The following is a 115343-nucleotide window of genomic DNA, read 5'->3' on the forward strand; positions in this document are numbered from 1 at the left end:
AGATTGTCCGTTTTTTTAAACATAGAAAAATATAAGTATTGCCCATCACTATACATACGGATACAGTGATGGGCTTTTTTACATGTAAAGATAGGGGGATACAAATTGCGGCGTGCCCCTCCTATTCATTATTTTTCTATTATTTTAGCTGTATGTTCAGTAACAGCATGAATGATGTCTTCCCAGTCATCAGGATGAATCTCATGTCCGGCGCCTTCAAGAGTTAATAGAACTGAGTTAGGAATCTCGTCGATAAGTGCGAGACCATGTTCAAAAGGGAGTGCGGTATCGTCTGTTCCGTGAATGACTAATGTAGGTACTTGTATGGAGTGAAGCACCCCTTCATATGCATCATCGCCTTGAAGTAAAGCGTGATTAAACATGCTTAATAAATTGTTAGCTCGTTCAATTTCTTGTTTTACTTGATTATAGACTCTTTTTTCATCAAATGTGCGTTTGGACCCGCATAATAGACGGGACCCTGAAACTAAATATTCTGCTACAACATTTTCATTTGTCCAATCTAAATGCGTGCCATTTGCGTGATGTGTTAAAATTCTTTCATCCATCGGAGGTAAATCGCGCGTGTTATCGTCAGAGCCTATTATACTTGTAGCTAATAATGTTAACGATAAAATTCTTTCGGGATGTTTTACAGCAGCAATTTGAGCGATCATACCCCCTAAAGACATCCCGAATAGATGCGCTTGATCAATATGATAAGCATCAAGTACCCCAATTGCATCTTCAGCCATATCCGTAACGGAATAATTAGAAGTTCCAGGTTCATATGCGACGGAGCGTCCCACATCACGGTTATCAAAACGAATAACAAATGCCCCGCTATTCGCCAACTGTTCACAAAATTCTTCATCCCAATAAACCATTGAACACGTAGCACCCATAATTAATAAAATAGCTGGATTTTTAGGGTTTCCAAAGCTTTCTGTACATATATCAATCCCGTTTATTTTAAATATCTTTTCAGTCATAGAGTTCTCTCCATTTCTTTTGAATGTAATTAAAAACACAATTTTGAATGACTCTAAGGTGTGTGTAAGATTTTCTATGTTTCTTGCATAATTACCCCCAAAAATAAGTTTATGATAATTTAAGGAAAAAAATTTTGAGAAATATTTGTATGTTATTAAAATAAACAGTAAGGAGGAGAGGAAATGAAAGCAATTGTTATAGATCAATATGGTAGTGTTGAAGAATTAAAAGAAAGACAAGTTTTAAAACCAGTTGTTAAGAATAATGAGGTATTAATACGTATTCTCGCAACATCTATTAATCCTGTTGATTGGAAAATAAGAAAAGGAGACTTACAAGAACAGTTGCGTTTTTCATTTCCAATCATTTTAGGGCTAGATGTAGCGGGAGTTATTGAAGAAGTTGGGGAAGAGATAGAATGTTTCAAAATAGGAGATAAGGTGTATACGAAACCTGAAAATATAGGGCAGGGCTCTTATGCTGAATTCATTACAGTAAAATCGGATTTAGTATCCTATATGCCTACAAATCTGAGTTTTGAAGAGGCAGCTTCTATTCCTCTTGCAGGACTTACTGCATGGCAAAGTCTTGTAGATTACGCAAAAATAAAAGAACATGACCGAGTACTTATTCATGCTGGAGCTGGTGGAGTTGGAAGTTTGGCAATCCAAATCGCAAAATCATTTGGAGCTTTTGTTGCGACAACTGCCAGTAGTAAGAATGAAGAGTTTTTAAAGTCTTTAGGGGCAGATCTCGTTATTGATTATAAAAAAGATAAATTTGAAGAATTACTATCAGATTTTGATATTGTATTAGATACAATAGGTGGGGAAGTACAAGAAAAAAGCTTTCAGATTTTAAAACCTGGTGGTGTATTAGTTTCGATTGTCCATGAACCAATTCAAAAAGTAAAAGAGATAAAATCAGGTTTTTTATGGCTAAAACCAAACGGAAAACAATTAGAAGCATTATCAGATTTAATTGTACATGGAAAAGTAAAACCAATTATAAGTAAAGTTATGCCGTTTAGTGAGGAAGGGATTAGAGAAGCTCATATTTTGAGTGAAGGTCAGCATGTTAGAGGTAAGATTGTAATTAAAATGGAATGATAATGAAAATATTATTTATATGGTGAGTTTTATGTAATAAAAAGCAAATACCCCAAAATATTTTGGGGTATTTGCTTTTATAGCATAAACTTTCGCATTATATCATGTAATCTCTCTAATCCAATTATCATATCTTTTTCATTTAACATCGAATAGCTGATTCTTAAATGATTATTATTTGTTTCGGGATTTAATAGACAAGCTGTACCTGGTAAAAAAGACACATCTACTTCATTTACTTTTTGTAATAAGGTAAAGGGATCTATCGAATCAGGAAGAGTAATCCATAAATTAAAGCCGCCATTTGGTATTTCAAAGTGCATTTCTTTAAGTGGTGATAACATATCAATCGTTATATCACGTCTAATTTGTAAAGCCGTACGTAATTTTTCTAAATGATTTTTCATACGTTCTGCACGTAAAAATGGTAGAAGTGCTTTTTGTGTTAATAAAGGACTACCGATATCCATTGAACCTTTTACAGCATATAACCATTCGAAAATAGGGCCATCGGCAATAAGTGATGCAATACGTAGTCCTGGTGCTAACGTTTTACTAAATCCTTTTATATATATTACGTGACCGTTTGTATCAAAATTTTTAATAGGAGGGGGAACAGTCACGCCCTCAAAATATATTTCACCGAAAGAATCATCTTCAATGATAAAAAACTCATATAGCTCTGCCAATTCTATAAGTTCCATTCTTCGTTCTTTACTCATTACTGTACCTGTTGGGTTCTGAAAAGTTGGATTCGTATACAATAAAATGGGATTTTTACTTTGACAAATATCATCGATTAAGTCGGATCGAATTCCATAATTATCAAGAGAAACGGGTATAATTCGAGCCCCTTTATTGATGAAAATATCAAGCGCAGCACTATAACACGGACTTTCTACTAATACAATATCACCAGGTTTTATTAGTGTTTGAGCAATTAAATCAATTCCTTGTTGTGCTCCGCTTGTAATTAATAACTGAGATGGATCTGTCAATAATTTCTGGTGTTCATTTAAGTGCTTTGCTATTTCAACTCGCAATTCATAATCTCCTTGAACTGGTCCATAAGTTGCTAGAATCATCTGGTCTTTATTAAGTATTTTATGCATTTCGTCTGCCAAGAATGGATTTGGCAATAAACGAGGATATAAAATCGCTTGTGAAAAATCGTAATATTTCCGGTGCTGATTCATTGCATATTGAGATCGCATAACATTAATCGTTTTCGTTTGTTGCCATTTATACGGAACTGTTTTGAAATTTTTCTTTACATGTTTTTGTATATAAGCCCCTTTACCTTGTTCAATTCGTATATATTCTTTCTTTTCTAGCTGTTTATACGCCTTACGAACAGTTAATAGACTAATCTGTAAATCTTCGGCCATCGAGCGTAAAGATGGAAGTGAGTCACCATGTGAAAGCATGCCGCTTTGTACTCTTTCAACGATTTGCATATATATTTGCTGGTAATACGGTATGTTGGATTCTTTACGAAGGACAATCTTCATGGTTTCACCTTTTTCTTTTTTATTTAATTTAAGCGGAAAATATAAAGAGAATCAACTACGATTTTAGGAAACTGTTATATACATAAATACACTGTTATACACCATACCTTCTATACTCATGTGAAGAGTAAAAAGGAGGAAGAGTAATGGTCATTTTTAATTATATTTTAGTATGTATAATTTTTGGAACAACATTTTTAACAATAAAAATCGGAATTGGAGCAGGTGCACCCCCATTATTTTCAGCAGGAATTCGTTTCTTTCTAGCAGGAGTAATCTTAATGATTATATTTAAGCTAAAGCGAAAAGAAATTATGCCACATATATTTTCAAAACGTATTATATATGCTGGTTTTTGCTTAACGTTTATGACATTCGCAAGTTTGTACTGGGCGGAACAATATATTTCTTCAGGGCTAGCTGCTGTGCTATCTGCTACAGGACCGATGATGATTTTGTTATTACAGACAAAGAGAAATAAGACAAAATTACAAAAGGAGCAACTTCTTGCTTTAATCATCGCGCTAATAGGCGTTGTTTTTGTTTCTTTACCAGGAATGCACCAAGAAGTAAGTTTTATATGGAGTATCGCTTGTTTTGTTTTAATAATAGGAGAATTATTTTACGGAATAGGCTCAATTCGCTCAAAAGAAATACTTTCGGATTTACAAAGTGTATCGCCATTTCTCATTAATGGTATTCAAATGTTTTATGGAGGCGTTTTACTACTAATCGTGTCTGGCATAGTAGAACAACCGAATGTAACTACACTAGCTTCTTGGAGTGTACAGTGGCCTATTTTATATCTTATCTTTATCGGATCAATTGGTGGGCACGGATTATATTATTGGCTCTTATCAAAAACAAATCCTGTATTCCCGTCAACATGGTTATACGTATCACCGTTAATTGCTATTATAGTAGGATATATTATATTAGGAGAACCTTTAAACGCTACAATGGGAATAGGTGCATGTTTCATTTTGGTTGGTGTATTTTTAGCTAATCGATCCACACTCCGGTCTTATTTCAGAAAAGGGAGATTATTTGAGAAAGAAATGTAATTATATAAAGAAGCAGTTCTGTATATAGCAGGGCTGCTTTCATTTTATTCATGATACGGATTGACTTTATTTATTGGAAAAGCGTAATATTATTAAGCTATATGAAAGAGATCTGCAAAAAGAGGGGAGTTATTATGAAAATAAATTGGACTGAAGTCAAGGAAAAAATTCGACCGCAAATTTCAAAACCATCATATGAAACTTGGTTTACGAATACTACTGTTTATTTAGAGGATGATATATTAACAATTTATTGTCCAAATGAATTTGCACGTGACTGGTTAGAATCTCATTATAAAGAATTAGTATTTAATACATTAAGAGAAATGTTTAATACGACGTTTGAAATTCAGTTTGAATTAAAATCAAATACAAATACAACCAGTAATAATGAAAAATCAACAATTGAAGATATCACTTCCGAATTAGGAGAGCAGTTCAAAGTCTCTAATAACAGTTTAAAATATAATGATGTAGATGAGAGCAATAAACGTATTCGAGCGTTAGAAGCAAAAATAATGAACTTGGAAAAGGTCATTGGTACATTAGTAGAAAAATTAGATGCAGTAGAATTAAAAACACAGTTGGAAAAATAACCAACTGTGTTTTTTTACTTAATTCGCTTTTTTTATAAACCCTTTATAATGACGTTTTACAAGCTGGCTTTCTAACGTTTTCATTGTTTCAAGTGCCACACCGACAATGATCAGTAAGCTTGTACCACCAATTTGTGCAGAAGGTGGTAATGTAGCAATTTTCGTGAATACGAGCGGTAAAATTGAAATTGCACCTAAGAAAATCGCGCCGATAAATGTTAAGCGGTATAAAATTTTCGTTACATATTGTTCTGTTGATTTACCAGGACGAATACCAGGCACATATCCATTTTGCTTTTTCAAATTCTCAGCCATTTGTTCAGGATTTACTTGAATAAATGCGTAGAAGTATGTGAAAGCAACGATAAGACCGACATAAAGTGTCATTCCAAATGGATGTGCAAAATCCAGATTAGCAACTATCCATTTGGATACGCTTGAATCAGGGAAAAGCTGCGCAATTGTACGCGGCGTCATTAAAAATGCAGAAGCAAAGATTACTGGAATTACACCAGCACTATTTACTTTAAGAGGTAAATGAGTATTTTTTGCTCCTTGATATTGATTGTTGCCTGAAACAGCTTTTGCATATTGAATCGGTATTTTACGCACCGCTTGTTGTATGTAAATAACGCCAACAACTATCGCTAAAATTATAAGACCAATTAAGACCATCTTTATGATGTGCATGAATAATTGATCGCCTGCATTTTGAAATTGTTGCAAATAAATTTGGTTCGCAACATTTGGAATCGCTGCAACAAGTCCCGCGAAGATAATCATCGAAATACCATTACCTACTCCGTTAGCGGTAATTTGTTCGCCTAACCAAAGTAAAAATGCAGTTCCTGCAGTTAAAACTGTCGCAATAAATAAGTATGTAGTCCAGCTTTGATCTGTTATTAATTGTCCACCTGCTATATTATTAAAGCCATAAGACATCCCAATGGCTTGTATGAATGCGAGAATGATTGTAAAGTATCGAGTGAATTGAGCTGACTTCTTACGGCCCATTTCTCCTTGCTTTGCCCATTCCGAAAATTTAGGTATAACGTCCATTTGTAGTAATTGTACTATGATGGAAGCTGTAATATAAGGTGTAATACCTACAGCAAAGATTGAGAAGTGTTGCAGTGCTCCTCCGCCAAATACGTTTAGCATACCTAAAACGTTAGCTTGATCTTGTACTTTTAATACCTCTGCGTTAGTATGAGGAACTGGAATAAACGTGCCAATTCGGAAAACAATTAACATCGCTAATGTAAAAAGGATTTTCCTTCTTATCTCAGCTACTCTCATGAAATTTGAAATCGTACGAAACATAATGTCGCCTCCTATATTTTATCAGTTTAAAACTGATTATTATATCCCGATGAAGTAACCACAAACCTCCTTCCGCATTAAATTCATTTGACAAATGGAATTTTATACATTTTGTAGTTTTCACGGACATAAAAATATAAGGTGTTTTTTAGCGACCTATAAGTTTTTCGTAATCATTCAATACACATAATATATCGAATAAATTAACAAATGTACATACATACGCATGAAAAATGAATAAATAGGGTCATTTTTTACATTTATTTAATGATAAATTGATAGGACATTATTATTAGGGATTGTTATACATGTTATAAAAATAAAGGTGAGACATTATGATTTATAGCTAATATTCATTCGAATGTGTCAGCTAATAGTTTCTCCCAATCTTTAAAGGATAATTTATTAGTTATATGTTTTAGTGCATTAGGTACAATAATATGACAAATAAGTTCTAAGCTATTACCATCTGGATCAATAAAATAAACAGATGCATTACCTTGATGTGGACGGACAAAAGGTGCAATAGATTTATTACTCCCAAACGGAACAGCTTTAATTTGAAGTGAGTGTAACCAATTTAATGATTCTTTTAAATCCTCATATGAAACTCTAAATGCAATATGACGTAAAGAAGGATGATATTTCGTTTCACATTCAGAACCTTCCCATAACCCCAGCCAACTCATTCCTTCTTCAATCCAAAAGAATGCTGTTGATTCATCGCTCCAAGCTAATTTCAACCCTAGTTTTTCATAAAATTCAATTGAGTTTCTTAAATTGCTAACCGGTAAGTGTGCTTCGTATATTCCTTTAATCAATTTAAATCCTCCTTTATTCTTACAATTTCTTATCATTACTATAGCTGTTAAAAAAGAATATAGAATCGAGTAAAAGTATGAAAGTACATACAACTTTAGTAGTAAATAATCTTATTTCAATTAAGATTTATGCAATTAAGAAATTTGTTTATTTAAAAGGGATTTATCAAATTGAAAGATAAATAAATTGAATAGATACTTAATAAGGGGATGATATAAATGAAAGTAGTTGTAAAAGAATTACGACCATTAGAAGTGGCATTCATAAGAAGAACTGGTAGTTACTTTGAACCACAAGATCATTGGGGGAAGTTATTGAACTGGTCTATTGAAAATAAGCTTTATCCACCGGAGCAATCATTTATCGGAATCTCATTAGATAATCCTGAACTTGTTGCAAGCCATATGTGCCGACATGATGCTTGCGTGACCATACCTGAAAACTTTGAAAAAGAACAACATGAGGGTGTGCAATTTAAAAGTGTAGATGGAGGTCTATACGCTCTATACGAATTCTATGATGAACCTCATAAATTAAGTGTAGCGTATCAATACATGTACGCAGAGTGGCTACCAAATAGTGAGTATGATGCAGATTATGATAGAGATAATTTAGAGTTTTGCTTAAATAATGTTGCAGAAGATTTAGAAGGAAAGTTAAAGGTTGATTTATTTGTGCCAATTAAAAAAGTACCAATAAATATGAATGCAAATAAGTAGTATGTTTCTATCTAGCATTATCTTTACTATATTTTTTATTTGCTAATCAAACAGTAACGGAGGATACCGGCGTATTGGATGATATATTTTTAAAAGATTATTGGGTAGAGAAAACATTAAATAAACAATTAAATGAGACGAGCATATACTAATAAATGACACAATGCATAATTTATAATCGTATTTGAAGAGCACCTTAAAGTGCTCTTTTTTTATTGAAATTCATGCACTTATATAAGTTGTTCTTAATTTGAATCATCGTCCTTATATTATGTAATTTTGCATAATGTTACATAAATTGTGTATTTTCCCTTTTTTTCGACAGAAACAGCAAGTATACTTTGTACAAGCTTTCTATTTCAAAATTATACGAGGTGAAAAAATGAAAAACAAAAAGACGTTAACTAAGGTAGCATTAACAACAGGTTTAGCTTTAACAGCAGTAGCACCATACGGAGTAGGTCATGCAGAGGAAACAGATCAACTACAAGTTCAAATTCAGGAGGAATCATTCCGATCAGGTGAACTTACACAACCGTCACAAAAGGCACCAGAGAATGTAGTAAAAGATGCTCTTAAGGAGAAAACAAAGCAAGCCCTTTCTCCAAAGCAAGTCAATGGAGAAACAGGAGTAGATTATAAAGTTCTTCAAAAACGTGGTTCATATGATGGGACTACACTTGTACGTATACAACAAACATATGAAGGAAAAGAAGTATATGGCCATCAATTAACTGCACACGTAGATAATGACGGTGTTATTAAAAGTGTTTCAGGTGATAGCGCGCAAAATTTAAAACAAGAAGAATTAAAAAAACCTATCAATCTATCAAAAGATGAAGCGAAACAATATATTTATAAGAAATACGGGAACGATATCAATTTTATTTCTGAGCCAGAAGTTAAGGAAGTTATTTTTGTGGATGAAAAGAATGGACAAGCTAGCAATGCGTACCAGGTTACATTTGAAGCTGCCACACCAAAATATGTTTCTGGTACATATTTAGTAAATGCACAAAATGGTGATATGTTAAAAAATATGGTGCAAGAGTCTAACTTAAAAGCCAGTGACAAATTAGTTAGCGCTTTAAAGGATAGTAAAAAAAGCAGTCTTACGTCATTAACAGGCACTGGCAAAGATGATTTAGGTATCTCTCGTTCATTTGGTATTTCTAAACAAAGTAATGGCAAATATGCTCTTGCTGATTATACAAGAGGGCAAGGCATTGAAACATATGATGTAAATTACAGAGATATTACTAAAGAAGAAAACTATTATCCTGGTACATTAGCAACTAGTACTTCGACAACATTTAACGATCCAAAAGCAGTAAGTGCTCATTACTTAGCAACAAAAGTTTTTGATTTTTATAAAGATAAATACAATCGTAATAGCTTTGATAATAAGGGACAAAAGGTAGTTTCAGTTGTACACGCTTGGGATTCTGAAGAGACGAATAATCCGAAAAATTGGCAGAATGCATTAAGCGCTAATAATGGTAGTATGCTTGTATATGGAGATCCTATCGTCAAAGCATATGACGTAGCTGGGCATGAATTTACACATGCTGTTACTTCTAGTGAATCTAATCTTGAATATTACGGTGAATCTGGTGCGATAAATGAGGCACTATCTGATATTATGGGAACATCTATTGAGAAATACGTAAATAATGGAAGCTTTAACTGGACGATGGGAGAACAAACTGGATCTGTCTTCCGTGATATGGAAAACCCAGCTTCTGTTCCATCTTCACTTGGAGTACCTTATCCAGATGATTACAGTGAATTTAACGATTTTAATGGATGGGATCAAGGCGGCGTTCACTTTAACTCAAGTATTATTAATAAAGTTGCATATCTCATTGCAAAAGGCGGAACTCATAATGGTGTAACTGTTAAAGGAATTGGTGAAGATAAAATGTTCGATATCTTCTATTACGCAAATACAGATGAGTTAAACATGACTTCTAATTTCAAAGAATTGAGATCAGCATGTATTCGAGTGGCAACTAATAAATATGGTGCGAATACAGCGGAAGTTCAAGCAGTACAGAAGGCATTTGATGCAGCGAAAATTAAGTAGGTTAGAAATATAGTTATTATTCATATATTATTACATTATGAAAAACAGCTAATATCCTTAAAGGACATTAGCTGTTTTTTTACGTAACTATGCATTAGTGAAAATATACTTACTTAACAATAATTAGGGAGGATATCTTTAAAAGTTACGTCAAATATGTAAGGTTTATAGTATATAAAAACAGAAAATTAATAATATATTGACCTCTTAACGGAAAGTGCTATAGAATGAAAGCGATAACAAACGATTGCTTTATAATGATTTCCCTGATCTTTTAGTATTTACAAATATATGAAGACATAAACAAACCTATTTTTTTATACATTAATGCAAACGTTTTCGTATTAAAAGATCATTGAAATACATATGTGAAATCAGCCAATATGGGGGTGAAATAAAAGAGATTTTTAGATTAATTTAAGTAGTTGTAATGTAGTACGAGCAGAATATAACGTTCATGCTATTTAAAGAAAGGGTGTATGTGGTGCAAATGATAAAAAGATTAATTAACAAATCAGTTTTATTACTTACTATAATCGTTATGTTATCATCTGTTTTCTCTTTTCAAAGTGTAAAGGCAGTTTCAAATTCGAAAACAACTGAAGTTATCATTCATTACAAAGAACAGTCTGGAAATACAAAAGACTGGAATCTTTGGATATGGGGAGAAAATGCAAATGGTAACTCATATGAATTTACTGGTGAAGATGAATTTGGAAAGTACGCAAAGATTAATATAGATGGTGACTATAATCGTGTAGGATTTATCATTCGTACAAATGAGTGGGAAAAAGATGGTAGCGATCGTTGGATTGAAAATATAAAGGACGGTCGTGCTGAAGTATGGATTCTTTCGGGTGATGAAAAAGTATATAATTCTAAGCCGTCATCGGATCTATCAATTCAAAAAGCAACTATTGATAGTTTCCATGAAATTACTGTAACGACTAATGTCCCGTTTAATATTAGAGAAAAGAAAATTGAAATGGAAGGGATTAAAATTAAGAGTATTAGTCCTTATGATAAAAACAGTGGAGATATTACGAATAAGTTTAAAATAATTACGGAGCAGAAAATTGATTTAAAACAGACATACAAAGTTAAAATCGAAAACGTAGCTGATACGAATACTGAAATCGGTAAAGTAATTCGTAGTGAGGAGTTTGATCATTCATTTTATTATGGTGGTAACGATTTAGGGAATATATATACACCACAACATACAAAGTTCCGTGTATGGGCTCCTACTTCGAGTGAAGCGAAATTAGTTACATATAAAAAATGGAACGATAAAATAGGTACTGAAATAAACATGCAACAAAGTGAAAAGGGCACTTGGAAAGCAGAACTTAAAGGGAATCAAAAAGGTCTCTATTATACGTATAAGGTAAAAATTGGTGATAAGTGGATTGAAGCCGTTGATCCGTATGCGCGTGCTGCTTCTGTAAATGGAGATAAAGGTGCGGTTGTTGATTTAGAAGAAACAAATCCGAAAAAATGGAAAGCAAACAAAAAGCCAAAATTTAAAAATCCAGAAGATGCTATTATTTATGAATTGCATGTACGTGATCTTTCTATTCAGCCCGAAAGTGGCATTAAACAGAAAGGAAAATATTTAGGTGTAACAGAAAAAGGAACAAAAGGGCCAGAAGGTGTAAAAACAGGACTTGATCATATAAAGGACCTTGGTGTTACTCACGTTCAGTTTTTACCGATATTTGATTATGCTTCAGTAAATGAAGAGAATGTAAACGAACCACAGTATAACTGGGGATATGATCCGAAAAATTTCAATGTTCCAGAGGGATCCTATTCTACAAATCCATATGAGCCAACTGTTCGAATAACAGAATTAAAGCAAATGATTCAAACACTGCATGATAATAATCTTCGTGTTGTAATGGATGTAGTGTATAACCATATGTACAGTGCTACTGAATCTAATTTTCATAAGTTAGTTCCAGGTTATTATTATCGTTACAATGAAGATGGAACATTCGCAAATGGCACTGGAGTAGGAAATGATACTGCTTCAGAACGAAAAATGATGAGGAAATTTATGATAGATTCCGTCACATATTGGGCAAAAGAATACAATTTAGATGGATTCCGTTTTGATTTAATGGGTATTCATGATTATGAAACGATGAATGAAATACGTAAAGCTGTTAATCAAATTGACCCTTCTATTATACTGCATGGAGAAGGATGGGATTTAAATACACCTCTTGCAGCTGAGCTGAAAGCAAATCAAAAAAATGCAGAGAAAATGAAAGGGATTGCTCATTTTAACGATAATATACGTGATGGATTGAAAGGTAGTGTATTTGAGGAGAAGGAAAATGGTTTTATAAATGGAAAGGAAAACATGGAAGATCGTATTAAAAAAGGCATTACGGCAGGGATTGACTACGATACAAATTCGTCGACTTATCAAGATCCAGAGCAGGTGCTAACTTATGTGGAAGCACATGATAATCATACATTATGGGATAAACTTGAGTTGACTAATCCAAGTGACAGTGAAGAAGTGCGAAAACAAATGCACAAATTGTCTTCTTCGATTTTATTAACATCACAAGGTATTCCGTTCTTACATGCGGGACAAGAGTTTATGCGCACGAAATATGGTGATCATAATAGTTACAAATCTCCAGATTCAATTAACCAGATGGATTGGCTGCGCAGAGCAACGTTTAATAATGAAGTAGATTATATGAAGGGTTTAATAGAATTACGCAAAAAGTACTCAGCTTTTCGAATGACATCTGCAGAACAAATAAAAACACATGTATCATTTATTGATGCTCCGAAAAATACTGTAGCTTATACAATAGAGGGGAATAAAAATGAATACTTTACGGTGGCTCACAATGCAAATAGAGAAGCTGTTGAAATAACACTTCCATCGAAAGGTCCTTGGAAAGTACTAGTAGACGGGAAGCAGGCAGGAAGTAAACCACTTTATGTTGTCCATGATAATAAAATTAAAGTTCCTGCGTTAAGTTCATTTGTTTTAAAGTTAAAATAGTATAATTTCACATACTGTAATTATATTACAATTTAATAAATAAAAAAGAGAAGAACTCACCAAGGTTCTTCTCTTTTTTATGTGTGATTAGGGTTTCCGTAATTGTAGACATACGAGTTTATGAATATAGCAAAAGGCAAGACGATGAACCTATTTACAAAGTGACGAGAAAATGACAAAACTGTAAGAATGCACGAATGTTTGTAAGAAAGTTCGATGTTTTCCTTTTTCTTTTTTTATTAAAGTGAAAAAGAAGAAAGCGATTTCGTAAGGTGTTGATATTTTTAGATGAGTACAATAACCAAAACGATTCATGTAATGAAGGTATATAGCAATCAGTCAAACACCTTACGAAAAAGGAGGGATTTGAAATGTCTTTTTCTCAATTCAATATTGATATTTTTCGAGCACTTAATGATTTAGGTAAACAATATTCATTCCTAAACCCGGCCATCGTATTTTTGGCAGAATATATGGTATATATTTTTGCTTTAATTATTTTAGCTTATTGGTTTACTGGGTCCAGAAAAAGTAGGATGATGGTTATTCAAGCGATGGTTGCTTTTGTAATTGCTGAAGTAATCGGGAAAATAGCAGGGAAATTCCATCTGAATTATCAACCGTTTGCAGTATTGCCTGATGTTAATAAACTTGTTGACCATGCTGTAGATAATTCATTTCCTAGTGACCATACGATTCTCTTTTTTTCAATTTGTTTTTCGTTTTGGCTTGTTCGTAAAAAACTGGATGGCTATGGCTTATACTTGCACTTTGTATAGCGATCTCTCGTATTTGGGTAGGGTTCATTATCCTTTTGATGTTGCAGTAGGGGCTTTAATAGGGTGTATTTCAGCGGTAATTTCGTATTGGTTAGTACCGAAATTCTCTTTTATTAGGCAATTACTTACTCAATATGAAAGAGTAGAGAAACAAGTTTTACCATTCAAAAACAAATCAAAGGGGTTGTAAGTACAGTACTTTATCATCTCCATTACTATTCTCCACAAGTTGAATGGACCAAAACATCCGATACAGCCAAGAAGACGAAAAGAAACAGGTAGTACGTCTAGGTAATAAAATAGCTTATTACATAGACGCATGATCTAAATACTGTCCCGTTCACATTTTAAATGTATCGTTATTGCAGAATTAAACCTACAATCATAATGAAACTAAATAGTATCATCCAACCAAACGCACAATAGCCAAAGAATCTAATCCATTTTGGTAATTGATTCATGTTAACTTTATTTGTGGGAACCCCTTGCATAAAAAACATCATTTTTTGATCTCTATCCCTATTATTTTGTTGTTCATACATAAAATCATCACCTTTCTAGAACCATTGTGTTTATAGTATATCAGTTTGAAAAAAATTATGTATAAGGGCTAGTTTGCATACGAATCATCCTTTATATTTAATCTTTAAGTACAGCCTATCACAAAAGATTTTTAAATTAATCCGAAAATTCTAAATTAAAAAATTCATCGATTACCTAAGGTGAAACCGTGTGCTTTCACATCAATTAACAAACAGAAAAAGGATTTTTGATTTAACTCTTAGAATATCATTCTATTAGGAGTTCTTTCATATGAATTGTTTTTTGATTACTTTTGATAATAACTAGGAAATATAGAAAGGTTGTGAATTTATTTGGTGGGTTATAAAACTATGCTGTTTGATTTAGATGTTACGTTACTTAATAGGGATATGGCCGTAGATACATTGTTTTTATTTGTTTTAGAAAAGTGTTATGAGGATGTTAGTGATACAGTCAAAAACAATATGCTACAGAAATTTAAAGAATATGATAAAAGGGAATACGGCATGAGTGATAAAACGATAGTTTTAGAATCATTGTTTGATGAATTTCCGCCGAAGTATAGATTACCACGCAATTACATTGAAGATTTTTGGAATGAAAAATTCCCTAAATGTTTTTCAATAGACAAAAATACTATTCATTTCTTAAATCATATAAAGAAGCACTTTAAAGTTGGAATTATAACAAATGGTTCAAGTCAGAGGCAAAGGGCTAAAATAATTAACACGAATTTAAACAATTACTTTGATACGATCATTATTTCTGAAGAAGTAGGATTTAGTAAACCGGATAAACGTATATTTGAACTAGCATTAAATAAGCTTAATGTGCAACCAGAAGATGTATTATTTGTTGGAGATGACTTAGAAAAGGATATTGCTGGTCCTCAAAATGTAAATATAAAAGGGATATGGTTTAATCCTCATAGAATCACAAATAAGACTGAAATAAAACCGTATTCTGAGATTGACACTTTTGATAGTTTATTAGGTTATATTACTCCGCAATATTTTTATAATAAGTAAAAATATTGCGGAGTAATGAATTTTTATATTCTAAACAAATAATTAAGAAAGATTTCATTTACCGCATTGTAAGTAAAAACAAAGAAACACTTAAATCTCTACTTAAGGGAAGTGACTTTATAGAAACACTCATTACTGGTAAATGTTTAAGAAATAAACAAACTAAAAATACAAGTAAGGAATGTATTCTTAATCTCGCATTGCCCCCGCCTCTCGAGAAGTCATTGCTCCTTGTCCTGTTCTTACATCATTTTGAATTTCTTGTTTTACTTTTTGCGCATCAGTTGTAGCAAAATCTGATTTCATATTAGAAGCAGACTTTATAGCTTTTTTAGGATATTGCATACAAACCCTCCTCAATTTAATACTTTACAAACTTATTATTTACAAAAATACACTCTTCATCCCACGAATAATTAAACACATTTTATTTAAAGTAAAGTGGAAATTATAAAAAGAAGAGTAAGGACAAGTGACAAGGTTTTGAATATGATTACATACAGCGGAAAAATCTATTCAATATAGATGCTTTGTACAGAAGATTACCCCATAAGGCATTTATACAAGGCAAGAAACAAGAATAAGAAACGCTAATGATGTATTGGTGGCTACATGATATGGATGGAGACACTGGTTATTAGAAAAAGTATTTAGCGACAACATATCCTGAAGTGTTTGCATAAAAAAAACTCCAAATGGAGGCTTTTTTATTTAAGTAAAAAGTAAATTAAAGTAATAATTATATCTTCCCTTTTCACGTCACTCATGATTATATACATTCTATACAATGTAGAAGAACTGACGTTTGTGTTAAACTAAGAAATGAACAAAGGGGGAGTTTTCTTGAACCATTCTAATGATACGATCCGAAATTTAGACAATATAGTTTACAAACCTAATAATTTAATGATAACGAATGTAAAAGAAGAAAAGCAAAACGCAGAATATGCAGGATGTATATTTCACTTAAATAACAAAACCATTCGTTTTAGAAAATCAAAAATTACTCCTAATAAAATTGGTCAATTTGTTTCTTTTTGGGAGAAAGATGACAATATGCAAAATCAAGCGTTTTCTTATGACGCTGCTCCTGATTTATTAGTTATCACTTGTATAGATGATAATAAACTAGGACAATTTATTTTCCCTAAAGAGATTCTTCTTAAGGAAAAAATCTTGAGAACAGAAAACCAAAAAGGCAAGATGGCTATGAGGATTTACCCTATATGGGATACTCCTGTTAGCAACCAAGCTAAAAAGAGCCAACTGTGGCAAATTCAATATTTTGTTGATTTAAGCGATCATAATAATTTACCTATAGACGAACTGTTAAATTTGTATTCGTAGCTTCTTATCTTAAGTAATCTTGTGAGTTAGACTTTTTGTACCAGTACAGTTAAACGAAATGTACATTGTTTCAGTACCCCATCAAATTTACAATCAACATATACTATTTTAACTTATACATTTTAAGGGGTGCTGACTATGACAAGTCTACAACATAAGCTGTTTACAAGATTGAATCTCGCAAAGCGTACTGAAGTGAAATTTGAGGAATTAAATACAATTCTCTTTGCATTTGCACACACTATACCATTTGAGAATTTAGATGTAATAGCACGTAATACGAATATAATTACTATGGAAAATTTACAGAATAAAATTTTAACTCGTTCCCGCGGCGGGCTTTGTTATGAGTTAAATACTCTCTTTTACTACTTTATAAAAGATTGTGGTTATGATGTACAACTCGCATTAGGTACCGTATATAAAAATGATATAAAGGCATGGGCACTTGAGGATGGACATATAACGGTTATTCTAAATTATGATAACGTACGATACGTAATTGATGTAGGTATTGCTTCATTAGTACCTCTAGTCCCGGTACCTTTTACTGGTGAGCCTATTTCTTCTAAAAATGGTACGTATAGAGTGATACGAAAAGATACGAGTAAAGGGAATTACGTTCTAGAAAGAAAAGATACGAATGGTGAGTGGAAAGTGTGTCATGCTTTTTATAATCGTATAATTGATGAAATAGTAGTGAATGATGTTCAAAAAAGAGTAATAGAAGATGAGAAATCTATTTTCAATAAGGGCCCAATTGCAGTCAAATTGACGGAATCTGGCCATGTCTCTTTAACAAATACTAGTTTAACTACAATGATTCACGGTGAAAAAACGAAACGTGAAGTTACAGAAGAGCAATATAGAGATCTTTTATATACTTTATTTGCTATTGAGTTATGATAAAACAAATAGCTAGCCGGTTCTTATAAAGAATCGGCTATTTTATTTTGATTTAAAACAATTATTAAAGTTTGATTTTCTTAATAGATATAATACACTAGAACAGTATGAAAAAGTATAAACAACGAATTTTGAATGTAAAGGAAGATCTTCATGTCAATTATCGATAAATTGAAACTTAATAAGTATACGAATATGGTTGTTATTAATGAACCAAGTGATTACGAAGTTTTTACAGGAAAAGAAACTGTATTTTCAAAAGAACACGATGCCATTTTTATTTTTGTAGAAACACTGGATGAAATGGTGAAACAAACGAATTATATTATTAGTAATGAAGAATTATTAATTGAAAAAGGATACGTATTCTTCGCATATCCGAAAAAAGGTAATTCTCGCTACAGTACGTTTATTCACCGTGACGAGATGTTTCCAGCATTAAACGTTGGAGAAGATGGATATGTGGGAGAAAGCGATATTAAATTTGCGCGAATGGTAAGTATGGATGATGTTTTTACTGTTGTAGGTTTAAAGCGTGAGAAGAAAAAAGCGACGAAAACGCCTGCAATGAGCCAATGTGTAGCTGATTATGCAGATCGAATTCAAGATGTTGAATCTTTATTAGCTAATCACCCAAATGAACTTAAGTTTTATCAAAGTTTAACACCTGGATACAAAAAAGATTGGGCACGTAATTTGTTTTCTGTAAAACAAGATAAAACACGTGAAAAACGTCTTGAGAAAATGATTGAAATTCTTTCGCAAGGATATAAAACGATTGAATTATTTCGTAAAAAGAAAAAGTAAGACTAGCAATTCACAATGATGCAACAATTAATTGCACTTGGCACATTGAAAAAAGGATTCCTTTCAGTATACTAAAGTATGTTCTTATATTTAAATAATTAGCAAAAGAGAAAAGGTGTTTGAAATGAAATCGTATATTGTAGTTGGAGCGGGTATTTTAGGAGCGTCTACTGCTTACCATCTTGCTAAGGCTGGCGCGAATGTTACTATCGTGGATCGTCAACAAGTAGGTCAAGCAACTGATGCTGCAGCAGGTATTGTCTGTCCATGGCTTTCGCAACGTCGTAATAAAGCATGGTATAAAATCGTTAAAGGCGGTGCACGTTACTATTCTTCGTTAATTCAGCAATTAGAAGATGAAGGTGAAACGGACACAGGTTATAACCGTGTAGGTGCAATTAGTTTACATACTGATGAGAAAAAACTTGATCAAATGGAAGAGCGAGCGTATAAACGTCGTGAAGATGCCCCAGAGATTGGTGAAATCACTCGCTTATCAGCTGAAGAAACAAAAAAATTATTCCCAGCATTATCAGAAGAATTTAGTTCTGTTCATATTAGTGGTGCTGCAAGAGTAAATGGAAGATTATTACGTAATGCATTAATAAGCGCTGCGAAAAAACATGGCGCAACTTTTATAAAAGGAGATGCAGTATTAGTCCGTGAAGGTAATCATATTACGGGAGTTATAGTAAACGATGAAACTATTTTAGCAGAAAAGGTTATTGTAACTGCAGGTGCATGGGCGAACGAAATCTTAAACCCTTTAGGAATTAATTTCTTAGTTACGTTCCAAAAAGGACAAATTGTTCACTTGCAAATGGAAAATACAGCAACAGAAAATATGCCAGTTGTTATGCCGCCAAATGATCAATACATTTTAACATTTGACAATGGCCATGTCGTAATTGGTGCAACACATGAGAATGATACTGGTTTCGATCACCGTGTAACGGCTGGTGGTTTAAATGAAGTATTCCATAAAGCATTAACAGTTGCACCTGGCTTAGAAGATGCTACTATGCTTGAGACGAGAGTTGGATTTAGACCGTTTACTCCAGGATTCTTACCTGTTATCGGACCGCTTCCTAACTTCGACGGTATTCTTGTTGCAAACGGATTAGGAGCTTCAGGTTTAACTGCTGGTCCATATTTAGGATCAGAACTCGCTAAATTAGCGCTAGGACAACCAATTGAATTAGATTTAAACGATTATGACGTTGCAGGCGCAATTGAATAACATCGGGTATGAAAAAAATACACTAAGCAAATTTGATAGAAAATAAGCGTTTTTTTCTTCGCGAAGAATTAGACAGTTTATGAAAAATAAAATTCTTCAAAAATAGAGGGCTGACACCATAAACCTGCATTATTCATGTAGAATTATGATGTCGGCTCTTTATTCATATGTATTTAAAGCCTATTTTCGAGAGGAGGTTAAGCAATGAGAGCACCATATCAAGTATTAATATTTCCTTATATAAAAATTGATGACTCTATTCAATATGCGATTTTCAACCGAAGTGATTATGGTTATTGGCAAGGCATAGCTGGTGGTGGAGAAGACGGTGAGATTCCTATTGAATCAGCAAAACGTGAAGCGTTTGAAGAGGCTGGTATTACAAGAGAATGTTCATATATACAATTAGATTCTGTGTCTTCACTACCAGTAGAGGATGTAGTTGGAGGGTTCCTTTGGGGAGATGACGTTTATGTAATAAAAGAATTTTCGTTTGGAGTTAAAGTCCCTACAAAAAACATCTCATTATCTAAAGAACACTTAAATTATAAATGGTTATGTTTTGAGGAAGCCGTAACGTATTTGAAGTGGGATAGCAATAAAACAGCATTGTGGGAATTAAACAAAAGACTATTAAAACAATAAAAGTGTTAGCTAACAAAGATAGTAGTGGAACAAGAATTGAACAATTTAAAAAAATCAAATATAGATTTGGCATGACCAATGAACTGAGAGAACTTGCACTTAGAAAAGCCTTATACAGTCGCCTCTGAAAAAATAGTTAGAATTTTTTTGGTGTATGGTTTTTGGCTCTGAATAGCGGAATACATATTAAGTATTCAACAGTTCAAATAAAATTCGCTTAGTGTATATTTTCGTTAAAATGTGGGTAAGCCCCTTTTAGCAAAACCGGAGTGGAAATGATGAGTATAAATAGTTTTGTGGGATTGATAAAGGATGAATTATTAAAAGAGGTAATCATAAGAAGTGAGGACGAATTCGAGCCTGTAGTAGTTAAAGATATTCCTAGACTTTGGAAGTGTTTAGGGCAAGGTAATTATGCTGCAGTATTCATGCACAGAGAATTCAAAGATTGGGTAGTGAAAGTTTACGCGCGAGAAGGAGAAGGAATTGAAAAAGAGTCAGAAGTATACCGCAGAATCGGAAATCATCCTTCTTATTCAAAGCTTATATATAAAGGAGAAAATTTCATAGTATTGAAACGTTTAAAAGAAATTACCTTATACGATGCTATTCATAAGGGAATTAAAATTCCTAAGCAGGTAATCCTTGATATAAATAAAGCTTTAGAGTATGCAAGGAAACAAGGATTAACTCCTTGTGATGTTCACGGGAAAAATGTGATGATGGAAAAAGGAAGGGGATATGTAGTCGATGTATCTGATTTCTTAAAAACAAAAGAAGATAGTAAGTGGAGAGACCTAGAAAAGGCATATTTTACATTTTATTTGCCTTTCATTTATAAATTGCCTTTCCCTGTTAAAATACCGTATTTTATGTTAAACATTGTTAGACGTTCGTATAGAAAATATAAGAAACTTAAAAAGAAATTCGAATTGTAAAAAGATCACATACTTATAAGTGGACCACTAGTAAACAAAAGGACCGTACATATTAGACATTTCTAAAATGTACGGTCCTAATCTTATATATTTTTTTATTAGTTATTTCACTATCAATTCCAAAACGAGATATTTTGAATAAATGAAACCGTCAAAATAAGTGTTGATGCGGAACCAGCAGTTAATAGCATTACAAATCAATATTTTCCTGTTAAACCACCTTTTTTAAATAGAAATACGACTGATAAAATAATAACAACAGCCTTCAAACTGCCCCAATATGGATAAATAGCATGATCTGTTAGATTAGCATGCTGAAAAATGTTCTCTAATCCAAAAATCCCAATAATGACCGCTAAAAGAAAAGCAGCTTTTCCAATAGTTGTATTACGATAGAGGGTAAATAAATATAGCGCAAATATAAGTGGTAAGATGATTTGTAGTAAAAGTGTCATAAGTAGCCCCCTAGTTTATTTATAATTACATTATATACAAAAATGTAATAAAAAGGAATGCTACTTATTTGATACTAATAAGATTACTCTAATCATACTCTTCTATTAAAAAGAATATAAAGGGGTGTAAAGTTAATTGACAAAAGTTAAGGTTCATTTACGACCCATTGTTCATAACATAAATTTACCGACTGTCATAAAAACAGCAATACTTCCAGATGAATCAGTTGAAAGACTATTTATCGCAACCCAATTAGGAGAGGTTTTTTACATAGGAGATGGAGTCATAAAAACATTTTTAAATATTCGTCAACGTATTATTAAATTAGGTACATCTGAAGAAGGTGTCTCTAGTAGCGGCTATGATGAACGTGGATTGCTTGGACTTGCATTTCATCCACAATTTTATCAAAACGGTTTATTTTATCTTCATTATTCAGTAGCTGGAACTCAAGGACCCGGTGCACTTTCTGAACAATTTAAACCGAATCCTTGTGACCCGAAAACTTTAAACTTAAAATGGCTAAATAGAGATACGCAATATGATCATATTGATACAATTGAAGAATGGATTTTACAGTCAAACGGGCAACCTCAAAAACGTAGAACATTACTTCATATAAAACGCCCATTTTTTAATCATAATGGAGTAAATACTTTAAACTTTTCTCCAGAGACGGGGAAACTTGTATTTACAAATGGAGATGGTGGGTCGGGTTATGATCCGTTTAATTTAAGCCAAGATGATTTAGAAATAGCAGGTAAAATAATTGAAATCGATGTAAGTAGAGATACATTCATAAATAATCCTCCAGTAGTTACACGCTTTAATGAACTTCCTCTATCGATACAAGAAACACTTACAGTAATTGCGAAAGGCGTCCGTAATATAACCGGTATTTCATTCCAAAGGTTTTATAATCAATATATTAAATATGCAGGTAATGTCGGACAGGATATTGTAGAGTCTATTTTTTCATTTGTTCAATATAAACCAATTCCGGTTACTGAACTTATTAAAATGCATGTAATGAGATTCACTTCTAATCAAGATGGATTTATTAATTTTGGTTGGAGAGGATGGGAAGGAGAATTACCTACTTCTTTTATACGGCACTGTGCTGATCATCCTACTTTAGATGAGAGAACAATGGTTTATTATAATGAAACAATAGAATTATCCGCAAAGCGTATGCAGCCGCTCATTAGTTATTTTCATAAAGACCCGAGACCAGATAAGTTTGGAGGAACTTCACTTACAGGCGTTCAGCCATATATGGGAACTGCAATCCAAAATTTATATGGTAGCGTTGTATTTACTGATCTTGCTAAGAAAGAAGAATCTCGGCCGCCAGTTAAAGGTGTTTTAGCATATACTAGAGCCGGTATAGATGGTAAACATACTGACTTTCATGTTATTGAAACCAATTATGATTTTGGTACGCAAGCAGCTTATTATATGAGTTTAGGAACAAATTTGGATCAAACTAGGTTATATTTAGGAGTTTACGGTTCTATGAAAGTAACTGATTTTAACAAAGGTACCATATTTGAAATTATTCCTTAAAAAGATATACACTTATAGTTTATCCCCTAAAGGTCTTCTTTATAAACGTCTATTGTATTGTGATTAATAATAAGCAGAAAGCAAATCATAAACAACTAGTGTATGAATAATATAGAAAGTGAGGAATGAGATATCTTTAGGGGGTATATTGATGAATCGGTTTGTACGTTATTGGTATCAACTTATGATAGAGAATGATACGAACTTTGTTCATAAAAGAAAATTGTCCCTAGCAAATAAGCTAGTCATTACAGCTTTAATGAGTGCTTTAGCCACCATGTTTCAAGCAGCGGGGAATTTAATTCCTGGTATAGGGTTATTCATTAGTCCTTTTGCGACATTACCCATTTTTTTGGCTATTTGCTACTCTATTCGTGAGGGAGTACTTTCTTTTATCCTTACTATTCTCTTATTATTTATTATCGAGCCAAGTGAACTAATTGTTTTCCCCTTTACTACAGGTTTATTAGGTATAGCTTTAGGGCTTTCCTTTATACAATTCAAGAGGAGAATTTGGGTTGTTTCCTTTTCTGCGATTTGTCTACTTATAGGAATTATGATAGTTCTCGATATTTTCCGTTTTCCCGTACTTGGTCCTACTATTCATACAACTATGGATATAAAAATTATTTCATCTATATTTATACTGAGCTTTCTATACTGCTGGATCTATGCAGGGCTTTGTAGCATATTGTTGAATAGAGTATATAAAGCATTGTTTTAACAATTGTATAGAATGGAGATTTAAAACATGTATAACGTTGCAATTAGGAGACCAAATTCGGATGATTTAGAGGAACTTCACTTGTTTTTCCGTATAGTTATTACGAATACATATAAAGACGAAGGATTATCACAACAATTGGATGACATAGAAAATGAAATTAACATGAAAAAGCAATATTTGAAAACAGATTTTGATAGTAACGGAGAAAAACGTTACTTTTTATTAGCAATTGACACAAATAACGATAAAATCATTGGAACAATTGAAGTTGGCCCAGCAAGTACATTGATTACTAGTTGTACAAATGGTGTACTTAAGGATTTGTATGAAATAGGAACTGTATTTATACTTCCGGATTATCAAAGAAAGGGTATCGGGAGTTTACTACTACATACAATGTTTCTTACGTTACTTAGCAGAGGAATAACAGAATTCTGTTTAGATAGTGGATACAGAAAAGCGCAAAGTATATGGACGAAGAAGTTTGGAGAGCCTAGTTATGTACTAAAAGATTATTGGGGAGAATCAAGTGATCATATGATTTGGAAGAAGAGTTTACACGATACACCTATAATATTTGAATTATAAAATGAAATATGCCTATGAACGTAGCTTTTCTTACATATGTATGCTATTATTTATCTTTATAATAAAAGAGGACGTGAATGAACTTGATTAAAATTAGTATCCCTGAAGTTGATGTTACAATTACTGAACGTAAACAAGTTATTAGAGGAGACGAGCCAAGAATTACGCCAATCAATGGTTTTATCGATTTCCACTTGTTCCCTAGAGATAAAGGCGGCATTTTTATGTTTTACAATATTAATGACGAACTACTTTTCGTAGGTAAAGCTCGTAAAATTAGACAACGTATTAAGAAGCATTTCGAAGACAATGTTTCACCAATTAAAAATCACCGTGATGAAGTATACCGCATTGATGCATGTATCGTAGAAGATCCAACAGAAAGAGAAATTTATGAAACATATATCATTAATGAATACAAAGCAAAATATAACGTTGATAAAGTATTCTATAAATAAGTAATAAAAAAACAATCCTAGCACATAGAGTGGGATTGTTTTTTATTTAAAATTAGTCCTCATATTTTTCTACTTTTTTTAAATGATTCGCAATAATAAAACAGCATACTCCTATACATATAAGTACAATTCCAATCGTTTTATGTTTTCCCAAAAAGAAAGGAATATCAGAAATAACATTTGTCATACATAACCCTACAAACACAAGGATCGGTCCTAGCCAAAGTAATACATTGCCGAATTTTGTGTGCTTCCACATAATAACCCTCCTCAATCCTCTTTACATATATATCCATAAAATGAAAGTAAATTCATAGAGAAATATAGTTTTTTTCATATCGAAAATTTAACCTTCATATATTGGTACAAGCAAACAAGAAAGGGGACCATCATGAATTGGTTAGAAGCTTTTATATTAGGGATTATACAAGGTTTAACAGAGTTTTTACCGATAAGTAGTACAGGTCATCTTTATTTAGGAAGACATTTGTTTCAATTAGATGAAGCAGGATTGTTTTTAGATACGATGCTGCATATTGGCACTTTGCTTGCAGTGTTTATTTATTACAAAAAAGAATTTATATATTTAATCAAAAATCCATTTTCAAAACTAATGCTATTACTTATTGTCGGGACGATACCTGCGGTTGTAATTGGATTGTTATTTAAAGACTTTTTTGAGGATATTTCAAAAACAGGTATTACAATTGGTTGGGAGTTTTTAGTGACAGGGTTCTTTCTCTACATGGCAGATAAACAAAAGAATGGTCGTAAAAAAATGGACGACATTACATATAAAGATGCATTTATCATCGGTTCATTTCAAGCGGTTGCTATTTTCCCTGCAATTTCTCGTTCTGGTATGACAATCGTCGCTGCATTATGGAGAAAGTTAGACCGCGAAACCGCAGCTTACTTTTCTTTTTTATTATCAACTCCAGCCATTGTCGGAGCAATCATTTTGCAATTTGTAGATCTTTTTCAAGGGAAAGCAGAATCTATTTCTAGTACATCTTTAATTGTTGGAACGTTATCAGCTGCGTTTTTCGGTTACATAGCCGTTTCGTGGATGATTCAGTATTTAAAACGTCACTCCTTAAAAATATTCGCGTATTACGTCTGGGGATTAGGTATTTTAATTTTAACGTTACAATTTACTCATGTGTTTTAATTATAATGATAAAGAAGTTAATGAGTTTAAGATCCTGTTTCATTCATATAAGGCAGGATTTCTTTTTATTAAGGGGGAAAACATGTTTAATAAGGCTATCGTTATTGGCGGAAGTATCGCAGGAAAGCTCGCCGCAAAAGCATTATCAACTGCTTTTAAAGAAGTAATCATTATAGAAGCCGGTGAAAGATGGGATGGAAAAGCTTCGAGAAAAAGAGTCCCACAAAGTAATCATCCTCATGTGTTATTAAAAGGCGGAGAAAACGCAATTGAGGAATTGTTTCCTAATATCACGAATGAACTAATTGAAGCAGGTAGTATCGTAAATAACTTTACTCGTGATTTAAAATGGCATCAATTTGGTTCATGGAAACAGCCATTCATAGGAGAAGTACATATGATTCAGCAAAGTCGTTCTATGCTCGAAGCACATATTCAAAAACGCATTGAACAAATTTCAAATATTACTATTAAATATGAAACATTGGTTGAAGGGTTAGTAGTAAATGAAAAGCTTAATAAAGTGTGCGGAGTAAAAATGGAATGTTTAAATACAGGAAATCAAGAAGAAATTCATGCGGATACTATTGTTGATGCAAGTGGATTCGGTTCAAAAAGCATAGCGTGGTTACGAGAATACGAAATTGAAGTGCAAGAAGAGAAAGTACGTATTGATTTATTTTACGTAACGAGAATGTTTAAACTTAAAGAAAATGAGAAATTAGATTACTGTAATACACTAATGTCTCCAAGTTTCCCTGATAATCCGTATGGCGTTCTTATTCAAACGATTGAGGATCATCGTTATTTTGTTACTTTCAGTGGATATGCAAATGAAAAAGCACCACAAACAGATGGAGAATTTTATAATTTTGCTGAAAACTTATCAATCCCTCATGTTACAGATTTTCTTAACAAAGCTGTGGCAATTTCAGATATCAAAACGTATAAAATTCCTTATCAAGTACGTCGGAGATTTGATCTCACCACAAATATGCCAGAAGGATTATTAGTCGTTGGAGATGCACATTGTCGTTTCGACCCTGTTTTCGGTCAAGGTGTTTCAGTTGCCGCTATGGAAGCTCACCAATTGCAGTTACTTTTACAAAGGAGACAAAAGCTCGATCATGCATTTACACAGCAGTTTTATAAAGAGACCGCTCATATCATACAAACTCCGTGGGAAATGACAACAACGGAAATATCACGTCATCCACAGCTAAAAAGAGAATTAACGATAAAACAAAAATTTCAGCTATGGTATACGAAACAAATATATCAACTATCTGCAACTGATTCTGACGTTTATATTCGATTAGTAAAGGTGATGAATTTAATTCGTAGCCCATTTCACCTATTTCATCCAAAAGTGCTATTTGCTGTGTTACTGAAGCAAAAAAATAGCAGGAAAATAGTTGATTAAAAAAGAATATATAACAGTTAGTAGATATAGAAGGGGTAATCGAGATGAAAATATACATAGAACAATTAAAGAAACACGATGCTAAAGATTTATTTACGTTTGAACTTACGAATAAGTCTTTTTTTGAAACAATGGTACCTAATCGTGGCTCGCAATATTTTGATTTTGAATATTTCCAAAAACTACTAGATGATTTATTAATAGAACAGGCGGATGGAGAATCTTATTTTTATTTAATTCGTAATGAAGAAAGTGAAATTGTAGGAAGAATAAATTTAGTAGATATAGATTCGGAAACTCGAATCAGTTCGTTAGGTTATCGAGTGGGAGAAAAGTTTACTAAAAAAGGAGTTGCAACAGCAGCCGTAAAATTAATTTTAGACGTAGCGAAAAATAATGAAATTAATGAGGTTCATGCTAAAACGACTACTAATAATCTTGCATCACAAATTGTATTAGAAAAAAGCGGGTTTTCTTCTTATCAAAACGAAGCAGATACAACATCTGTAGTATTAAATGGAGAACATGTGAATTTTGTACATTATATTTGGAGAAATACTTCGCACTTATAATAAGGGGGACTTATTCATGAATGATTTACGTTATCCAATTGGGCAATTTACATATAAACGTCCTATAACGGAAGAAATGATTGATACGTGGATTCAAGAAATTGAAGATTTACCTAATGAACTAACGAAGGCAATTAAAGATTTAGATCAGAAACAGTTAGACACACCATACCGCGTTGGTGGATGGACAGTTCGTCAAGTAGTCCATCACGTTGTTGATAGCCATATGAATAGTTACATACGCTTTAAATTAGCACTAACAGAAAAGAATCCAACGATTAAACCATATAAAGAAGAAAAGTGGGCAGAATTACCTGATTCTAAATTACCAGTAGATGTTTCACTAGTAATGTTAGATTCATTACATAAAAGATGGGTTAACCTTTTATATTCTTTAGAACTTAAAGATCTAGAAAAGACATTTAACCACCCAGAGACTGGTGAAACAAAACTTGCTGTTGCAATTGGACTATACGCATGGCACGGACGTCATCATACGGCTCATATAAATTCATTAAGAAAGCGACTAAATTGGTAGTAACGTGAAGATTACATTAGAGAAGGCGACAGAAAGTGATGCAGCAGTTTTATTTCAAATGCAAATAGACTCATTTAGCCCTTTATTACATAAATATAAAGACTATGAAACAAACCCAGCAAATGAATCTATTGAAAAAACTATTTTTAGAATAAATAATCCCAGCAGTAATTTTTATAAAATTATAATAGATTCGAGACTTGTTGGGGCGATATGTATATCCCAAAAAGAACTACCTTATAAATTTTGGATCAGAAGGGAAAGGAATCGCTCAGAAGGTACTAATTTTAATTGAAGGGATGTTTTCAAAAGCACAATGTTTTGAACTTGCTACGATTTTAGAAGAAGAAAGAAATTGTTTTCTGTACGAAAAAATGGGGTATAAAAGAACAGAAGAAACTAAGAAATTAAATGATAAAACTACACTTATTTATTACAAAAAAGAAAGGTAAAGCATTTGAAATACGCTTTACCTTTTTCTGTTATTTGAGATTAAATATACAAAAATGATGTATGTTCTTCCAAAATAATCGGGTTAGTAATTTTAGAATTGAATAAACATACAAAAAATTATTATTTGGTCGTATATGTTACTAACGCTTTTTGAATGCTTAAAACACTATCGTCACCTTTAAATTCTTTCGTAATTGGTGTACTCAAACTAGATACCCAAATTTTAAGTTCTGCATCTAAATCAAAATGCCCAGCTGTTTCAATGCTAAATTGTGTAATGCTTTTATAAGGGATAGAATGATACTCAGTTTTTTTACCTGATATCCCTTGTTTATCTACTAAAATAAGACGACGATTTGTGAATACGATTAAATCGCGAATTAATTTATAAGCATGTTCAACTTTCTCATCGTCTAACATAATCTTCTCTAAATCACGTTCTACACTTTCTGTACTCGTATTTGATGCATTTCCTAAAATACCGCTGAATAAACCCATAGGAAATTCCTCCTCCATTATTTGTGTAATGTGTTATTTATATTGTACCACGCTCTTGACTAAGAAATAATGACATTACTTTAGTAGTTTCTGGTTATTGTTGCAATGCGCTTATATCATCTTGTCTTAAAGTCTTGTGCTAATATGTAAGTAACAAAAAAGAAGCAGAGGGATATAGTATGAAGAATATCGGTTTAGTATTAGAAGGCGGAGGAATGAAAGGTTTATATACTGCAGGCGTACTCGAATATTTTATGGAAAAAAACTTATTTTTTCCTTATGTAGTTGGCGTATCCGCTGGAGCTTGTATGGGAGCAACTTATTTATCACGTCAAAAAGGGAGAAATAAAAAAGTAAATACAGAGCTAGTAGCAGATCATCGTTATATATCTTATCGAAATTTAATTCGAAAACGTGAATTATTTGGAATGGATTTTCTATTTGATGAAGTACCGAATAAAATTGTACCGTTTGATTTTCAAACTTTCTTAAACTCAAATGAACAGTTTGTTATAGGAACGACGGACTGCGAATCAGGACAAGCTATTTATTATAATAAAGCAGAACACGGAAATGATATTTTAAAAATCATTCGTGCATCTAGCTCAGTGCCGTTTATAGCGCCTGCTGTAGAATATGATAATCGAAAATTACTAGATGGAGGAATTATAGATCCTATACCAGTTTTAAAAGCTCAAACTGATGGTTATGAAAAGAACGTTGTAATTATGACAAAGCCAGAAGGATATGAGAAGCAGCGAAATAAATTTTCAGGGCTGGCTAAAATTTTATATAGGAAATATCCGAATATCGCAAAATCTTTAGTAGAACATTATCGTTTTTATAATGAGACGATATCTTATATGAATCAAATAAAACAAAAAGACAACTTTTATGTCATTCAACCAAGTGTACAACTTCCTATAAGCGGTATAGAGAGAAATAAAGAAAAACTCGTTAATTTATATAATCTTGGGTATACAGATGCTCAATATCATTATGAAAACTTATTAAATTGGATAGAAAAATAAAGGGGTGAAAAGTTGAAGTTAGGAAAACAAATTATTTTTAAGGAATTGCAGAACATGCATAGTCCATTGCACAAGCCGTTTCCTTACCGTGCTACAGCAAAATTGCAGCGAACTTTAAAGAGTAAATTTACCGAAGATGACTGTATAAACGCTGATTTTAATCATTATTGGATGCATACAGCAGCAACTTTAAATTCTGTACTAAATGAACAGAACATTACGTTTCAGCAAATCAAGTGGTTAAAGAAATCTTTTTTGAGTGGTTTCCACAATATCGTTTTCTAGAAACAGAGATTATGAAGTATCCCATTTTATATAGAGATTTCATGAATTATGAAAAGACCCGGAAGCTATTACTTTATTATCTTACTGAATAAAAATTTAAACGTACAAGTCATGCTGCTTGTACGTTTTTTGTTCATAAAATATACAATATTTACAACTTGTCCATGTAGGTATTTTAACGAGAAAAAAGAAGTACATATAGAATATGTGCGAGGGAGGAGATAGAAGTTTGTTAGCTGTTTTCCTTTCAATTCATGTCCAACTCAAATATTTCGAGTAAAATTCGTTTCTTAATGGTATTATCAAATATCAGGAAAACTAATTTAGAAATGAAGAAGGGACAGGTTTAAAAATGGAAAACGTATCAACTGTAGATAAAGTAGAATCAATACAGTCTTTACAGTCAACAATCCGTAAACTTGAAAATGCACTCTCTCAGATGACTCAAAAAGGTGCAAATACTACATTAGTGAAAAAACGACTTAAAGCTGTTTGCATAGGGTTAGTAGTGCTAGAAAACGTTTGGAATCAAGAAAGCCATCAGTATAGCCAAGAAGAGTTAGCAGACGCTCGTAACGTCCTTGCTGGTTTACTTCCATCAATTGAGAGAGCCTATGATAAGTCTAAAGCCGGTAGTCCGCAAAGAACACTTTTAACAAGAAGAATAAAAGCGTTGGAACTTTCTATTCAGGCAATTGATCATTTTTCTAATAAATAACGTCTCTAAACACATAAAACACATAATTTACGACTGCTTTAATATAGGAAGTGCAGTATAGCAGTCGTTTTCCTTCAAACCATTATCCATCCGGAAAAATTGAAACATATTCATTTCATAGTACGATTTTAAATAAAACACGTAAAATTCATATTTATACGCCTCATGATTATTCTCACACTTCACATCTTCAAGAACTTCTCATTGTATTTGATGGGAATTCATTCATTAATGACCTTTCAATCACAAAAACACTTAATTATTTAATTTACGAAAAAGAAATCTCATCGTGTATTGCTGTTGCTATAGATCCTGTTGATCGATTAGAAGAGCTAACTTATAACGATAAAATGAACGCATTTTTAACGAAGGAATTACTTCTGTGGATTCAGGCTAAGTATCGTGTGCATAAAGAAGCAAAACATACAACAATTGCAGGTTTCAGTCTTGGTGGCCTAGCAGCTTTTTATGCAGCACTTCAAAATCCGCATATTTTCGGGAATGTGTTGTCAATGTCTGGATCTGTACATTGGAAAAAAGATGGTTATGAAAATCCAATTCCTTGGATTGAAAATCAAATTTCATCAATAGATTCTAATACGACTCATCTCTATTCTTACATAGCAGTAGGTGAACTTGAAAACGAACCTCTTTTAACGGCCAATAGGCGCCTATATAAAGCTTTAAAAGAAAATAGATACCAAACCACTTATGAAGAGTTCCAATGCGGACATGACGGTATTTGGTGGCGGGAAAATTTGTTTGACGGGTTGAAAGCTTTAAAACTTACAAAAAACACACTATAAAATAAAAAGGAGAGAGAATCTATGAATCAAGAAGAACTAGATAAGAAACTAAAAAAGCAAGAGATTTTAGTAAAAGATGAGAAAGTTTGGTCCTATACGTATGAGGATCATATTAGTTCTATCATTAAAGAAGCAGAAAAGAAAGGGTCTTTTGATAATATGCCTGGTAAAGGGAAACCTCTAAATCTAGATAAAGACCTTTCGTACAATCCTGAAAAGCAACTGTATAGAACGTTAAAGAATAATCATGTTTTACCAAGGTGGATTGAGCTTTCAAAAGAAATTGATGATTTAAAAGAAAAGCTAAAAGAAAATACAAATACTGCAGAAGCAGCGAATTTAATTCGAACTATTAATAAAAAGGTTTTAGAACATAATTTACTTTGTCCACCAAGTGCGCAAAAAACGAGGGTGAAAACGGACTTTTAACAATTTTTCATGAAGCTATCTCTTGCTATATAATTAAGTAAGGCATTTTTAATTCATTATGAAAGGGAGGTAAATGTAATGAAGAATACGTATCAACTTCAAATTCCGAAAGAACTAGAGCAGTATCGTACTATTTTAGAAGAAAGTGTAAAACCGTATATTAAAGTGTCTGGAACATTAGCAGAGACAACGCTTTTTGAGAGTAAGTTTGGTGGATATCCGTATTTACCTATAGATCAAGAGCACCCTAAAGATTCAAATGGACAACCTATGATGTTACTTGCTCAGCTAAACTTTGAAGAAATGCCGCATGTTGAATATATGCCTCAAGAGGGAATGTTACAGTTTTTCGTAAGTGCTGCTGATGAGCTTTACGGAGCAGATTTTGATCAGCCAACAACTCAAAAAGACTTTCGAATTATTTATCATTCTACAATTATAGAAGACTTAAATAAGGTTATTACTGATTTTAGTTATTTAAACACTTTAGAATTAGAGGACTTTATTATACCTGAAGCAGCGAAATTAAAGTTTGAATTGGATTATCAACCCGTAACGTCAGGGGATTATCGATTCGAAAAGATTTTTAGTGAAGATATTGACTGGGAAGAAATTGTTGATGAAGAAAATAATACAGAATTAGGCGAACTGTATGATGATTTATGTAAAGATCAAGGACATAAAATTGGTGGATATCCATTTTTCACACAGACAGATCCGAGAGAATGGGAAGAAAAATACCAACAGCATGACATCTTATTACTGCAAATCGATACAGATGATTCATTAAATATTATGTGGGGAGATTCTGGTGTTGCAAATTTCTTTATAAAAAAAGAAGACTTGTTAAATCTAGATTTTTCCAACGTGATTTACAATTGGGATTGTTATTAAAAATATATAAATGAAATACTAGCAAGTTAAAAAATCTTCCTGAAGGTAAGGGAGATTTTTTTATGTTAAAAATAAACGTTATGTTAACTAGAATACGAAAAATGGGTATAACAAAAGTCAAGTGTAAATAACAGAAATAACAATAAATAATGTGAAGTTGTAAAACGTGTGTAAACAGCAATAAATTCATACAGTAAAACATAAAATATAATTATTAATTTATGTTTTGTTTAGAAATGATTTTTCTGTATAAAAATTTCTCGCTGATCAAAAATGATTTTAATTCGTTTAATCTAAATCGATTATTGATTCAGATTTGCTGCGATTGATTGTATAGCAAAATAAACGGTAAAAACTGTAGAAATCCGTTTAAATAAGATTTTATGTAAATCTCACTAAAAATCTCTGTTTCGTCTCATTAAGTATAGTTTACTTGTTTTTTGATACCTGATATTGCTTTGTTTCTGTAACTGCCTATAATATATATTATGTCTACTAGTAAAAAGTAATAAAATTATTATAGGTTAGTTCGGTTTGGTATACTTCCCTTTTCCTTATTTATTAGTGAATAGTTCTTTGATGCCGGATTAGTGTAAATTTATACTCTTGTAAATAATCATTAATAAAACATAATAAAAAACAACTTGTTTAAATTTAATAATTAAACAAGTTGTTTTGAAATTGGCTAAACTATATTTATAATTTGTTTGCTTTAGCAATTACTTTGATTGAAATTAATAATTCAGCATAAATCCACTGTGAAAATTTATTAACATTATTTTTACCACTTAGGTAAATACGATATTGTTTTTCTTTGTCAACAAAACTTAATTGGAATTTATTATTCTCAAGGATATCTTTAAAAGAATTCATGAAATTATATGATCCTCCAACAAAGCTAACAAAGTATTTATGAGAGTTAACATGACCATCCCCATCAAAATCCCCACGAACAAAGTGATGCAAATATTCTTCTGGTATAAAAGGAAATTCGATGTTAAATGATTTACACGGCTTGATTCCATGTATGCTCATAAGATCGTCTTTTATTGTTTTGCTATTAATATTTAGCATATATACGCCTGTTTTTTTGTTTTGATAAAGTGGCTGTTTTGTGTTTAGTTCTTGTTTTATATCTTCTAAAATATAACTTTCTTTTTGTGATACACTAACACATTGATTATCTTTTTGTATGACACCATCTGCTGCTATAAATCCTAATATATAAGCCATATTATTTGACCACGTTTTAAAATAATCTTCTGATATGTCATACTTCCTCTTCCAACTCCCTATAGCACGCCTTGGAACGTTATTGTCTGTTAAAACCATACGAATATACCTAGCAGACACATTGGCAAGCGTAGCTATTTCTGAGGTACTCTTCCCTTCTGTATATAGCTGAGTTATTTCAGATTTTGATAGTTTACATTTTGATTTCTTTTTTCTCTCTATTTGCACTTACATCCTCTCCTTTCTTTTACTAATTAGAGATATATTTTCTTCTTTAACATACAACGAAACGTATGTTCTTTGTTGCTTTTAAGAATGAATTTACTAAATTAAAACAATTTACATTTACTTAATATTGATTTTATCTGCCGCTAAATAACACTTATTTTATATATATGATTAATGAATTTGACGAATTTATGAAATGTACTTTATTTAAGATGAAAGATAAAATGATATAGTTTACACTACAAATAACTACAATAACAACATACGTATATTGTTAAACGTAAAAAGGAGAACGAATGAAAAAGAAATATGTAAATCAAATTCATACTGATGTAAGTTTTAAACCGAAAGATATTATAGGTTTAATGACTGATTACTTTAAAATGAAAACAAAGTTGCGTCCTATAAAGAATTTACCTATTGTTTTATCAGATAAAAACAATAAGTCTTTAGAGAGTGTTACATGGTTTGGCCATTCTGCTTCTCTTTTAAAAATAGAAGGTAAAACATTGTTACTAGACCCGATGTTTGGAGATGCCTCTTCCCCGTTTCCAGTGTTTAATAGTAAACGTTATAGTGGTTCTTTTTCTTTAGAACGTGAAGACCTGCAAGAAATTGATGCAATTATCATTTCTCATAATCACTATGATCATTTAAATTATAAAAGTATTATGCAATTAAAAGATCGTGTAAAGCATTTCTATGTTCCAACTGGAGTTGCACAATATCTTATTAAATGAGGTGTTTCACCTAGTAAAATTAGTGAGCATAATTGGTGGGATGAAATTATGCTTGATACTATTAAGTTAGTATGTGCCCCTGCAAGGCATTTCTCTGGACGAGGTATGACAGATAGAGATTGTTCGTTATGGTGTTCATGGGCTATCCTTGGTCAAGAAACTAAAGTTTTCTTTAGTGGCGATAGCGGTTATGCGCCTCACTTTAAGGAGATTGGTAATAAATACGGTCCATTCGATCTTACGTTAATGGAATGCGGGCAATATGATCCAAGGTGGTCTGCTATTCATATGTTGCCTGAAGAAACAGTACAAGCTCATATTGATGTAAAAGGAGAATTACTTCTTCCGATTCATTGGGGTGCTTTTACATTAGCATTACACGAATGGAGTGACCCGATAGAACGTGTTACGAAAGAAGCTAACCGTTTAGGAGTTAAAATTACAACACCTCAAATTGGCGAATCTATTACGTTAAAATCTACAGACTATCCTAGGTATGCTTGGTGGCAAAAAGTCTAATTATAATAAAAAGCGAATCTGTCTTATATAAAAGATTCGCTTTTTATTATAATGTATCGTTGACAAACTGATTAAACTTGTCTATTTCTTCAACGAATGGATTATGATTACTTTCTTCAAATTTAGTTAATGTTGCGTTCGGGATCAAATTTGCTATTTCACGAGAAAATATGTAGGGACATTGTGCATCATGCTTACCACATTATATAAAACTTGGGATTTTTACGAATTTAAGTTTCTGACGAACATCATAATCTTTATACAACTTGTCTAAAATAATTTAGCCGATTGCCAACTTTCTTTCCGCTATTCGGCAGTTTTAATGCCTCTTCAAGCTTTTCTTCAGAATAAAAAGACATAAGTGCCCACTCTCTACTTAATGCTTTTCTTTCTTCTTGTACTGTACTATCATCATTTAATGCATTCATAATTGATACGATTCTATTAAATTTTACATTTTTACTACAGTATATACTATCTTTATGAGATGCATATTCCTTGCTCGCCGCTGCGCCACCAACAATTATTTTCGTTAAATATACAAGAGCTAACATCCCTCCTGTCGAATGACCAGCAAACCCCCATTTATTAATATATAAAGCTTCTCGAATCGCTTCTAAATCTTTAATCGTTTCGGTCATACTATATTCAGAATCATTTTTTGCCGAATCTGAATTGCCACACCCCTTTAAGTTAACTAAATATACGCTATAATGGTCAGTAAATGGGTTTGCAAAAGTATTTCCATTATCGTTATACTCGCTATACATATGTGTAACGCATAAAGGCGGACCTTCTCCCTTCACAAAATACTCAAAATTGCCTCTAGTAATTTTGACAATATTTGTTTTCCACATATTGAATCTCCTGTCTAAAATTTTTTATCTGCTTTTTAGTTTTTTGGTACACTGGGCATTTCATTTTCTTCATTACACTCATCCCCATTTGAATTTTCTCCTTAGCTACTCTTCGAATTATTTGAGTTATAATTATTTTGCTGTGTATTGTAGATTACAATTCCTGCTTTTTACAATTGAATTATATTATTTATAGAACTTTCCTGTTTAGCCAATTTTTCATTCCTATAATCTATTAATTTATGATTAGATAAAACAAAATTGTGCTCTAATATGAATTCATTGTAGAGCACTTCAACTAAAAATTTAGGTATCATCTCTCCTACGCCGTAATTATAGTCACTAAGAATCCAAGAAACCTCTTTCCAATCTAAAATTCCTTCTGATACTTTTTTTGGAGTTTGATATGTAAATTCATTCATTAGCTCTATTAGATAAAGATACATGCCGCCAGAATATGAAGAATCTTTCCACTTAATAATGCCTTTAAATTGAATTTGGTCATACGTAACTTTTATATTAGTCTCTTCCTTTATTTCACGAATCGCATTTTCTAAAGGTGTTTCGCCCTTTTCTATCTTTCCTCCTACACCATTCCATAATCCTTTTACCGGATCATATTCTCTATTTAACATAAGTATCTCTTCATTTCTTTTTATAAAACATAAAGTGTGCTTGTACATAACGTGATTCCTTCCTCCGTTTTTAATAAGCTCTTACTGGAGATATAAGATGGATTGCTGCAGATTGTGCCCCTGCTTCAATTAATATCGGTCTCATAGAACCGCTGAAACTTAAAGTAACCGTTTTTTCTTTTATTGCCCTTAAAGCATCCAACATAAATCGTCCATCGAAAGATATATGTAATTGTTTTTCACCGTGAATTGCATCTACTTGTTGTATTTCATATATTTTTCCAATCTGAGAAGCATTAGAAGAAACTTTAATTGTAGATTCGTTTACAATTTCTAAGTTAACATTGTTATTTGCCCATTCACTTGCTAATAAGCTTGATCGATCTACCCCTTGTAACATTCTTTGTCTATCTACGTTAATGACTGTTTGAAATTCATTTGGAATTAAACTAGATATATTAGGATATTTCCCTTCAATTAATCTTGAATATAAAGTAGTTGTGCCGAATGTAAAAATAATGTGGCTTTCTGATAGATAAATAGAAACGAATTCTAAATTGCTGTTCATTAATTTTAAAAGTTCATTAATGGTTGCACTTGGTACAATACAATTCGCTTTCATATTAGTAGAAATTAGTGTTTCACGTATAGCTAGTCTATGAGAGTCAGTTGCAGCGCATATTAATTTATTGTAGTCTAACTCGATATGTACTCCGGTAAGAACGGGTCTAGATTCATTTTTCGCTACTGCAAAGACTGTTTGTTTAAACGCATCAATCAATTGTTTTGTTTCTATTTGTATTTCTGCATGATCGTCTATTTGTGGTACGTTAGGAAATTCACTCGCTGGAAAGCCATTTAAGTTTAATGTGATTTCTTCTGATTGTATGGTAATTATTTGCTCATTCTTACTTTTTATTACTATATCGCTTGGCATTTTCTTTATAATTTCAATGAAGTATTTTGCAGGTACAACAATTGTTCCTGCTTTTAAGATAGTCGTAATTTGTTCGTCATCCATGGAACTAGGGATGAATTTTTCGATGAAAATATTTGAATTACTTGCGATTAAAGTAATTCCAGATTGATCTGCAGTTATTTTTATACCGGATAGTATAGGAATTAAAGCTTTTGTCGATATGGCTTTACTTACTTCTGAAAGTGCTTGAGTGAAATGTTTATGATTAACGATAAACTCCATTTTTTCCCCGCCTTATATGAAATGATATTTTTATGTTGCTTGATGAATGATTGTTCCATTAAAAATGTAAGGTACTGTTTCTTTCTTTTGTAAAATGTCTAGTAAATGTTCTGGTATACGCAAATACGGTGCTGCTATATGAAGTTCCATCCAAGTAATCTCTTCAATTTCTTTTGGCCTTGTTATATTTGTTTGCCCGCCAATTATTTCGCCTAAAAAATTAAAGAAAATTGCATGATGTCCTCTCTCTTCAAAAAAAGCTTCGCTAATGTAACAAATACCATTTACAGTTATATGTAGACCGGTTTCTTCTTTCACTTCCCGAATTACTGCCTCTTCTAACGTTTCTCGCAATTTAACCGCGCCACCTGGTAGTGTGTAATAAGAACCATTCTTCCCTTTGTTTTTTACCATTAAGATCTTTTCGTTTGTTTTATCGTATAAAAGTGCATATGTAACATTTACTTTCTTCATCTAAGTCCACCTTCAATAATGGGAATTTTCTATCTTTGTTACATTCTACCATTTATTCTTTTTAAAATATAAAAAAGTTAATTGAGTATTTCATTTATCTGCTCTTAGCAAAGTTAACGTAAAAAAAAGAGCCCTAGCAGGAGGACTCTTTTGTAAAATTAAGCTATTTTTCGATGTAGCTGCTTTATTTCCTTTTTCTTCTCTGCTTTTGGTGGACGAATTAATATCGAAATAATGAAGGAAATAACGCTTAAAATACCGATTATAATAAAGGTCGGCTGAAATCCACCGAGTAATGCTCCGATGAATGATCCTGCAAGTGCACCAAATCCGAATCCTTGGTATACAATCCCGTAATTTGTACTATGGTTTTTTAAACCGAAGTAATCCCCAACAATGGCTGGGAAAATTGTAATATTACCACCAAAGCAAAAGGCTACGCTGGCTACACAAGCGAAATAAATCCCGTAATTTAGTGGAATGAAACTTAAAGCAAAGACTGACAATCCAATAATAATAAACGTTGCAGAGACAATTTTCATTCGACCAATTTTATCTGATAACGTTCCAAGAATGATTCTACCTACTGTATTAAAAATTGCAATCATTGCGACGGCATTAGCAGCAGTTGCAGCGCTAAGTCCAACGAGCTGTACCCCAATATCTTTTACCATACTGATTAAATATAGACCACCCATACACGACGTAAATAGCATAAAAAACAAAAGATATACTTGTTTCGTTCGCATCATTTCACGAGGCGTATAATCATTGTGTAATGTCTCAGTTACAGTACTACTTACTATTGCTTCACGTAAGAAGAACGATCCGATTAATACTAAAAGTAAAACGATGATACCCCAATATAAAAATGCTTGTGATACACCAAGGCTATCGATCAGACTTCCGTTTATATATCTAAAGATTAAGCTACCCATTCCATATGCAGAAACAGATATACCAGAAATAAGTCCTTTTCGATTTGGAAACCATTTAATTAAATTAGATAATGATGTGATATAAGCAGTTCCATCTGCATAACCAACTACTACACCAGCTAATAAATAAAGTAATGGTAAGGTAGAAACTTGTGAACTAAGTATTAAACCGAGTCCCAGCACAATCCCTGCAGTGGCGATGAGTTTTCGAAGCCCTAATTTTTGCTGTAACTTTCCTGCAAATAATGTTGAAAATGATAAAGAGAAGCTTGTAATGGAGAAAGTTATCGCAACGGCATTAAGGTTCCATCCAAACTTACTAACAAGGGGCTGATTAAATAAACTCCATGTGTAAATTGTTCCAAGGCCAATTTGAACAATGATTGTACCTAGAACAATTAGTAACGGATTTATAGAGGTTTGTTTCATACTAACTGTCCCCTTCTTTTATCGTGACATGAATTTTCACAGTTAGTATAACCATCATAAAAAGCAAGATACTGCATGAAAAATGGAAATTGAATTCATGTACACAAAAAGACACTCCATAATGAAGTGTCTTTTTGCAGGTTATATTAGATTTACTTAAAGAAAGCTTTGTTAAGATAAGACATTTTCAAATGCTTATGTATATAGAGTACCAAAAGTTTTCAATCATGTGATGGGACTTAAGATGTATTTTTGATTCATCATATGGTCGGATAAACGAAAAATTAATATTCAATTTCATCAAAATCCTTCGGCTGCGGTACCGTTTGCATATTAGCTGCATCTTTCGGATCGCTATAAATTGCATTTTGCTCTGTATTTACATCTTTAATGTTTTGCTTTTTGTTTTTATTCATTTTATCTTTCACTTTTCCTCACTCCTTTTCATTATAGGAGTAATTATGCCCTATTACCGTTACGAAATGTATCAGCGACTAAATTACTAAATTCACGTAAATAATATAAATAATTATCACCGCCGTAGTTATATCTTTTGTTATACATTTTTGCAACAACTACATTATATTCAGGTATTATTAATATAGTTGGCCCCGTAATTCCTAATATTTGATATGATCCTTTTGGTACGCGTTCACCAAGTTCACTCAACTGTGCAATTACAGCATGAAAGAAAAGTGCAAAATAATTTTCACACCTTTCTTTCAAGTAAAATAGCTTTGATCTTCTATACCTAAATGATCCACCAGTTCCAGCAATTAAAGCAACCGAAACATCCTGCACAACCTACGCATCCACCACATCTGCCGCCGCAACCACCGCAGCGTCCACCACAACCTCCACATCCGCCACAACGACGTACATCGCCTTGAATGTAATAATATGGATATTGATTTTGTTGTTGATCCCAATACACAACATTACCAGTTTGATAATCATTAAGGTTCAATGATTGTAGTTCTTGTTGAAACTGATTCATTATGAAACCCTCCATTTATTAATGTAAATTCCGTCCAAATATTAAAGTTAATAAATTTTTGTAAATAAAGTAGAAACAAGACTATAGACTAAATGCGTACATCAACAAAATATGAACTTACACTAGGTGATGTACCTTGTTTTTTAGCCTATTTTCTTACTTTCTTTTTGGCAGACGGATTTACTATTGATAGAGGCGTTTAAAAATTGCTAATCCAACAGTTTAGTAGTTCATCACTTAATTTTCTTTCTAGTAACTCTTTAACTGAAGGAGCTGGCATAATTTTATACGTATTTAAAGTTTCTTGCTTATAATCTATCCAGTGAAACGCTAAATGAGATTCTTTAGATTTTGGTACGAAATCAATATGTAACTCTTCTGAATCTATCTCAAAAATATGATTGATTTCATGGTGAAGAACTTCTCGATCTTGCCATTGGTTTTCTATGACTCCTAAAAATTGTTTTATACTACAATTTACTCCGAGTTCTTCTTGTAGTTCTCTTATTAATGCATTCTCAGCTGATTCGCCAACTTCAACATGACCACCTGGTAGAAAATAATGATGACCAATATACTCAGCCACTAACATTTTTTTATCCTTAATCATAACAGCTCGTACAATATGATGAAATTTATTTTTCAATTGCTATTCCTCCCATTCATTTACTTTATATTTGATTAAAATAGTCATTTAATATTGGGATAATATAAATCATAGGTGTTTCATACGGATGAATTCTGTTAATAACTTCAAGTGCATCTTTTACAAGATCCCGTTTACACTTTATTTCAATTTTACATTCTTGCCCTTCACATATTTGACCAATTTCCCCGTTAAAAGGTGATGCACCTTCTAATGGTCTCCAGTATCCTTTCACAGAACTATAGGACAGACAATGATCATATTCTCCCGTTTTACAAGCACCAATTTTATTTAACTCATTCCTCAACATTTCAATGTATTCTTCAGGGATAAATACTTCTATTTTTACTTCAGTAAGTTGCATAATTCATTTCACACCTTTACTACATAATAATTAAACGAATAAACGATATACTTGCTCACCATCATAATCATGTCCCAATGATTGAAAACCATAACGTTCATATAGTTTCTTAGCAGAGATATTATCTTTATGTACTGTTAATCTAATTTCTTTACACGCCTTAAACGTATTTTTTATTAAATATATACTTTCTTGTAATGCCGCTTTTCCATAACCGTTACCTTGCTGCGATTGATCAATAATAAATCCGTTAATCCAATACATATCCGATGTCTCTCTTACGACAGCATGCATAATAAAACCAACTATAAGGTCACCATCGTATATAGCGAGTGGTATGTACTCTACATTGTCACCATCTGGTTTTATATATACTTTAGCAAGCGAAACTGCTACGGATGGAACAAATTCCAACTGATTTTCTTTAACTTGTAGTTTTAATGCTTCTTCCCAATTTTCTCTCGTAACAACCTTTAACTGGACATTCAATATTGTAAGCTCCCTTATATAGAGGATGTATGTTTATATTCAACGTAGCGAAATAATTCCCTTTTTCGCCAACGGCTTATAACATAATTTTTATAAAATCTTGAATAAATTTTTGTTCATCTATTTCTAATGCTATATGGGCTCCTTCAGATATAGAGCTAGGGCGAAAATCAGCAAATGTTTGTCCTTTCGTATCTCCGTATGTATCAACATTCACTGTACGATGTACAAATTCAAAAAAGCTTGGATTTACTAATCCACTTATAGCAACCACATCATGAAGCAATGGCCCTTTGATAGATGGATTAAGTTTTTGGTATGCAGAAAAATAGTAATCATACATTGGTTTCATTATCGTATGGAATGGATTCTTTGAATTAGCTGGAATATAGTCAAACACATTTGGTGTTAACACAGCTTTGTTTGTTACATTTAAAGGGAATATGAATAAATTCTTTGCTTGCTGAAAAACAATTTTACTTGCAATAGGATCTCCATACACATTTGCCTCTGCTAATGGCGTAACATTTCCTACTTCTAAAAAGACACCACCCATGAAATATATTCCTTTTACATTCAGCATTAAATCATTCCATAAATTAAAAGCAATCGCTAACGAGGTAGATCTTCCTACATCGACAATTGTTAAATCTTTTCCGTACTTTACAAGAATCGAGGCAATACTACCAAAATTGTATATCGGGATAGACAATACACTTTCTGGCACATGAATAGACCCTAATCCTTCTGGTCCGTGAATTTCAGGATAATATGTTGAAATTTCTTCTGTAAGTGGTTTTGTTGCACCGCTAATCACAGGAATGTCTTGTCTATTTGCTAACTGTAAAATATACGCTGCATTATGTGCAGCATGTATATGCTCAACATTTCCGTATCCGGTTATAATACCGACAATTTCAATTTCGGGATGCAGTAAACCATACATAATGGCAAATGAGTCATCAATACCTGGGTCTCCGAAAAACAATACTTTTTCCAAGAAATACTCTCCCTTCACAAAAACATAGAGTCATCAATAACTATGTATATGAAAAAAGCAAGTATATCTATGCGAATTTTAGTATGGATAATGTTTTACAAAATATTAAAAAGGAACTAGCGTATGCTAATTCCTTTCTTAAGTAACTATTCTCAAATTTAATTATTGTATCCTTCATAAATTGCATCATTTATTTAATTTTGTAATTTTTTATCATCAGGTACAGGTTTCCACCAATTTCCTGTAACAAATAACATAGTTAATAAATTATAACTATCACTAAAATAGCTTTCTCTCTTATTCTTCATCCAATCCCAACCGCTATTTACCCACTTTTGATTATTGCTACTCGTTATACTTGCAGCAATAAACGGTGAAACAAATACAGCAGTTGGATAACTACCAATATTGGATCCATTTAATTGATAACCATCCACAATTTTAGAAGGGTTTCCATTCGTTTTATTTTGAATCCATGAAGAGACTTTATCAGAAATGACTTTACTTCTTTTCTCGCCGTACATCGCATAGTCCATTACAATTCTCAATGGTACTCGACTAGCATTGTAATAATATGCATTTGTATATTCTGACTCATCTAAGAAGTCTTTAGGTGCGGGTTGTGGTGGGTTTTTTACAACGAAATCTGAAATAAGTCCTGTATTTGGAGAGTACTTATTACTAAATTGCGTATAAACATCGTACAAATTATTAATAACAGTAAGCCAAGTTTTATCACCTGTAAATTCATAAAATGCTCTAAGATGTGACATCATCCAATCAGATGGTCTCGTATCAAGTGAACTTTTAGAATCCCAATCTCCTAAATTTAGTCGGTTATTATTTGTAACATTACTAGCTTTAATACCTTTTGTAATCATGTCTTGTGCTTCTTTCAAATAATTAACTGTTCCATTAGATCCCCACTGCTTATGAGCAAGAAGAAGAGAATACGCAATATCTAAATCCCCATCAGTAGCAGAATCAAAATGACCTTGTGCTTTTTTACTATCTGCGACAACCCATCCCATTAAATTAGGATTTTGAGAACTTTTAAAAGTTCTTGCTGTTTTAAATAAACCGTCATAGATTTTTTGAGCATTAGAATCATAACCAGCCATTAATACTGTAATTATCATCCCATACCCTTGACCTTCTGAAGTTCCAAGTGGCTTAAACCCATCCGCATCACCCGTAATCTCTCCTTTTACGTAATAACCACCAGGTAAAGAAGATAAATCATTTTTCAAATATTTCTTTTTCCAATTATCGTAGTAACTTCTTACAGAAGCATTTAAACTTTCCTGTGTAACATGATTCGGTTTTATAACACCTGCATAATTAACTTGCTGGGGAAATGGTTTCATTTCCTTTGCAGCAGCTACTTGTTGATTAACTACGGGAATAGAATTTTGTATTGAATTGTCCGTTACACTTGCTGCGAAACTAGAATTAGAAAAACTAGCTATTCCGATTCCTACAATAGAAATACATGTGAAAATTTTTCTTTTTCCATTCATTATGTTGTCAGCTCCTTTTAAAATGCTTACTACATAAAATGTAACATACAATATTTAACTGAAATACAAAATATTATATTTATCAACATAAGAAAGAAACTATATAAAAAAGTATCATAAAATCATTATTGAATTACATTATACGGATTGATTATTTGCTAGATTCCTATGTTTTTCTTTTCTTAATACTGGTATATGAACAATCAAAATTCCAAGTATAGTAATCCCCCCACCAATTATTGAAACAAAAGTCGGTACTTCTCCTAACCATATCCAAGCAACGAAACATGCAGTTACTGGCGTTAAATATAGAGAACTTGTTGCTTCAGCAGCACCAGAATGAGATATGATATAAGCCAATGCGATATATGGAAGTACTGTTGGAAATAAACCTAAATATATAATACTCATATTCACTTCAAGAGGAGCTGCTAGTATTTCTGTATACATTCCCGGGAAGAAAATAAGCATACATACCGTACTAGATAAAATTGTATATATCGTAAATGGTAAGAAGCCGTACTTTTTTAAGTAAGAAGTTTGGAAAACAAAATATAAGCTTTCTGAAATCGCTGCTAATAGTATAAAAAATCCCCCACTATTTAATTGAATAGCATCTCCTTGGCTAAATGATATGAGAGCAATTCCTATAAAACTAATTCCCCCACCGATCCAACCGTTTAATTTCATTTTTTCGTTCAAAAAAATAGAAGCAAGAATTGCCGTTACTATAGGTGTGACGGAAACGATTAAACTTGCCGATCCAGCATTTACTGTTTTTTCACCATAGTTTAATGCTATGTGATAAAAAGTAAATCCTAACGCACCAAATATAAAAATTGCTGGGATATCCTTTAAATCCGGTATTCGTAACTTGTAAATAAAAGAAAACAATAGAAGTATAAATGAAGCGATTAATAAACGTAGTAAAGTTAGATGCTCAGGTGTATAAGATGCAAGCCCCATACGAATTGCCGGAAAAGCAGATCCCCATATAAGAATCGTAAAAGCGTGAGCACATATAATGCGTAAATCCCATTTTTTATTATGCATGTTGTTTCTCCCTCCCTAATAAACCAACCACTTTATAATTACCAATTATTTCTTCCCATCATATTTAATAGTTGATACAATGTCTTCAACCAGTTTTTTATCGTAAAAACCAACCACTTGGTATTTTTCAAGTGAGCGAAGGAGTTTTTTTGATGACCACTAGTAAAAAACTACCTAAGTATCAGCAGATAGTAGACTATATGAAAGAAAAAATTGAAAATGGAGAATGGCCAATTGGAAGTAAGATCCCTAGTCAAAGGCAGTTAGCGAAATTATTTCAAGTAAATCGCAGCACTGTAATAACTGCACTAGATGAACTTATGGCTGATGGATTGATTCAAGGGAAAATTGGAGCAGGAACAATTGTAACGAATAATACATGGTCATTATTAGCAACGAATCCACCACCTGATTGGAGTGAATATGTAAAGGCCGGTATTCATAAACCAAGCAAGTTAATGGTACGAGAAATAAATGAGGCAGAAGCAAATAACAAACTTATCCATCTTAGTAAAGGCGAACTTGCTCCTCATCTTTTTCCGTTAGAAACGATGCAGTCCATTATGAAAAAAGTAAGTGAGGAATTAGATTATTTTGGATATGAGGAACAAAAAGGGTTTTATCCGTTACGTAAAGCAATAAGTAAATACGTAAAATCATTCGGAATACATACGTCACCGAGTTCTATATTAATCGTCTCTGGTGCATTACAAGCATTGCAATTAATATCAATTGGTCTTTTGCATAGAGAATCAACTGTTTTACTTGAACAACCTTCTTACTTATATTCACTTCATGTATTTCAATCAGCAAATATAAATTTATCTGGTATAGCTATGGATCATCACGGTGTTTTACCTAACGAATTATTAAAACGCATTAAATATAGTAAAAAGAAAAACATTTTATATTCTATCCCTAGTTTTCAAAACCCAACAGGGATATTAATGTCTAAAGAGCGAAGAAAAGAAATAATAAAAATATGTGAAAAGGAACAGTTACCTATTATTGAAGATGATATTTATCGCGAGTTATGGATTGATGAACCACCTCCAGTCCCTTTAAAGTCGATAGATAAACATGGACATGTATTATATGTTGGTAGCCTATCTAAAACACTTAGCCCAGGACTTAGAATTGGATGGATTATTGGACCTGAACCAGTTATTGATAGATTGTCAGATATAAAAATGCAAACAGACTATGGATCGAGTTCATTATCTCAAAGGGTTGCTGCCGAATGGATAAATAAAGGTTTTTATGAGGAACATGTTGCAAACGTAAGAATTCAACTAAAAGAACGAAGACAAATCATGATACGGGCTTTAAATAAGTATTGTGCAGATGTTGCAACGTGGGATATTCCTAGTGGTGGATTTTTTATATGGCTAAAGGTAGTACCTAGCATTCCGATGAAGAAATTATTTTCAGAGGCTCTATCAAAAGGGGTTCTATTAAACCCAGGACGTATCTATGAAGAAGAATCAGATCAGTACATACGTTTATCGTATGGATATGCTTCCCCTGAACAAATCACTAACGGGATTAAATTGTTGAGTGAATTAATTCGTAAGCTAATGGCATAACAAAAACTCCTCTTTTTCTATGGAGGAGTTTTTGTATATCTTATTTACCACAATCTCATTTCCTGTCCCAATAAAATAAGTTCGTCATAAGGATCTCCGACAATGTTTAATACTTGAGCAAAAGCAGGCTCTGTTTTTAAACCTTTCTCTTTTAAGCGAATAATTTCTTCCCTTATATGTGGATGCTGCATTAATAACATGTGTTCTACTATCATATGTCTATACGCATTTTGGTTACGCACTGGCTTAGGCTGGGCAAATAATTCAAAATCAAAACCTTCAAATTTAAAATTCACCTTTATCGATTCGGTATTTTTAATTTTTTTCTTTTTTATTTTGAATCCTTCATAAGAACCATATAAAGATCTCATTTCTTGTTCAAAAACATCAAAGTTATGTACTTCCATTACTATATCTAAGTCAGATTGAAGCGTATCAATTCTTATAGGTATAGTCCCGCAAAGAACGGGATTATATAAAGCTAAATCCTCCATGATGTTTAGTTTATTCAAAACATCATAAACCTTTTGTTGCTTGTCATTCCCTGATTGTAAATATGTAATAGATGTAAACATGGAAGTCTCTCCTTCATTTCACGTAATACGTGACTCACTAAATTCAAGAAAATTTGTTCTAAGAGTACCTTTATTTCAATATATTAAGACGAATAAACGATATGTTTCAACTTTTCTCCTATACTGCAATACTATAGAAATAAAAAAGGAGGAATTATTATGAGTATTTTCAATGTTCTTTTGACCATCCACATTTTATTTGGAACAATATGTTTAATTACCGGTATTGTGGCGATGGTTGCTCAAAAGAAGAAAGGGAAACATACGGAATGGGGCGAAATATATCATGCATCCTATGTTGTTATTACCCTCACTGCAATTATATTATCCATTATAAACTGGGATAAAATCGCATATTTATTTTATGTAGCAATTTTCTCTTATGCTTTTGCGATTTATGGCTACCTTGCAAGAAAAAAACGCTGGAAAAATTGGATCCACCACCATATTAGAGGTATGTTAGGTTCTTATATAGGTGCGGTAACCGCACTTTTAGTAAACGTCGGTATTCATATTCCCATAATTAATTTACTGCCACCTATATGGTTTTGGTTTTTACCTACATTAATCGGTATTCCTCTCGTAGCCAGTGTATCAAAAAAATATAAAAAGCGTAGTTAAAATTCATTACATTTTCGTTACTTTCTGACTAAACTTATGAAAAATAATACCTAATGTCGTATTCTTTCGCGTTCGGTTCGTAAAACTAGCAAAAAAAGAATCCAATATGCTTATTGGATTCTTCTTCACGTCTTTTTCATATTTCATTTCAATGTCGGCTCTATGTATTCAATGATATTACCATCTGGATGACGAATTATCATTTTCATACCTGTGGGTACTTGTATTGGTTCAGTAATCATTACGCCGTTATAGTTTAAGATTAGTTCTTTTACTTCGTTGAGATCATCAATTACAATCGTTGCAGCAACATGATTCTTAATTGTTTCTTTTAATTCTTCAATTAAAAGTAAATTTGTAAATCTAATCACATGCGTTCCGTTCATTTGAAATTCGTGTGGTTTTTCTTGCTTTAATAGTATTTTGTAAAATTCTAGATGAGTTTGTAAGTCTGAAACATAGAGGCGTGGGACAACAGCTAATATATTCATCCTACTTACACTCCTTTTTAGTTTAACTAGATTAATTTAATTATATATTACTCGAAAACCTATATAAACTATTACGTTAAAAACAGTTTCTTTTAATTAAAACTTTAATAATGAATGTAAACGATCCGGATAATTCGTAAACATCCCGTCAACTCCCCATAATAGTAACTTTTTCATGTCTGCTTCATTATCTACAGTAAATGGATGAACTTCTAATCCTTGTTTCTTTATTTTCTTTACGTAAGCTGAATCAATATATTTATAGTTCATTCCAAGACCAATGCAATATGTTTTATACTTTTTTATCTCTAATTCAGTTAATTGAACTGCCTTCTTATAGGATAATAATTGCACCAGGGGTATATTAACATTTAAATTATGAATTTTTTGCAGACTTTCTTCACTAAATGATTGAATAATAACTTTATCCTGTATTTCATAGTGATTAATAATTTCTAATAACTTTTCTTCCATTTCTGGATATTCATCAGGTGATTTTGTTTCAATATAATAGTTCGCGTCATGCCCAAACACTTCAATTACTTCTTCGAGTGTTGGAACTTTAGCATTTTCATATTCTTTCTTTGCTAAATTTGGATACTTTTTATTGTAAGTAGAGCCTGCATTTAGTTGCTTTATTTCTTCTAATGTATGTTCCTTGACTAGTCCTGTACCATTTGTAGTACGATTTAATGTTTCATCATGCATAGCTACTAAATATCCGTCTTTTGTCATTTGGAGATCTATTTCTATATAATCTCCTTTTAATTGTTGTCCTAATGTATAAGCTGCTATTGTATGTTCTGGTGCATACGCAGAAGCTCCTCTATGTGCAATGTTTTTTATATGAGTTGATTGATTAATAGCTTTCGTGTACTTACGTTCATTTACTTTATGAAAAACAAAAGTACCTATTACTATAAAGATGCAAAGTATTGTAACGATATATATCTTTTTCATAATGATTTATTAACTCCTACATGAAAGCAATTTGGCTTGAATAATTTATTCAAATAAATGTCGATTTTCAAATACAGTCATTTGTCCAACAGATTGAAAACCGGCCTTTTTATAAATATTAATCCCATCAGGTGAAGCTTGTAATACGCATTGAGCAACGTTTAATGCCTTTGCTTCTTGTAGCAAGTAATGAAACATAGTAGAACCAAATCCTTTTCCTCTCATTTCTTCTTTCGTTGCTATATCATAAATACCAATACTATCTTTTGTACATACTAATGAACCAACCGATATGACTTCATCTTTATAAAGTCCTAAGTATAGGTTCATATTCCCACTATTCCATAAGTCGAAAGAAGCAGTTTGATTGTAGAATGCTTGTACATGTATACCTTCCTCTGATGACCCAAACAAATTAGCTAACGTTTCTCCAAACTTTTTAATTTGTTCTGGTGAAGATGCTTTTTGTATTGTAAAACCTTCTGGCATGTTTATTGTCGGATGAATTGTATTTAATTCTGCGACCATTGCAATATTTTGTTCTGCTTCTTTTAAGTCCAGTTTTATTAATTCGCTTTTTATAGTCTGCTCGTACCTATCATCCCAAAACCAAACACTCATTGGAAATTTCTTTTGATTATAGTTGTTTACCTCTTTATATAATTTCTCGATCCCTTCTGTTACATTATTGTTTAGTAAAGTAATGATATTAAATGTATCTGCAGGTAAACCACAGTCGACAGCAATGTAATCCTTCGTTTCTTTCACATTCATTCCCTGTGCCTGCCGCGCAATATATGAAGTTTTATATGTAAAATTATCTATTAGTAACTGTTTAAAATTCATCCATTTTGCTCCTTTTATAAAATTTGTATTCGAATACTTCAGTATTAAATATAACATATAAGAAATGTACCTATTTCTATAAAAATACCTCTTTACATTACTCTTTGCGCCCTTAAAGAATAAAAAATGATATAACGTTGTCGGAATGAAAAAAGTGGTATATAATAAATATTATCATTACTAGTAATTATTTTAGGTATTCCTAGAATAAAGGAGCGATACATATGAAAATTACTATTTATTTCGGAAGTCATGAAGATCAAGATGTTCGTACAATGGACTGTCATTTAGATGTAGAAGATACAGAAGAGATTGTTTCTGTATCATAATATAAATTGTGGGGATGAACCCTCTTCCCCACAGCGTTTAAGGCACCTTTTGCAGGTGTCTTTTTTGTTGTTTTTTTCGTCAAAAACCCTTTACTTTATAGCGTTTTAATAGTAAAATATAAATATACGAACAAACGTTCTTTTTATTTTAATTGTACATGAAGGGATGATTTTTACAATGGCTCAAGCAAAGCGCAGAGGAAGAAAAAAGCAAACACCTATCATTTCAAATACAGGCTTTATCGGCTCTGTCTTTATTGATACATTGGAGTTACAAAAGAAATCCTATTATTTCGCTCGTAAAAAACTTCAAATTGTTCATCACGTATTAGATGGTCTCTCTGGGGCAACAAGTTCTCTATTTAAGGAACATAACATTTCAGCATATATGTCATGTGTATATTTACATAAACAAAAGAAAATCGGCTTTGTTCTTTCAACGAAACCATTTGAACAAAGTGACGGTGTTGCTTATTTTGTAAATTATTTAATCGAAAAGAATTTTTACGGTAATCATGACGAAGACGTAGAATATCAAGAAGTATTTAATACAGGTTTTATCGGTGTAGTATTCGCCGATTTATATAGTATAGATCGCTTTAATTTCGAGTTTGAAATGGGTATGTTAACGAAATTAATGAAAGATATGATTATTCCAGTTAAAGAACTCTTTTTACGACACAATGTACCAGCATACATTTCCACTTCTCATCTAGAGGAACAAAACAAATTAGGTTTCGTTCTATCTGTAAAACCATATGATGAACGTGCAGAAGCAGATTTATATTTTGAGGCGTATTTAAAAGAACGCGGGTTATTTATTGGTGATGAAGAAGATGATATTGATAAGATTGTTATTAGAAAAACAGCTGAATTACGATAGACAAGCGCAGGATGATGATCCTGCGCTTTTTCGATATTATTTAATTACGTTCAACACTATACCCTTTTGAATGAATTTCTAAATTCAATTTATTTGAGTAAGCCTGATTCAAAATAAGAAATACGATCCCTCCTCCAATTGGAAGCGTGTAGGCTGGAATATGATTTAATAATAGACCTGATAATACCAGTGCTATCGGCTGCATCATTTTACCTACGCTTAATCCAATACTAAGCACTCTGCCCCTATATTCATCTGGAATCTCTCTTTGCATAAAATAAATTAAAGGGATATCGATTAATGCTATCATTAGCCCTAAAAAGAACATAATAGCGCAATACATAGTAACAAATACAATATTATTAACTTCAATACTTTTGAATAGGACTGGGGCACCTGAAACTATCATAAAAATTGCCAACATAAAACTTATTTTTTTCAATAGATAGGAATAAGAAAAACGATTCGTTATCTTTTTCACTAACATTGCACCAACTATCATACCTATCGGGAAAGTCCCTTGAATCATACCAAATTGTTTAGAGCTAAGATTGAGAACTGTATTAATAATGTATGGCAATGGAACAGTTACAGCAAACCCTAAGAAGAAATTAAGTGAAATTAAAATACAAAACGTATTTTTTAAGCTTTCCCGCTCCATTAAGTAAGAGTATCCCTCCTTTATATCTTTAATAAATTTAATTTCTCTAATTGAACATTCCTCATTTATGTATTGCTCACACAATTTAAAGTTTATAAACAATATGGATATAGCCGAAAGGATAAATGAAATACCGTTAATAATTATAAAAGTTTTCATATCAAAGACTGCAAAAACAATGCCTCCTAACATAGGTCCTAGAATTAAAGATATAGAGTCGATAATTTTACTTATAGAGTTAAGACTCATTAGTCTCTCTTTAGAGACGATATTTGGTTTTGCAGCCTCTAACCCTATTCCAAAAAATGTTGTAAATACTGTCATAAGAAAGGTAGTAGTATAAACGATGAATAAGTTTAAACCATAATAGCTGCTTAATATATAAACAGTTATTAATAAGCATCCGCTTAGTACGTCCATACAAACGACGAGTTTCTTTTTATCAACCTTATCAGCAATTACACCGGCAAATGGATTCATAACAATCATTGGAATTGTTCCTAATATGAGCGTAATCGCGAAATTTAACGCTGATCCAGTTATTTGTAAAACATACAATCCTAATGCAAAACTATAAATAGAGCTACCGAATAGTGATACTGTTTTTGCAATTGAATATAAACAAATATTTCTTAGCTCTTGGTTTCTTTTTTTATTTTCCATATGTAATCGTAAACTTGCCATAACTTTTCCCCCTGCCTAATTTTGTGTTACGTACATTGTAAGTTCTCGGGTCAACCCAATCGCAATATGTACGATTTGAAAAGTTTGAAGGGAAAATAAATAAAAGATGGGGTTAACCCCATCTTTTTCCGAAAAATGAATATGTATAAATTTCTTCACCTTGAACAAAGAAAGCCTCGTACTTTCCGCCTCGTTTCAAATAATTTGAAGTACTTTCATCAATGGATTGAAACTGTAGATTTTGGAGTTCTTTCTTTATTTTTGAAAGTGTAAAATTTGCTCGAAAGTTATTTGTAATTTGGCTATTTAAGCTGAAATTTTTAAATAAAATAAATAAACTTAATAAATAACAATCAGATTTAAAAAGTGGGTTTAATTCGTGAAGTAAAAAATCCTCATGTTCAAAACTATAATTGCTCGTACCAGAGTGATCAATTACAATATCTACTGACCGATTTTGAATAGGGATGTTCAAAAAATCCGCACAGATAAAGAGAATATTTCTTCTCGGATTTTTTCTCGCTAATACGTCTTTTAAAAATAAAAGTTTATTGAAATCTCTATCTACTGCGATGTATAGGCAATCTTCGGGTAGTTCTTCATAAATGCTCCTCAAAAAGAATCCAAGTCCTGATCCTATATCTAGTATTAATTTGTTATTTAAATCTAAATGTATTAGTTTCTTTTTCGCCCATTCCCCTTCTCTATGCATATTTTCCAAATATGCATTATCAGTTTCATGAATATAATCCGAAATAATATTTTCAAGTGACGTTTGCTCATTTGCTTTAAATAATTTACCAGCAGATATAATTCCTGAAGTAATAATGTATTCTTCTCCACAATTACAAATTAACTTTCCTTCAATAATTTGATTGTTATTAATAATTCCATCTTGAAGAATTAATTTTTTGCTACACTTAGAACATGTCAGTAAATGTTGTATACTTAAATCTATCCCTATAATTGAATTAGAAGTTTCATTTGTTAATAATAAATCATGTAACACTCTCTTTAATTTATCCCGTTTCTTCTCCAAAAGTTCTATTTCCTGTTCCATCTTGTCATATTTCAGTTTAAATAAAGATTGGTAAAAAGTATCTTTTTCATAATTCATAGATTTCGCTAAATTTTTATAAAAAAATAGCTCTTTAATTTCATTCAAGCTAAACCCTAGGTCTTTGTAATGTAAAATAAGTTCTAAATCTGTTTGACAATACTCATCAAAAAAATAGTGTCCCCCCTTTTTTTCAGGAATAATGAGACTGAGATCCATATAATGTCTAATTGTATCAATACTTAAGTTATTTACTTCTCCAAACTTACCGATTTTCATATTATCCCTACCATTTAAATATTTTTTTATATAGATTTCTATTTTTATCTTTAAAAATCCTTTCACCTTTTTCATTAACATTATTTACGGATTATATTGGTGTGCCTAATAATGTTTGAAAGTAAAACAAAACCGATTACTTTTTTTAAAAGATACATTGTATAGTGCAGATGTACGAATGGCTCGTGGAGAATATTATATATTCTGTCGAGAAGTATAGAGGGCTTGAATTAATATGATTCTCTGTGTTGGCTAAGCAAAATAAACAGACTAATTAGCACTAGTATCTAGGATTTATTTTGGGCTAGTACCACCAGTAATTTAATATTTTGAAGTATCCCCAAAACGATAAGAATGACCTTCTTTCTATAAATGACACAAATTTTTCGTTCTGGGGTACTATAAATTTTTAGTTTTATAACAATGTGGCGATACCCTTATCTGAAATCGAGTTTTATAAGGTACTTTTAATCAACTTTTATTCCAAAACTATATATAATTTAATCACTATCGGTACTAATGTCGGATCTTAGGTTAGAAAATAACTGGTAGACTTGCAAGGGAACGAATTTTACTATGGTTATAAATCAATTGATCTGCTTCGATTGCTAGGCGGAGATTAGGTAGCCTCTTTAACAAAGTGTCTAATGCAATTTGTCCTTCTAAACGCGCCAATGGAGCTCCCAAACATTGATGTATACCAGCCCCAAAGGCTAAATGGTTATTCTCCTCCCGTGAAATATTCAATTCCTCTGGATAAGGAAATATGTTCGGATCAATATTTGCAGCAGTCAGGGAGAGTAGAACCAATTCACCTTTACGTATTCTATTTCCATGTATTTTCACATCTTCACTAGCAAAACGGCTACTAAACATAATTGGGCCAGCATAGCGTAAAAGTTCGTCGACAGCGGAAGCCAGCAGAGAAGGATCTTGCCTTAGTAAATTCATTTGTTCAGGGTGTTGAAGTAACGCTAGTACACCATTACTAATTAGATTAACTGTCGTTTCATGTCCAGCGATAATAAGCAGCCAGATTGTCGAAAGAAGCTCGTTCTTACTCAACTTGTCTTCTTGCTCTTTTGCTTGAACTAGCGCGCTTATCAAATCATCACTAGGATTTAGGTGTTTTTCGTTAAACAATACTTCAATATAATTAATAAACTTTTCAAGTGTTGCTGTCACTGCAGTCCCTTGACCAGGATCCACTGAGGCCTTCATCAGTTCTTGTGTCCATGCGCGAAACTGATTTCGATCAGTGACGGGAATCCCAAGCATCTCTGAAATGACAATAATGGGTAGTGGGTAAGCAAAGTCTGCAATAATTTCCATCTTTCTTTGTTCCTGTACAACATCCAACAATTCGTCGGCAATTTGCTGAATACGAGGACGAAGGTCTTCAATCATACGTGGTGTGAAGGATTTAGAGACTAGCCGACGTAGGCGAGTATGATCAGGAGGATCTACCGTAAGCATATTCGGCATATTCATAAGCCATTCAAATAGTTTACTCACTGCTGTATTCTCCTCAATGGGATTCTGCTTATAATGAGGCGGTGTGAATTTTCGTAAATCTTTGATAAAACGGGAATCCTTTAAAATAGCAACCACATCATCATAGTGAAATACAACCCATGCCCCTCCCATTCCATAAAAGTCATCAATGTGAAAGAAACGCTCTTTTTGCTCCATAAGGTTTTTATAGAACATAATGGGATTACGCATAGTTTCCGGCGAGTTCAAATCGTTAAAAGTTAGTTTTTTCATTAATTTCCTCCCTATCAGTATAACTATTGAATGACCTAACATTAATCCTACTCTTTACCGTACTATTCTATGCCCCTTCATGTTACAAAAATGATATATCTAATATATAGAACGCTTCTGTTGCAATATTTCTCAAGAAATTAATATACTAAAGATATATGACTAAATATTATGCAGATATTAGGAATCGCCACACATCGTTAGCAAGCTAAGATTTTGAAGTAACTCCACAAAAAAAGTTCCGGAACTCAAAACTCTACTATTTAAAATATTTACATTCTCCCTTATTATAGCAACGTTGGTACTAATCCAAGTTGACAGACATATGATGCGATTCCTATGATAAACCTCAATTTGGTGAACAAATATGATTGCGGATACAAAGATTTAAACTAACCACAATTGCCATCAACTTAAGAAATTGGTAACTCCCCAAAACGAAGAACATGAGTTGAGTTCTCATAAATAACTATAAAACAATAAAATTTTCGTTTTGGGGGCACTTCAAAATGTTAAGTTGATGGGCATGTGGTGCTACCCCATGTAGCGTCTGCAATGGAATACTAGAGGTTGTCCTATTTATTAAAAAATTTTAAAATGCGATCATTTATATATTGAGGATTCTCCATAGACATTAAATGGCCTACATCTTTCACCAATTCTACAGTTAAATTGGGTGATGAATTTTCAGCACATTTGAAAGCTTCTATTGGATTATACATTACTTCATTCTCTCCTAACATTAACAGCATTGGCGTTTGAATTTTGGCCAACTCTTGATTTTTAAAAATATATGGAAATCCTTGTTCTGTTGGAGTTTCATTTTTCACAGAATTATTCCGCATCATTCCTGCTATCAATTGTTCTTGAATAAAAGGATGAATAGTGTATCGCTTATTAAAAATCCAATCTAAAAATTTCTCGACCCCTTCCCTACTATTCATCATTCCTGAAGCATAGGAAAAAAACAAAGGATGAAAAGGAATATACGTTGCTGCAGGACTCATTATTACAGCCTTATTTACCATCTCTGGAAAAAATGTCAAGAAATTAACGGTATGCAAAGCACCATATGACAATCCTACAATATTCGTACTACTAATTTCTAATGTATGTAATACTTCTTTTAACCATAGTGCGTAACTTAAACGATTTGTAAAGTCTTTTTTAGGAATACTTTTATTTTTATCTCCTAAAATATCAACACACATAATTCTGAATTGTTTACTCCATTGTAAAATATTTGAATACCACATTGTCGAACTCATTTTTGCCCCATGGAGTAATACGAGAGGTTGTGCTAATTTATTACCACTTTCAATAATATGAGTCTTTCCTTGCGATGTTTGTACAAAGTAAGATGAAAAATTAGTTGGCCATAATTTTAGACTTTTCTCATAAGATTGTAGATAGTTAGTTTCTTGATATTTTTGTTCTAAATTCTTCATTTTTGTTCCCTCCATATAACTCATTTTTATAGTTCACTTTTAAAGTCACAGTAGTTTTGCTTTACCTAACACCCATTTTAAATTTAAAGGTTTCAATTTTATCGACTGCCTTGTTATATTCTCTATCGCTTTTTTAATATTTTCCGATTCTATAGCTGTTTTTTGTATAAATATCATTTGATAACACCTGCATTGCTGTATTACTTAATATTTCTGGAGTAAGCAAATTATAATTTAGCTGGACTCCGGCTTCTAATTCTTCTATTTATTCTTTGAGCAACTATAGGCTGACCTCCCATAACTGGAATAACTAGCATGGGAACACCAAAATATAAGTTTTCACTGGAACTATTCATTCCTCCACGTGTAATAAATAGATCAGTATGTTGGAGAATATCTAATTGAGGAACGTAATTATATAACTTAAAATTAGAAGGATTATTTTCTAATTTCTAATTGACTAACATCATTTTGTTCCCCTACAACTAATATGACAGTAACCAGGATACCTCAAAATGTTGCAAAACATGTTTGATAAAAGTTGGGTTGCTGGTTAAATACTGTTCCCATAGAAATAAAAATTAACTTTTCCCTTCTCCTGTTCTAAGGAAAAAGAATCTCCATCTTTACGCTGTGCAATAGAAGGCCCGACAAATATATAAGAATCATCAAATTCTTCTACATTCCCTAAAAATCAAATAACTATTCCTTTATTGCTAGTGTCGATTTTGTACGGATATTTGAAGTGAAAATAAAAGTTTCCTCTTTGAATAAATTTTTACTAAATCCCCCTTCTACCCAAGAGTTTTTTTCTTTCATTTTAATAAAATCACTTGTACTATTAAATGGAAGAAACAATTAAGAAACAAAGTTGATATAAAAAATCACGTAATACCCTCTCTCTATTTCTCTCATGTATAATAAAAAAACACTAAGAGTAGCAAGGGCTGAATTATGCGCAGATATTAATATTTTTAATCTATTCATCATCAATATAATGAAGGTAAAAGTATTGATTTGAGAATATACACACAAAGATTACATTTAAGAAAGATGGAAGAACCCAATTCATTAAATTTATCACTTTAGCCAAAAAGACTCCTTCCTCAAGGAACGCGAAGTAAGTAGGTGGGATATGAATGTCAGTTGGCATAGCCCAACATGTTTGCTATCATTTACTTGTACAGATTGCTCTTTAAAAACCGAAGATATGAGGTTGGTTGCAGAAAAACGTTGCAACCGTAAAATCTTCAACGTTCTATCACCCCACGCTGGTCGAAGTTGCGAAAACTCAGCTAAAGCAGGAGTGTGGTAAGTCGTTCTTTAGAATTGTGCCCTTGGTTTAACAAATGATTTTTTGTAAATAATATGTTTGTTAAAAAATTTATTAAGGGGGACTTGTATGCCACAGGATCGAAAAGCAGAAGTTCAAAAACATGCATATGAAAGAAAAGAGATTATGCCAGATAATTCACAATCTCTACCGCGTCACATGCAAAAAGAGCTACCTCACGAATTTTCTGTAAATCCTCTGTTTGCCCGCGAAGGAGAATCCGTCGTTCCGCGTTTTCATATATCTGATGAAGGTATGTTACCAGAAACAGCGTATCAAATCGTCCATGATGAAATTACTCTTGATGGCAACGCCCGCCTAAATCTTGCAACATTCGTTAGCACATGGATGGAGCCTGCCGCAGAGCAACTATATGCAAAATCATTCGACAAGAACATGATTGATAAGGACGAATATCCACAGACAGCTGAAATTGAGGAGCGGTGTGTCCGTATCTTAGCCAACCTCTGGCATTCGCCAAGCCCCCTTACGACTATGGGCGTTTCAACAACTGGATCGTCAGAAGCATGTATGCTCGGTGGGCTTGCTTTAAAGCGACGCTGGCAAAATGCACGTAAAAGTGAAGGGAAGCCGTTGGATCGTCCCAATATTGTGTTTAGTTCGGCTGTTCAGGTCGTTTGGGAAAAATTCGCGAACTATTGGGAGGTTGAACCACGCTATGTGAAGGTTAGCCCAGAACATCCCCAATTGGATCCTCAGGGGGTTCTCGCAGCCGTGGATGAAAATACGATTGGTGTGGTACCGATTCTCGGTGAAACTTATACCGGTCTTTATGAACCGGTTGCCGAAATTGCAAAAGCGTTAGATGATTTACAGGCGAGAACGGGTCTTGACATTCCCATGCATGTAGATGCAGCTTCAGGAGGATTTATAGCACCGTTTCTTCAACCAGATTTAGTCTGGGATTTTCAATTACCGAGAGTGAAGTCCATCAATGTATCCGGACATAAATATGGATTAGTCTATCCTGGATTGGGTTGGATAATTTGGCGGGAAGCTGAAGATCTCCCTGAGGATCTAATCTTCCGTGTCTCCTATTTAGGTGGGAACATGCCAACCTTTGCCCTGAATTTCTCTCGTCCTGGCGCACAAGTGCTCCTACAATATTACAATTACCTACGTTTGGGGAAAAGTGGGTACTATGATGTACAAAGGGCTTCCCAGAAAGTCGCTCTTTTTCTTAGCAAAGCCATTCAGAAGATGGACCCATTCGAACTTTTGTCCGATGGCTCGGATATTCCGGTTTTCGCTTGGCGACTAAAAGAAGGTTACACATCAAATTGGAATCTTTATGATTTATCTCGACAATTACGTGTGTTCGGTTGGCAAGTACCCGCCTATCCATTGCCTCCAGATATGGAATCTGTGACAATTATGCGCGTTGTGGTTCGAAATGGATTTTCCATGGATCTCGCACATTTATTTTTGCGAAACCTCAAACAGACCGTTGCCTTTCTGGATTCCCTGGACGGGCCTATGCCGCATGATACGAAATGTAATAATGGGTTTCATCACTAAATGAAAAAAGCCTAATTTCTTCATATTAAATTGAGAAGTTAGGCTTTTTAGTTATTTCATTTTTTTATTGAATTCATTAACTGGAAGAAGTATTCAGGTTTATGAGTCTTATTTAGGTTATACCATGAATGTAATGTATCTGGTGTAAATACATCTATTTTTTTCAGTACCTCCATTGCAAATTCCAGAGGAGCTATTCCTGATGCAGTAACTAAATTCGCATCAGATACCGCAGATCCCAACTCATAGAACTTTTCTCCTTTATAGTTAGGACATACCATTTTAGTATATTCTAAGTTATTACTTGTATGCTTTCTAGTATCCAAGTATCCCATATTCGCGAGGGCATCAGTTGCACCACAAATTGCAGCAACAATAGTGCCAAGCTTTAAAGCTTGGCCAATTCTTTCTAAGATAGGTTGATGAATTTCTTCACCCCAAGTAGTCCCTCCTGGTAAAATTAAAAGATCTTTACTCTCAAGAGTTACATTCATCAAGGGAAATATCTGGTTTTATGCTCAGCCCTCCCATAGTAGTAATCATTTCTTTATTAGCTCCTACTGTAATTACTTTTAAAGGTGCTAAATCTTTTTTGAAATATCTTCCTGAGTTTAGTTCAGCAATTAAATATCCATATTCCCAGTCCGACATTGTATTAAATACATATAAAAAAACTTTTTTTGTTTGCATCCAATAACACTCCAATCACAATTGATATAGCTATTATAATATAACTTCCCTGACAGTTAACGTCAGGGAAGTTATCATACTTGATGAAATTTTATTAATTCAGACAGAACTTCAATAATTCTCTTCTTAAGACTTATTGGCTCAATAACTTTAATAGATTTATTGTACGGTAAAAGTAAATAAGGTACATATTTATGTATCATATCTTTTTCAAGAAGAAAAACTGCTTGATTTGAAGTCCGTTCTTGTAAATAATGTCCTAAAAACCAATGTTGGCAAATATCAGCCAATACATTTTTATCCCCATTAATAACCAAAGAAATAATACTTTCCTTATCTTCTATAGTTGGAAGAAGACTTTTTATAAAAAAGTCACTTGCTGAAAAATTGTCTGGCCGGTTAAACTTATTTTCGGTTTGTATTAAACTTTCAATTCGATCTACTCTAAAACTACGGATATCATTCCTAAGATGACAAAATCCAATTACATACCATTTATTATTCCAATAGATAATTCTGTATGGATCGACCGATCTATAATTTAATTGCTTTTCGCCACTTTTATGGTAAAGAATTTTTACTGAACCCCCGTTAGCTACGGCCTGCTCCAACTCCTTCAAAAAAGTTTCTATAGAGTGTGAACTTAATCGACTTATTACTTCAAGACTAGTTAAATGTTGGTTTATCTTTATTTCCTGCTCTTGATTTGAGTATTTACTTAGTTTTGAAATGGCCCTATTTAATGCTTCACCTCCATAATACCCGGCTTCTTCTGCAAAAACAGCAGCATGAAATAGTGAAGTTTGCTCCTCAAAATCAAAAAAAAGAGGAGCCTCAATAAAATTGTTCAATAAAGTGTATCCGCCGTTATGTCCTGGTTCTGAAATTATAGGTACGCCACTAGTTGAAATTGTATCAATATAACGATACACAGTCCTTATATTTATCTCTAACTTTTCTGAAATTTGTTTTGCAGTAATTTTTTCACCTGAACGAAGCATCCATAGAATTGCTAGCATATTGTCAATTTTAGGCATATAATTTCACCTCTATATGAAACTTATTTTCTATTATATATTTCCGATCTTTGGTATAACTCATCAACTGTTCCTTTCCGATAGCTTTCTATATAATAAGGCCTAGACACATTTGTAATTTCATAAGTTTTTTATTTACAGTCATATCTCCCTCATTATAAAGCTTTACTGCATAATTCATTCCTGCATGATTTTTATGGTACTTCTTTGACCGCCCTTTCAACTTTCCTTCTTTCTTAGCTAGTTCAATTCCTTCACGCTATCGCATACGGATAAAATCACGTTCTAATCGGTTTACACCCGCCATAACAGTAATTAAGAATTGGATGTAGGGATTATCTTCTGATAAATCTAGCCATGTATCTTTTAAGGATATTAAATTTGCCTTTTTACTCCGTATGTTATCGATTAATTCAAATAAATCTTTTGTACTACGAGTAATTTGAGTTAAGTCCGTAACATAAATGATGTCACCTTCTTGTATACCATGCAACATTTTTGGAGGTTTTTTACAATATTTCGTTTCTCTGGGGACTTTTCCTTCAAATTAATATCTATTCCGATTTCGTTCAGTTGCTGAAATGGCCTTGAAGAATTCCGGTTAATTGAACTGACACGTATAATAGTATAAATGGTACTACAAGCGTAACTAGTTTCTTTACTTTCATATTAACCTTTCCCCTTAAAACTAAAGAGATTTATACCTATGCATATAAAAAGAGACATCTTTTATATGATATTGGTTAAATTTGGATGAACATTATTTTATATTGAAAAAATAAATACGTCAAAATTATTTTAGAGAAATTATAAAAATCATATTATATATAGATTAGCAAGCTAATGAAAAAATGCCCTCCTAAAAACGAAAAACGTGTTTCTATCTGAGAATTTATAAAAAAGGATGACGTTTTTATTTCTATTTGTATGTGTAATAAATTACACCTATTTCCTTGAGAATTTTAAAGATTCTCATTCCCAATACCTTACGAGTTATTGCTACAGATCTTGGTTTTGTACACAAAATCTATAGAAAGCAAGAAAAAGATTTTATATCTTTTTATGTTTAGAGGCGTTAAAAAATCACTACACCTCCTTCATATACGTGTAATATACAGGGATTTATAACTGGATATAGAACATAAAAAAGAGATGTTTATATTATTAATAAAATGATATACATAAGTGGAGGGTTAGAAAATGAAAATTGCAATAGTCTGTTTTGATAACTTTACCGATATAGATGTTTTTCTACCATGGGATTTATTAAATCGTGTACGTTTAGTCGGTGGTATTTCCGATTGGGATGTCCAGCTTTTAGGGACAGAACAATCTCATATATCTATGTCTGGCTTGCGTATTCCCATGACAGGAAGCATATCTAATATCCCTTTTGCCGATGCTGTAATATTTGCTAGCGGTAAAGGTGTAAAGGATTTATATAAAAATCAACAATATATTAATAGCATTCATGTAGATCCTCAAAGACAATTAATAGGATCTATGTGTTCTGGTTCACTACTATTAGGAGCTAAAAAATTGCTAACTGGCAAAAAAGCAACTACATATCCATCCGCAGTAGAACAGCTTAAAGAATTTGGCGTAGAGGTTATTGAAAAAAGTTTCGTAAACGAAGGAAATATATCGACTGCTGCAGGTTGTTTCGCTGCTCAAGAGCTCTCAGCTTGGATTATAAGGACCCTGCTTAATGAAGAAATGGTTGATATTGTACTAGAAACTGTTCAGCCAGTAGGAAAAGGTTTATATTTTTAAATAAGTCGAGTGATTGGTTAGTCCTGGAAACAATAAAATGAATTCTTTTGCTTAATATAGACATGGTGTGTCCCCATTTTAAAATAAAAAAACCCGCGAATCATTCACGGGTTTTCTTCTTAATAACTAATTGCTATTGTACCTTCACCTGCATGTACCGCAAATGAAATTGGTAATGGATATAGTTTGAAATCCATTTCAGGGAATGCTTGTCTAATATCTGCAATCCATTCTTCAGCTCCAGGTTTATCGTTAGCATGGAACATGTGAAGTACTTTTGGTAATTCTTTTTCAAGTTCATTTTTAATGTATTCTCGACATTTTTGGATTTTGCGAACTTTCTTTTCAAGTAAAAGCTCGCCACCTTTTACTTCTAATATTAAGTTAACACTTAATAAACTCCCAAGTAAAAATTGAACTCCCTTTACACGTCCACTTGCGTAAAGACCCTTTAAACTTTTCGGGAATACGTGGAAAGGTCTTCTTTTTTCATCTACTAATGTTTTGTGTATATCTTGTAAAGTCATACCATCATTGTATAACGATTTCGCTTTTCTAATTAGTTCATCCATTGGATAACTTGTTGTTTCGCTATCTAATACCGTTAATGGGAAACCTGCCATTTCTGCAGCTAACTTCATGTTTTGATAGGTTCCACTTACTTTTCCGCTAATAGCAACTGCAAATCCCTCTTCATATTCTTCTTTGCATTTCGAAAATAACTCTACCATTTCCCCTATGTTAGGTTGTGATGTAGTGACAGTTTTACCTTCGTTTAAAGCATTATAAACGCGCTCGCGCACACCTTCTTCACAATCTTTATACGACACACCATCAATAATAACTTCAATTGGGATAACAAAGTTATCTCCTTCTGTTGTAAAACTCGCAGTTGTACTATCAGTAATCCAAGCAACACGCTTCATGTTGTTCCTCCCTTAATTCAATTCCTCTTTTCTAATTTTTCTATATATTTATGTTATGAAAAGAGAATATCCCTGTAATAGTAACAGGACTTTATTGTTTTGGCTATAGTAGATAGATGATAAATGTGAATATTTCTTGTCTTTTTCACAAATTAAAAAGAAAATCAAGAAATTTGCTCGATTTTCTTTTTCTCATACATTATTTAAAAGTTTCATTATCTAAAATCACGACATAATCATTCGTCAACCGACCTGCTTCTTTCGTATAACTAACAAGTCTTTGTATGTTATCACAGCTAAGTTTTGCACCCCATACAAGTAATGGTACACCAATAAAGTCAATATGAAACCTTCTAGAAAACAGACCACCAAAAGTCATTGGTAAAGGTACTGTTGGTGATGTATTAGAAAAAATAATCTTTTCATGACTTTGATAATGTTTTTGCAATATCTCTCCTAAATGCTTCATTGCAGGTACAACGACTTTAGATGCCCCGCACCCAATTGTATATACAGGATTACCATTTTCATCTATTCCATGAAAAATAATTTTCCCCATATCTTCGGTTTTCAATTTATTAAAGTAATCTACATTTAATATTTCTTCTTTCGTTAACTTACGGTCAGTTGGCAATTTATTTAAATGATAAGCTGCAGCGAGTGCAGTTGAATGTGTTCCGCCGAAATCAGTGTAAATGAATATCATATGATCATCCCTTGTTATAAAAGTTCAATGTTATTTAGTATTACCGTTCACAGCATTGTTAAACAAGGGATAAATGTATTTACACTTTTTGTATTAACTCATTATATTTTTTCCAGATATAATATCGTCTACTTATTACCGTACCTAATGTAATACATAAAAAGGCATTCGTTACAACCATTAATGTGGAATGTGTACTACCTGAAAACATACTTTGCTTAATTCCAATTTTCGCACCTAAAATAACAAGAAGAATCATTGTGCTTAACCAATTTCCTTTTCGTAATACATGACCCGTTTCACTATCTAATCGAAATGTTAAAACTTTTCCGCGTATAATGCCAAAACCTAAGCCAATTCCAAGCATTGCAACAAATAATAGTCCTTGCAGCAAAGTTATTTGTCCCATATGAATAATGGACTGGATTGTTACAAAGCCCAACAAAACTGGAACAAGCCAAATGCGATTTATTTTGACTTTTCGCTCTTTCCCTTGCATCAAAACAATAATAAGAATAACAAGTACAATATCCATTTAAAGTCCTCCTATATAGTTGTTTGCCTTTAAAAATTATATTCTCTTCTTTTCATTTCATAATTGAAATACGATAGCTACTTTTAATTGTATGATGTGGAATGTGATTTCCCATCAGTCTGAAGCATTATTTTAAAAAATAAAAAGACGTACGAGTAACGAGTACGTCTTCAATAATTTTATTAATATATTCATAACCTCATTTGAATTTTCATTTATCAACTAATTCTACATCTTTGGAATTAGTTTTATCTAACACTCGAATGTTAAATTTAGTAACCATTTTTAAAGAGATTTTATAAATAAAATATCCAAAAATAGAACCTAAAACGTTACAGATTACATCATCAATATCAGTAATACGTCCCACACCACTAAATAAAGACTCAATTAATTGTAGCAATTCAATACTAATTGATATAGAAAATCCTAGTAGAATTGTATTTTTGAATTTCTTGTATTTATTCCATAAAATTGGTGCTAAAAACCCTAAAGGCATTAATAATAAAATATTCCCGCCTACATTTCTTACAATTAGACCAATCATAAATTGACTATCTCCATCGTAAGCACTACCAATTTGATTGATGTCTTTAATAATTGATACAAATGGCATCATATTGACCGATCGATTCAAATTTTCAATATTAGAAGGAAAACCGATTGGTAAAGGGAATAGAGTGACTGCTACAATCATACAAATATAGACTACGAATAAAAAGCTTATTATTTCTTGCCACCAAATCACATATTTTTTATTTTTTATACTCATTAATATCCCACGTACAATTAAATAACAAATAATCACTAAAATAATAAACAAACTACCATTGATCATATACAAGATGTTAGTACTTCCCTTCATAATGAATTAATAATTAAAATTTACAACTCTATAGTAATGTTTTTGAATCCTAAAATCTTTATGATTATATACATAAAATTACAAAACCCCTTATTTAGTAAATAAAGGGTTTCTCGTCAATTAAAATGTTTTTCAAAACAAAAACAATCATGAACTCGTTTAAATTGTTTTCTTATGTCTTCTTTATTTTCACCTGTATAATGAGCAAATGTTTGAACCGGATATAACTGATCAATATTACTTTTCATTACACCTTTTATCTCGTCTGTATGATCGCTATATACGTGTAAATACGAATCTACGTTTACAAATCCGTTCTTTTCATACCATCCATGTACCCATAGATTGTCCCTAGTCCACGCTTCTAATCGATTTAGGTTAAGTTCTTTCGCTAACTTTTCTGCCTCATTTAATAGTTGATTACCAATTTTCATTCTACGGAAATCCGGATGAACTGCAATATGCCAAATCATGCCGCCAAGACCTGTCCCTCTTGAACATACCGTACGTTCTTCTAATTCATATTCAATATCTATTAAACCCACAATTTGATTTTCGTATACAGCTACTAATTCAATTGCAGGATTTTCATATTTTTCTTTCTCTCTAAATACGTTATCGTAATATGCTGTATCTAAAAAAGATAACACACGGCAACGTACCCAACCGGTTTCATCAGATTTTTTATATGCTCTAATCTTAGTATCCATGTAATCTAAAAGCCCCTCTATATTTTTATTAATTTTTTAACCCCTACTTCGTTACTTTAGACATATAATCAATTGAACAATCTAAATCTAGATATAATAATTTCCTGCGCTACATCCTTTGCATTAATCATACTTGTCACCGTCATATACAGAAGAGATTCTTCCACCTAATTATTATTCAATATATAGATGAAAGAATCCTCTAGTGATGTATACTAATTGAAAAATGGAAGAAAAAATTATTTGGAATCTACTGACTCAGCATGATATACCTTGGATTTTGAAGGTAATAAAGTAAACACACACAATATAATAGTTATAAGTAACATTACCAATGATCCTACAATAACTACAAGTTGTATAGAAATAAATTGAGTTGCAACTCCGAATAGAATCGTAATCAAAATGGTTATGCCGGCAATTACTAGTCCATATATACTTCCAATCCGTCCCATTATGTGAACGGGAACGTTGTTTTGATAAAAGGTATAATATCCTGTATTTGCATATGCCATAGAGAAAGATAAAATAAGAAATCCGATAGCAGCTATTACGAACCCATTTGAAAAAGCATAAATTAAATAACCAATTGCAATGAATAATGATCCTATTCCAATTAAAAATGACGGCGCTAATTTTTTAGATAACATTGTATTTGTTATAGCTCCTAAAATAATTCCAGCCCCGCCGGCACTAACTAAAAATCCATATTCACTATCTGTTAACAATAGAACTTCTTTAGCAAATGACAATTCAAGCGAATCATTTGCGGTAGCTAAAACCATCATCCCTTGAAATAAGAAGTACACAAAAACGATATACGAAGATTTTTTACTAAATTTTAAAACGATGTTCCAATCTTTTTTTAGTACAGCTAAAGATAACTTGTCATTTGATGTATGCATATCGGATTTTTTATCAAGATTAGGTAATAGCAATGTAATTACTCCTGATAAGAGAAATGCTATAGCATTTATATATATTGCAAACTCTGGTGTACTTGCTATTAACAATACTCCCGCTATCGCTGGGCCAATTAAAAATGCACCAGATCCTATTAAACTACGCAATGAGTTGAAACGTTGTCTTTTCTCAACTGGAATTAATTTAGTCATATATGTCATAGCAGTTGGCTCGTAAATTGCATTAGCCATACTAATAAAGAATACGAATACATAAACCATCCAAAGTGATGGAAGTAAAGATAAAATAGCGATAAATACCGCACGATATATATCGAGGTGAAACATTAATTTTCGTTTATTTAAACGATCAATCATACTCCCTGACCAAGCGTTTGTTAATAAAGCGGCTAATGGTTTAATTACATATAAAGTAGCAACAGCTAGGGCTGAGCCACCCATATTATAGACAAGTACGTTTAGTGCTATCAAGTAAATCCATGCCCCTAAATTTGCAATACCAACTCCGGACAGTAATAATAAAGGATATTTCCAATCGTTAAGTAAGTTTTTCATTTTCGGCCCCGCTTTCCAAATTATTTTTAACCAATAAAAAAACCCCACCCCCAAGACTTTAGTCTTAGGGACGAGATTTATCATCGCGGTGCCACCCTAGTTTGTTAATATGTCACCATATTAACCTTATCAGGTACTGCATTCTAATTCATGCTTATACCATAGCTCTATAACGGGAGCTCCCGTCACACCACCCCCTAATAATAGGTTCCGATGTGCTGCTCAGAGGCTTGGTTCAATAAAGAATTTTTACTCCTTTTCAGCTAAATGGAGCTCTCTGTGAAAAATTCATTTTATTTACTCTTCTCTTCACTGCATTTGATTTTTCCATATTATCACATTTACATTTAACTGTAAATAAAAAATAATCAGATATTTATAGTTGGGTCATTTTTGCTTTTCGACCAATTCGGCATACGAAACGCATTAGCTTTTTATGAAGATAAGGAAATAAAGTGAAGAATACATCCATTGTTTTTTTTAACGGCATTGGACATATAACTAATTTATTTTTATGAATAGCTTTCAGTGCAATTTCAGCAAACTTGTCTGCTGAAATCGGCTTATTTGTTTTTAGTTGTTTTATAATTTGGTCCTTATTCATATTAATTGCAATTGATTTTTCAAATATGGGTGTATCTACAAAAGTTGGACAAAGTACACTTACATTTACACCATATTCTTCTGCCTCATAATGTAATGAAGTGGTTAAACCGACGATAGCATGTTTTGTTGTTGCGTACGCGGTACAAAGTGGAGCAGGTCCTAAACCTGTTGCAGACGCAGTATTAATGATATGACCAAATCCTTGTTTTTTCATGAATTGGTAAGCCAATTGTGTCCCGTAAATTACTCCTAATAAGTTTATTTCAATAATATGTTTCCAATTATCTAAAGACATATCGAATACTTCTCCATACATAGCAATTCCTGCATTATTAAACATATAATCAATTCTACCAAACTCATTAACTATTTTTATAATAAGTTCCTCTACGGATCCAGCGTTAGTAACATCTAAATATTCGAACCTAGCTAGTTGATTATTATTTTTTATATTATTCACAAGCTCTTGACCACTTGTTTCATTAATATCTGCGATAATTACAAATATATCTTTATTTGCTAATTGAATAGCTAAAGCTTTACCGATACCAGAAGCTCCGCCAGTTACAATCGCGACTCTTTGTTCATCCATATAAAAAACCTCCTGTTGTTAATACATATAATGAAAACGGACGAGTGTAAAGATTTGAACAATCGTTCTAATTCGCTTGTAATACTACGCATGTTTGTTTGAAATAGAGAGTAAAAAAATCGTAATGGCTTCATTAAATAAAACTTCTAATTCCTCTGTTTCAAATGAATGAATGAATTGACATAATCCACCTAGCCATGAACCTAATAAAAGACTTGAATCCTCAACATTTTCTATATAAAATTCACCACTTTGTATACCTTCATCCAAAATTTTTTGATATGTTTTTAAAGGGATAACAGCTAAACCATAGAGTTGTTGAATTGTAGAAGGGTTCGCGCTCGGATCAGAGGCAAGTTCTTGTCCGGCTCTTAATAATGGCGTTTTGTAATTATAAAGTACAAATTTAGCTATCCCATATAATTTCCCAGTAGCATTTGTATACTGTTTTTCTGCTATTTCCCATTTATCGTGCCAATTTCTCATACTGTCTTTAGCTAAATAAACAAATAATTCTTCTTTATTTTTATAATGGTAATATATATGTCCTTTACTATAACCAGAGGCTTTTGCAATGTTATCAATTGAAGTTCTTGTATATCCTTTTAAGGAAAATAATTCTGTCGCCTTCTCTGCTATTATTTCTTTGGCTAAATCGCTATCGTATCGTCTTTTATTCAATGTAGACTCCTTCCGTCATTTCATACAAAAAAATTGAACAATCGTTCTAATTTCAATATATGTCAGTTTTTTTGTTTTAGTAACTGTTAAGTTTCTTATTTATTATTTTTTATAAAAATTACGGTGCGTGAAATTACTAAACTCTATAAAAAAAGAGCCTATTGTATATAGACCCTTCACATTGCTCGAATTAATTTGTATTTGCCTCTGCTAACGGTTGTAACGATGGTTGTAGTTTTAGTTCTAATGCATCGCCTTCTTTTATAGCTTGTCCTTTTTCAATACTTTGATTTGTTACATAACCCGTACCTGAAGTTTTTAAATCTAATTTTAATAGTTTAGAAAAATACATAACATCACGCATGGACCAACCTTGTAAATTGGGCATTGTTACGTTGTTTCCTAATAAAAATATACGATCACCTTCACTCATTACTTCACCAGACTGCGGATATTGTTTTTTAATTTTTCCTTCTCCTAAAATTATCGGTTGGAGTTTCTCTTTTTTCACCTTATTCTCTACCGTATCTATTGATTGATTCACATAGTTTTGCACTTTTAATTGGGATTTTTTCATTGCATCGGCCATTTGTTGTTCTGTATATGGTTTCACCTTTAAATATTCAAGGCTATTTTTCACAACTGGTTTAAATATTTCAGCGAGTGGCTGAGCTCCATATTCATCTCCCTTTAACTTTGGCTGCTTAATAGCTAAGTATACAATTAACTCTGGGTCATCAATTGGAGCCATACCTAAAAATGAAAAAATATAATTTTCTTTTCCTTCCATATATCGTCCATTTTCAGGATTCGGAATTTGCGCTGTTCCTGTCTTGCCTCCTATTGGGTAACCATCGACTTTATACATTGTACCTGTACCTTTTGAAGACGTAATAACACGCTCCATTAAGTCTCTTACCTTGTCCGCAGTCTCTTTTTTTATCGGATTGCCAACTTCTTTCGGTTGATTTTCCATAATAACTTGCTTGTTTGTTGGATTTACAACTTTGTCAACGATATATGGTTGCATCATTTTCCCGTCATTTGCTATAGCCGTAGCAGCTTGGATTAATTGAATTGGAGTTACTGTAGAACCTTGTCCGAAAGAAGTTGTTACTTGTTGAATTTGTGTATTTAATAGTAAAGTATTTTTACTTTCACCAGGTAAATCTATTCCCGTTTTTTGGTTAAAACCAAATTTATTCATATATTGCTTAAATTTATTTGGTTTTAATAACTGATCTTCTAAAATTGAAAAAGCTACGTTTGATGACCTTTCAAAACCTTCATCAAATGTAATAGATCCCCATCCAAATCCACCATTATGATCTTTTATATCCGCTGAACCTACTGAATACTTGCCGGATTGAAAATATTCTTTCCCGTTATATACACCTTCATTGATTGCAGCAGCTAACGTAAATATTTTCATTGTGGAACCTGGTTCGTATGCATTTGCGATTGGATCATTTAAAAAGTATTCAATATCCCCTTTATTAGGATTAAAACTAGGTTTACTAGACATTGCTAAAACTTTCCCCGTCTTTGGATCCGCTATAATACCTACTAACATAGAAGGGTCATAGTGCTCTTGCGCCTTATTCATCGCTTCTTCTAAAAAACTATTAATTTGTTTATCGAGCGTAAGATATACGTTATTTCCATGTTTAGCGGGTTCTATTTTTCCTATATCATTTGTAAGCGGGATACCTCCTCGCGCTCCCACATATTCTATATTCCCATTTGTCGAGCGCAAATATTTATCTAAACTTTTTTCAAGTCCAAACTTCCCTTCTGTATTTCCTTTATCGTCTGGTCTAGCAAAACCAAGTATATAAGATGCAAAATCTTCATTTGGATATACTCTTGCTTTCTCAGGCATAAAAGAAACACCTGGGATTTTCAATTTTTTAATTTGTTCTTTCTTTTCCCTAGACAAATTCCGGCCAACTTTTCCGATTTCAACTTGCGTACGCCCTTCATGGAAATTCTTTAACACATCTTCTTTATTAATTTCAAGCGCATCAGCTAATTGCGCTGCGGTTTCATCTTTATTTTTCAATTTGCCATTACCTTTCAAATTCACAACAACACGATACGTTGTTGAATCTTGAACGAGCACTTTTCCAGTTTGATCATAAATCGTGCCACGATTCGCTTCCAAAACACCATTTTTATTATGTTGTTCATTTGCTAAATCCTTTACATTCACATTATGCACGACTCCTACTGCTTGAATATAGAAAAAACGCAAAAGCATAATAAGAAACAAAACAATAAAAGCAATCATAAAATACCGCGCGCCTTTATTCGTTTGAAGTTTATACATATTTCGCTCCTTTCTTTTTATTGATACATGCAAGGATGTGCTTTAAAATATGTAATTTTTACTTTCAATACTATATGTTTCGAAGTTTTCCTTTCAATTCCTTTAAAACGTTCTGAAAGTAGCCATTGTTTCTTTTTTATTTATCTATTTACATTGCGGTGCGTGAAATTTTTGAATATTCAGACAAACTTAGGTTGACTTATTATAATCTACAAATTTAATAAAAACTTTTGATACTAGCTCATTTGTTCCTTCATCATTCTTTTAATGCGTATATCCTTATCTTGTACATAATAAAAAGTTCTCCTCTGGATTTCCAAAGGAGAACTTAAAAAAACTACGAATAGTTATTTATAACAATTAAGCTATATGATTATATTTCGCTAAAAAAGGAATTCGTTTTGCTACTAATGCGTACATTTTGAATACAAGTTTCGCTATCGGCTCCAACATACGTGTACTTTGCACTACTAAGCCACTTGTGATAAATGTTAAGAAAGCAGCACCCAGTATATCTAAAGGATAATGAACACCTACGTACATACGTGAAACACCGACTAATACTGCCCAAATAAGAGCGACATATTTAAGTTTTTCTCCTCTAAGCAAAAATACAAATGCAATGGAAAATACAAGTACTGAATGATCACTAACAAATGATGAGTCTGCTGCATGTGGTACTAATTGATGTACATCATGTGATACAAATGGACGTGGGTGGTAATATACCGCATGTATCACAACATTTACTAATAATGCGATAATGACTGAAAGTGTCGTATATAACACTGTGTATTGTTTTTTAATTGCATTGACTTTTTTTCCATTATTAAACCATAAGATAAACATAAACAAAATTGCTACATATACAGCACTATTTGTAATAGCAATCATTAGCGTATCTAATAGTTTGGACGATCCAGCTAAATTATTAAACCATTGAAATACTGTGTAATTCATAATTCTCTCTCCTTAAATAAAAGCGTTCTTGATTTACACAGTATACAACATCAATATGAAAATGGGCTTAAACTTTTCTCATCTAATTCTCATTTTACTATTACTCATTTGACAATATTGAGACTAATTATAACGGCTAATTATGTATAAAGCTAAAAAACCTTTAAAACAATACGAATCATATGCTTTTTATGTGTAGAATACATAACATAGTCATTTCAATATATTAGTTGCAAAATCATATTTGTATTACATACGAAGCGCAATGTTACCAAATTGTTCTCCTTGTTCCATACGAGTTAACGCCGCAATGGCTTCTTCTAACGAATATATTTTATCAATAATTGGTTTAATTTTATGTTTCTCTATAAACTGAATCATTTCATTAAATTCCTCACGGCTCCCCATAGATGTTCCCATTATATCGATTTGATTATAAAATAATGCTCGTAATGGTAATTCAATTTTATCTCCTGAGCTTGCACCAAAATTAACAATTCTCCCATTTGGTTTTAATACATCAAAGTATTTTAAGAATGTTGCTGGTCCTATACTATCGATGATTAAATCTACTTTCTCTCCGTGTAAACTCTCTTCCCAATTTCCAGAACTATTAAAAGAAAAGTCTGCGCCATATGTTTCTGCAAAGTTCCTTTTGTTCTCAACTCTTGAAGTAACACTGACTTTTGCGCCAATTGCTTTCGCAAATAACATGGCAAACGTCGCTACACCGCCGCCTATTCCTGGAATTAAAACATGTTCTCCACACTTTAATCTACCCTTTGTAAAAAGCGCTCTATATGCAGTTAATGCCGATAAAGATAATACGCCAGACTCTTCCCAAGTAAGATATGACGGTTTTGCCACTACATTTTCAGCTGGCACAATGATATATTCAGCAAACGTTCCGTCTTTCGGTCCACCTAACACCTCTGGTAACTCTGGTACTTCGGCAATATGATCCCATCCAATGCTAGGATTTATAATAACCTCGCTTTGTAATAAAGTACCTGAAACACCTTCTCCAATTTCCGTAACAATACCAGCACCATCTGATCCTAAAACTAATGGTAATTGCATTTCTTTTCTATTATTCATTATAAATAAATCTCGATGATTTAAACCTGCTGATTTTAATTTCACTTTCACTTCTCCAGCATCAGGTGTTATCTCAGGTAATACTTTATATTCTACCCCTTCAAATCCAGCTTTATATTGATGTACGATAGCTTTCACTTTTATTCCCCCTTCATATTTCTAATGTACTAGAAAGTTCGAAATAAACAAAATAATTTGACCGTAAAAAAGAAGGAATGCACAAAACATCCCTTCTTTTTGAATTATTAAAGTGAAACGGTAGGCAGTGTAATCGTAACGATTGTTCCTTCGGCTTCTTTACTCTCTATTTGAATCGTTCCTTTGTATTTCTCTACAAGTCGTTTTGCAATAGACAAACCTAGACCGTTTCCACCTTGTTTTCGACTTCTTGCTTTGTCCACACGATAAAAGCGGTTAAGAACAAAAGGTAAATCATCTTCGGGTATTCCTGCTCCATGATCTATGATACGAATTTTAACTTTTCCTGCTTGTACACTAGATTCAATACATATATATTGATTATCTTCCTTTGTATACTTCACTGCGTTATCCATTACGATAATAATAATTTGTTCTAAGTAAGATGATGGTATTGAGACATACGCTGCATCTCCATCCAGTTTCATTTCAAATTGAAATTCAGTTTGAAGTACGCCAAAGTTTTGTGTAACTTGTTTTAATATACTATTTACATGGACTGGCTCAGTTGCGATTGGATGCATCTGTTCTGATTCGGCTCTTGATAATTCTAACAATTCTAAAACTAACTTATTTAAACGATCGACTTCCTTTAAACTGGATTGAAGCGATTTATCTAAAACTGCTGGATCATTTTTTCCCCACCGATTTAACATCGATAAGTGTCCTTGGATAATTGTTAATGGCGTTCTCAGCTCATGAGATGCATCTTCTACAAACTGTTTCTGTTGTGTAAAAGAAGTTTCTACTTCATCCATCATTTCGTTAAAAAGAAACGATAATTTTGCAAGTTCATCATTATTTTCACGTACTGGAACCCGTTCATTTAGCCCATTTTTCTTAATACGCTTCATCGTATTCGTTATATTTTGAATACTCGACAATAGCTTTTTCGTGATTAGTACCCCACCTAAAAAACTAAGGATTAATCCACATATTCCGGCAATAATCATTACCACTAAAATAATTTTTAATAAATGATCAAAAGCCTCTAAGTTTTTCGTAAGTTCAATCGTGCCAGTGAACTCTTTTGTTTGAATTGGTATACGTTTAACTAATATGCGATCTTCTACATGTCTTTTTATAAATAATTCATCTTGTAAAACTTGTTTTGGCTTTATCCATGTCTCATTAAAATCTCGCGAAACAGTAACAATTGGTTTTCCATCCATGCCGATAACACGAATCATTTGATGTTTATCAATCATATTATTTAAGAAATCTTTACTGTTTTCAAACGTTTTACTCGAAAGGGTATCATTTTTATCTTGGAAGTAGGCTGCTATTTCTGTCACTTGTCTATTTATTTGTTTCTGTTCATAGTCTATAGTCCACTTATTAATTACAATAAACTGCAGAGCGCTATATAAAATGAATAAAATAAATACTAGAGTAGTGGACCAAAGTGTTAATTTCCACTTTATAGGTAGATTTCGAATTCGATGCACAATATTTTTAATCATTTCATTATATATCCAGCACCGCGGACCGTTTGGATATATTCCTCCTTATCTACACTATGTAACTTGTTACGTAAATAACGAACGTATACATCAACGATATTCGTCTCAACCATTGCATCATATCCCCATACTTGATCCAATAAAACATCACGGGTAAGTACTCTATTAATATTTTTCATAAACATAAGCAAGAGTTCAAATTCTTTATTTGTAAGTTCGATTTCTTCATTTCCTTTTGTAATCGTTCGCGATTCAATCTGGAGCTGTAAATCTTTGAACGTAAGAGATGAAACATGCTTGTTTTCTATATGTTCTTCCCGTCTAAATATAACCCTCATACGTGCCAACAGCTCTTCAATTGCAAATGGTTTCGGAAGATAATCATCGGCTCCGCTATCTAATCCTGTCACGCGATCCATAATACTATCGCGTGCAGTTAGCATAATAATTGGTGTATTTTTAGTTGCCCTTAATCTACGACACACTTCTAGTCCATTTAACCCAGGCAGCATTAAATCAAGTAAAATAAGATCATAATTTGTTTCAAGCGCGGCCTCTAATCCCTTCCTTCCATCAAACTGAATGTCTACCTTATATCCTTCATACTTTAATTCTAATTCTAAAAAATCAACTAAACTTTCCTCATCCTCAATAATTAATATGCGTTGCAACAGTAATTCCTCCTATACAGTTAAATGAATGAGTACTCCTATCCCAAATATAATTGCAATGATTTGATGTGCTTTTCTATACAATATCAAGTTTGTTTTTTTATTATGTTTCTGTAAGAGAAATCCAACGATTCCTAGTATGATTAAAATGAAAAGAGAGAATATACCACTATAAAATATAAGCAAATGCCGACTTCCTTTTAATAAAAAATAAATGCCGTGAGTAATTGATACAGCTAATACAGTATATCCAATTAATACGTGAAACTTTTTAATAAAAAGATATACATCCTTCATCAATTTAAATCCAATGATATTTTTCTTTTTTAAAAATAACCATATATGACGTAAAATCCATAACGATGCAGCTAAAATTGCCCCGTATTCACCGAAAGAACCTAATTTCTTATTTAACCATTTCATATTTAATACGTTGCCGTATATTACATTAATAAATAACAATGCTATACTACAAAAAATAATAGTAATGCCTATAATTTTAACATACAAATGAATATATTTATTTCTTAGTACCTTCTCCAATTCATTCAAGCTCCTTCCTTATAAACCTTCTGTAACAAGCAGAATATCAAATAAAAAAGAAAGGAACATGAGAGAAAGATTAAAATAAAATGAGAATTTAAAGATCACTTGAATTTTCTAGTGATTATTTTTAGCTAATTTTATTATTTTTTGAATAAACGGTTCTTTTGCGTTTGTGTATGAAGCACGATCAAAAGGATATGTAGCAGCAAGTTTCTCTTTTAATTCTCTATATTCTTTTTGTACCCATTTATGTTCTCTAAGAAAATCACGAAATAAAATGTTATTCTGCCACTCCTCACTATTATAAATATAAACATGTAAATGGTGGGTGCCTGCCCTCCATTTGCCCTTTCTAAAAAAACGCCAATTAGGGGTTTCTTTTGGAACATACTCATATCCAATTTTTAATAGGGCTTCAATCCACGTTTCTGTAACTTTCAAATCAGTTACACCAATCATCATATCAATTAATGGTTTCGCACCTAATCCCTGTACAGACGTACTTCCTATATGTTCAATAGCAATACAATCTTCTCCGAATAAAGAAATAAATTTCTCCTTTTCTATTACATACTCTTCATACCATTCTTTTTCATACGGTTTAATAACGATTTGTTGTGCCATTTTATTCACCTTCTTATAATTAATTATTATTATATTTATAAAATTTCATGTGTTTAACATAGGATTTTCAAAAAATATGTCGAATACTGAAATATACAACTTTATTATAATAAATGCGAGGTATATTATGAAAGATTATCCAGTTGAAATTCAGTTGAATCAAGTTACATTCCGGTTAAAAGAGCATCATAATTTTGATTGGCTATTGAAATTAGGAAACGTATTTGCGGTTTTTGACCAGCAAGATTCAGGCAATCTATCTTTCGGTGTAGAAAAAGATGGGCGTAAGAAATTTATTAAATATGCAGGGGCACAAACACTTGCATATGAAGGAACAATGAAAGACGCTATTGAAAGATTAAAAAAATCAGCTTCCCTATACGAAGAATTAAAGCATGACTCGCTTATAAAACTAATTGAACATTATCCAGTTCACTCTGGATATGTACTAATTTTTGATTGGTTTGATGGTGAATGTCTTCATTCGCATTGGAGTTTCCCGCCTCCTGAAAAATATACTAATCCAAGCTCTCCATTTTATAAATTTAAGCATTTATCAGTTATGGAACGAATTCAATCATTACATTCCATTTTTTCTTTCCATACATTTGTCGAAAAGAACAACTATGTAGCAATAGATTTTTATGACGGTAGTATTTTATATAATTTTCAAACAAATGAGACGAAGATTTGTGATATTGATTTATATTCTAAAAAACCGTATGTGAATAAAATGGGAAGATTATGGGGTTCCTCTCGTTTTATGTCTCCTGAAGAATTCGAGCTACATGCAATGATTGACGCAAGGACAAATGTATTTAATATGGGGGCAATGGCTTTTGCTCTCTTGGGCGGTGGAGAAGATCGCTCCTTTACAAAATGGGAAGCAAGTAAAGATTTATATGAAATAGCGTATCGTGCTGTAAATGAAAACAGAATTGAACGATATGCATCGGTTGAAGCATTTTATGAAGAATGGCTAAACGTGGCTAATGCTAAAAAGATATAAACTTATATTATTAAAAGCAAAAAGTTTCTACTATAATCATGTATAATATATTTGAAATGGAAATTCAAAATAACGGGGCAAATATTATGAACTTTGTTTATATTAATCAAAACGTATTAAATAATCTTCTTTACATTTTAAGTAGTATATTTATTTTTTATTTTATATATGATAGCGGGCGCAATTTAAAGAAATATAAAAAACTACTTATTATACTTTGTACGAGTATCCCTCTTATTTTATGTATGCGTTATCCTATCTATATGGATGAAAATTGTATTCATGATTTAAGACAAATACCAGTTATTATAGGTACGCTTTATGGCGGCTTCCCTGTTGGTATAATATTGCTTGCCATCTTATTAATTACAAGGTTTTCATTTTATGGATTTAGTATGTTAACAATATTAGTTTATGGCACAATGTTTATCATTACAGCGTTCGCATCCGCAAAATTTAATAAGTATAATAGAAAAGTTAAAGTAGCTTACGGAATGTTTTTAACATTTTTTCTAGCAATATTTACAACTGTAATTGTATTAACCTTATCAGATTTTGAAGTAAATAATTTATACATCATTTATTTCATAATATTACCAACTACTTTAATGTTATTTGTAATTTATTTTAATGAAGTTTTAAAAGATGCAGTATGTATGCGATCGAAGTTAATCAAAATGGAAAAAATGGAGATTGTTAGCCAGCTTGCTGCTAGTATATCGCACGAAGTAAGAAATCCATTAACTGTCGTAAAAGGATTTACTCAACTTTTAAAAACACCAAATTTAACTCCAGAATCAAGAGACGAGTATATTGAACATATACTTGAAGAGTTACATCGTGCCCAAGGAATTATTGATGATTATTTAACGTTTGCCAAACCTGCTTCAGAAAAATTAGATCATATTTCAGTAGAACAAGAGTTAAATCGAGTTATTAACATGATCTTACCTTTATGTAATATGAATACAATACATATTACAAAAGATTTCTCTACGGCAACAATTGTTGGTAATAAACAGCACTTTCAACAATGTTTTTTAAACTTAATAAAAAATGGTATTGAAGCAATGCCTAATGGTGGTACTTTAAATATCTCCTCATCTATTAGTAATAATAAGGTTATCATACGAATTGAGGATAGCGGAATTGGTATGTCACAAGAGCAAATAAATCGATTTGGTGAACCGTATTTTAGTACAAAAACGAAGGGTACAGGTTTAGGCACAATGGTTGCTGTTAAAATTATTGAAACGATGCAAGGTAATTTGAAAATCCGAAGCGTTATGAATAAAGGTACAACTTTGACAATTACATTACCGAAATATAATATGAACTCATCTAAAAACAAATAAAAAAGGAGCATAGTTGCTCCTTTTTTATTTGTTTCGATACATAAGTATCTTCTATGTTTTGTAAGTTTACATTTGTGGAGACTAATTAGAAATTAGTACCCTCCGCCCCAGCAGCTGCATCCAACGATAATTAACAAAATGAATAACACAACTAATAAAGCGAAACCTCCACCAAAACCACAAGAACCACCGTAACTCATATTTTCTCCTCCTTTTGGTTTGAAAACTAATAGGTAGTTGATCATTTTAACTGGTTCGTATTATACATTATGTAAATATCCCCTTTTTGAGCATGTCTATATAAAAATAAGTAAAGCACTCATTTGAGAGTGCTTTAAAATGGATACCAAAAGTTTTGAAATACATGTAACTTTAAATACACAGCAACAATTAAAATAAAAACACCTATAAATAAAGCAACAAAATCTCCTCTTTTCGCTTTATTTGTATAAAACCACGTACGTGTATCCTTCTTTCCAAACCCTCTTAAATCCATTGCATTTGAAACTATATCAATTCTATCTAGAGAATGAATAATTAAAGGCCAGAAAATTAAGACACGGTTTTGCATGCGGATCCATAAACTTGCTTCTCCTTTTTCAAAAGCTACTCCTCTCGCCTCTTGGGCATGTTTAATAACTTTATATTCGGACTGAATATCAGGTATATAACGTAATGCAATATTTATCGCATAAGTAATCTTATAATGAATTCGAAATTTACTTAGGCTACTCACAAATCCGCTTGGATCAGTCGTATAAATAAAAATAAGTGTAAATGGTAATAACGTAAAATACTTTAACGAAAGTGTAGCTGCATAAAATAATGTTTCATAAGTAATTGTTGCATATCCAATATGTAGAAATGAAGTATATGATTCGGTTAATTCAGATCCATGGGTTGGTGTAATAAATAAGATCATAACAGAATTTAATAAACTAAATGTAAATATAACAGTAAAAACAATAAAAATTTTACGAAATGGAATTTTAGCAACCAGGAGTCCAATACATCCAATTATAAATACAAATAGCAATACGCGAAAATCAAAAAATAAAAAAGTAAGCGTCATACAAAAAATAAATAACAACAATTTCACTGCTCCATCCATACGGTGAAAATATGTACTATACACCTTCCGCCCTCCTCATAACATTAAAATAAAGTTCTATAAACCTTTCAGGATTTGCAATACCACTAAATTTAACGAGTTTGAATAAAGAACTCTCCCTTAAGTTCGCCCTTTGTAACGTTTCTAGATTTCCTAATACAGTAGACGCGGTATTATTCGCAATAATTTCTCCTTCATGTAGAACTATCGCCCTGTCTGCATATTCTAATGCAAGATTCATATCGTGTGTAATAAAAATAAAAGATATTCCCTTTGCAGCTAGTTCTCTAATAAATGTCATAAACTTTTTATAATGATAATAATCTTGTCCCGCTGTCGGCTCATCTAAAATGATAAGTTTCGGATTTGTTGTTAGTACAGATGCAATCGTTACTCTCTTTTTTTGTCCATAACTTAATGCCTGGATTGGCCAATTTCGAAATGGATACAAGCCACAAATTTTTAACGTTTCTTCCGCTCTAAGCTTAATTTCTTCCTTTGATACCTTTTTTAATTTTAATGTGAATGAAACCTCTTCTATAACAGTAGGCTGTGTAATCATATGATTTGGATTTTGCATGACATATGATATAATCTCTCCACGTTTACGAATAGACCAAGTATTGATATTTATTCCATTAAATAAAATCCTATCATTATTTGTTTTGTTTATACCTATCAAACTATGAGCGAGTGTTGATTTTCCGGCGCCATTATGACCTAAAAGTGCAACAATTTCCCCTTCTTTTATGGAGAAAGTTATATTGTCTAATACTTTTTGCTTATTAGAATAGGAGAAAGACAAATTTTCTACTTTCAATATTTCTTTGTTTTTAGGAGTATTTTCACAAAAAACTTGCTTCTCCATCCACTCATTTATTGCGCTACGAACACTTTCTATTTGAAGATTTTCAAGAGGGTATATTACCTCATTCTTACTATCAAACTGTAATCTCTTTAATGCTTCCATGTACATAGGTTCCCTTAAGCCAATAGAAGGTAATATATTTGAGGCCAAAATCTCTTCTGGTGTTCCTATCTCAACGATTTCCCCTTCATCCATTAAAATAATTTTATCTAAATCCAGATTTAACATTTCTTCTATTCGATGTTCAATAATTACAATTGTTTTATTATATTGTTTATGTATATCTTTAATAAGTTCTATTGTATGTAAGCTACTAACTGGATCTAAATTTGCTAACGGTTCATCGAACAATAATATATGAGCATTTGTTGTTAACAGACCTGCTAAAGAAACAGTTTGTTTTTGTCCTCCTGATAATTCATGTGGATTTTGTTTATGAAAAGTATGCATCTTTACCTTTTTTAATGATTCCGAAACAATCTTTTTCATATCATCTTCATTTACGCATTCATTTTCTAAATAAAAAGCTACATCTTCCTCTACTGTAAGACCAATAAATTGTGCATCTTGATCTTGCAAAATTGTTCCAACCTGTTTACTCTGTTCAAAAATACTTCCTTTCCTCGGGTCTTTTCCGTCAATTAAAATAGTACCAGTACTAGTCCCTTCATAAGAAAATGGGATTAGCCCATTCATACAATGAGCTAATGTTGACTTCCCTGAACCACTTCGCCCAGCAATTAGCACTTTTTCCCCAGGATATATATGAAATGTAACGTTTTTAACAGTAGGCTGCGCTGCATGCTTATATTGAAAGTTGAATTGTTCAAAAGAAATAATTGGTTGCATGTTAACATCCCTACTTTTCAATTTTTAAATGTGTATGTTTCTTATTAGATTTAGCTAACCCTATTGTAATTGGCAATCCAAGAACTAAAAATACAATAACATCAGCAACTGTTGCACCTAATACTTGTATAACAATTTTGTCAAATGGTTCTCCCATCACGATAATATCGAATGCCCCAGCAAATATAATAGCAATGACAATACCAATTAAGCCAGTAATAGCTAAATAGGAAATATCCCCTTTATTATATGTCCCGTTTTTCACACTAAAGCCAACTCTTTTTTGAATGAGCCCCATTGCAAAGCCGATAATGCCTGAACTAAAAACCCAGCCCCACCAAATACCCCAGCCAGCAATTGTATCTGTTACGGTATGACCGATAAGTCCTATTAATAGTCCTGCCACTGGGCCAAATAACGCACCAAAAATGGTTAAAATAGCTAACGCAGGTTTAATAAATGTATTGGGTGCAATAGAAAATCCCCAAAGTCCTAATATCCCGTATAATGCTGCTCCAATTCCGATTGCCACTACTAATTTTGTTGATAATTTATTCATTACAATTCTCCCCTCTTAATAGTCAACTTTTATTACTCTATATTTATTTTGAAAATGAATTATGCATCGACACTCCCTTTCTATACAACAAAAAATGACCTCTTACATAAGAGGTCATTTTCTTTCACGTTCAAGAATCCTCTTATCTTCCAAAAAACACATCGTGTTCTCTGCGGAATTAGCACCTTCCTATAAATATATATAGGGGTTGCTGAGGTTTCATAGGGCCGTTCCCTCCACCTCTCTGGATAAGTATTAATTTGTAATTCGTATTATGGCATTAAAAAATATAAATTTCAACACTTTTCTAATTATTTTTATTTTTTGTCTAATAGTACATTTAAATCATTGTATTCTTATCGGAATTGTGAAATAATAAATTCAAAATAGTTACGGGAGGAATGTACGATGAAAGTAATCGGTTTAATTGGTGGACTAAGTTGGGAATCTACATCATTATACTATAAACATATTAATACACTTACACTCTCTCAATACGATCAAAATGCAAAGCTTGTTTTATATAGCATGGACTTTGGTGAAGTAACTACTTTATTACAAAATCACCAATATGAAGAAGTGAAAAACGAATTAGTCACCGTTGCAAAGAAGGTTGAAAAATCCGGAGCTGAATGTTTATTAATGTGTTCCAATACGGTCCATCTATTTGCTGAAGAAGTGGAAAGTGCAATATCCATTCCACTTCTTCACATAGGTGATGTAAGTGCTAAAGAAATGGTAGAACAGAATATAAAGCGTATCGGATTATTGGGTACGAAACAAACGATGGAACAAGACTTCTATAAATCACGATTAGCGAATTATAGCATTGAGACAATCATCCCCAATAAAGAGGAAAGAAATTTTATTCATCATGTTATTTTAAATGAATTAAGTAAAGGAATTATTTCAGAAACATCAAAAGAAAAGCTATTACAAATTACAAAGTCATTAATTCAAAATGGCGCAGAAGGTATACTACTAGGTTGCACCGAAATACCGTTGCTCATTTCCCAAAACGACCTTACTGTTCCTGTTTTTGATACTGCTTTTTTACATGCAAATACTGCTGTGCAGTTTGCGGGATAATCATATAAAAGCATAAAGGTGCGCCTCTATGCTTTTATATTACCCACACTATTTATTTAAAAGAGATGTAATCACTGTGATTGCTTCATTTGAACCACCACAATCTAAAAAACTATCTTTCAGTTTTCGTATTCCATGCTTATACTTTTCATTTGAAAGAACATCGGTTACCGCTTCTTTTAACGTTTGCACATTAACATTCTCTTTCAATAACCGATGCGCTGCTTCAAGCTCAGTTAATCTTTGTGCTATCATTGGCTGGTCTTTATCATGTGGAATGATGACAAATGGGACATTAAAATGAATAGCATCGTGTACACTGTTCATACCGCCATGTGTAATAAAAACATCTGCTTCACTTAATACTTCTGATTGAGGTACGTATGGAGCAATTATAAAATTGTTTGGCGCTTCCTTAATTTTAGAACGATCATTTCTATCGCCAATTGCCATTACAACTAATCCATTAAAATCTGAGAAAGCATCAATACATGCATTAAAGAATGGTTCGATCCCTTCAAGCAGTGTTCCCATTGAAATATAAATAACTTTCTTATCTTTAAGCGATTCAAGTGGAAATTCAACATTTATTTTACGCTTTGAAATACTTGGTCCAATAAAAATGTTATTTTCTCCGAACGAATCGCTATTAGGTTGGAAATAACGACTTGTGTACACAAGAGTAACATCTCCCTTATTATGCATAAATTGAAGATTATTTTTAGGCTTTACTCCAAATTCACGATCCATTTGATATAACAACTGTTCAGAAATTTCATCAGGTCGGAATGGTATTGCTGCATTAGGATGAAAAGGTAAAGTCTCTAAAAATTCAGTAGGAATTAAAAATATAGGAGAAGAAACTATGCCTGGAATTTGTAAATACTCCTTTACTAACTCTCCAGCACCAAATATATCATAAATTACGAAATCAAAATTTATGTTTTCACATAATTGTTTCACAATTTCTAATATATATAAAGAAGTTTGAACATGTACACGAAAGAAAGAATTCAGCCCATCTAGAGTTTCAGAATCAATAGAAATCTCCTTTAATAAATCTGGATGTGTATATACAATAGCTCCCAAATCTTCAATTCTGTCTTTAAATTGTTCTGTCGTAATATAATGTACGTGATCCCCCCGTTCAGTATAGGCTTTAACTAAACTTAATGTAGGATTTACATGTCCCTCTGCTGGAAAATTAACCACTAAAATATTTAGCACTTATTTCTCACTCCTTACATTTCAATTCACTTATTAAGCATACTGTAATTATTACCGTCAAACTTCCCCTAATAGTCCTAATATACTTGCTACTTTAGATTGATAAATAATTATCAGTTATTTAATTAAAAAAAGGCATCTACATATGTAGATGCCAAACCGTGATAAGGAGTGTTCTGTGAGGTTAGAATAAGCTTTTCAGCTTGTCCTATGCTATCAATATATGTTTTATTTTATAAAATGTGAATAATTGATAGAATAATTTTATCCTTCTTTCTCACCCATTTTGAATTAATTCTCAAATAAGACAACTCTATTTTTATAACATTTCATATGTTTTAATCTTCTTTAGAGCTATCTATTTTTACAGTTTCTCCAGTCAATCGCTTATTTTTCAATTCAAAATAAGCATCTAAAACTTCTTTTCCAATATCAGAGTTAATACCAGATTTGTCATTCATAACCCACGGCACAACTACGGAAAACGCTACTTCTGGATTATCATATGGCGCATATCCTGCTAACGTTAAGTTATAACATTCTCTTCTCTCGCCTTTTTCATTTCTTCCAATATCACTTTCTCCACCGTATACCGTCTGTGCTGTTCCTGTTTTACCTGCTGGTTTATAAGATGCTTTTTGGAACGCCCTTACTCCTGTTCCATCACCCTCTTGGAATACCTTTCTAAATCCTTCTTTTACTTGATTTATATATTCCTCTTTCATATCAATTTTATTTAAAACAATTGGTTCTACTGCATGCACCACTTTACCAATCTCATCTTTTTGCGACGTTTGCTCTCTTACCTCTTGTACAATTTGTGGCTTCATTCGATATCCACCGTTTGCAATTGTTGAAATATACTGTACGAGCTGAAGTGGTGTATACGTGTCATACTGACCAATTGAGTAATCTAATAAGAAACCCGGCTGATTATCTTTTTTACCAATTTGTCCAGCTGTTTCATTCGGTAGATCGATGCCCGTTGGAACACCTAATCCGAATTGTCTGAAATAGTACCTCATTTTATCAAAGTATTCCTGTTTAATATTTAATGAACTATTTTTCACATAATCCACGCCTGCAATTTTTAATGCTGTATGAAACATATAAACGTTTGAAGAGACTTGTAACGCTCTTAAATCATCAATGTTTCCAAACTCTTTCCAAGACTTCTTCTCCCTAGTACCTTTAAGCTTCATAGGTGCATCATAAAAATAAGTACCTGGTGTTATAGCTTTCGTTTCAAATCCAGTTAAAACTGTCGCACCTTTAACTGTTGATCCCAGCTCATATGAACTAGTCATTGTGCCTAATGCATAGTCTTCAACTTCTGTTTTCCCGTCTTTTTCTACAAGTCTTTTCCCAGCCATTGATAATACTTGTCCGTTTTTCGGATTCATCATTACAACGAAAGCACGGTCCAACATAGATTCAGATCCTTTATATGCCTTTAATATTTTTTCTATACTTTCTTCTACTTTTTTCTGTAATTCCATATCTATCGTTAAAGTTAAGTTCTTACCGCTCTTTCCCTCCGAAATTGTTTCCGTTCTAATTGTAGTACCTTGTTTATCTGCAACGCTTCTTACTTCTTTTTTTGTACCATGAAGTACATCTTCATATTGCTGCTCAATATAACTTTTTCCAACCCTATCATTTCGGCTATAATCTCGTACCAAGTAATAATCTAATTTTTCACTTGGTAATCCTTCATCGGAATTAGAAACATTTCCAAGAACAGATCGGAATAACCCATCATTTACATACACTCTCTCCCAATCAACCGACACATCTACACCTGGGAGATTTGCTAAACCTTCACTAATTATAGTAAATTCCTTTTCACTAACATCTTTTTTAATAATTTGAGGAGCCATTTGATAACCAGAAGTCATCTTACTTTTAATAGCTAACACTTTAATATCTTTATCTGTTAAATCTTGAAGATCTTTATCTGTAACTCGTTTTCTTTTTAACTCTTCAATTTTTTTATCTAAATTTTTTCCGGTAATATCTTTATCTCTGAACTTATTTATTTCTTTTTTAGATACTAATTTTTCAGTTAGTTTCGGATTTAATTGCATCCAAAAATCTTTCTTATCCGTCTCAGTTAGCTTGTCTATATCTTCTTGTGGTATTTCAATTATGTCTGCAAGTTGTCTTGCTGTTTTTAATATTTCTTCTGATTTTACACCTTTCATCTTTGTATATGTAATTGTACGTAAAGACTTATTATCAACTACTGGATTCCCTTCTCGGTCAAATATTTTTCCCCGCGGCACAGAAAGGCTTACGGTTGCATTTTCTCTCTTCTCCACTTCATTTTTATACGTCTCACCATCGATAATTTGTACTTTACCTAATTGTATAATCATGGCAGAAAACAATATAAATACACATAAGAATAAAATGTTTAACCGCATCGGTACTGCTCTACCGCTTTTTTTCTCTTGTTTTTTCACCTTGTCATAATCTCCTCCTTACTGTATTTCTATTAATAATTGAATCTATATATTAAAAGTAATGCACATTTTCTATACATTACTTTGCACAAATACTAATATATTGATAAAAACTTAATAGAAATTAAAGCAAATCTAAAGAAAAGGTAAAGTTTTCTAAATTAAATACAAAAATACCCAATAACCAAAAGCTTAGCTTTTGGTTATTGGGTATTTAATAAATTTAAGAGTTAATAATTGGACGTATCGATTCAAATCTATCATCATAATTTGATAAAGACTTTTTACTCTGAAATTTTGGCAAGTAAATCGTTACTGTTGTTCCGACGCCAACCTCACTCATAATACTTATATTCCCTTGATGACTTTCAATAATTTTATAACTTAACATCAACCCAATACCGGTACCTTTTTCTTTCGTACTATAAAAAGGTTCACCTAATCTTTTAATTCGTTCTTCAGGTATTCCTATTCCTTTATCAATTACATTAATAATGATACCATCTTTGCCTATTTCTTTTATGTGAATTGAAATTCTCCCACCATCTGGCATAGCTTCGATTGAATTTTGCAAAATGTTAATAAATACTTGTTTCAGTTGATTTTCTGAGCATTCAATGATTATATCTTTGGAATCTGCATATAATTCAACTTGAATATTTGTCATAATTGCTTTTGTATTTATTAACGAAACGACATTTTTAAATATTTGATAAAGATTTTTCTTTTCCGTGCTTAGTTCATCTGTTTTAGCAATCGATAAAAATTCTTGAAGAATCGCTTCTATTCTTTCAATTTCAGAAAGCATTAGATCAAAATATTTTTCTTGATCTTCTTTATTAATTTGAAATAGCTGTATAAAGCCTTTAATGACTGTTAATGGATTCCTAACTTCATGAGCAACACCAGCTGCTAATTGACCGATTGCTGCAAGTGTATCTGATTTATTTAGCAATTCTTCTGTCTTTTTCCGATCTGTAATATCACGTACAATAATCATAATTTTATCATGCAATAACGGTAAACATCTAGCTTCGAAGAAATCGATACTTTCATTAATTGTAAGTGGATATTCCACAATTACATTTGTCCCTTTTTCTTTCACTTGACAAATTGCTTCTTGAAATTTTTTTGCTACTGTAGATGGTAATACTTCGTAAAACTTTTTTCCCATAAAAGCTTCTGCGGGTACGTAAAATTTTGTAGGGGATCCTGCTTTATAATCAATAATTGTTCCATCATCTTCCGTTAAGAAACATAAATCTGGTAAAGCCTGAAAAATTACTTCTAATTCAGACGTTTGTTGTTTTAATTTCTCTTCTATTGCTTTTAAATGTGTAATATCCACACCAACAGCCCAATAACTAAATCCACTTACAGGAAACTGTTCTGATATATTGGACCACATTATCGTTTTAATTTCACCATTTTTACAAGTTAAACGCATTTCCCAGTCTCTAAAGTTCTTTCCACGAGTCAAAAATTTCTTTTGTATCTCGTGACGATAATCATGATCCGGATACAGTAATCGAAGTGCGTTTGGATTTCCAATTACCTCTTCCGCAGTATAGCCTGTCACAATTTCACATTCGCGATTCCACAAAACAAAATCTCCATTATAATCAAGTGCATCAACCATAACAGGCATGTTTTGTAAGATTGTATGTAGTTCCTCCTCTTTTCGAGTAAGTAACGTCGTATTTTTATTTTGAAATCCTTTCATTACTCCATCTATAATTAAATTTGAAAGCATTTCAAAGTATTTTTGGCAATTGAAAATTTCGCTTTTCTGAGACCATACAACAAAAGATCCTAAATATTGATTGTATAAAAAAATGGGGATTTCAAGTTTGGGAAGTTTACATATTTTCTTTTCATTTATTCCAAATGAAAATATACATTCTTTTTCAGCATCAAGAAGTTGATGTGATATGTTGGTTAATTGATAAAATTGTTCTGCCATGGTTTCTATTGTACTCACATCAATAAGTTCCATTAGCCGCGCATTCATTCCTTTTTCACCTCAATATGTAAAATTCATACAAATTCAAAATTCATACTTCTCCATTATACGAAGAATGTGCCTGTAGGTATATAGCTGAAGAATAATTATTCGAACAAATTTTATTTTTCAATTAAAAATGAAAAATATATCCGTGCAAATTGAAACTCTAATTAATAAGTTTTTTCATCACCGATTAATTATTAGTTGTGTCAATCATGACCTTTTATGTTGCACAAACTCTCCTAAGCCCCTTACGTTTGTTAAGTTTTGACATGAATTCATACGTATTAGTTGTATTATAAAAATGCATTAAATATAAAGTTCATAAAATTTTCACAATTACTATGAAAAATATAAACATTTATTCCAATATATTCTATATAATAAAATGTAATAAGGCTTCTATGAATCTCATAGAATACCTTACCCCTAATAAAAAGAAAAAAAGAATCTACTATGTAATATTAAAGTAGGTTCTAACACACAAAGCTTTTATAAGCCTTTATGTTAATAAAATGTTGCACATTTTATTAACGGAAATACATCACTAATTTCTAGTGGTGTATTTTTCTTTTAGAAGACCTCTTTATGACCTCATTTGCTACCACAACAAAAAAATAGATTTACTACAGCATTCAATTTTTGTATAATTAAAATAGAATATTCTGGAAACAAAAACTTTTAATGAGGTGTGTTTATGAAAATATACACAGTCAAAGAAGTGTCCTCCCTCATAGGGAAGCATGAAGAAACGATTAAAAGGTGGATACGTTCTGGTAAGCTGCCTAATTCATATCGCAATAGTGATAAAGAAGGATGGCGGATACTTGAAAGTGATTTGCTTCATATTACAGAGATCGTTCCCACAAAAGAAGAACCCCATCAAGAATCCCACATAAAGTCATTTGAAAATGAAGAAGCTACGCTAATAAAATTAGCATACGAAGCTGTTACACTTACCTCACCTACGAAAGAAATTCATTCAGTCTTATCTATTGTTGGAATTAAACGTACTTTAGAAATACTACTTATTATGCAGCAGTCTACTACAAAAGTGAAAAACCCTGATGGATTTATTAAAAAAGCGATTCGTGAAAATTGGAGTCCAACTACTCTTCTCGTTAAAATACCTAAAAAACAAAACAAACACTTATCTGATCTTACACAGCAAGACTACGATGCGATGCAAAACAAAGCAGAAAACACATACCAATCAAAGATTGCACTCTACAACTGGTTAGAAGATTAATTTTATTTAAAGTTGCTGGAAGGTGATTTGCACAATGGGCCAAGGATATTATTATGCATATTGTCCGAAGGATGTTGAGAGTCGATATGAATTGCTAGTTTTTAATAGTAATAATGAACCATTTTTGCCTTTAACGGACTTTTACCAAGATAGTATAGGAAGAATATCGAAAAGTTCAGCTTTATCTTATTTACAATGTCTGTTACCTTTTTTTTATTGGTTAGAACAGCATAGCAACTATCAAGAAAGACATGTGAAATGGGATGATTCACCAGAAATTATACGAATAGCCATTGAAGATTATTTAAAAAGCGAAATGGAATGTAGAGTTCGTGAAAAGGATAGTTTTTGCTTTGTTAATCTAACAAACAAAAGCCCCAATACCGTAAATCTTTTTTTATCTGCGATTAAATCATTCTATAAATCGCTTATTCGTTTAGACGAGTATAATCATCCTAATCCATTAATAGATTCCGAAGCAATTCTCAATGACTATCGTAGTCATGTTGAAGGTGTTAGAAAGGACAAACCACGCATGCCCGCTATTAGCGGAACAGAAGAACCTTTAGAACATCGTAGATTAACGGATTCTTATTTCAAAATTATCAATGATGAATGGCAACCTAAGATTATTGACGATCCCCACTTACCCTTTCAAGTCTATCAAGCGGGGAAAAATATAAATTGGTCTCAAAGAGAAACGGTTATATCACGAATGCTTTTTGAAACTGGAGCTAGGGCTTCTGAAATCATTGAATTAACAATTGGAGATTATCGTTCAAGAAAAAGTCATCAAGAAGTCATTACATTCAGTAAAGGTAGCTATGGAAGAAAGGTAAAGTTTCTTCGATTTAGCAAAGACACTGTAAAACGCCTTTTTCAATATATTAATACCGAAAGAATGAAATATGATATAAACCATTTTAATTATGAACAACTATCTGATGAAGCTCCTATATTCCTTTCAGAGTTTGGTACACCTTTAACGTATCATGCTTGGTACTATCATTGGAACAAAGCAATGACAAATGGCGATATTAAGTTGAATCCACATAAAGCAAGGCATTGGTTTGTCACAACTAGACTTAGAGAGATTCATAACATTTCTAAATATGATTCCGAAATCCACCAACGAAAGAATGAACTTATTAAGTATATGAAATGGAAAAATCCAGATACCATTAGAGTGTATGAGCATTATTTCGATGAGGAAAAACATCGAGAATCACATGACCAAATGTTTGAAAATATGCAAAAAAATGAAATCGAATATGAACAAAGTAAAAAAATGAAGAAAAACATCGAATTCCAACATACAACAATTGAAGTCCAAAAAGAAATAGATCATGATTTACAAGAACTGTTAGAAGGGTTGGAGTAAGTATGTCAACAATAATTAGAGATGTACCAAATAATGAATGGTATGATAAGTTAAAGGAAAAAGTGGACGGAAAAATTCTTCACTTAAAAGACTCAAGAGGTATTTTTCTTTTAGATAAATTAGATGAAAGAAACTTAAAGTATTTCTTGAGTGCTTGTGTTAATAAACCTTGGGCAAATCATCTCTTATTAGGGATACTTACTAGTGCGGATAAAAATCTAGATTCGCATACAATTAGAAATACATTAATAAATGCTAATCCAAGATTCCAAGATATTTTTTTAGCATTTAACTTGAATACGATGTCAGAATTTGATGTTATGGAACATTTGTATAAATATTTTAAAGGAACAATTTATCCCGAACATTCCAATTCTATGAGAATGAGTTTTTTTAAAAATTATAGAGCACTTTCCTCTCAAATGAAAAAGTGGTTAACTCATAAATTATCAATCGAACAACAAGAATATTTTGAGCAATTTCTTTTTCCTATACCTTTATTTAACTCAAATGATTTTCTATTTGAAAAATTAGCGACGGAACAGGCACAAAATAGTCGGAAAGATGAAACAGATGCTATAGTTCCTTTTCTACCCAAAATCCGATCGGAAGCCCATTTCCGCTGGAATCAAATAAAACGTATAAGGGAAAGTTTTCAAAAAACAATAGAACGTGTTGAGGAACAAAACTTATCTCTTCCACTGGAATTTCATTACGAAGAACCGACACGAATTGGAGAACGTTTTTATTTTCGTTTATGGGATAAGCAGTCATTTGTATTACACCACGAAGAATACTTCCCCAAAACAGTAGTTAAACAAGCACAAGAACGTAAATCAACCTATTCGAAAAATAATAATCACCACTTTTTAGAATTTGTAAAATCTGAACCTTTAGATGAAGATGACGAAGTAGATGGATTATGGTTTACTGATTTAATTGAAAATGATGTTCTAGGAAATTTATTTCAAAGGGCCAACAAAGAAGAAATAAAACAAAAACAAGACTTTCTAAAATTGTGGGGGTATATGGATAAGAATTCTGAAAGTAAATCCCCTCCGTTTGCTAGTGGTCATAAAGATATAATTAGTTTTTCTGCTTTTTTAGGTCGTTATAGGAATAATGTAAAAGGTGTTTTTTTTGATGTAGAACCTTTTTATGCTGGATGTACATTTGGTTTATTGGCGATAGATATTCTTACAACAACAGGAGCAAGAATAAATGAACTATTACAAATTAGCAACACGAAAGAATGTATACAAACTAAATTGGTAAAAGAAAAACTTCATTATTCATTTTATGCGATTCCAAAAGGAAGAGATATTGTAGAAGAATTTTATGTGAGTAAACAAACAATGCAAATTATCCAAACTGTTTCACGAATGCTAAAGGATCATTATGGAGGAAAAATTCCCAGTGTTGAATATCGTCATGATAGAAAGCACTTGTTTCCAGGAGAAAAGCCTTATTATTTTCAATATAATCATAAAGCTTTTAAGATTCATGCAGTGTATGCCTGTATTCGATTTCTACTACACGGGTTAAGATTTGAAACACAAGAGGGCTCTCCTGTAATTGTAAAAACACATTTGTTACGGCATGCATTTGCAACAGAAGCTGTACAACGTCAAAAGATGCCTATTGATATTTTGGCGAAAATTCTGCATCAACGAGACTTAGTGGTAACTGAATACTATTCGGCTCCAACTCCAAGTCAAATTGCTGAATCGGTCGGTGAACTTCAAGATGTAATTTCTAGCTATATTGACATAGATGATGCTTTACTACGAAGTCCAGTAGAACTTCAAAAAGAACTTACAGAGTATAGTGAAAAAGTTGGAGTTTTTAATAACGTTTTAGGCGGCACTTGTGTGACAGATTATGTATGTCCGACGAAGATGGCATGTTTAGGGTGCAAAGCAAAAATCCCACAACCAGAACAAGAACATGAACTATTAGAAGCTATTAAGGTTGCAGAGGACATGGAAAAACGTTTCAAAAAAATTGGGCTCGAAATTGAAGTAAGAAAAGCAAAAGAAATGCGGAAACAAGCTAAAATTGAATTAAAAGAAATTGATTTAATCAAAAAATATAGAGAGGAACAGAGATATGAACCAGTTATCAAATCTAACACCTTCTGGTAGTCGTTCTTGGTTGAGGTCTGTTCACGAACAAAGAAAAAATCGTTCTATTCAATTAGGTATGTTGACAATTGATACTCTCATTTCAAATGGAATTCCTGTAACATACAAAAACATTCATGAGAAATCAAAAGAACTTGATGTAACAGGAAAAGGTATCCATTCTAATACAATAAAAAGAAATGAGGAACTGTATTCTTATTACAAACAATATAGTAAGACTTTTAAAATAAAACAAAACAAGAAAAAGACTGCACCACAAACCACATTTGATGAATCGACTATAAGAAACATTTCACCTAGTCGCAATATTTTAAAAGTAAGAAGTAAATATATGAAATTATCTAAAGAAGAACTTGTAGATAAACTTATTCAGACGGAACAATACCTTGCTCGTAATCATCAAAAGTGGGTTACAGGTCATTTTGAAATGTTTAAATAATTAGTTATTTAATGAAGAATAACTTCTCGGAATTTTTTTCATTGTATAAATGTAAAATAACAATAAAGTTATTAAATTTTAAAAGCTCAAATAAATATAACCCCGTTCTAAATTTAGGACGGGGTTATACTTAAAGTTGTTTAATTTTTGATGTAAGATATTTCACTACACTAAAAAAAATAACGATAAAGTCATTTGAAAATCTAAGTTTTATTCAACAATAGCGGCCCAGTCAAGTTCAGCTATTTCTTCTTGAACGCTTATACATATTCATAGTAACCAACCAGCTAATGACGATGATCCCCGCAAAAAGAAATAGCATATTACTGTACAAATGAGTGGATGGATCAGCATTTATAGGTAACAATTTTCGATCTAGCAAACCTATCGATAATAATCCACCTACAATTGCAATACCCATTCCTTCTGATAAAAAGCTTGTAAAATTAAGCAAACTCATTCCAGCACCAGCTTCCTTTTGTTCCAAACTACTTGAAACAATGGTGGAGATAACTGTTTTCGTAAAAGAAAGCCCTCCAAAAACAAAAATTAATATACTTGTCATGAGCCATGGTGTTGTTTCTATAAAAAGGGCAGCTACTAAAAAGCTGATAGAAAGAAATGCAACTCCAGTTGTTAACACAAATAAAGAGCCTTTCTTATCAACAAGAACTCCACCAATATAACCAAAAACAATAACACTCATTGCACCAGGGAAAATAATCCCACTTCCAATTGCAGCAGTACTTAATTGATACACATCTTTCATCATATAAGGAACCATAGAAAGAAATCCTGCTACAGTTCCAAATATAAGTCCTCCACAAATGATTCCAATCATAAATGGGACATTTCTTCCTAGCGCAGGATCAACAAAAGGATTAGATACTTTCCTAATATGTTTAACAAATATCAGGAAACATATAATGCTAACGATTAGAAAGGAAATTCTATAAGATGTCGTAAACATCATAAAAAATACAATACCTACGGACATGAATATTATCCCTACAGTATCAAAAGAGCCTTTTATTACGTCTTCCTGTTTCATTAATTTTGCAAGGAATGGAACAGTGATAATCGTCACAAGTGGTAAAAGCAGTAAATAAGACCAATGGATATATTCAGCAATCACTCCACCAATAAATGGTCCTACACCTTCTCCCATTGCTACAATGGACCCAATAAGTCCAAATGCTTTACCCCTATCTTCTTTTGGGATATAGCGCGCCACAACAACCATCACAAGTGCTGGAAATGCAGCTGCACCCGCGCCCTGGATAAGCCGAGCCAAAATAATTACAGAAAAGAACGAATGCCCAACAAATCCGATAACTGATCCGATGCAGTTCACTATAATTCCAAATAGGAGTAGCTTTTTGATGCCTAGCTGATCCGATAGCTTTCCATATATAGCTGTTCCTATGGAAAAAGTTAATATGAACGCTGTGTTTACCCAGTTTACACTTGCTGGTTCCTTATTAAAATCGCTAGCAATATCAGGTAATGAAACATTTAAAACCATTTCATTTAAAACGCTGAAAAAAGAAAGAACACAAAGCCATAATAAAACTTGATTATGACGTGAATTTGACTGTGAATGAGATGTATTCACATTTAACCCTCCAATAAATAATGAGGGTAGACGTAGTTTATAGGGTCATTGATACGCTTTCCCTCTTTAAATGTACCCAATTATATTTATTGCACTTCATAAATAACTCCTCCTAAATTTGATTTGTATATTTTATCACATATAGCTTAAAATGACTCTCATTTTTTTAGCAACTTTATTATTTTTTAAACGACTTTATTGTAAATCAAGCAACTTTTTCGTCACTTTACAATAAAATTATTTATGATAAAACTCAAATGTTGTAGTAGTAAATGAGGTCATGTAGAGGTCTTTTAAAAGAAAAATACACCACTATTCAATAGTGATGTACTTTCCTTAATAAAATGTGTAACATTTTATTGAATCCCTTGTTTATTATAGGACTTACTAATCATCTGTCCTTTTAATAAAATATTTAGATTCTTTTTTTCTTTTTATATTACATTACATATTTATATAAAGCATGTGCAACACCATGTTCTTCATTAGTCAAAGTTTCATATTGACACATCGCTTTTATTTCTTCGACTGCGTTCCCCATTGCAATTGATAGGTTTGCTTTTTCCATCATGGATACATCGTTTAGCCCATCACCTATCGCTACAGTATTTTCAACTGGAATATTTAAATGTTCCGCTAAAGTATATAGTCCATTTCCTTTTTGAGCGTCTCGATGATTAATCTCTAAATTATGCCAATATGAAGATGTAATTGCTAAATCAGTATTATGCAGAAACGTTTCTTTTAACTTTTTTAATTTTTCCATGTCATAAGAAAATGGTAAAAGCTTATGCACATGTATATCTGTTTCTACAATTGGTTTACAACTTTCTGCACTAAGAAATGCTGTATGTTCAAGGTATAATGCTGCGATCGTTTCCAACTCTTTCAAATCGATATTTTCATTTGAATGTTTCACATAATCGATTTCATTGCGTACACTCTCTACTCCATATTCCGGTACGTACACACCTTTATTAGTATAAAGCTGATAATATAATCCGTTTTCTTCAAGATAATTCACAATCTCGAGTGCCTGCATATTTTGAATTGGATATCTCTTCATCATTTTTTTATCATTATATATAAGCGCACCATTTTCGGCAATAATTGGACACTCCAAATTAACTTCTAACAACAATCGTTCAATATCGACGATAGAACGACCTGTACAAATTGCTACAACATGACCAGCTTCCTGACATTTTCGAATTGCTTCTGCATTCTCGTTACTAATCATTTTGTTCCCCGAAAGAAGAGTTCCATCTAAATCAATTGCGATTAATTTCATTATTTCTTCACCACTTTCTATATATACACGAACTCATATGAAATGAAAGGTATCGTTTTCATACCGCTCTCGTAAAGCACTCTTTATTTATAATTTATGAAAAGCGTTTCAGGTCAAGAAATAATTATAAATAAAATCCAAAGCAAGGGCTTTGGACTTTAAACTATGAATTATAATGAATATATTTTGTCTCACATGTGTATACATTCTTTTCTTTAGTTGGAACGTATACTTTAAACTTTTCTAAACGTTTTCCGTAAACATGAATTGTGACAACGCTTTCATTGCCATCTATTTCAAGAATGTGACAATCAGCTGGTGGAATGACTTTATCTGTTTCTCCTTCTCCCAAATAAAGATTTCCTGTATGAGTTAAATAAACAAGTGAATTTTCAAGCTGCTTAGTTTGTATAAAGTTCTGCACCATTATTCTCCCTGTAAATACACCTTCTACTCCCCATGTGCCATCATGATCATGCAAAGGAGTCGATTGTCCATCTTTCCATACAAGAGCTAATACTTCAAAACGATTTAAAGGATCTTCATATAATAAGTGTCGTGCATATTGAGCCGAATTCGCCTTCTGTTTTTCTAACGGAAGCCATGTTTTCTTTTCTAAAAGTTCTTCTAATAATTTTTCAATCCCACAAACCATTTGATCTTCTAACAAATTACTATTTATTAAATCCGTTACAGCTTTAATAAATGTTTGGAACGTCTTACTTCCATTACACGTTAACATAAGCATCCTCCTCTACTCTTATTCACACACTTCCATACTAAATAACCAACTAAAATTTCACAATTGAGAAATAAAAGAACAAGGTACAGTAAATTTGTACCTTGCTGAACAGTTTATTGAGTTTTTAAGCAGATAGGTAAGAATTTCAAAGTTTGTTCATTTTCCAATATACATTGTTCTAAATTGAACGATGGGGATAATGCTATCTTTTCAAAAGCATTTATAAAGGTAGTTAATGCAATCTCAGCTTCTAAACGTGCAAGTGGTGCCCCTAAGCAAAAGTGAGGACCTTTACCAAATGTTAAATGCTTTTCATTTCCTATTCGGTGTATATTAAATTTAGAGGCTTGTGAAAACTTTTTCTCATCTAAATTTGCTGCACTTACCCACGCAACCACCATTTGATCCTTTTTCATTAAAGGGCCAAATATATTTGTATCCTCTGTAATTCTCCTAGCTAATGTAATGGGAAAGCGATAGCGTAATACTTCCTCAATTGCTTTTGAAATTAATGTAGGTTCTTCTCTTAATTCTTTATATGTTCCTGGTGAATCCACTAAGAAACAGTAAAAACTATTAATAATTAAATTTGTAGTTGTTTCATTACCAGCCGCTAATAAACCCAATGAAAAAGTAACAATTTCTTCATCAGTTAATCTTTCGCCTTCATATTCAGCTCGTATTAAATCTGAGATAATATCATCCGTTAAATGGTATCTCTTTTCCTGAACGATTGGTAGAAGATATGCTTTAAATTCATTTAGTGCTATCCCCTTTTCTACATCCAGATCATTAAACTTTTCTTTACTATACGGCATAAATAAAATATCAGACCATGCTTTAATTTTTTTGCGGTCAGTTGTTGGCACTCCTAACAAATCGGATATAACAGTAACAGGTAAAGGAGCAGCAAACTCTTCAACGATATTAACTTCACTATATTTTCCAATATGTTGTACAAGTTCATTTGCAATAGCCTGTATTCGAGGTTTCCATTGTTCTAAACTCCTTGGAGTAAATGCTTTAGAAACGATAGAACGTACATTGCGATGTTCTGGTGGATCAGTAGAATTAATATTGATTCGAGTTTCTAAAGGAGGGATTGAGAATTGTCTTCGCTCCCTTCTACTTGAAAACAGGCGATAGTCTGATAAAACACGATTTACGTCCTCATACAAAAATACATTCCAAACATCTTGCTCTTCATCATAATGTACGGGGTGATTATCCCTCATAAATTGATACCACTCATACGGATTCCACAATTCCTCTTTCGTTTTCAGCTTTGAAATTTCATGAACTAAAATCACATTTTCAGGCGAAGCCATAGTCCTTTCCTCCCTTTTCTTTTACAATAAAAGTGATGGGTCGGTAATTCAAAGTTGTATAATCTAACATATGTTATTTTAACATATACTAAAGTGGATTTTTCGTAGGAGAACTTGAGAAATAAATAAGGGGGATTTTTATGTATGTTGATATTTTATTGCTCGCAGAATTGACGTCAGGGCCAAAATATGGGTATGAAATAAAGAAAAATATCCAAAATCGGTTAGGAGAGAATTTTGAATTAAATCATAATATGCTTTATCCTTCTCTTCGACGTTTTGAGAATATGGGGGCTATAACGAAAAAGGTACATACACAAGTCGGAAAACCAAACCGAAATATGTATGACATTACTGAAGCAGGAGAAGAAATTTTTTCTGAAATGTTACGCGAGTTTCCCGAAAAACTCGCGACAAACAATGCAGAATTTCTTGTTCGTATCGCGCTATTTGAAAAACTTGATTATAAAGCTAGAAAAGAAATTTTAACAATACGCCAAAACGTACTACATAAACAGCTTACTGCTATTCAATCTTTAGATGCTAGTTCATCTTTTATTACGGAAGTCATTGAATTTAGTAAATCGCGTATTGAACATGAATTGCTCTGGATTACATCACTTATGAAGAAAATATGAAAAATAACAAGAAAAGTTAAAAACAATGAATGAAAATGAGATTTATTATCAATACTATAATTAATAAAAGGGCAACCACGATTTGGTTACCCTTAAAAATTTATACTTCCGGATCGAAAGTTTTGCAATCTGTTTCTTCTGTAGTCGATGCTTGTTTTCCTTTATGACTTACTACATAAATTGCGTCTGCGCTACATTTATTACCGTTAGCCCAAAATTTACAATTGTTTACTTCACATAAAACGTCTTGTGCCATAGTATCACACCTCCTCGTTCTATTATCATTAACAAAATTCGGAGGTATGATACTCTTTGTTATGCATTTTTTATTCCATTTTTAGCTTTCTTAATGGCTCTATATCCCCTTGTACAATAGCATCTATATTTTCAGTTATTTTTTCAATATCAAAATGCCACCATTGAATTTGCAGTAATTCCTCTATTATTGTATTTGTAAATCGTTCCTTTATTTTATTTGCGGGGTTTCCACCAACAATTGTATATGGTGCAACGTCTCTAGTCACAACAGATTTAGCTGCAATGATTGCACCATCTCCTATTTTGATTCCAGGCATAATGGTTGCATCCATACCAATCCAAACATCATTACCTATGACTGTATCCCCTTTGTAAGGTAGATCAGACAAACTAGGTGTATGCTTCTCCCACCCATTTCCAAATATATTAAATGGATATGCCGAAAATCCATCCATCCGATGATTCGCTCCGTTCATAATAAAGGTAACTCCATTTGCAATACAACAAAATTTTCCAATGATAAGGTGATCACCAAGAAATTCATAATGATGTAATACTCGATCTTCAAATGTTTCTCCATCTTTCGCATCATAATATGAATAGTCTCCAACAAGTATATTAGCTTTCGTTATTGTATTTTTTATAAAGTGAACATTTTTATTTCCTTCAATAGGGTATTTAACATTTGGATTAGGATTCATGTTGCACAGCACTTCCTTTCCTATTCATTTCACTCTCTACTGCTATAACTGGCTTTAAATTGTATATAGGTAAAATAAATAATAATCCAATTATAAATAGTAAAGCTGTGCCTTCGTACATCGTACTTAATGAGAACATTTCTTTTAATGAACCAGCAATACTCATTGTTACTACCATTGAACCGGTGAATAGCGGACTTAAAATGCCATTTACACGACCAATAAAATCAGTATCACTATTTTGAATAATGAGCGTATTAATACCTATTTGAATACAAGGAAGAGCTAAACCGCTAAAAAGTTGTGCTGTGAGTGTTACCCATAAATTGGTGGAATAACCTATAATACCGATGCCGATTGCCTGACCAAGCATACCGATAATTAACATCTTTTGCGGCGCAACATTTTTTGCAAACACCATCGCTAAAGCACCACCAACAATCATTCCTGCACCATTTACTGTTAGTAACCATTGTAAACTCTCTTTTGATAATCCTAACTGCTCAGTTACAATAAAAATACCTAACGGCTGAATTAAACCAATTCCTAGTCCTGCTGCCATAAAACAAAGCCCTAGCAAAGTTAATGCTTTTTTCTTTTTCACATATTTAATACCATCAAGCATTTCCTGTAATAAAGTGATTTCTTTTTTCTCATTATCATTCTCAAGATCTTTCGGAAGAAATAACAACACAGCTGCTGCAAGTAAAAAAGCGATACCTGTAATAATGATTGAAATATAAATTCCAAAACTATGAAAAATAAATGTTCCAAGAATCGGTCCTAATACCATAAATATCGCAAATATTGTTTGATAAATAGACATTGCTAATTGAATTTGTTCTGCCGATAAATGCTGTTTAAATAATTTCATGCCAGATGGTTGAGAAAACTGTGAAAGAATTGCAGAAATAAGTGTGACAAAAAATACGATTTTCCACGTTCCAAACATTAGAGTAATTAATACAGCAAATACCGAAATAGAACTTAACGTTTCACACCATACCATTGTCTTCTTCGGCTTCCACCTATCAGCAAACGTTCCACCAATAAAGGAAAAGATGAAAATTGGAGCAAACTCCGCCACTGAAATCATCGAAATAGCAAAAGCATCACCCTTTGTCATTTCCATTACATATAGTAATACCGCAAAGTTCCGAACCCATATTCCAATTTGTAAAAATAATGCTGATGCTAAAATCCCTTGAACAAACCGATTTTTTAATACTTGTGATACCCCATTGTTTTGTTTCGTTACTACATTTGTCGACATAAAAAAGCCTCCTATTTCATGTTCTGAACAGGAAGCAGCACAAATCATATAAAAAGACTATATATTCGCAGAGCGAAATACATCCCTTTTCTATAAATGTACAGACTAATCCTATTCAGAAGAATATTTCGTTTTTTAACGAAGATCTCTTATAAATAGAATTAGTTGATCATTGGGATGTTTTCACCCTTCCGTTTCAAATTTAAATAACACATACATACTCTATGTAAAACATTTTCAATGTATGCATGTCTCCCTTTAACTATTCTAGAAAGTTAAAGGCAATTCCTCTAAAGAACGCATTAAATAGTTACCTTGCCATTTAATGTCTTTACGATCGCCTTTTATTTGTAGTTCAGGCATTCGGTTGAACAAAGTAGTAATAGCGATCTTTGCTTCTAACCTCGCAAGTGGAGCTCCTAAGCAGAAATGACTACCATGGCCAAAGGCAATGTGACGGTTGTTCTCCCGTGTAATATCAAATATTTCTGGATTTTCAAATACTGTTTCATCACGGTTCGCTGAAGCCAATGCGATAATAACCATATCTCCTTTCTGTATTGTTTGATGGTGAATTTGAAAAGGTTCTGCTGCCCATCTTGCAGTTGTAACCTCAACTGGAGAATAATAACGCAATCCTTCCTCAATAGCCGAATCAATTAGTTTTGGATTATCTTTTAATAACTGTAATTGATTTGGATTTTCAAGAAGTGCTAATACTGTATTTGTTATTAAATTTACCGTTGTTTCGTGTCCCGCTACAATTAGTAACATGATCATCGAATATAGTTCTCGGGCGCTAAGTTTATGACCTTCACTCTCTGCAAGTATTAAAGCACTCACCAAGTCTTCTTTTGGCTCTTTTCGTTTCACATCAACTAAATATTGAAGATATGTAATAAACTCAGATAGTTGTTTTTCAGTTTCTTTTATTTCTTCAGGTGTTTCTGGTGTTGCAATAACAGCATGAGACCAAATTCTAAATTTCGCTTGATCTTCTTTTGGAATACCGAGCATCTCACTTATCACAATAATTGGTAATGGAAATGAATAATCATCCACAAGATTTAATGTACCTTTTCGCTCTATATCACTTATCAAATCATCTGCTATTCTCTGAATTCTTCCGTCTAATTGTGCAATCATCTTCGGTGTAAAAGCTTTTTGAACTAAAGATCGTAAACGACTGTGGTTAGGTGGATCTGAATTTAGCATATGTGTTGTCAAGTGATCACTATTATCAACGGAAAGATACATGTTCTTTGTATCTTGAGAAAACACATTTTTCCAATCTTTTTTTAAACGATTATCTTTTAAAAGTGGCAGAGCATCTTCATATCTAGTAATGAGCCATTCTTTACCGATTTCAACTTGGTTTACAAATAATATTGGTTGTTTTTTTCTCGATTCTTTATAAATTTCATACGCATCTTCTTTAAACTGAGCTGAAGCTAAATTAATGCCATCCTCTATGCTTAACCCAACTTTATTTTTCATTGACATTGTATTCCCTCACTCTCATTTGTTGTTGAAAACCAACCCAACATATGCATTATACTCTAATAAAAACGCGAAAATTGTAAATTTTTAATCAAAATCTCACTTCGTATATTGAAAAATAAAAAGTGAGAAAGTAAAATCGTTTCACTCCCTCACTTCTCTTTATGCGAAGCACATAAAATTACTAATTTGTTGATAGCGATAACTTACTTTACGACGACGACCACCTTGCCACGTGTAACCTGATACTCCATTTCTTCTCACTTCAGTCGGGAAGAACCATAAATCCCTTCCGAAAGGACCAGGACGATGTAAGCGTAAATAGCCCCATCTTCCTAGACAGTTACACATCCAGGATTTCATATTACCTGGTTGTGCAGGAGAAGCAAATGTAGACGGTAACGACGGCGCTTGTGACGGAGGTGGTGACGTTGGGGCATCTTCCGCATCATCTGGTCTGTAATCTTCTTGTTCAATATCTCTCACTTCATTTGTAAGTTCATACCCGTAGTTTTGTGGATTATAATACATCGCTTGATCATATGGATAATTTTGTTGGTTATACATATTAATAAATCACCTTCTTTTCATTCATTTCCTTTACCATTCATATGTGATATGCCATCTCTGGGAAGCTTATGTATAGCCTAAATTCAACAAAAAATAAAGCTCGTATTTTAAAAATACGAGCTTCTTCATAAACGGAATAGATGTATTATTTTCTTAATTTCACACTATAGAAACGCATTTCATCTAATGAACCTTCAAATTCAAATACTTCTTGTTTAATTAATTCCTTTAAGCGATATTCTAAAAACGTATCGCCAACTGATTGCTCTACAAGACCAAGTGCTTCACCAATTACTCTAGGAGCTTTTCGGAATTCTTGATCAGCACCTATACTTTTCGCACATTCAATAATAAATTGATCAAAATAATTTTCTTGTACAGAACGCACTTCATTGTCTGTCCAAATTCTTAAAAATTCCGTACTTTTCGATAGACTATCCCACTCATGTTCAAACTGCATACGATTCTCTACAGTTAAATACGGCAATTTTACAAAACTTTTTTGAATTAGAGCTAAACTTTCAGGTGGTAACTCTCCTGTTCCACGAATAACATACTCTAGTTTTAATATTTCTTTACTTGCTTCAGATGTATTCATAACGCGAATATTTTTCTTATCTTTTAATTGCGCCATTACAAAACATAGACCTACATGTTCATGTGCGTTATCTGCCTTCCAAATGGTAATTGGTGTTTCATTCGGAATTGAATGTAAAACTTCTAAAGTTTCCTTAAATCTTGGTAAATACTCTTCTTCAAAATAACAATCATAAGAAGTTAAGTTATTTACTAACCACTCTTTTCTTGCTAGTTGCCCTTCATTCATATGTAACTTATTTATCGGCCCAATTGAAAAGAATTCAGAAAAAGCAACAACCATCTCTTCCAATCGTTCTTCTTGACCAAGCATATGCTTTAAACATCCAGCTGTTGAATCATCAAATGCAATATGTACGTGTGAGACTTCTTTTACATTTCTTTTATAAGATGTATTACTCGTTAGTTGCTTAGGAATATCCATCAAATTTTTAATAGTATCTTCACTATAGTTTTCTTTTAATAAATTTAATTGGATTAGAATACTTTGAAGTAAATGTTTTGCTTCATCTTCGTGCATATCCTCTACAGCATTTTTAATTTTATCTATCATGTAAACCCCTCTATTCATTTCGAAAATAACGTAGATTATAGTGTATCATTTAAGTGTTACTCTTTAAAAGTTTTTTAGTCAAATCATGTATTAGAAAGATTGCTAAATAATCTTTTGTAAATCTCTTTATTTAAATGTATAATTATATAGAAAATAAAAATATAGGAGCTATGTTTATGGAGAAAGTATTTCCTAATTATAAACATTATCTAAAAAATTGGAGATTTATATTTATTTGTATATTACCTACTATCGCCTTTTTATATGCTTTTGATGTCATCTTTGAATTAATATTTCATCAAGATTTCTATTTATCTAACTTAATTTTTGCTATTATTTTATTTTTAATATTTATGAGCATCAAAGATATGTTTAAAATTAAAAGTTAAAGATCCGGATAAAGTGAAACTTTAATCAGTGGGGGTTTTCTTCATCCCCACTGATTATTAGCCCTCATCAATCGGACTTTAATGGGCAGCCCGACCCCCACCTAACTTCTTTGCTTTCGCTGAATTTTGAGGTGGGGTCTTACTGCCCATTAAAGTGGGATAAAAAAAGAGCACCCTGCAATCAGATGCTCTCATGTGATAGAGGTTTTTCTGAGTATTAAGTAGGACACGAAGGTCTTGTCCCACTATCTAATATATGCTTGTACTTATTTTTTGTGCATGTACGAAGTATCACTATACATTCTCTTCATAAATTCATTGTACAATTAACATATTTATACATAAAAAAACATCCCCCTTGGATGTTTTTTATGTACCTATTTTTAAGCTTCCATAAACTTTGCCGGTACACCAATTTTTTCAACTACAGAAGATATATTAGTAGGATTAATCATTACATTTTCAATACTAACTAATTTATTTTCTAATAGTCCATTCTCTGTTGTAATAAGTTTTTCAAATCGCTCTAAAGTCATCGAAAATTTATGTTCACTTCCGCCATTCATACTGACTTTTACATACTTCATCGTGCACCCGCCTTTCATAATAATCTATAATTCGATAAAAAGGCGCTTACATCCTTTTTATTTAATACTAGATTTTACACTTTTACACTTGCCAATTTACGTTTATATTTAATATGAAAAAAACTGATACTATTTTTTATTCACATTATAATTGCGAGTAAAAATGATAAAGATAGAAATGCACAAAGTGGTATAAATAAAACAGTATCCATTCTAGCAAAACGTGTATCTTTTTTTCGTTTAAAGATACCAAAATAATGAAATTCACCTATTACTCTTAGAAAAAAAACAACCATACAAACCCAAGATCCCATTCGAACAATAATATTAGGAAATGCGAAATGAACAATATTTGTTTGTTGTAATAAAATTATTGCTGCCATACTTAGTAATAACGCAATGAACAAAGTCATCCCTGTACCTGGTGTAAAAGCCTTTTCTCCAGCTTTTGTTGGAATGACACTATTTGTCGCCCACTTACCTCCAAAAGCCCAATAAACATGTAAAAAACTAACTAAAAATAATATACAGACAGAAATATATGTAATAATAAACATTTTGTCCTCCCATTATTTTATTTTAGTCCTCGATTTTAGAGTATGCTATAAATTCCACCTTAGCAATCTATTTTTAATAACATAAAACCCCTTAATGATTTTTCTTAAAATTGATTAATCATTAAGGGGCTTTTAACTTTATTATGCATTATACCGATTTCTACGACGTTCCATCCTCGTTTGTCCTTGAGCAGTCTCTTCTTTATATTGAGGTATTTGCTCTGCCATTTCATATGTTGCAACTGCAGTTGGTTCTTCGTAATTATGCTCACGTATTTCTTCAGGCGTTTTTTGTTTCGATACTTTGCCACCAAACTTAAATAATTTTAACTTAAATTTCGGTAATCTTGGGATCGGAATCTGAAATGATTGCTTTTTACGTTTCTTTTTTTGTTGAAATAAAGTTATATTTTCTTTATAATCCTCTTCTTTACGGTGTAATAACATAGCAATTAATCCACCTAATATAAGTCCACCAACTAAAAGCATAAGATATTTGAAATTACTTGTCATTAAACTCGACATACGTTCAAGTATGACTAACGATTGCACTTCTTTAATATCCCATAGTAAAGCGGCCCATAATGCGAATAAACCGAAAGTAAGCCCATATGTACGAAAACGGAATAAACATGGGATTAAAGCGATACAAGCAGCGATTTTCGCATTCGCTATGATTGAACTTGTTGAAATATCTTGATGCCAAATAACTAACAATAGTGTAATAAATGGCGCATATGCTATCCAGCTACATATACGTGAATATATTTTTTTCGCAAAATAACTACCGAAACTGGTGAAAAATAAAAGGCCTCCAATATATAAAGATTGTTCTAGTGGGATTTGCTTTAAAATTCCTGCAACTGGAAAGAGGCCGCTCAATAGCATGAATAGCACATCTAATTTCTTCACAATTCCTCATTCCTTTCCAATTTCTTTTGAATTCATTCATATTGCTTTTCCAAATGATATAGTTTTTTATTTCTAAAAAACATCTTAATCCTGTATGGAAATAAAGTAAATATATAAAAGAGAGGATACATGACAAAAGATATCCTTATTTACATGAAAAAATGACAAATCCTGATCGATATAATGAGCAGGATTTGTTTATTATTATTTACAGTAGAATAATTGAATCTTTCTTTTCTATTTTTATAATATCTACATCCAATTCATCATCAAACTCTTTAAACTCTCTTGCATCTATATCCGTCATATAGCTCTTTATTACTTTCGCCATATGCATAGAATATGGCATGTGTATATTCTTTTCCAAAAGCATACTTGAATTACAGCACATGTAATGTACCATTTTGGCAATATAGTTCCTTTCAACAGCTTTTACACCTAGAGGTAATATTTCAAGTATATATCGATGCAATGTTTCACTATCATTACACAGATACTCACCAGTGCTATAATACATTCCCTTTTGATCTATATATAAACTCGTACTATCTAGTACGTCATCACATTCTATCACACCGTATTTTGGTACATCAAAAGATGTATTTATTCTTACAGCATTTAAGTTTGGAACCTTTAGCACATCTGGAACAATGTCAGGGAAAGTATCTATATCAATTTTTTCATTTTGTAACTCTTTTATCCAATGTTTTCTTACATTCGCATCTATAATGAAGTATACTTGCTCATTTTGCTCTTTTGCAGGTTGTAAAATTTCCGCTAATGTTTCAGAAACAAATTGTTTAAATTGAATGCCCATATCATTTCTTTTTGAAGGCTGCGGCAAAAAGGTGTTATGTTTATCTACATTTAATAATAAACGATCAATCGTTTGCCACTCTATATTCCCATATAATTTATATGAAATTTCTTTTCCTTTTATTTTTGAAAAAATGGGTAAGAAATCAAATTTCGAGATTCGTTCAATTGATAAATTAACATATGTACAAGGTAAATTTATCTTATTCCAACTACGTTTTAAAAATCCTTTTTGTTCTAATAAACTCAAAATACCATTTATAATCGTTTTACGAGACACACTTTGGCCTATAAATAAATTAATAAATGCTGAAATACGGTTTGTTCGTGCAAATCCTTCTCTAACAATTTGCTTTGGATCAATTTTTTCACGTCCATCACAATTTTTCATTGCAATTAACGCCAAAGTCGCATCATTGCGCTCACCTGCAGTAGCATAAACCGCTTTCATAACATCCTCTACTAAATTCATTTTATACTTCTGGCAGTATTGCATTTTATATGGATTTTGCAATACCTTTTCAATATTACATCTTACTATTTTTAGCAATACTGGAGAATCTGCATTTAATATATATGATGACTCACTGATTTGAGCTAACACCATTTCACTTTCAAATAAAGCTTGTTCTACTTCCAGCGATATTTTTTCAGACCATATTTCTAGCGTTATAGTCTCTAATCCTTTTGGTGCAATTAAAGGGAATACTTCATTCCTATTATTTATTGCTAGTTTTTTACATTCTGGTAGTAATGTGAAATAAGTGAATTTTTGCTGAAACCCTTTAAATAAATACTCTCTCTCCTCTACTTTTATACCAGGTTTTATTTTAGTACCTTGAACTTTATATATTCTTTCATTATATGGAAGCAACACCCTAAGATTTTCTCCTAGCATATAATCTTTCGGATATTGAAGAATATGATCTAATTCAACTTCTCCACCTATACGAAAATCCTCTTTTAAATTTCTAAATATCTTAATCCATTTGATACCGTTTGTAGCCTGCTGAACTTTTAGTTTTACAAATCGTAATTTCTTATTATTCAATGCAAATTCTGGAGTAGAAATTAATATCATGCCCCGTTTTCGTCTTAATAGCAAAGGAATGTCTGGATGGTTATATTCTTGATAAAACCTCCGAATTCCTATTGAAACATTTAATAATGGAATGTTCTCTCCTCCGCGCGTTATATATTCGAACCGAAATACATAAGCGAAATAGTCTTGTGTTTTTTCATCTTTAATAGGCTCTGACATCGCCTCACAAATATTTTGTGATCTAAGAGGAGAAAAATATATATCTTCTTCATTTATATTTTCTAATTGTACAGGACGTTCACAAAAAATATGTGAAATTAAAGCGGGCACCCATTTAGAATATACTTCCTTATCATGTAGTACTGTTAAATTAGAAATTAAATCATAATGCCATTCATATTTTGGTGAACCTATTAATTTATTAGGTTTCCAATCATGAATAATCTCATACCAACTTTGAAAAATATAATCAAGTTGTTCTTTTCTAATAGGTTCTTTACATACAATCCATGGTGTATTTTCATTTAATACATATGGATTATGCTGAATAAATAATATATCAGAAAACATATCATATAATCTTTCATTCAATCGTTTCAACTTACTCGTTAATAAAAATGTCTTATAATGTATCTCTACAATATCGAGCCATTCAATAGGAAAATATATAAATGATACGCTTTCGTTTAAAAGAGGTTCTATTATATTTTCAAATGTTAACAACTTTAAATTTTCCATAAAATGATTACTTCCTTTCTTCATTTTTCTTGATCTCAAAAAACTAAAGTATCATCACATAATTTAATTATTTAAAAAGAGAAGCAAATACCGCTTATCCGACTTATATATTAATGACATGACTCTGATAAAAGTTAAAAGAAATTTTCATACATAGCCCTCCTTTCATATTATAAATACAATACATTAAGATTATACAATATAAGTAACGTATTGTATTTGGGATTTACAATAATTTTACAAAAGATTATAAAAGAGGTATTGACCATACATATGTATATCCATACCTCTTTTCACTATCCTATTACCTTTTTCGCTTCTTTATTCACTGACCACTGTTCTAATGTATAAGTCATTTCCCAAAATGAATATTCATATTGACTGCTAATAATAAAATGCTTTTTCATTCCTTTGCGGTCAGACTCTGTCACATGTATTGTCAGATTCATTTATTAATGATGTAATAAATGGTGACGCAGAAAGTCGTGCAAAATGGGGAAGTTATGCTTTAACTCA

108 protein-coding genes, 12 pseudogenes, 1 riboswitch and 1 other annotated feature (2 of these 122 running past the window's edge) are annotated in these 115343 nt (G+C 32.2%); of the genes and pseudogenes, 46 read left to right on the forward strand and 74 right to left on the reverse strand.

Translation table 11 applies throughout. The features are described 5' to 3' along the window. Nucleotides 1-19, forward strand: the end of a protein-coding gene (locus ACTFRN_RS16035) for a hypothetical protein (RefSeq protein WP_001257756.1). It extends 317 nt beyond the left edge of the window; the window shows 19 of its 336 coding nt (coding positions 318-336); its start codon lies off the left edge, out of view; it ends in the stop codon at nt 17-19. Between the two features lie 109 nt (nt 20-128). On the opposite strand, the gene ACTFRN_RS16040 is transcribed toward ACTFRN_RS16035, so the two are convergent. Then, a complete protein-coding gene (locus ACTFRN_RS16040; RefSeq protein ID WP_049111610.1) occupies nt 129-992 on the reverse strand; it encodes an alpha/beta fold hydrolase in 864 nt (287 codons plus the stop codon). 183 nt (nt 993-1175) lie between these two features. On the opposite strand from ACTFRN_RS16040, the gene ACTFRN_RS16045 reads away from it, so the two are divergent. After that, the gene (locus ACTFRN_RS16045; protein ID WP_000644567.1) at nt 1176-2102 is read left to right on the forward strand and encodes an NADP-dependent oxidoreductase; all 927 of its coding nucleotides are present in this window, start codon (nt 1176-1178) and stop codon (nt 2100-2102) included. 77 nt (nt 2103-2179) lie between these two features. Here the strand turns inward: ACTFRN_RS16045 and pdxR are convergent, their stop codons facing one another. Next, nucleotides 2180-3613: a MocR-like pyridoxine biosynthesis transcription factor PdxR gene (gene pdxR / locus ACTFRN_RS16050; protein ID WP_049110937.1), complete on the reverse strand. Its 1434-nt coding sequence runs from the start codon at nt 3611-3613 to the stop codon at nt 2180-2182. A 146-nt stretch (nt 3614-3759) separates the two neighbouring features. On the opposite strand from pdxR, the gene ACTFRN_RS16055 reads away from it, so the two are divergent. Together ACTFRN_RS16055 and ACTFRN_RS16060 are read left to right on the forward strand one after the other, a co-directional pair. Continuing rightward, nucleotides 3760-4677, forward strand: a complete 918-nt coding sequence (locus ACTFRN_RS16055) for a DMT family transporter (protein WP_049110936.1) — start codon at nt 3760-3762, stop codon at nt 4675-4677. Nucleotides 4678-4778: 101 nt separating this feature from the next. Then, nucleotides 4779-5273 (forward strand): DnaA N-terminal domain-containing protein, encoded by a 495-nt coding sequence (locus tag ACTFRN_RS16060; RefSeq protein ID WP_411538077.1) that lies wholly within the window; start codon nt 4779-4781, stop codon nt 5271-5273. A gap of 18 nt (nt 5274-5291) precedes the next feature. Here ACTFRN_RS16060 and secY read toward each other — a convergent pair whose 3' ends face one another. Both secY and ACTFRN_RS16070 read right to left on the reverse strand, forming a co-directional pair. Beyond that, nucleotides 5292-6596: a preprotein translocase subunit SecY gene (secY, locus tag ACTFRN_RS16065; RefSeq protein WP_000490139.1), complete on the reverse strand. Its 1305-nt coding sequence runs from the start codon at nt 6594-6596 to the stop codon at nt 5292-5294. A gap of 353 nt (nt 6597-6949) precedes the next feature. Beyond that, nucleotides 6950-7417 carry a VOC family protein gene (locus ACTFRN_RS16070; protein WP_049112281.1) on the reverse strand — a complete coding sequence of 156 codons (468 nt, stop codon included), beginning with the start codon at nt 7415-7417 and terminating at the stop codon, nt 6950-6952. Between the two features lie 219 nt (nt 7418-7636). Here ACTFRN_RS16070 and ACTFRN_RS16075 point away from each other — a divergent pair, with 219 nt between their 5' ends. From ACTFRN_RS16075 to ACTFRN_RS16090, 4 genes and pseudogenes are all read left to right on the forward strand, one after another. Then, a complete protein-coding gene (locus tag ACTFRN_RS16075) occupies nt 7637-8137 on the forward strand; it encodes an AraC family transcriptional regulator (RefSeq protein WP_000869972.1) in 501 nt (166 codons plus the stop codon). A gap of 382 nt (nt 8138-8519) precedes the next feature. Then, nucleotides 8520-10223 carry a M4 family metallopeptidase gene (locus ACTFRN_RS16080; protein ID WP_073531074.1) on the forward strand — a complete coding sequence of 568 codons (1704 nt, stop codon included), beginning with the start codon at nt 8520-8522 and terminating at the stop codon, nt 10221-10223. 484 nt (nt 10224-10707) lie between these two features. Continuing rightward, nucleotides 10708-13254, forward strand: coding sequence for a type I pullulanase (pulA, locus tag ACTFRN_RS16085; RefSeq protein WP_001177926.1), 2547 nt, complete (start codon nt 10708-10710; stop codon nt 13252-13254). 371 nt (nt 13255-13625) lie between these two features. Then, a pseudogene (locus ACTFRN_RS16090) lies at nt 13626-14223 on the forward strand (undecaprenyl-diphosphatase). A 169-nt stretch (nt 14224-14392) separates the two neighbouring features. Here the strand turns inward: ACTFRN_RS16090 and ACTFRN_RS16095 are convergent. Further along, the gene (locus ACTFRN_RS16095; protein ID WP_014893663.1) at nt 14393-14575 is read right to left on the reverse strand and encodes a hypothetical protein; all 183 of its coding nucleotides are present in this window, start codon (nt 14573-14575) and stop codon (nt 14393-14395) included. 336 nt (nt 14576-14911) lie between these two features. Between ACTFRN_RS16095 and ACTFRN_RS16100 the strand changes: the two genes are divergently transcribed. Then, nucleotides 14912-15604: an HAD family hydrolase gene (locus ACTFRN_RS16100; protein ID WP_124878307.1), complete on the forward strand. Its 693-nt coding sequence runs from the start codon at nt 14912-14914 to the stop codon at nt 15602-15604. Nucleotides 15605-15793: 189 nt separating this feature from the next. Here the strand turns inward: ACTFRN_RS16100 and ACTFRN_RS16105 are convergent, their stop codons facing one another. Next, nucleotides 15794-15949, reverse strand: a complete 156-nt coding sequence (locus ACTFRN_RS16105; RefSeq protein WP_014893665.1) for a hypothetical protein — start codon at nt 15947-15949, stop codon at nt 15794-15796. 477 nt (nt 15950-16426) lie between these two features. Here ACTFRN_RS16105 and ACTFRN_RS16110 point away from each other — a divergent pair, with 477 nt between their 5' ends. The 6 genes from ACTFRN_RS16110 to ACTFRN_RS16135 all read left to right on the forward strand — a co-directional run bounded on the left by ACTFRN_RS16110 (nt 16427) and on the right by ACTFRN_RS16135 (nt 21487). Beyond that, nucleotides 16427-16951: a MepB family protein gene (locus tag ACTFRN_RS16110; protein WP_074568305.1), complete on the forward strand. Its 525-nt coding sequence runs from the start codon at nt 16427-16429 to the stop codon at nt 16949-16951. Nucleotides 16952-17089: 138 nt separating this feature from the next. Beyond that, nucleotides 17090-17857, forward strand: a complete 768-nt coding sequence (locus ACTFRN_RS16115; RefSeq protein WP_000202765.1) for an arylamine N-acetyltransferase family protein — start codon at nt 17090-17092, stop codon at nt 17855-17857. A 153-nt stretch (nt 17858-18010) separates the two neighbouring features. Next, nucleotides 18011-18664: a YdeI/OmpD-associated family protein gene (locus ACTFRN_RS16120; RefSeq protein ID WP_000022239.1), complete on the forward strand. Its 654-nt coding sequence runs from the start codon at nt 18011-18013 to the stop codon at nt 18662-18664. A 124-nt stretch (nt 18665-18788) separates the two neighbouring features. Then, nucleotides 18789-19904 carry an NAD(P)/FAD-dependent oxidoreductase gene (locus ACTFRN_RS16125; RefSeq protein ID WP_014893666.1) on the forward strand — a complete coding sequence of 372 codons (1116 nt, stop codon included), beginning with the start codon at nt 18789-18791 and terminating at the stop codon, nt 19902-19904. 204 nt (nt 19905-20108) lie between these two features. Then, a complete protein-coding gene (locus ACTFRN_RS16130; RefSeq protein ID WP_001202581.1) occupies nt 20109-20549 on the forward strand; it encodes an NUDIX hydrolase in 441 nt (146 codons plus the stop codon). A gap of 275 nt (nt 20550-20824) precedes the next feature. Beyond that, nucleotides 20825-21487, forward strand: a complete 663-nt coding sequence (locus tag ACTFRN_RS16135) for a serine/threonine protein kinase (RefSeq protein ID WP_170932383.1) — start codon at nt 20825-20827, stop codon at nt 21485-21487. A 197-nt stretch (nt 21488-21684) separates the two neighbouring features. Here the strand turns inward: ACTFRN_RS16135 and ACTFRN_RS16140 are convergent, their stop codons facing one another. Next, a complete protein-coding gene (locus ACTFRN_RS16140) occupies nt 21685-21942 on the reverse strand; it encodes a hypothetical protein (RefSeq protein WP_000173557.1) in 258 nt (85 codons plus the stop codon). Between the two features lie 136 nt (nt 21943-22078). Between ACTFRN_RS16140 and ACTFRN_RS16145 the strand changes: the two genes are divergently transcribed. The 4 genes from ACTFRN_RS16145 to ACTFRN_RS16160 all read left to right on the forward strand — a co-directional run bounded on the left by ACTFRN_RS16145 (nt 22079) and on the right by ACTFRN_RS16160 (nt 25282). Continuing rightward, on the forward strand, nt 22079-23509 hold the full coding sequence (locus ACTFRN_RS16145; protein WP_000169955.1) for a PQQ-dependent sugar dehydrogenase: 1431 nt from the start codon (nt 22079-22081) through the stop codon (nt 23507-23509). A 151-nt stretch (nt 23510-23660) separates the two neighbouring features. Continuing rightward, nucleotides 23661-24233, forward strand: coding sequence for a hypothetical protein (locus tag ACTFRN_RS16150; protein ID WP_001079234.1), 573 nt, complete (start codon nt 23661-23663; stop codon nt 24231-24233). 27 nt (nt 24234-24260) lie between these two features. After that, nucleotides 24261-24824, forward strand: coding sequence for a GNAT family N-acetyltransferase (locus ACTFRN_RS16155; RefSeq protein WP_000282922.1), 564 nt, complete (start codon nt 24261-24263; stop codon nt 24822-24824). 77 nt (nt 24825-24901) lie between these two features. After that, nucleotides 24902-25282, forward strand: coding sequence for a nucleotide excision repair endonuclease (locus tag ACTFRN_RS16160; protein WP_001048949.1), 381 nt, complete (start codon nt 24902-24904; stop codon nt 25280-25282). Nucleotides 25283-25334: 52 nt separating this feature from the next. Here ACTFRN_RS16160 and ACTFRN_RS16165 read toward each other — a convergent pair whose 3' ends face one another. Next, nucleotides 25335-25541 carry a hypothetical protein gene (locus tag ACTFRN_RS16165; protein ID WP_000265469.1) on the reverse strand — a complete coding sequence of 69 codons (207 nt, stop codon included), beginning with the start codon at nt 25539-25541 and terminating at the stop codon, nt 25335-25337. A gap of 132 nt (nt 25542-25673) precedes the next feature. On the opposite strand from ACTFRN_RS16165, the gene ACTFRN_RS16170 reads away from it, so the two are divergent. The 5 genes and pseudogenes from ACTFRN_RS16170 (at nt 25674) to ACTFRN_RS16190 (ending at nt 29438) form a co-directional block, all read left to right on the forward strand. After that, nucleotides 25674-26453: an undecaprenyl-diphosphate phosphatase gene (locus ACTFRN_RS16170; protein WP_001104272.1), complete on the forward strand. Its 780-nt coding sequence runs from the start codon at nt 25674-25676 to the stop codon at nt 26451-26453. 82 nt (nt 26454-26535) lie between these two features. Beyond that, complete coding sequence (locus tag ACTFRN_RS16175) at nt 26536-27876, forward strand: FAD-dependent oxidoreductase (protein WP_000482028.1); 1341 nt, start codon at nt 26536-26538, stop codon at nt 27874-27876. Between the two features lie 44 nt (nt 27877-27920). Then, complete coding sequence (locus tag ACTFRN_RS16180; protein WP_049113289.1) at nt 27921-28448, forward strand: GNAT family N-acetyltransferase; 528 nt, start codon at nt 27921-27923, stop codon at nt 28446-28448. A gap of 16 nt (nt 28449-28464) precedes the next feature. After that, the gene (locus ACTFRN_RS16185) at nt 28465-28986 is read left to right on the forward strand and encodes a YfiT family bacillithiol transferase (RefSeq protein ID WP_000999073.1); all 522 of its coding nucleotides are present in this window, start codon (nt 28465-28467) and stop codon (nt 28984-28986) included. A 4-nt stretch (nt 28987-28990) separates the two neighbouring features. Then, a pseudogene (locus ACTFRN_RS16190) lies at nt 28991-29438 on the forward strand (GNAT family N-acetyltransferase). Nucleotides 29439-29559: 121 nt separating this feature from the next. On the opposite strand, the gene ACTFRN_RS16195 reads toward ACTFRN_RS16190, so the two are convergent. Continuing rightward, nucleotides 29560-29937: a PH domain-containing protein gene (locus ACTFRN_RS16195; protein WP_000522480.1), complete on the reverse strand. Its 378-nt coding sequence runs from the start codon at nt 29935-29937 to the stop codon at nt 29560-29562. A 179-nt stretch (nt 29938-30116) separates the two neighbouring features. On the opposite strand from ACTFRN_RS16195, the gene ACTFRN_RS16200 reads away from it, so the two are divergent. The 5 genes and pseudogenes from ACTFRN_RS16200 to ACTFRN_RS16220 all read left to right on the forward strand — a co-directional run bounded on the left by ACTFRN_RS16200 (nt 30117) and on the right by ACTFRN_RS16220 (nt 34100). Beyond that, on the forward strand, nt 30117-30968 hold the full coding sequence (locus ACTFRN_RS16200) for a patatin-like phospholipase family protein (protein WP_000789265.1): 852 nt from the start codon (nt 30117-30119) through the stop codon (nt 30966-30968). A gap of 12 nt (nt 30969-30980) precedes the next feature. Then, nucleotides 30981-31345, forward strand: a pseudogene (locus tag ACTFRN_RS16205) (YxiJ-like family protein). A gap of 260 nt (nt 31346-31605) precedes the next feature. Then, nucleotides 31606-31971, forward strand: a complete 366-nt coding sequence (locus ACTFRN_RS16210) for a hypothetical protein (RefSeq protein WP_000432691.1) — start codon at nt 31606-31608, stop codon at nt 31969-31971. Between the two features lie 47 nt (nt 31972-32018). After that, nucleotides 32019-33206, forward strand: a pseudogene (locus ACTFRN_RS16215) (DnaJ family domain-containing protein); the annotation flags it as partial. Nucleotides 33207-33284: 78 nt separating this feature from the next. Next, nucleotides 33285-34100 carry a YwqG family protein gene (locus ACTFRN_RS16220; protein ID WP_000799817.1) on the forward strand — a complete coding sequence of 272 codons (816 nt, stop codon included), beginning with the start codon at nt 33285-33287 and terminating at the stop codon, nt 34098-34100. A 696-nt stretch (nt 34101-34796) separates the two neighbouring features. Here the strand turns inward: ACTFRN_RS16220 and ACTFRN_RS16225 are convergent. Then, on the reverse strand, nt 34797-35561 hold the full coding sequence (locus ACTFRN_RS16225) for an LAGLIDADG family homing endonuclease (RefSeq protein WP_088106756.1): 765 nt from the start codon (nt 35559-35561) through the stop codon (nt 34797-34799). A gap of 296 nt (nt 35562-35857) precedes the next feature. Here ACTFRN_RS16225 and ACTFRN_RS16230 point away from each other — a divergent pair. Next, nucleotides 35858-36820, forward strand: a pseudogene (locus tag ACTFRN_RS16230) (MBL fold metallo-hydrolase). 46 nt (nt 36821-36866) lie between these two features. On the opposite strand, the pseudogene ACTFRN_RS16235 reads toward ACTFRN_RS16230, so the two are convergent. The 14 genes and pseudogenes from ACTFRN_RS16235 to ACTFRN_RS16300 form a co-directional block, all read right to left on the reverse strand. After that, a pseudogene (locus ACTFRN_RS16235) lies at nt 36867-37677 on the reverse strand (alpha/beta fold hydrolase). A gap of 170 nt (nt 37678-37847) precedes the next feature. Further along, entirely contained in the window at nt 37848-38360 is a 513-nt protein-coding gene (locus tag ACTFRN_RS16240) for an NUDIX hydrolase (RefSeq protein ID WP_000276527.1), read from the reverse strand. A 22-nt stretch (nt 38361-38382) separates the two neighbouring features. Beyond that, entirely contained in the window at nt 38383-39513 is a 1131-nt protein-coding gene (dnaN, locus tag ACTFRN_RS16245; protein ID WP_074568310.1) for a DNA polymerase III subunit beta, read from the reverse strand. 30 nt (nt 39514-39543) lie between these two features. Beyond that, complete coding sequence (locus ACTFRN_RS16250; RefSeq protein ID WP_000757644.1) at nt 39544-39987, reverse strand: NUDIX hydrolase; 444 nt, start codon at nt 39985-39987, stop codon at nt 39544-39546. A 158-nt stretch (nt 39988-40145) separates the two neighbouring features. Then, nucleotides 40146-41354, reverse strand: coding sequence for an L-lactate MFS transporter (locus ACTFRN_RS16255; RefSeq protein ID WP_049111336.1), 1209 nt, complete (start codon nt 41352-41354; stop codon nt 40146-40148). A gap of 284 nt (nt 41355-41638) precedes the next feature. Continuing rightward, complete coding sequence (locus ACTFRN_RS16260) at nt 41639-41782, reverse strand: hypothetical protein (protein WP_000653369.1); 144 nt, start codon at nt 41780-41782, stop codon at nt 41639-41641. Between the two features lie 31 nt (nt 41783-41813). After that, nucleotides 41814-42032: pseudogene (locus ACTFRN_RS16265) on the reverse strand (hypothetical protein); the annotation flags it as partial. Between the two features lie 73 nt (nt 42033-42105). Next, complete coding sequence (locus tag ACTFRN_RS16270) at nt 42106-42351, reverse strand: heterocycloanthracin/sonorensin family bacteriocin (protein ID WP_001071385.1); 246 nt, start codon at nt 42349-42351, stop codon at nt 42106-42108. 199 nt (nt 42352-42550) lie between these two features. After that, nucleotides 42551-42997, reverse strand: a complete 447-nt coding sequence (locus ACTFRN_RS16275) for an NUDIX domain-containing protein (protein ID WP_088106757.1) — start codon at nt 42995-42997, stop codon at nt 42551-42553. Nucleotides 42998-43022: 25 nt separating this feature from the next. Next, nucleotides 43023-43361: a divalent cation tolerance protein CutA gene (cutA, locus tag ACTFRN_RS16280; RefSeq protein ID WP_074568313.1), complete on the reverse strand. Its 339-nt coding sequence runs from the start codon at nt 43359-43361 to the stop codon at nt 43023-43025. A gap of 30 nt (nt 43362-43391) precedes the next feature. Continuing rightward, a complete protein-coding gene (locus tag ACTFRN_RS16285) occupies nt 43392-43850 on the reverse strand; it encodes a GNAT family N-acetyltransferase (RefSeq protein ID WP_088106758.1) in 459 nt (152 codons plus the stop codon). A 76-nt stretch (nt 43851-43926) separates the two neighbouring features. Next, nucleotides 43927-44850: a nucleoside hydrolase gene (locus tag ACTFRN_RS16290; protein ID WP_074568315.1), complete on the reverse strand. Its 924-nt coding sequence runs from the start codon at nt 44848-44850 to the stop codon at nt 43927-43929. A 194-nt stretch (nt 44851-45044) separates the two neighbouring features. Further along, nucleotides 45045-46370 (reverse strand): glycosyl hydrolase family 8, encoded by a 1326-nt coding sequence (locus ACTFRN_RS16295; RefSeq protein ID WP_088106759.1) that lies wholly within the window; start codon nt 46368-46370, stop codon nt 45045-45047. Nucleotides 46371-46508: 138 nt separating this feature from the next. Continuing rightward, complete coding sequence (locus tag ACTFRN_RS16300; protein WP_074568317.1) at nt 46509-47423, reverse strand: DMT family transporter; 915 nt, start codon at nt 47421-47423, stop codon at nt 46509-46511. Nucleotides 47424-47572: 149 nt separating this feature from the next. Between ACTFRN_RS16300 and norG the strand changes: the two genes are divergently transcribed. Next, a complete protein-coding gene (norG, locus tag ACTFRN_RS16305) occupies nt 47573-49009 on the forward strand; it encodes an efflux pump transcription regulator NorG (RefSeq protein WP_440038273.1) in 1437 nt (478 codons plus the stop codon). Nucleotides 49010-49053: 44 nt separating this feature from the next. Here the strand turns inward: norG and ACTFRN_RS16310 are convergent, their stop codons facing one another. Then, nucleotides 49054-49584 carry a DUF4269 domain-containing protein gene (locus ACTFRN_RS16310; RefSeq protein ID WP_000495174.1) on the reverse strand — a complete coding sequence of 177 codons (531 nt, stop codon included), beginning with the start codon at nt 49582-49584 and terminating at the stop codon, nt 49054-49056. 159 nt (nt 49585-49743) lie between these two features. Between ACTFRN_RS16310 and ACTFRN_RS16315 the strand changes: the two genes are divergently transcribed. Further along, nucleotides 49744-50205 carry a DUF2306 domain-containing protein gene (locus ACTFRN_RS16315; RefSeq protein WP_000021776.1) on the forward strand — a complete coding sequence of 154 codons (462 nt, stop codon included), beginning with the start codon at nt 49744-49746 and terminating at the stop codon, nt 50203-50205. A 143-nt stretch (nt 50206-50348) separates the two neighbouring features. On the opposite strand, the gene ACTFRN_RS16320 is transcribed toward ACTFRN_RS16315, so the two are convergent. From ACTFRN_RS16320 to ACTFRN_RS16330, 3 genes are all read right to left on the reverse strand, one after another. Then, nucleotides 50349-50696, reverse strand: coding sequence for a VOC family protein (locus tag ACTFRN_RS16320; RefSeq protein ID WP_001022863.1), 348 nt, complete (start codon nt 50694-50696; stop codon nt 50349-50351). Nucleotides 50697-50792: 96 nt separating this feature from the next. Continuing rightward, the gene (locus tag ACTFRN_RS16325) at nt 50793-51656 is read right to left on the reverse strand and encodes a glycerophosphodiester phosphodiesterase (RefSeq protein WP_000725558.1); all 864 of its coding nucleotides are present in this window, start codon (nt 51654-51656) and stop codon (nt 50793-50795) included. 45 nt (nt 51657-51701) lie between these two features. Next, complete coding sequence (locus tag ACTFRN_RS16330; protein WP_001009763.1) at nt 51702-52502, reverse strand: GNAT family N-acetyltransferase; 801 nt, start codon at nt 52500-52502, stop codon at nt 51702-51704. A 495-nt stretch (nt 52503-52997) separates the two neighbouring features. Between ACTFRN_RS16330 and ACTFRN_RS16335 the strand changes: the two genes are divergently transcribed. Next, nucleotides 52998-53714: a hypothetical protein gene (locus ACTFRN_RS16335; protein WP_124878297.1), complete on the forward strand. Its 717-nt coding sequence runs from the start codon at nt 52998-53000 to the stop codon at nt 53712-53714. Between the two features lie 40 nt (nt 53715-53754). On the opposite strand, the gene ACTFRN_RS16340 is transcribed toward ACTFRN_RS16335, so the two are convergent. Then, on the reverse strand, nt 53755-55059 hold the full coding sequence (locus ACTFRN_RS16340; RefSeq protein WP_088106760.1) for an MFS transporter: 1305 nt from the start codon (nt 55057-55059) through the stop codon (nt 53755-53757). 112 nt (nt 55060-55171) lie between these two features. Next, nucleotides 55172-56395: a methyltransferase domain-containing protein gene (locus ACTFRN_RS16345; RefSeq protein WP_014893672.1), complete on the reverse strand. Its 1224-nt coding sequence runs from the start codon at nt 56393-56395 to the stop codon at nt 55172-55174. Nucleotides 56396-56503: 108 nt separating this feature from the next. Between ACTFRN_RS16345 and ACTFRN_RS16350 the strand changes: the two are divergent. Next, nucleotides 56504-56615, forward strand: a pseudogene (locus tag ACTFRN_RS16350) (DUF4318 domain-containing protein); the annotation flags it as partial. Nucleotides 56616-56929: 314 nt separating this feature from the next. Here ACTFRN_RS16350 and ACTFRN_RS16355 read toward each other — a convergent pair. The 3 genes from ACTFRN_RS16355 to ACTFRN_RS16365 form a co-directional block, all read right to left on the reverse strand. Then, entirely contained in the window at nt 56930-58162 is a 1233-nt protein-coding gene (locus ACTFRN_RS16355) for a cytochrome P450 family protein (protein ID WP_014893673.1), read from the reverse strand. Between the two features lie 575 nt (nt 58163-58737). Next, on the reverse strand, nt 58738-59610 hold the full coding sequence (locus ACTFRN_RS16360) for an alpha/beta fold hydrolase (RefSeq protein WP_014893674.1): 873 nt from the start codon (nt 59608-59610) through the stop codon (nt 58738-58740). 227 nt (nt 59611-59837) lie between these two features. Then, nucleotides 59838-60005 carry a glycosyltransferase gene (locus tag ACTFRN_RS16365; RefSeq protein ID WP_318825955.1) on the reverse strand — a complete coding sequence of 56 codons (168 nt, stop codon included), beginning with the start codon at nt 60003-60005 and terminating at the stop codon, nt 59838-59840. 1007 nt (nt 60006-61012) lie between these two features. On the opposite strand from ACTFRN_RS16365, the gene ACTFRN_RS16370 reads away from it, so the two are divergent. Next, the gene (locus ACTFRN_RS16370) at nt 61013-62482 is read left to right on the forward strand and encodes a glutamate decarboxylase (RefSeq protein WP_001135423.1); all 1470 of its coding nucleotides are present in this window, start codon (nt 61013-61015) and stop codon (nt 62480-62482) included. A gap of 56 nt (nt 62483-62538) precedes the next feature. On the opposite strand, the pseudogene ACTFRN_RS16375 reads toward ACTFRN_RS16370, so the two are convergent. The 3 genes and pseudogenes from ACTFRN_RS16375 to ACTFRN_RS16385 form a co-directional block, all read right to left on the reverse strand. Next, a pseudogene (locus tag ACTFRN_RS16375) lies at nt 62539-63172 on the reverse strand (type 1 glutamine amidotransferase family protein). Nucleotides 63173-63246: 74 nt separating this feature from the next. Next, complete coding sequence (locus ACTFRN_RS16380) at nt 63247-64209, reverse strand: helix-turn-helix transcriptional regulator (RefSeq protein ID WP_001124116.1); 963 nt, start codon at nt 64207-64209, stop codon at nt 63247-63249. Nucleotides 64210-64272: 63 nt separating this feature from the next. Then, nucleotides 64273-64815 (reverse strand): annotated as a pseudogene (locus ACTFRN_RS16385) (recombinase family protein). Nucleotides 64816-65409: 594 nt separating this feature from the next. On the opposite strand from ACTFRN_RS16385, the gene ACTFRN_RS16390 reads away from it, so the two are divergent. Next, complete coding sequence (locus ACTFRN_RS16390) at nt 65410-65982, forward strand: DJ-1/PfpI family protein (protein WP_049112220.1); 573 nt, start codon at nt 65410-65412, stop codon at nt 65980-65982. A 119-nt stretch (nt 65983-66101) separates the two neighbouring features. Here ACTFRN_RS16390 and ACTFRN_RS16395 read toward each other — a convergent pair whose 3' ends face one another. The 15 genes from ACTFRN_RS16395 to ACTFRN_RS16465 form a co-directional block, all read right to left on the reverse strand. Then, nucleotides 66102-66908 carry a DegV family protein gene (locus ACTFRN_RS16395; RefSeq protein ID WP_000831949.1) on the reverse strand — a complete coding sequence of 269 codons (807 nt, stop codon included), beginning with the start codon at nt 66906-66908 and terminating at the stop codon, nt 66102-66104. 199 nt (nt 66909-67107) lie between these two features. Next, nucleotides 67108-67614 (reverse strand): DUF3189 family protein, encoded by a 507-nt coding sequence (locus ACTFRN_RS16400; protein WP_014893677.1) that lies wholly within the window; start codon nt 67612-67614, stop codon nt 67108-67110. Between the two features lie 79 nt (nt 67615-67693). Continuing rightward, nucleotides 67694-68149 (reverse strand): DUF1453 family protein, encoded by a 456-nt coding sequence (locus ACTFRN_RS16405; protein ID WP_000355837.1) that lies wholly within the window; start codon nt 68147-68149, stop codon nt 67694-67696. A gap of 211 nt (nt 68150-68360) precedes the next feature. Beyond that, complete coding sequence (locus ACTFRN_RS16410; protein WP_000281847.1) at nt 68361-68993, reverse strand: VanZ family protein; 633 nt, start codon at nt 68991-68993, stop codon at nt 68361-68363. Nucleotides 68994-69130: 137 nt separating this feature from the next. Beyond that, nucleotides 69131-69724, reverse strand: a complete 594-nt coding sequence (locus ACTFRN_RS16415) for a GNAT family N-acetyltransferase (protein ID WP_000379883.1) — start codon at nt 69722-69724, stop codon at nt 69131-69133. Nucleotides 69725-69963: 239 nt separating this feature from the next. Continuing rightward, entirely contained in the window at nt 69964-71202 is a 1239-nt protein-coding gene (locus ACTFRN_RS16420) for an MFS transporter (protein WP_049112231.1), read from the reverse strand. Nucleotides 71203-71265: 63 nt separating this feature from the next. Further along, nucleotides 71266-71524: a binding site (T-box leader), on the reverse strand. A 54-nt stretch (nt 71525-71578) separates the two neighbouring features. Further along, a complete protein-coding gene (locus tag ACTFRN_RS16425; RefSeq protein ID WP_000344381.1) occupies nt 71579-72400 on the reverse strand; it encodes an SDR family NAD(P)-dependent oxidoreductase in 822 nt (273 codons plus the stop codon). 84 nt (nt 72401-72484) lie between these two features. Next, nucleotides 72485-73081, reverse strand: a complete 597-nt coding sequence (locus ACTFRN_RS16430) for a TetR family transcriptional regulator C-terminal domain-containing protein (protein ID WP_049112227.1) — start codon at nt 73079-73081, stop codon at nt 72485-72487. Nucleotides 73082-73271: 190 nt separating this feature from the next. After that, nucleotides 73272-75410, reverse strand: a complete 2139-nt coding sequence (locus tag ACTFRN_RS16435; RefSeq protein ID WP_088106762.1) for a penicillin-binding protein — start codon at nt 75408-75410, stop codon at nt 73272-73274. A gap of 360 nt (nt 75411-75770) precedes the next feature. Continuing rightward, complete coding sequence (locus ACTFRN_RS16440) at nt 75771-76370, reverse strand: undecaprenyl-diphosphatase (RefSeq protein ID WP_001110138.1); 600 nt, start codon at nt 76368-76370, stop codon at nt 75771-75773. A 249-nt stretch (nt 76371-76619) separates the two neighbouring features. Beyond that, on the reverse strand, nt 76620-77606 hold the full coding sequence (locus ACTFRN_RS16445) for a zinc-binding dehydrogenase (protein ID WP_049113531.1): 987 nt from the start codon (nt 77604-77606) through the stop codon (nt 76620-76622). 107 nt (nt 77607-77713) lie between these two features. Next, nucleotides 77714-79129 carry a HAMP domain-containing sensor histidine kinase gene (locus tag ACTFRN_RS16450; RefSeq protein WP_000594491.1) on the reverse strand — a complete coding sequence of 472 codons (1416 nt, stop codon included), beginning with the start codon at nt 79127-79129 and terminating at the stop codon, nt 77714-77716. After that, nucleotides 79126-79800 (reverse strand): response regulator transcription factor, encoded by a 675-nt coding sequence (locus tag ACTFRN_RS16455; protein ID WP_088106763.1) that lies wholly within the window; start codon nt 79798-79800, stop codon nt 79126-79128. Before ACTFRN_RS16455 ends, ACTFRN_RS16450 begins: the two co-directional genes overlap by 4 nt. A gap of 12 nt (nt 79801-79812) precedes the next feature. Continuing rightward, nucleotides 79813-80343: a hypothetical protein gene (locus tag ACTFRN_RS16460; protein ID WP_014893680.1), complete on the reverse strand. Its 531-nt coding sequence runs from the start codon at nt 80341-80343 to the stop codon at nt 79813-79815. Nucleotides 80344-80460: 117 nt separating this feature from the next. Further along, complete coding sequence (locus ACTFRN_RS16465) at nt 80461-80970, reverse strand: GrpB family protein (RefSeq protein WP_014893681.1); 510 nt, start codon at nt 80968-80970, stop codon at nt 80461-80463. A gap of 127 nt (nt 80971-81097) precedes the next feature. On the opposite strand from ACTFRN_RS16465, the gene ACTFRN_RS16470 reads away from it, so the two are divergent. Together ACTFRN_RS16470 and ACTFRN_RS16475 are read left to right on the forward strand one after the other, a co-directional pair. Continuing rightward, a complete protein-coding gene (locus ACTFRN_RS16470; RefSeq protein WP_088106764.1) occupies nt 81098-81979 on the forward strand; it encodes a serine/threonine protein kinase in 882 nt (293 codons plus the stop codon). Between the two features lie 86 nt (nt 81980-82065). Beyond that, nucleotides 82066-83334, forward strand: a complete 1269-nt coding sequence (locus tag ACTFRN_RS16475) for a sensor histidine kinase (protein ID WP_001012272.1) — start codon at nt 82066-82068, stop codon at nt 83332-83334. A 92-nt stretch (nt 83335-83426) separates the two neighbouring features. On the opposite strand, the gene ACTFRN_RS16480 is transcribed toward ACTFRN_RS16475, so the two are convergent. From ACTFRN_RS16480 to ACTFRN_RS16495, 4 genes are all read right to left on the reverse strand, one after another. Continuing rightward, nucleotides 83427-83534 (reverse strand): YjcZ family sporulation protein, encoded by a 108-nt coding sequence (locus tag ACTFRN_RS16480; protein WP_000120182.1) that lies wholly within the window; start codon nt 83532-83534, stop codon nt 83427-83429. A gap of 134 nt (nt 83535-83668) precedes the next feature. Beyond that, complete coding sequence (locus ACTFRN_RS16485; RefSeq protein WP_088106765.1) at nt 83669-84469, reverse strand: energy-coupling factor transporter transmembrane component T family protein; 801 nt, start codon at nt 84467-84469, stop codon at nt 83669-83671. Beyond that, nucleotides 84462-86162, reverse strand: a complete 1701-nt coding sequence (locus ACTFRN_RS16490; protein WP_088106766.1) for an ABC transporter ATP-binding protein — start codon at nt 86160-86162, stop codon at nt 84462-84464. Before ACTFRN_RS16490 ends, ACTFRN_RS16485 begins: the two co-directional genes overlap by 8 nt. Before the next feature lie 10 nt (nt 86163-86172). Next, a complete protein-coding gene (locus tag ACTFRN_RS16495; RefSeq protein WP_049112470.1) occupies nt 86173-86721 on the reverse strand; it encodes an ECF-type riboflavin transporter substrate-binding protein in 549 nt (182 codons plus the stop codon). 139 nt (nt 86722-86860) lie between these two features. Further along, nucleotides 86861-86976, reverse strand: a riboswitch (SAM riboswitch). A gap of 153 nt (nt 86977-87129) precedes the next feature. Between ACTFRN_RS16495 and ACTFRN_RS16500 the strand changes: the two genes are divergently transcribed. Next, nucleotides 87130-87810 (forward strand): aspartate/glutamate racemase family protein, encoded by a 681-nt coding sequence (locus tag ACTFRN_RS16500; protein WP_000864407.1) that lies wholly within the window; start codon nt 87130-87132, stop codon nt 87808-87810. A gap of 48 nt (nt 87811-87858) precedes the next feature. Here the strand turns inward: ACTFRN_RS16500 and ACTFRN_RS16505 are convergent, their stop codons facing one another. The 3 genes from ACTFRN_RS16505 to ACTFRN_RS16515 all read right to left on the reverse strand — a co-directional run bounded on the left by ACTFRN_RS16505 (nt 87859) and on the right by ACTFRN_RS16515 (nt 93513). Next, nucleotides 87859-89037: a macrolide family glycosyltransferase gene (locus tag ACTFRN_RS16505; protein ID WP_000932169.1), complete on the reverse strand. Its 1179-nt coding sequence runs from the start codon at nt 89035-89037 to the stop codon at nt 87859-87861. A 338-nt stretch (nt 89038-89375) separates the two neighbouring features. After that, nucleotides 89376-91502 (reverse strand): peptidoglycan D,D-transpeptidase FtsI family protein, encoded by a 2127-nt coding sequence (locus ACTFRN_RS16510; protein WP_074615348.1) that lies wholly within the window; start codon nt 91500-91502, stop codon nt 89376-89378. 223 nt (nt 91503-91725) lie between these two features. Then, nucleotides 91726-93513, reverse strand: a complete 1788-nt coding sequence (locus ACTFRN_RS16515) for an ATP-binding protein (RefSeq protein WP_140383377.1) — start codon at nt 93511-93513, stop codon at nt 91726-91728. A gap of 691 nt (nt 93514-94204) precedes the next feature. Here ACTFRN_RS16515 and ACTFRN_RS16520 point away from each other — a divergent pair. The 4 genes from ACTFRN_RS16520 to ACTFRN_RS16535 are packed head-to-tail and all read left to right on the forward strand — an operon-like array spanning nt 94205 to nt 98720. Beyond that, nucleotides 94205-94756: a helix-turn-helix domain-containing protein gene (locus tag ACTFRN_RS16520; protein WP_000708737.1), complete on the forward strand. Its 552-nt coding sequence runs from the start codon at nt 94205-94207 to the stop codon at nt 94754-94756. Nucleotides 94757-94790: 34 nt separating this feature from the next. Then, nucleotides 94791-96137, forward strand: coding sequence for a tyrosine-type recombinase/integrase (locus ACTFRN_RS16525; RefSeq protein WP_000529730.1), 1347 nt, complete (start codon nt 94791-94793; stop codon nt 96135-96137). Nucleotides 96138-96139: 2 nt separating this feature from the next. Beyond that, nucleotides 96140-98281, forward strand: coding sequence for a site-specific integrase (locus ACTFRN_RS16530; RefSeq protein WP_000104012.1), 2142 nt, complete (start codon nt 96140-96142; stop codon nt 98279-98281). Then, nucleotides 98247-98720, forward strand: a complete 474-nt coding sequence (locus ACTFRN_RS16535) for a hypothetical protein (RefSeq protein WP_001072817.1) — start codon at nt 98247-98249, stop codon at nt 98718-98720. The genes ACTFRN_RS16530 and ACTFRN_RS16535 overlap by 35 nt, the downstream gene beginning before the upstream one ends. Before the next feature lie 238 nt (nt 98721-98958). Here the strand turns inward: ACTFRN_RS16535 and tet are convergent, their stop codons facing one another. From tet to ACTFRN_RS16560, 5 genes are all read right to left on the reverse strand, one after another. Then, the gene (gene tet / locus ACTFRN_RS16540; RefSeq protein WP_001097891.1) at nt 98959-100335 is read right to left on the reverse strand and encodes a Tet(L)/Tet(K)/Tet(45) family tetracycline efflux MFS transporter; all 1377 of its coding nucleotides are present in this window, start codon (nt 100333-100335) and stop codon (nt 98959-98961) included. Between the two features lie 37 nt (nt 100336-100372). After that, nucleotides 100373-100435 carry a tetracycline resistance efflux system leader peptide gene (locus ACTFRN_RS16545; protein WP_106081929.1) on the reverse strand — a complete coding sequence of 21 codons (63 nt, stop codon included), beginning with the start codon at nt 100433-100435 and terminating at the stop codon, nt 100373-100375. Nucleotides 100436-100774: 339 nt separating this feature from the next. Next, a complete protein-coding gene (locus ACTFRN_RS16550) occupies nt 100775-101626 on the reverse strand; it encodes a Cof-type HAD-IIB family hydrolase (protein WP_000766398.1) in 852 nt (283 codons plus the stop codon). A 163-nt stretch (nt 101627-101789) separates the two neighbouring features. After that, nucleotides 101790-102368, reverse strand: a complete 579-nt coding sequence (locus ACTFRN_RS16555; protein WP_000954458.1) for a cysteine dioxygenase family protein — start codon at nt 102366-102368, stop codon at nt 101790-101792. Between the two features lie 113 nt (nt 102369-102481). Continuing rightward, nucleotides 102482-103696, reverse strand: a complete 1215-nt coding sequence (locus tag ACTFRN_RS16560; RefSeq protein WP_000158000.1) for a cytochrome P450 — start codon at nt 103694-103696, stop codon at nt 102482-102484. Nucleotides 103697-103836: 140 nt separating this feature from the next. On the opposite strand from ACTFRN_RS16560, the gene ACTFRN_RS16565 reads away from it, so the two are divergent. Continuing rightward, entirely contained in the window at nt 103837-104334 is a 498-nt protein-coding gene (locus ACTFRN_RS16565) for a PadR family transcriptional regulator (protein WP_000289106.1), read from the forward strand. Nucleotides 104335-104434: 100 nt separating this feature from the next. Here the strand turns inward: ACTFRN_RS16565 and ACTFRN_RS16570 are convergent, their stop codons facing one another. The 6 genes from ACTFRN_RS16570 to ACTFRN_RS16595 form a co-directional block, all read right to left on the reverse strand. Beyond that, nucleotides 104435-104590 (reverse strand): DUF1540 domain-containing protein, encoded by a 156-nt coding sequence (locus ACTFRN_RS16570; RefSeq protein WP_000046091.1) that lies wholly within the window; start codon nt 104588-104590, stop codon nt 104435-104437. A 70-nt stretch (nt 104591-104660) separates the two neighbouring features. Continuing rightward, on the reverse strand, nt 104661-105293 hold the full coding sequence (locus ACTFRN_RS16575; RefSeq protein WP_001069223.1) for a Vat family streptogramin A O-acetyltransferase: 633 nt from the start codon (nt 105291-105293) through the stop codon (nt 104661-104663). Next, on the reverse strand, nt 105283-106566 hold the full coding sequence (locus tag ACTFRN_RS16580) for an MFS transporter (protein ID WP_049114293.1): 1284 nt from the start codon (nt 106564-106566) through the stop codon (nt 105283-105285). Before ACTFRN_RS16580 ends, ACTFRN_RS16575 begins: the two co-directional genes overlap by 11 nt. Nucleotides 106567-106833: 267 nt before the next feature. Continuing rightward, the gene (locus ACTFRN_RS16585; protein WP_088106768.1) at nt 106834-108069 is read right to left on the reverse strand and encodes a cytochrome P450 family protein; all 1236 of its coding nucleotides are present in this window, start codon (nt 108067-108069) and stop codon (nt 106834-106836) included. Between the two features lie 159 nt (nt 108070-108228). Continuing rightward, nucleotides 108229-108633 carry a hypothetical protein gene (locus tag ACTFRN_RS16590; RefSeq protein ID WP_014893683.1) on the reverse strand — a complete coding sequence of 135 codons (405 nt, stop codon included), beginning with the start codon at nt 108631-108633 and terminating at the stop codon, nt 108229-108231. A 148-nt stretch (nt 108634-108781) separates the two neighbouring features. Then, nucleotides 108782-109786 carry a DUF1835 domain-containing protein gene (locus ACTFRN_RS16595; RefSeq protein WP_000565675.1) on the reverse strand — a complete coding sequence of 335 codons (1005 nt, stop codon included), beginning with the start codon at nt 109784-109786 and terminating at the stop codon, nt 108782-108784. A gap of 176 nt (nt 109787-109962) precedes the next feature. Here ACTFRN_RS16595 and ACTFRN_RS16600 point away from each other — a divergent pair, with 176 nt between their 5' ends. Continuing rightward, on the forward strand, nt 109963-110175 hold the full coding sequence (locus tag ACTFRN_RS16600) for a hypothetical protein (RefSeq protein WP_049110752.1): 213 nt from the start codon (nt 109963-109965) through the stop codon (nt 110173-110175). Between the two features lie 383 nt (nt 110176-110558). Here ACTFRN_RS16600 and ACTFRN_RS16605 read toward each other — a convergent pair whose 3' ends face one another. The 5 genes and pseudogenes from ACTFRN_RS16605 to ACTFRN_RS16625 all read right to left on the reverse strand — a co-directional run. Next, nucleotides 110559-110762, reverse strand: coding sequence for a hypothetical protein (locus ACTFRN_RS16605; RefSeq protein WP_014893685.1), 204 nt, complete (start codon nt 110760-110762; stop codon nt 110559-110561). A 140-nt stretch (nt 110763-110902) separates the two neighbouring features. Then, entirely contained in the window at nt 110903-111319 is a 417-nt protein-coding gene (locus ACTFRN_RS16610) for a DUF3995 domain-containing protein (protein WP_014893686.1), read from the reverse strand. 141 nt (nt 111320-111460) lie between these two features. Further along, nucleotides 111461-112231, reverse strand: coding sequence for a DUF3959 family protein (locus tag ACTFRN_RS16615; protein WP_014893687.1), 771 nt, complete (start codon nt 112229-112231; stop codon nt 111461-111463). 208 nt (nt 112232-112439) lie between these two features. After that, a complete protein-coding gene (locus ACTFRN_RS16620) occupies nt 112440-114827 on the reverse strand; it encodes an RNaseH domain-containing protein (protein ID WP_254231432.1) in 2388 nt (795 codons plus the stop codon). A 296-nt stretch (nt 114828-115123) separates the two neighbouring features. Further along, nucleotides 115124-115258, reverse strand: a pseudogene (locus ACTFRN_RS16625) (TenA family transcriptional regulator); the annotation flags it as partial. On the opposite strand from ACTFRN_RS16625, the pseudogene ACTFRN_RS16630 reads away from it, so the two are divergent. Further along, a pseudogene (locus tag ACTFRN_RS16630) lies at nt 115249-115343 on the forward strand (hypothetical protein) (its annotated part continues 649 nt past the right edge of the window); the annotation flags it as partial. The pseudogenes ACTFRN_RS16625 and ACTFRN_RS16630 sit on opposite strands and share 10 nt — an antisense overlap.

Source organism: Bacillus cereus group sp. MYBK245-2 (assembly GCF_051916145.1).
Lineage (GTDB): Bacteria > Bacillota > Bacilli > Bacillales > Bacillaceae_G > Bacillus_A > Bacillus_A pacificus.

What these genes read in the sequence shown, in the direction of transcription:
- ACTFRN_RS16555 (WP_000954458.1), bottom strand. Translation starts at nt 102,368, where the DNA reads ATGTTAACGTGTAATGGAAGTAAGACGTTCCAAACATTTATTAAAGCT.
- ACTFRN_RS16240 (WP_000276527.1), bottom strand. Translation starts at nt 38,360, where the DNA reads ATGTACAAGCACACTTTATGTTTTATAAAAAGAAATGAAGAGATACTT.
- ACTFRN_RS16340 (WP_088106760.1), bottom strand. Translation starts at nt 55,059, where the DNA reads ATGGCAAGTTTACGATTACATATGGAAAATAAAAAAAGAAACCAAGAG.
- ACTFRN_RS16060 (WP_411538077.1), top strand. Translation starts at nt 4,779, where the DNA reads ATGAAAGAGATCTGCAAAAAGAGGGGAGTTATTATGAAAATAAATTGG.
- ACTFRN_RS16270 (WP_001071385.1), bottom strand. Translation starts at nt 42,351, where the DNA reads ATGAATCAGTTTCAACAAGAACTACAATCATTGAACCTTAATGATTAT.
- ACTFRN_RS16380 (WP_001124116.1), bottom strand. Translation starts at nt 64,209, where the DNA reads ATGCCTAAAATTGACAATATGCTAGCAATTCTATGGATGCTTCGTTCA.
- ACTFRN_RS16345 (WP_014893672.1), bottom strand. Translation starts at nt 56,395, where the DNA reads ATGAAAATCGGTAAGTTTGGAGAAGTAAATAACTTAAGTATTGATACA.
- ACTFRN_RS16605 (WP_014893685.1), bottom strand. Translation starts at nt 110,762, where the DNA reads ATGAAGTATGTAAAAGTCAGTATGAATGGCGGAAGTGAACATAAATTT.
- ACTFRN_RS16045 (WP_000644567.1), top strand. Translation starts at nt 1,176, where the DNA reads ATGAAAGCAATTGTTATAGATCAATATGGTAGTGTTGAAGAATTAAAA.
- ACTFRN_RS16595 (WP_000565675.1), bottom strand. Translation starts at nt 109,786, where the DNA reads ATGATAGATAAAATTAAAAATGCTGTAGAGGATATGCACGAAGATGAA.
- ACTFRN_RS16610 (WP_014893686.1), bottom strand. Translation starts at nt 111,319, where the DNA reads ATGTTTATTATTACATATATTTCTGTCTGTATATTATTTTTAGTTAGT.
- ACTFRN_RS16040 (WP_049111610.1), bottom strand. Translation starts at nt 992, where the DNA reads ATGACTGAAAAGATATTTAAAATAAACGGGATTGATATATGTACAGAA.
- ACTFRN_RS16550 (WP_000766398.1), bottom strand. Translation starts at nt 101,626, where the DNA reads ATGAAATTAATCGCAATTGATTTAGATGGAACTCTTCTTTCGGGGAAC.
- ACTFRN_RS16360 (WP_014893674.1), bottom strand. Translation starts at nt 59,610, where the DNA reads ATGAAGAATTTAGAACAAAAATATCAAGAAACTAACTATCTACAATCT.
- ACTFRN_RS16395 (WP_000831949.1), bottom strand. Translation starts at nt 66,908, where the DNA reads ATGAAGCGTGTTGCTTGGATTACTGATAGTACAACTGCGAGTTTTACA.
- ACTFRN_RS16400 (WP_014893677.1), bottom strand. Translation starts at nt 67,614, where the DNA reads ATGATATTCATTTACACTGATTTCGGCGGAACACATTCAACTGCACTC.
- ACTFRN_RS16355 (WP_014893673.1), bottom strand. Translation starts at nt 58,162, where the DNA reads ATGAAAAAACTAACTTTTAACGATTTGAACTCGCCGGAAACTATGCGT.
- ACTFRN_RS16315 (WP_000021776.1), top strand. Translation starts at nt 49,744, where the DNA reads ATGAGTATTTTCAATGTTCTTTTGACCATCCACATTTTATTTGGAACA.
- ACTFRN_RS16470 (WP_088106764.1), top strand. Translation starts at nt 81,098, where the DNA reads ATGAAAGATTATCCAGTTGAAATTCAGTTGAATCAAGTTACATTCCGG.
- ACTFRN_RS16490 (WP_088106766.1), bottom strand. Translation starts at nt 86,162, where the DNA reads ATGCAACCAATTATTTCTTTTGAACAATTCAACTTTCAATATAAGCAT.
- ACTFRN_RS16425 (WP_000344381.1), bottom strand. Translation starts at nt 72,400, where the DNA reads ATGGATGAACAAAGAGTCGCGATTGTAACTGGCGGAGCTTCTGGTATC.
- ACTFRN_RS16620 (WP_254231432.1), bottom strand. Translation starts at nt 114,827, where the DNA reads ATGGAAAATTTAAAGTTGTTAACATTTGAAAATATAATAGAACCTCTT.
- ACTFRN_RS16475 (WP_001012272.1), top strand. Translation starts at nt 82,066, where the DNA reads ATGAACTTTGTTTATATTAATCAAAACGTATTAAATAATCTTCTTTAC.
- ACTFRN_RS16165 (WP_000265469.1), bottom strand. Translation starts at nt 25,541, where the DNA reads ATGTGGAAGCACACAAAATTCGGCAATGTATTACTTTGGCTAGGACCG.
- ACTFRN_RS16120 (WP_000022239.1), top strand. Translation starts at nt 18,011, where the DNA reads ATGTCAATTATCGATAAATTGAAACTTAATAAGTATACGAATATGGTT.
- ACTFRN_RS16565 (WP_000289106.1), top strand. Translation starts at nt 103,837, where the DNA reads ATGTATGTTGATATTTTATTGCTCGCAGAATTGACGTCAGGGCCAAAA.
- ACTFRN_RS16195 (WP_000522480.1), bottom strand. Translation starts at nt 29,937, where the DNA reads ATGGGTTTATTCAGCGGTATTTTAGGAAATGCATCAAATACGAGTACA.
- ACTFRN_RS16080 (WP_073531074.1), top strand. Translation starts at nt 8,520, where the DNA reads ATGAAAAACAAAAAGACGTTAACTAAGGTAGCATTAACAACAGGTTTA.
- ACTFRN_RS16530 (WP_000104012.1), top strand. Translation starts at nt 96,140, where the DNA reads ATGTCAACAATAATTAGAGATGTACCAAATAATGAATGGTATGATAAG.
- ACTFRN_RS16420 (WP_049112231.1), bottom strand. Translation starts at nt 71,202, where the DNA reads ATGAAAAACTTACTTAACGATTGGAAATATCCTTTATTATTACTGTCC.
- ACTFRN_RS16575 (WP_001069223.1), bottom strand. Translation starts at nt 105,293, where the DNA reads ATGAATCCTAATCCAAATGTTAAATACCCTATTGAAGGAAATAAAAAT.
- ACTFRN_RS16405 (WP_000355837.1), bottom strand. Translation starts at nt 68,149, where the DNA reads ATGGATATTGTACTTGTTATTCTTATTATTGTTTTGATGCAAGGGAAA.
- ACTFRN_RS16535 (WP_001072817.1), top strand. Translation starts at nt 98,247, where the DNA reads ATGAACCAGTTATCAAATCTAACACCTTCTGGTAGTCGTTCTTGGTTG.
- ACTFRN_RS16335 (WP_124878297.1), top strand. Translation starts at nt 52,998, where the DNA reads ATGATTTTTACAATGGCTCAAGCAAAGCGCAGAGGAAGAAAAAAGCAA.
- dnaN (WP_074568310.1), bottom strand. Translation starts at nt 39,513, where the DNA reads ATGGAGTTTATCGTTAATCATAAACATTTCACTCAAGCACTTTCAGAA.
- ACTFRN_RS16525 (WP_000529730.1), top strand. Translation starts at nt 94,791, where the DNA reads ATGGGCCAAGGATATTATTATGCATATTGTCCGAAGGATGTTGAGAGT.
- ACTFRN_RS16255 (WP_049111336.1), bottom strand. Translation starts at nt 41,354, where the DNA reads ATGAAACAAACCTCTATAAATCCGTTACTAATTGTTCTAGGTACAATC.
- ACTFRN_RS16180 (WP_049113289.1), top strand. Translation starts at nt 27,921, where the DNA reads ATGAAAATATACATAGAACAATTAAAGAAACACGATGCTAAAGATTTA.
- ACTFRN_RS16055 (WP_049110936.1), top strand. Translation starts at nt 3,760, where the DNA reads ATGGTCATTTTTAATTATATTTTAGTATGTATAATTTTTGGAACAACA.
- ACTFRN_RS16150 (WP_001079234.1), top strand. Translation starts at nt 23,661, where the DNA reads ATGAATCGGTTTGTACGTTATTGGTATCAACTTATGATAGAGAATGAT.
- ACTFRN_RS16295 (WP_088106759.1), bottom strand. Translation starts at nt 46,370, where the DNA reads ATGAATGGAAAAAGAAAAATTTTCACATGTATTTCTATTGTAGGAATC.
- ACTFRN_RS16160 (WP_001048949.1), top strand. Translation starts at nt 24,902, where the DNA reads ATGAACTTGATTAAAATTAGTATCCCTGAAGTTGATGTTACAATTACT.
- ACTFRN_RS16310 (WP_000495174.1), bottom strand. Translation starts at nt 49,584, where the DNA reads ATGTTTACATCTATTACATATTTACAATCAGGGAATGACAAGCAACAA.
- ACTFRN_RS16200 (WP_000789265.1), top strand. Translation starts at nt 30,117, where the DNA reads ATGAAGAATATCGGTTTAGTATTAGAAGGCGGAGGAATGAAAGGTTTA.
- ACTFRN_RS16515 (WP_140383377.1), bottom strand. Translation starts at nt 93,513, where the DNA reads ATGAATGCGCGGCTAATGGAACTTATTGATGTGAGTACAATAGAAACC.
- pdxR (WP_049110937.1), bottom strand. Translation starts at nt 3,613, where the DNA reads ATGAAGATTGTCCTTCGTAAAGAATCCAACATACCGTATTACCAGCAA.
- ACTFRN_RS16450 (WP_000594491.1), bottom strand. Translation starts at nt 79,129, where the DNA reads ATGATTAAAAATATTGTGCATCGAATTCGAAATCTACCTATAAAGTGG.
- ACTFRN_RS16480 (WP_000120182.1), bottom strand. Translation starts at nt 83,534, where the DNA reads ATGAGTTACGGTGGTTCTTGTGGTTTTGGTGGAGGTTTCGCTTTATTA.
- ACTFRN_RS16435 (WP_088106762.1), bottom strand. Translation starts at nt 75,410, where the DNA reads ATGTATAAACTTCAAACGAATAAAGGCGCGCGGTATTTTATGATTGCT.
- ACTFRN_RS16135 (WP_170932383.1), top strand. Translation starts at nt 20,825, where the DNA reads ATGATGAGTATAAATAGTTTTGTGGGATTGATAAAGGATGAATTATTA.
- ACTFRN_RS16130 (WP_001202581.1), top strand. Translation starts at nt 20,109, where the DNA reads ATGAGAGCACCATATCAAGTATTAATATTTCCTTATATAAAAATTGAT.
- ACTFRN_RS16560 (WP_000158000.1), bottom strand. Translation starts at nt 103,696, where the DNA reads ATGGCTTCGCCTGAAAATGTGATTTTAGTTCATGAAATTTCAAAGCTG.
- cutA (WP_074568313.1), bottom strand. Translation starts at nt 43,361, where the DNA reads ATGCAACTTACTGAAGTAAAAATAGAAGTATTTATCCCTGAAGAATAC.
- ACTFRN_RS16325 (WP_000725558.1), bottom strand. Translation starts at nt 51,656, where the DNA reads ATGAAAAAGATATATATCGTTACAATACTTTGCATCTTTATAGTAATA.
- ACTFRN_RS16495 (WP_049112470.1), bottom strand. Translation starts at nt 86,721, where the DNA reads ATGAATAAATTATCAACAAAATTAGTAGTGGCAATCGGAATTGGAGCA.
- ACTFRN_RS16465 (WP_014893681.1), bottom strand. Translation starts at nt 80,970, where the DNA reads ATGGCACAACAAATCGTTATTAAACCGTATGAAAAAGAATGGTATGAA.
- ACTFRN_RS16155 (WP_000282922.1), top strand. Translation starts at nt 24,261, where the DNA reads ATGTATAACGTTGCAATTAGGAGACCAAATTCGGATGATTTAGAGGAA.
- ACTFRN_RS16125 (WP_014893666.1), top strand. Translation starts at nt 18,789, where the DNA reads ATGAAATCGTATATTGTAGTTGGAGCGGGTATTTTAGGAGCGTCTACT.
- ACTFRN_RS16500 (WP_000864407.1), top strand. Translation starts at nt 87,130, where the DNA reads ATGAAAGTAATCGGTTTAATTGGTGGACTAAGTTGGGAATCTACATCA.
- ACTFRN_RS16520 (WP_000708737.1), top strand. Translation starts at nt 94,205, where the DNA reads ATGAAAATATACACAGTCAAAGAAGTGTCCTCCCTCATAGGGAAGCAT.
- ACTFRN_RS16320 (WP_001022863.1), bottom strand. Translation starts at nt 50,696, where the DNA reads ATGAATATATTAGCTGTTGTCCCACGCCTCTATGTTTCAGACTTACAA.
- ACTFRN_RS16075 (WP_000869972.1), top strand. Translation starts at nt 7,637, where the DNA reads ATGAAAGTAGTTGTAAAAGAATTACGACCATTAGAAGTGGCATTCATA.
- ACTFRN_RS16590 (WP_014893683.1), bottom strand. Translation starts at nt 108,633, where the DNA reads ATGTATAACCAACAAAATTATCCATATGATCAAGCGATGTATTATAAT.
- ACTFRN_RS16095 (WP_014893663.1), bottom strand. Translation starts at nt 14,575, where the DNA reads ATGTATGAACAACAAAATAATAGGGATAGAGATCAAAAAATGATGTTT.
- ACTFRN_RS16140 (WP_000173557.1), bottom strand. Translation starts at nt 21,942, where the DNA reads ATGACACTTTTACTACAAATCATCTTACCACTTATATTTGCGCTATAT.
- ACTFRN_RS16600 (WP_049110752.1), top strand. Translation starts at nt 109,963, where the DNA reads ATGGAGAAAGTATTTCCTAATTATAAACATTATCTAAAAAATTGGAGA.
- ACTFRN_RS16580 (WP_049114293.1), bottom strand. Translation starts at nt 106,566, where the DNA reads ATGTCGACAAATGTAGTAACGAAACAAAACAATGGGGTATCACAAGTA.
- ACTFRN_RS16210 (WP_000432691.1), top strand. Translation starts at nt 31,606, where the DNA reads ATGGAAAACGTATCAACTGTAGATAAAGTAGAATCAATACAGTCTTTA.
- ACTFRN_RS16440 (WP_001110138.1), bottom strand. Translation starts at nt 76,370, where the DNA reads ATGAATTACACAGTATTTCAATGGTTTAATAATTTAGCTGGATCGTCC.
- ACTFRN_RS16300 (WP_074568317.1), bottom strand. Translation starts at nt 47,423, where the DNA reads ATGCATAATAAAAAATGGGATTTACGCATTATATGTGCTCACGCTTTT.
- ACTFRN_RS16330 (WP_001009763.1), bottom strand. Translation starts at nt 52,502, where the DNA reads ATGAATTTTAAACAGTTACTAATAGATAATTTTACATATAAAACTTCA.
- ACTFRN_RS16250 (WP_000757644.1), bottom strand. Translation starts at nt 39,987, where the DNA reads ATGAAGAAAGTAAATGTTACATATGCACTTTTATACGATAAAACAAAC.
- ACTFRN_RS16110 (WP_074568305.1), top strand. Translation starts at nt 16,427, where the DNA reads ATGAACAAAGGGGGAGTTTTCTTGAACCATTCTAATGATACGATCCGA.
- ACTFRN_RS16175 (WP_000482028.1), top strand. Translation starts at nt 26,536, where the DNA reads ATGTTTAATAAGGCTATCGTTATTGGCGGAAGTATCGCAGGAAAGCTC.
- ACTFRN_RS16415 (WP_000379883.1), bottom strand. Translation starts at nt 69,724, where the DNA reads ATGGATACTAAGATTAGAGCATATAAAAAATCTGATGAAACCGGTTGG.
- ACTFRN_RS16220 (WP_000799817.1), top strand. Translation starts at nt 33,285, where the DNA reads ATGAAGAATACGTATCAACTTCAAATTCCGAAAGAACTAGAGCAGTAT.
- ACTFRN_RS16585 (WP_088106768.1), bottom strand. Translation starts at nt 108,069, where the DNA reads ATGTCAATGAAAAATAAAGTTGGGTTAAGCATAGAGGATGGCATTAAT.
- secY (WP_000490139.1), bottom strand. Translation starts at nt 6,596, where the DNA reads ATGTTTCGTACGATTTCAAATTTCATGAGAGTAGCTGAGATAAGAAGG.
- ACTFRN_RS16105 (WP_014893665.1), bottom strand. Translation starts at nt 15,949, where the DNA reads ATGCAATATCCTAAAAAAGCTATAAAGTCTGCTTCTAATATGAAATCA.
- ACTFRN_RS16390 (WP_049112220.1), top strand. Translation starts at nt 65,410, where the DNA reads ATGAAAATTGCAATAGTCTGTTTTGATAACTTTACCGATATAGATGTT.
- ACTFRN_RS16170 (WP_001104272.1), top strand. Translation starts at nt 25,674, where the DNA reads ATGAATTGGTTAGAAGCTTTTATATTAGGGATTATACAAGGTTTAACA.
- ACTFRN_RS16570 (WP_000046091.1), bottom strand. Translation starts at nt 104,590, where the DNA reads ATGGCACAAGACGTTTTATGTGAAGTAAACAATTGTAAATTTTGGGCT.
- ACTFRN_RS16370 (WP_001135423.1), top strand. Translation starts at nt 61,013, where the DNA reads ATGCCACAGGATCGAAAAGCAGAAGTTCAAAAACATGCATATGAAAGA.
- ACTFRN_RS16115 (WP_000202765.1), top strand. Translation starts at nt 17,090, where the DNA reads ATGACAAGTCTACAACATAAGCTGTTTACAAGATTGAATCTCGCAAAG.
- ACTFRN_RS16185 (WP_000999073.1), top strand. Translation starts at nt 28,465, where the DNA reads ATGAATGATTTACGTTATCCAATTGGGCAATTTACATATAAACGTCCT.